Here is a 114,728-nt window from a genome sequence, read left to right as displayed (position 1 = left end):
AAATCAGGTTGGCATCGCGGTTCCAGCAGGAATTCCAACGGATTTAAATGCTAAACTTCCAGATGCGCTAGCACCATTGCCATCGCGATAATCGGTGACATCAAAGCGTTAAACTTATTTTGAAAATGCCCGGTCCGTAAACGGATCGGGCAATTTTCATTTATACTGAAGTCAACGGTAAATGAAGTGTTTGAAAAAAACACCTTAATATTTTGTAACATTCTGATTTTCAGATCGTATAACTAATTATTCGGCCAGTATTCGAATTTAAGGCATTGATAAAAAGAATATCATAAAGGCTTAAATAGGAGATAAAGTGAAGGTGTAAGAGAATTCGGATGGCAATTGAAGATTCGTGGTGATTGGTGAAATTTTTAACAAAAAAACCGCGTTTCAAAGTTAGAAACGCGGTTTTTTGTTTTTTGTGATCCCGCTGGGATTCGAACCCAGGACCCATACATTAAAAGTGTATTGCTCTACCAGCTGAGCTACGGAATCGGTTGTTGATATTGTTTTAAAACTGTTCAACTTCAGTTTTGTGATCCCGCTGGGATTCGAACCCAGGACCCATACATTAAAAGTGTATTGCTCTACCAGCTGAGCTACGGAATCGGTTTGAAATGGTAATGTAAAAAAGAAGACTCCATTTCATTGTCTTCTTTTGAAAAACAAGGTTGTTTGTTTTTGGTGGTGCAAAGGTACAAGTTTGAAAGAATAAAACAATAGCAATAAGTTTTTGAGACTGTTAAATTGTATAATTTATTGTTCATCAGTGCGATAAAATTCTATAAAAAATAGTCGTCAGTAGTAAAATAAGATAGATTTGAAATAAGGTGCTGATTTGTGATCGTTTCGCAGCAGCACTGTTTGTAGATAAAAACAGTTGAAGGGAAAATAGTAAACACGAGGAAATTGGTCTAGTTACAATCGTTTGGTAGCAAGTGCTTTTTTCGGGAGATAAAACAGTATAAAATTCTGCTTTATAGTTATAATTCAGAATTTTTGTCTTTTGCTGCTTTTTTTTAAAAGCATAGTCCAGCAAATAGGCATATTGTCCATTTTATTTCCATCCTCTTAAATCTACTTTCGTAATCAAGAATAGTTTTATTTAACAGGGATTTAACCATTTATTAATAAATCAAGGATTCAATGAAACAAAAAGTGTACTATTTACTCGCCTTGGCAGGATTAATTTGCTTGAATAGCCAAATGAGCTACGCATTGCAGCCAAGTGTAAAAAAGACTTTTTCGCAAGCTGACACTATACGTCAACTTCAAAAGGTAACTGTTTCGGTTAGGGATTTGGGTACTTCTAAATTACTTGACAGTGTTCGAGTGACCTTAGGAAAAGAATCTAAATTTACAGAGAAGGGCGTTGTTGTTTTTGGAGACAATAAAGATTCAATATTGATTTTTTCCAAGCCGGGTTATGTGAGACTAGCCAAAAAATTAACATCTGCAACTTTAACAGTTAGTATGCTAAAAACAGATGAGTCAGAAGGATTTGCTATTAATCCTGGTTTATCTAAAAGAGTGAATTCTTTGTTTACGGGTTCAGCTGTTACAGTTGAAGGAGATAAGCTTCGTGAGATTAATGGCACCAACTTCATTGATGCTTTGAAGTTTTATGTTCCATCCCTGACGGTTACCAAAAGCAATAATAATGGAAGTAATCCAAATGCGCTTCCGGAGATCAGATTGCGTGGAGCAAATAATTTCCCTTATGCAGCTACAATAACAAATAATAACAATTCAGCTTCTGGTGTTCAAACAGCTCCTTCATCTGCAGATTTCATTGCTTCAAATGTAACTACTACCAGTAGCCCAATAATTTTATTGGATGGTATCCAGGTATCACTTCAAACTGCACTTGATATCGATATGAATCGTATTCAAAGTGTAACTGTATTGAAAGACGCAGCTGCAACTGCTTCCTATGGTATGCGAGGCGGTAATGGAGTTATAGCAATTCAAACAGTAAAACCTGGAAGAGGAATGAATATTTCTTTTAGCGAACAGGTACAAATTGCAACCCCTGATATTTCTTCGTATAAAACATTGAGTGCCAAAGAAAAATTAGACCTTGAAAATAAGGCTGGTTTATATCCCGGCAGTTTAGCTGCTCTTTATCAAAAAAGATATAATCAGGCTTATAATAATGGTGTTAACACCAACTGGTTGGAATTGCCTTTACAAAATGGGCTAAGCTCGAAACATACTCTAGCTTTTAGTAGCGGAACTGACGAAGTGGTTTATGGTTTCACTGCATCTTACAATGATATACAAGGAAGCATGAAAGGTTCTAGCAGAAAAAATCTTGATTTAGGTGCTAATTTCGGTGGCCATTTCGGTTCTTTTTCGTTCAATAATCAGTTTTACTATCTGGGTTCAAACGCTTCAAATTCTCCATTCGGATCATTTGACAAGTATGCTAAAATGAATCCTTATTGGAATCCTTATGATAAATTCACCGGGAAATTCCAAAAGCTTCTTGAAGTAGATACCATTGGCGAAAATGTAATTCCCTATTTAAACCCTGCATACAATTCAACTCTTGCCACCACTGATGCGGCAAAGTATGCTCGCTACAGCAATGTAACTAACTTAAATTGGGTAATTGGCTCTGGTTTTCAATTAGATGGTATTGCTAGCATTAGCAAGCAAGCAGATGAATTGAATCAGTTCTTGCCTCCCAATCATACCAAATTTGGTATGTTGACTGCTGATAGTATTTTAAAAAGAGGATTGTACAATTATACTTCTAATTCTTTCTTGGATATCCAAGGTGGCGTTCGCTTGCAATATCAAAAGAACTTGGGTAAGCACACAATCTTCACTAACGTAGGTGAAAACCTTGCGCAAACCAATAGCGAATCGGAAGGTGTTGCTGTAAGTGGATTTGCTGTTGACCGTTTGGCTGATATTAGTTTTGGAAGTGCTTATGCAATGAACAAACCAGTGAGTGGTAAAATTGCAACACGCTATGCTTCTACATTCGGTAATGTGACTTACAGTTATGATAATCGTTACCAGGTTGACCTATCGGGTGCTTTAGATAATTATTCAGGATTATCAAAAATGTCAAAGTTTGGTGCTGTGGGAATGGCCTGGAATGTTCATAATGAAAAATTCTTAAAGAATGTAAGCTGGATTGATCTGTTAAAGGTTAAGGGAAGCTTTGGTATAACCGGTAACCAGTACTTCTTATCGTATCTAAACAGAACAACTTATGATTATTACACTAATCAACAATACATACCTGCGGGAAGCGGCACCGGTACAATTGGAATTGGCCTGGGCGCTTATTTGACCGGCTATGGAAATAAAAACTTAGAAGCTCCTGAAACTTACAAGCAAGATATTGGCTTGGATGCTGTCTTATTTAAAAATCGACTAGCCTTAAACTTAAATGCTTTTAAGCAAAGAACTTATAAAATGGTTCTTCCATTATTCTCGCCTGCTTCAACAGGTTTCCAAAACTTCGCATCTTTTGATAATTATGGAGAGTTAGAAAATGGAGGATTTGAAATCGGTGCAGCTGCGACAGTTTATAAATCGCCTAAAAATAATTTGAACTGGAATATCATGGCAAATACCCTTCATGCCATGGATAAGATTACGACTGCTAGTGGTCCAATTTTCGACTACACAAACATCAATAACAATACAATTGCACCTCAAAATACGCTTCAGCCTCAATATGTAATTGGAAAATCACCATACGCTATATGGGCTGTTCCTTCAGCGGGTATTGATCCTCTAACAGGTAAAGAAGCTTTTTTAAAGAAAGACGGTACTATTACAACTGTTTGGGATGCAAGCGATAAAGTGTATGCAGGTAAGTTAACTCCAACCTGGGTAGGTTCATTTGGTACTGATGTTACCTATAAGCAATTCGCTTTAGGTGCATACTTCAATTATCAGTATGGTGCCAAGGTTTATAATCAAGGCTTAGCTAATATTGAAAATAAAGTTTATAACGACCCATCTTATAATATACTTAGATCATTAGGATATGCTGCTTCACCAACTAATGCTGTAACCAGATTAGTTGAAAATGATGATAAGATCCAATGCTCATCAATCATGTTTGGCTATACTGTTCCTAAAATGTTCGCAGAAAGAATTAAGGCCAAAAATCTTGCTTTGAAATTCTTGGTGAACAATGCTTTTGAGATTGGTGGTGCCGATATGCAACGCGGCATTTACTATCCATTCCAACGAAATTACACGTTCACCTTAAATGCAAACTTTTAATTTCTTAAATCAGAGTTCTATGCAAATTGTGAGAAAAAAAATATTATTAGCTATAACAGGATTATCGATCCTGTTTAGCACCGTATCCTGCCAAAAATGGGTTGATGATACTCCAAATCCATCGGGGGTGGATGAGTCTAAAGTGTTTTCTAAAGAACAAGGTTTCCGTGATGCATTAAATGGCGTGTATTTGCAAATGGGTTCTCCAGCGCTTTATGGCAAAGATTTAACCATGGGAGTGTTATCCCTAATGGGCAGAAGTTATGATAGTGTGAATGTGAAAAAAATCAGCAATTTACAGTATCAGGCTGCAAAATTTAATTTACAGGATCAGGATGTTAAAGTGTACTCTGCCAGTGTGTGGAATCAAATGTATCAATCTATTGCTAACGTAAATAATGTGTTGGCGAATGTTGAAACTAAAAAGGACATTTTTACCGGCAATAATTATAACACTTATAAAGGTGAGGCGTTAGCCTTGAGAGCTTATTTACATTTTGATATACTTCGTTTATTTGCTCCGGCTCCTTCTACGGGATCTTTGGCAAGCCCTGCTATTCCTTATGTAACTTCAATTAACTTCAGTGCTACACCGGTTAGCTCGGTTGAGCAAGTGTTAAATCAGTGTATAGCTGATTTAAATACTGCAAATGATTTATTAGATGCGAATGATTTAACACAGTCACAAATTAATAAATGGGCTGTACAAGGTTTATTGGCTCGTATTTATATGTACAAAGGTGATAATGTCAAAGCAAGTGAATATGCTTTAGCTGTTATCAATAGCAATAAATTTTCATTGTCTAATAACAAGAATGATTTAATGTTTAATAAGGAAAGCTTATTCCAACTTTACGTTTATTTGAATGACTTTAGTCAATATTATAAATCTTTGTTTTCAGATCCTTCATTATTAGGATTGTCCACTTCAGGGCAAACTGCTTTATATGTTACAGGTAACGGTAGTGCTACTGATTATCGTAAAAACTTTATTGCCGGTGGCGCAACTACTAGCTTAACAATTGCGCTGCAAAAGCTTTCTAATCCTGCAGGTGGGGTTACAAAATCTAATGTATTTCCTATGATTCGTTTAACGGAGATGTATTATATCGCTGCAGAATGTGCAACTGATGGAACTACGGGTTTATCTTATATCAATCCTGTAAGAATAGCTCGCAACCTTCCGGCTTTAACTTCAACTCAGGTTCCGAATTTGGCAGTTCTTTCAACTGAAATTTTGAATGAATATAAGAAAGAGTTTATAGGCGAAGGACAAATGTTTTTCTATTACAAAAGAAAAAATACACCTTTTACAGCATTGCCATTTTATCCGGCTATTGCTGCAAGTCCAAAGGCGGGTGAAGTGCCGGTGGCATCAAATGCAACCTACACCTTTGTTAAGCCTGAATAAGGTTTTATTATTAAGTAACTGAAACTCAATACATTGTGTTTCGTATAAGGAAATTAAGGGATCAAGAAAAATTGCATAATCATTATGAGCAATATTTATAAAATATTAAAGAGAAGTTGGAATAAGGGAGTTCTATTGCTTCTTCTCCTGACTTTTTGTACAACCATCCTTTTTGCACAAACTGCTGTGATACGTGGTACGGTAAAAGATGAATCAGGAGAGCCTATGGTCGGTGCTGTGGTAATGCAGGTTGGGACCAAAAATGCTGCGCCTGTTACTAAGGATGGAACTTTTGAATTAAAAAATGTTACACCCGGTGCTACCTTGCAGGTTAACTTTCTTGGTTATAAAACTGCGGTAACTGCTTTAAAATCAGGGCAAACTACTGTGTCTTTCGTGTTGAAAAGTAACACTATAGGGCTAAAAGAAGTAACAGTGAATACAGGTTTATATAAAAGACCTATAGGTAATTTCACTGGGTCGGCAAAAACGTATACCGGTGCAGAGTTAAAAAGTGTAAACCCGCGTAACGTGATTCAGGCCTTATCTGTAATAGATCCATCAGTTAGAATAGCTGCCGATAATATATCAGGTAGTGATCCTAATAAATTGCCTAATCTTCAGATTCGTGGTGCAAACAACCTTACTTTAACAACCAATACTAGTGCGGCTAATCCGGTTTCAAATGGTGATATCATGGCGAGTTATTTAGCGAACCCCAATCAGCCTTTGATTATTATGGATGGCTTTGAAACTACCTTACAAACACTTTATGATATGGATGTTAATTTAATCGAAAACATCACTGTTTTAAAGGATGCTGCCGCAACTGTAGCGTATGGTTCAAAAGCGGCCAATGGTGTTATTGTTGTTGATACTAAACAGCCTGTTCAGGGTAAATTAAGAGCTAGCTATGGTATTAATGCAAATATTGAATTGCCTGATCTTACTTCTTATAATCTGATGGATGCTGCAAGTTTATTGGAGGCACAACGGTTATCAGGTGTTTATAACGATCCTTCAAATTATTTTAATGATGTTGCCAAGCAGCAATGGTATAACTACCGTTTAGCTCAAGTTAAAAGTGGGGTTAACACTTATTGGCTTTCTCAACCCCTGCAAATGGGATATGGATTAACCCACAGCTTGCAATTGTCGGGCGGTGGAAGTAATTTGAGATATTCATTCTCCCTGGGCTATGGCAATAATGAAGGTGTGATGAAAGGGTCCGGCAGAGATCGTTATTCTATGGGTTACAATGTGAGTTACTCTGGAAAGAAAATTAGGGTAAGTAACGCTACTTCTCTTGCTTATGTTAAGGGTAATAATACTCCTTGGGGTAGTTTTGCTAGTTACTCAAAGCAATTGCCATTTTTCAGAAATAACGATGAGGCGGGTAACCCAATTAAAATTTTGGAACCTAATGGAAGTGAATTAGGATTCGGAAGTCAAGCACCGGGAGGAATTTTTGTAAATCCTGAATATAATTCAACCTTAAATGTAAAAGATTATTCAACTATGTTAAGCTTAACGAATAACTCCAGTATTGAATGGTCGCTTTTAGATGAATTAAAATTAACAGGTAGCTTAGGCTGGTCAGCAAATACTCCTCAATCAGAGGCATTTTTACCTGCTGATCATACTTCATTTGCTGATAATATTGGACTTATGGGTGACCTTGGTTCTTATCAACAAACCAAAGGAAATAATAATGTAATTAACGGTAAAGTAAGCTTAAATTATAGATTAACTTTTGGCAAAAGTACTTTATTGACTGCTGTGGGCGGTCAATTGCAAAAAACCTCTAGTAATGGAACCACTATAAAAGTATTGGGTATTCCAAATGATTATTTAGGTGAAATAGGTTTAGCAAACGGTTTTAGTTATTCAACTCTTAAGCCTAATACTCTAAGTAACCTATCAAAATCTGTTTCAAATTTTGCGAGCATAAGTTACAATTTCGACAATCGTTATACTGCTGAAGTTACTGCTAACCTAAGTGGCTCTTCGCAATTTGGTGCTCACGCTGGGATGACTCCTTTTTATGCAGGAGGTTTGAGTTGGAATATTTCGAATGAGAAATTTTTCAAACCAAATGATATTATTCAATCAGCTAAATTACGCGCTAGCATTGGTACTGCTGGTAATCAGAATATTTCTTCTGATATACAGATCTATCAGTACAGTCTTACTAATAACTACCGTTTGATGCTCGGTAGCACCACTGGTAGTTATGCTAATCCTGATTTGCAATTCCAAAAAACCTTAAAAACTAACCTTGGTTTAAGTTTAGGTCTGTTAAAAGGAAAAATTAATGCATCATTGGAAGTATACCAGGAAACAACTGATAACTTGATTTTACCGTTAGACATCGCTCCATCAACCGGTTTCCTTTCATATAGAGATAACTTGGGTGGAACTCAAAATACCGGCTATGAAATAGGTATTAATGCCAATGTCATTAAAGACGCGAAACGAAATATATTTTGGACCCTTGGTTTTAACACCGGTCATTACAGAAATATACTAACCAGATTGTCTCCGGCAATTGATGCCATTAATGCGAAAAATAACGCTACAACAGATCCAAATAACCCATTAAATGGAAGGTATCAAACTAATCCTCTTCCACGTTTTGTGGTTGGGCAGTCGATGAGTAAAATTTGGGCAGTGCCATCATTAGGTATTGATCCTGCAACCGGTCAAGAGGTTTTTGTTAAACTGGATGGTAGCCGCACTTTTGTTTGGGATGCCAATGATAAACGCCCAATCGCAGACGCAACGGCTAAGTTCAAAGGAAGCGCGTCGTCCAACTTTAATTACAAAAACTTTGTACTCAACTTTAACTTAATGTACCAATATGGTGGGTATATGTATAACCAAACCTTGGTTGATAAAGTAGAAAATGTTGATCTACTGCATGGAAATGCTGATATGAGGGTGTTGACAGAACGTTGGAAACAACCTGGAGATCACAGTTCATTTAAATCACTGGTTGCTAATGGTTTAAACGGTTTGCAACAAACAAATGCAACTTCTCGCTTTGTACAAAAGGATAATTTTATTGATCTGTCAAGCTTAACGGTTGGCTATAATTTCCCTTCAACTTTGAAGTGGGTGAAAGCTTCTCATTTATCTGCTCCTAAAATAATGATTACCCAAAACAACCTGGTTCGTTTGGGTACTATTAAAAACGAACGTGGTACTGGTTATCCGTTCGCTAGAAGTTTCAGCTTTGGTTTATCAACAAATTTCTAAGCGTATGTTTAATATGAATCAATCAAACAAACAAAATAAAGCATCCGCACTGTTCACATCAGGATGGATCGTATTATCTTTCATAATGCTAATTACTTTTAGCGGATGTGAGAAATTTTTGGAGCTACCGGTAAAGGATAAAGTTCCTCAAGATCAATTGTTCAATGATGAGCAAGGATTTATGGACGCTTTAAACGGGGTGTATTTTGGGATGGATAATCCTAATAATGGAGTTAAGAACTTATATACCAATGATTTGTCGATGGGAATGCTTTCCATTATGACAAATAACTATTACAATGCAGCCACTTCTGCTTTAGGTAGTGGAATGTATGCCGCTACTGCAAAATATGATTATGCCGGGGCGGCCTTAAGGCCGGAAATAGACGGAATTTGGAGTGGTATGTATAATAACATTGCTAATGTCAATAACATATTAGTGCATATTGATACAAAAAGAGATGTTTTTTCAAGCGATAAATATCAAAGAGTTAAAGGTGAAGCTCTGGCTTTGCGCGCTCTTTTTCACTTTGACTTAGCACGTTTATTTGGTAAATCTCCTGTTACCGGATTAAATGAAAAGGCAATCCCATACGTTACAAAGTTTTCCGGGGTGTCTACGCCTAGGGTATCATTAAATGCCGCATTAGATTCTTGTATCTCTGATTTGAGTAAAGCAGAATCTATATTGGCCCAAACAGATACTACTTCTGTTTCTGACGTTTCTTTAGATTTATTTAACGGATTTACCCAAAATCACATGAATTATTGGGCTGCCAAAGCCTTATTAGCTCGTGTTTATTTGTATAAAGGCGATTTTCCGAAGGCAATGGAATATGCGAAATCAGTAATTGCAAGTGCTAAGTTTCCGTTGGTTACAAGTAATGTTGCATTGGCTGCCAATCCAACAAGAGACCGTTTATTTTCACAAGAACATTTGTTTTCAATATACAGCACAAATGTAACAACCATTAATAATGGTCTGTTTCTAGGACCCGCACCGTTTGCAGTTGCTAAAGCTACTAAGGATGCAATATTCACCGGGAACACAGGAAGCGCTTTAGATTATCGTTATTTATCGTGGTTCGAACCCACAGGCAATGCTAATATTTTTGCACCCTCTAAATTCTATCAGGATAAAGGCTTACCGTATAAATTACAAAATATTGTGCCCTTGTTAAAGGTTTCAGAAATGTATTACATAGTGGCTGAATGTGCAAATAATGCCGGCGATTTGGCAACAGGTCTGTCGTTTCTAAACAAAGTAAGAACCAGTCGCGGTTTAAGCCCTTTAACTTCGGCTACCATCACGGATGCAACAATGCTTTCAGGCGAAATTACGAAAGAGTATAAGAAGGAATTTTTCCAGGAAGGACAAACTTTCTTCTATTACAAACGACTTAATAAGGATCTTGCTGTTGAAACTGGAATTACGACCGTTCCTTCAAATGCATATGTTTTCCCGATTCCAGATAAGGAGAACGAATACAATAATTAACAGTCGCTTTTAGAAATTATAGACAGAGACATGAAAAAATTATTTCACATACTTTCTTTTTTTGCAATTCTTTCAATTGTTGGATGCGAAGAAAAACCAACCTTATTTACGGAAACAGATGGCCTTTATTTTGGCACAGCCGATACGGTTCTAAATTATTCATTTGCCAAGTATCCTTATAAAACATTTGATACCCTTCAAATTCCAGTAAACGTTTTAGGTAATTCTTTCAGCGCCGACAGGCCGATTTCTGTTGAAGTTCAAACTGCTTCGTGGTTAAATGCTGTTGATGGGGTGCATTACAAAGTTCTTAGTAGCGATGCTGTTGTTAGGGCGAATGCCTATAAAGCAACTATTCCGGTGGTTGTTTATCGTACTCCTGATTTAGAAGCGAACATGGTTAAAATCAAGTTGAAATTAAAGACGAATGAAGCTTTTCAGGGGGAAGGAATTACTACTAAACAGGCGGTAACTATTAATCTTGCTTACATGATGAAACCAACAACCTGGGGGATAGATATGAGTGTAAGCTCCGTTGGCTTTGCGGCTAGGCCGACTAATTTCGGAACCTGGACTAAAGCCAAGTATAAATTGATGTTGGAAGCTTTGTACGATCCGGCAACCGGTGCTACTGTTACTGAGTTCCCAATCACAGCTCCCTATCCGGTTATCTATAATCAGTACGTTGCTGTAGTACGAAATTACATTAAGACAAAGTATCCCGGAAATTATGGTTTAGGCGGACCAAATGCTGCAACCCTAACAGATCCTGATGCCCCTGATCAAATTACACCGGGGAAGAATTTGATACAAGTAGGTCCTGCAAATTATTAATACAGGCTACTTAAAATATTAACTAAAATGTTCCATCTGATAACTAAAAAGGATAAAATGAAACAGGTGAATAAGATATTAACGATTTTCTTGAATACAATTTTTGCGACGGCCATTCTTACAGGCTGTAGCAAGGATTTGGGAAATTATGACTATCAGGATATAAATACACTAAAAATTTCGACGGACATGACAAGTGTCGATCCGAATATATTTGTAACCGCAGACTCTATAAATCTTACCCAAAATGATAGTTTAAAGGTTAAACTAAAAATTGAGCAATCGCTCGGTTCTGCAGAAAATTTTAAATATCAGTGGATACTTACGCAGGCTGACGCAACCGGTGCAAATCCCGTTAAACATATTATTGATAGTACAGCTGCGTTAGCAACTAAAATAAGCCTAACCCCAAACTTATACAGATTAGTTGCAATGGTTACTGATAAAAATACAGGTGTTTCTTATTACAAAAAATTTGCATTAAACGTAAATGCTGCCCCTTGGGGTAATGAAGGTTGGCTAATCTTACAGGCTCAGCCTGACGGCAGTGATATCTCCGTAATCACCAGCAGAGATGGTGCTTCACATGGCAAAGTTTATCCTGACGTTTATTCTATTATGAATGATCATAAACTGCCAAAAGGAACCAATAAGGTTAACATAGTTAATTATACAGCTTCTTTAAGGGCACAAAAGATATCGTTTTTCTACCCAAATGGAGGTATGCAAGTAAGGAGTATTGATTATGCTGACTCTCTTAATGCTGAAAATTGGTTTGCTACTCCGGTACCGATTAATTTTCAATCAAACAGTTCTGCTTTAGGCCAATGGGAGTACCTCATTAATAACGGGCAACTTTCATTCCGTTCGGTAAATGTGTCGTCCCTTAAAACCCCGCCTATTAATTTTCAGCCGCCTTTCTTGGGTACTTATACCTTAAGCCCGTTTGTGCTTAGCGCTCCTGCTGATGCTTATGTTTTATGTTATGATAATGCTAACCGATGCTTTGTACAATTTAATGTCTCTACCGGAGCACTATATCCTGTTACCAGTGATATAGTGAAAGGTCATTTTCCGCTCACCACCGCTACAACAGCTGATTTAGACCCAACAACCGGTAAAGGATTTGATTTAAATAACAAAACTGGCCTGCTGCAAAATTTGGTGTATGCAGAAAATGCGCAGCCATTAACAACAGCTAATCCTTTTTGGTATTGCTTTTTTAGAAATGATGCCGGTGATGTTACTTACCTGGTTCAGGTTCAGCACAAAACAACAGCTGCAGACAATAAGTTTACGACAGGCCGATATTTATTAAATCAAGCAACATGCCCGGGGATTAACTCGGCAACCATGTTTGCATGTCCAACTCATCTGGCCATGACTTCGGGAGCATTTTATTATGTAAACGGAAGTAATATTTATACTTGTAAACCAAGATACGCCCCAGGCACTACAACTGCGGCAGTAGGGCTGTCATTCCCAGCTGGTACCATTATTAAAGCAATGAAAACCTTTAATTCCGGCTATTTAGCTGCAAATATTCCAAGTGCAACAGAGGGTAAAGTTTTGGTGGTGGCCACTGATGAAACGGCAAGTGGTGGAGGAAATAAAGTTTACTTCTTTAACCTGAATGCAACAACCGGAGATATTATGGGAACACCAACATCTCCTGCCGATGTGTATACCGGTTTTGATAAGATTACCGATATCGCATTTAAAAAAGCATTAGGGAAATAAACCTAATTGTAGTAGAATGATTAGGGTATAAAACGCTCTGTGTAGTGATAATGTAGTGGTGGATCAACGCCTGATTTTCATTATAAAGTACGTATTTGCAGATATATTAAAGATTTACTTGCTAACAAGAGACAACAACCAAGTGTTTCTGATTAGGTAAACAGATTAACGATAATACAACAATTCAGTACAATAATAAAACTAGAAGAATGAAACTAAAATTTATCCCTGTTTTCTTTTTTGCATTATTTGCATTTAAAACAGGTTTGGCACAGGATTCCGCTGCGGTTAAGAAGCCTGCAATAGTAGCTGGTAAGTTAAAGCCTTACAATCAGGTTATTACTGCAAAAGCTGTTACTAAAACAGGTATGTTTAAAGTTCACCAAGTAGATGATAAATACTATTTCGAAATTCCAGATAATTTATTGTCACGTGAGTTTTTATTTACCACACGTTTGTCAAAAGTTGCTACGGGTAGCCCATTGTATGGTGGAGAGCTTATGAACGGAATGATTGTTTCAATTGAAAAAGCTCCAAATGACAAATTGTTTGTACGTGCAGTAACCAGTGTAGCAGTATGTGATTCATCAAATGCAATTTCTCGTGCAGTAAGAAATTCAACAATTGATCCTATTATTATGGTGCTTGATGTAAAAGCACGTGGAACTGATAATAAGTCTTCTATTGTTGATTTTACTGACTTCTACCTTAAAGAAAATCTGATTTCGGGCTTCAGTGCTGAAGCTAAAAAAATAATGAAAACAGGATCACCTGCTGCTGACAGATCATTTATCTTGTCAATGGATGCTTATCCTCAAAACATTGAGATTAAAACAATGAAAACCTATAGCATGGGTGGTGGAACTCCAAAAGAGGGTGAATCTCCAGTCGGGGCTAATGTTGGGGTTACGTTTGAAATCAGTAATGCAGTATCGGTGTTGCCTAATACTCCAATGCAGATTCAGGCGTATGATCCTCGAGTAGGTTTCTTCTCAGATAGTTATAATGTATTCGCAGATGCGCAACAGAAGGTAGAAGAGAAAAAGTTTATTGTACGCAACCGACTGGAAGTTAAACCTGAAGATCTGGCGCGTTACAAAGCCGGTGAACTAGTGGAACCTAAAGAGCCTTTGGTGTATTATGTTGACCCGGCAACCCCTAAACAATGGCGCAAATACATTATTGCAGGTATTAATGATTGGAATGAAGCATTTAAAGCAGCCGGTTTTAAAAATGCCATCGTTGGTAAAGAATGGCCTGAAAATGATCCTACGATGAGTTTGGAAGATGCGCGTTACAGAGTAGTGCGTTACTTCCCTTCAACAACTCCTTTTTCTTACGGTCCTAAATTGAATGATCCACGTACCGGTGAAATTTTACAATCATATATTGGTTGGTCACATAGCCAGGTTAAAAGCTTGCACGATTGGTATATGATACAAGCAGGCGCAGTAGATCCTGAAGGAAGAACCATGAAATTCAATGATGAATTAATGGGTGCATTAATACGTGCTGATATTAGCCGCACTGTAGGTTTTACGCTTGGCTTAAAGGAAAATTTGGGTAGCAGTTCAACAATTCCAATTGAAAAATTAAGAGATAAGAATTGGCTGGCAACTCATCCGTTTAACCACTCTATTATGGATTACAACCATTACAACTATGTAGCTCAACCAAGTGATTTAGTTACTCGTAAGGGATTGATTCCTCAAATAGGTGAGTACGATAAATGGGCGATCAAATGGGCTTATACCTATACAGGTGTTAATGATTTTGAAGCCGATAAAAAGATTCGTTTGAAATGGATTACTGACAATGTAAAACCAGGTTCAAAATTAATCTTTATTGGCGATCAGGGTGGCCATCCAAGTGATCCGATCAATCCAACTGCACAATGGGAGGATTTGAGTAATGACAATGTTAAAGCAAGTGAATATGGCGTTAAAAATTTAAAAATAGCAATGGCCAACCTGCTTAAATGGACTAAAGGAGCCGAATTTGATTCCTATTTTAATACATCAGATTTGTATTATACTTTATGTGATCAGTTCTCATTCCTTGTTCGCCATGTGTATTCAAATGTAGGTGGAGTTCGTGAAAACATTGCTAATGTAGGACAAGGTGATATTTATACACCTGTTCCTAAGGCGACTCAAAGAGCGGCAGTAGCATTTTTAAATAAAGAAGTGTTTAATACACCTACATGGTTATATGATCCGAATGTATTGAATAAATGGAGTAAACCTGCCAAAAAAGAAAATTATCAAAAAATGCAGGATCAGGCACTTTTCGAATTACTTCTTGAAAATCGTTTGTTAAGGATGCATACCGCAACGATGCGTTTTGGTAAAGATAAAACGTATACAGTTGATGAATTATTGACCGATTTGAACAAGGGTCTTTTTGCTGAATTGCAAACCCGCCAATCGGTTGATAGTTATAAGCGCTATATGCAAAAACAGGCTGTAGGCTATATGCTTAAAACGGCACAATTGGGTGATAAACTACCTGATGGTAAAACTGACGACTTAACTACCACTGATGTTCCTGTAGTGTTCCGTTCTCACTTAAGAAATCTTTTGGTACAAATTAAGGCGGCTACTCCTTCTTACACAGATCCGGTAATGGTTGCACACCTTAAATATATGTCGCAAAAAATCGACAGTTATTTAAATCCAAAGAACTAACTAATTAGACTTTTATTAGTACGATGATAAAGCTGGTAATGAAATTAAAAGTAACGTTTATAGTATTGTTGGGTCTATGCGGTAGTACGGCAATGGCTCAACGCAAAAAGGTTCAGCAACCTGTAGTTAAAACTGATACTACAAAGGCTTCGCCATTAAGTAACATTATAACAAAGAACACCGAGAGCAAAAGGGGGTTAATTACTATTCATAAAACAGGGGATAAGTATTATTTCGAAATTCCTGATTCGATTTTAAAAAGAGATTTATTGGTAACAAACTGGTTAGTAAAAGTACCAGGGGGCAGTCCAAAGTTTGGTGGTGAAATGATGGACACCAGAATGATCTGTTTTGAAAAAGGATTGAATAATAAGTTGATGTTGCGAGTGGTAGATATCGCTACCAAGGCCGACTCAAGCAATGCCATTTCAAAAGCTGTTGATAATTCAAATATTAACCCTATCGCTACGCTTTATGATATTAAGGCAAGAGGCGAAGGCAATAAAAGCTCAATCATTGATGCGACAGATTTTCTGCAAAAGGAAAACTCTTTCACAATGATAGGTACTGAGGTTAAACAGAAGTTAGGATTAAGTTCATTTGCCGCAGATAGAAGCTGGGTGAAAAGTGTTTCTGCGTATCCAATTAACGTGGAATTAAGATTTGTGCGTACTTATGGAGCTTCCGGTGCACCGGTTAAGGACCGCGGTGTTGAAAAGCTTGCCACAGAAGCAGCCAGAATTGGTGGTGCAGTAACGCTTGAAGTTTCTACTTCTATTTTACTCATGCCTGAAAAGCCAATGATGGGACGCCAATTCGATATGCGTGTGGGCTATTTTGCTGATGCCGGTTATACTCAAATTACAGATGAAAAAGTTAACCCTAAAAGCTTTATTGCTCGTTATCGTTTAGAGCCTAAGGCTGAGGATATGGAAAAATACAAAAGAGGTGAATTGGTAGAACCAAAACAGCAAATTGTATATTACCTTGATCCGGCTACACCTAAACAATGGCGCCCGTACCTGATTGCAGGTATCAATGACTGGAATGAAGCATTTAAAGCTGCCGGTTTCAAAAATGCCATCATTGGTAAAGAGTGGCCTGAAAATGATACCACAATGAGCTTGGAGGATAAACGTTATAAAGTGTTGCGTTACTTGCCTTCAGACGTTGCAAATGCATACGGTCCGCATATCTCTGATCCAAGAAGCGGTGAGATTTTACAAAATTACGTTGGCTGGTACCATAACGTTATGACCTTGGTGCATGATTGGTACATGGTACAGGCCGGTCCAAACGATCCAAGAGCTCGTACAATGAAATTTAGCGATGAGTTAATGGGTGAGTTGATCCGTTTTGTATCATCTCACGAGGTGGGCCATACTTTAGGTTTGCGCCACAATATGGGTAGCAGCAGTTTAACTCCTGTTGAGAAATTAAGAGACAAAGAATGGGTTGAAAAACACGGTCATACTGCTTCTATTATGGACTATGCTCGTTTTAACTATGTTGCTCAGCCTGAAGATAAGATCAGCGCTGCCGGTATTATGCCTCGTATCAATGACTATGACAAATGGGCCATCAAATGGGGCTATACCTATACAGGAGCCAAAGATGACGATGAAGATAGAAAAATTGTATCAAAATGGATTGTTGACAGCTTAGCCGCCAATCCGAGATTATGGTTTGGTGGTGAAGGAATGAATCACGATGGGCGCTGTCAGACAGAAGATGTGGGTGATAACAATATGAAGGCCAATGAATACGGAATTAAAAATTTGAAATACGTAATGGCTCACCTTCCTGAATGGACTAAGGATGATAATGATTTGAATTCAAATAAAAATCTTACCCAAATGTATCTTCAGACTGTAACTCAATACCAGCGTTACGTTAATCATGTTGTTAGAAACGTAGCCAGCACTGAAGAAACCATTATAACTCCTGATCAGCCCGGCGATATTTATGCTCCGGCGCCAGCCGAGAAACAAAAAGAAGCGATTGCGTTTTTAAACAAACAGGTTTTTGAAACCCAACCTTGGTTACTGGATGAAAAGTTACTTAATCAAATAGGCAACCCTGCTCGTGGTACCAGTGCTTTTAGTAAGATTCAGGAGGGTACGATAATGCAGTTAACAAGTGATAGGGTATTGAATACTTTAAACATGGCGGAACAGCGTTTCGGTAAAGGAAAGACCTATTCAATGATTGAGCTTTTATCTGATTTGAAAGCCGGTATTTTCAGCGAATTAAAAACCAATAAACCAATCGATATTTTTCGACGCGACGTGCAGAAGTACTATATCCAAGGTCTTTTTAGAGCATTGGAAGAATCTGAAAAAGGAAATAACGTCATTGCCCTGTTAGTTTCTCCGAATGCAGCGGAAGAGGCGCCGGTAACTGTGGGTTCTGACGTTGGTCCTATATTGCGCATGCACCTGGAGAATTTACGTAAAGAGATTTTAGCTGCAGTTCCAACTATAAAAGATAAAGAATCAAAAGAGCATTTAATGTTTATAGCTGAGCGAATTAAAAAAAGCTTAATTTTAAAATAAGCAGTTTTCTTAAAAAGCCCGGCCTAACGGCGGGCTTTTTAAGGTAAAGGAGAAAAAGTTATGATGAAAAAATTGTTGGTATTACTGCTGTTGTTTACCATAAGCATTGCCGGAGCAAGTGCGGAGGTAATTAAAACAACCTTAAATTTTACCGTTAAAGGAAATCTGGGTAGCGGCTTGTTCTTATATGAGTTAAAAAAGGGTGAAGGGGTAAGTTTAGGTTTTAAACGTCCCGATGCAAACGGAAAGGTTACGTTCAAGGTTGATTTAAAAAAGGAAGGCGTTTTCTTCTTTAAAAGAGCCGGTGGTCATGGAGGTTCATTTGATAACGTTATTTACCTGAAAGCCGGTGATCAAAAGAAAGTGGAAGTTGCCGATACAGGAGGTATTGCTTATACAAACGTAATAATTGAAAAACCAAATGTGGAAACCACCACTTTGCAGGCATGGTTAAATGCCATGAATGAGTATAGTCATTCCGTTAAAGGTAAACCAAGCGTTGGTCGTACTAAATATGCACAATTCGAAAAGTTCGCAGCTTCGTTTTTAAAGTCGAACAAAACCAGCAATCCTTATTTTAATACCTGGCTGAATGATAAAGTGGCTATTGATCTTAAATATCTAAGAGCCGGCAATTACTTCTCTCTGGGTAGATTAAACTTAGCTTGCGACAGTTCACTAAGTGCTCAGGAATTTTATAAACCTTTATTGGATAAAAATATTATCAACGATGTTCGCTTGCTTCGCTCGGAACATGGAATGGAGCTACTCGACTATGTTTTCGGGTATTGGAAGTTCAACGAAGTTAAGAATCAACAAAAAGTTGTCGATAACTTCTTTTCTGCAGAAAATGGTGCAAAAATCAATGATGATGCAGTTAAAGTTGCGTTTTTATTATATAAAATGCCCGGCATTAAGGAGTATGAGAACTTTGTAAAATATGTTGAACCCTATAAAAGTGCGTTTGTTACCCCTGAACAGAAAGAGGCTTATAATAAATTCTATAATAATTTAGGGCCCTTCGCTATGGGATCACCGGGATATAATTTTGAGCTGAAAGATGTAAATGATAAAACCTATAGCTTGGCCGGATTTAAGGGTAAGGTTGTGGTAATTGATGTTTGGGCTATGTGGTGTGCTCCTTGTTTGCAAGAAAAACCGATCATGGAGAAAATTGCAGAAGGGTATAAAGACAGAAATGATATTATCTTTATTGGAATGTCGGTGGATGGTCATGCTAAAAAAGATGCTTGGAAAAATTTTGTCAAAAGCAAGGGTTTTACAAGCATTGAGTTATTGACACAATTCGATGAATCGCTCTTTAAATTTTACAATATATCGGGGATTCCACGCTTCCTGATTTTTGATCGTGACGGAAAAGTTGTGACGGTGGATGCGCCTCGTCCTTCAAATCCTCAGTTTAAAAAGTTGATCGACGAAACATTGGCCGCAAAATAATTTAGCATCACTTAAAAGCTAAGAACCTGCTGATTGGAAACAATGATCCGATTAGCAGGTTTTACTGATTAAAAGAAATAGATATGAAAAATTTCATTAAAAGTTTAGCGCTTGTCCTATTGTGCATTGCAATGGTGGTAAGTGCCACAGCACAATCGCGGCTGGTAACAATCACCGGTTCTGTTACAGAGAAAAAGTATTATGAGATAATGATCGGTGGGAAATCAGGTGATAAAACTTTCAGAGTCGTTCAACACAATATTGATCCCGGCAATACTAATTTTTCATTAGTGTTTCCAGCTAAAATGGACGCCAGTTATAAACTGGAGGTTAGAGTAATGAAAATGGGTAATCGCAGGCTGGAACCTGAGACCTATGCAACTTTACCTTTAGACCTGACAGGTAAACAAAGTATAAATTTAACGATTAACCCTGCTCAATTTAATCAAAATACTGGTTTTAAAATTGAAAAACTGCCGGCTAAATTTGCAACCGCAACTATTTCCGGTTCCTTCAATACTGCAAGATTTTCGATGGATCTTACTTTGGAAAAGGTAGTAGAAGGACATTTACAACAAGTTCAAACGTGTTTTGGTGTTAAGGGAGATTCAGTTTTTAACTTTTTGACGCCAATTGATAAAGAAGGAATTTATTACTTTACCACTTTGGCAGGGAAAAAGTCGGTTTATCTAAAGCCTAATGATAAGCTGCAGTTGGTATTGGATAGAACTGGAAAGTTAATCAGTGCTGCTAAATCAACTGAAGAGAATAATGTGCTTCAGAAATGGGATGAATTGATAAGTCCTCTTACCGAAATGCTGAAAAAACCAAACAAGCAGTTTAATCAGGAGGACTTTACAGCAGTTTATCAGTCTTTGCAGCCGCAGATCAAAGCCTTCGTTCAACAAGTGAAGACAAAGAATCCAAAGTTTAACGAACTCTTTAAAACTGCTGCACAGCTTGACAACAATATGGCTGCTTTGAACATGCTATTAAAGACAAATAGCGTGAACAGAGGATCATTTTCAGCTTCTTATAAAGAGTTTGTAAACGTTCCGGATTATTACAAACAGACATTAAAAGCTAATGCCATCAATTCTGCTAATCTGTTGAAATTAGGAGAGGGTTATGATTACATTAACCTGAATGCAAAATTAAGTTTGGACGATACCAAGACACTAACAGATGCTGAAAAAGTGAAGATTTTAATGAATTCGACAGCAAATGATACCTTAAAATCATATTTGTTAAAATCACAGTTGAATGAACTGGAGCTGAACGTTAGTAACTATACGGAGTTTCGTGATGTTTTCCTTCCCTATAAAAAATATGCAAAAGTGCCTTCTGTTAAAGTGAAATACGATGGTGTTAGCGGTATGTATGCTGCCGATACGGCATTTTTAGGTAAATCAGCTTATGATTTTACTTTGCCGGATGTGAACGGGAAAATGGTATCCATGAAGGAGTTTAAAGGCAAAGTGGTGTTGGTTGATGTTTGGGCTACCTGGTGCGGTCCGTGCAAGGCGCAAATGCCTTTCCTGAAAGAAGTAGAAGAACTCTATAAAGGCAATGACAACATTGCTTTTGTAGGAATTTCTCTGGATGCGGCAAAAGATAAGCAAAAATGGATGAACATGATTCTTGAAAAGCAGCTTGAAGGTGTACAGCTTTTGGATGATTTCGGCAGAACATTTGGGCGTAAGTACAAAATTGCCGCGATTCCCCGCTTTTTATTAATAGATAAAAACGGTAATTGGGCTGAAGTACGCTGCCCGCTTCCTGAAAATAAGGAAAAGCTTAAAAAGTACATCGATCGTGAATTGCAAAAAGGCAGTTAAGATTTTTCTTAAATAAACAAAGAAAGGCCGTGTAAGGCCTTTCTTTGTTTATATGGCTTCAGGAGCCAATGCTGTCATTCGGATCAAACTGAGCGAAGGTAAAGGCTTTAATAGGGATATTTGTTAACCGTTTACTGTCATCCCGAGGAAGGAGGGATCCCTTGCCGAAACATTCCCAAATAAATGAAACTCATGAGTGTAAGATCCTAATGACCCTTCTAAAGCGGAGATCCTTCGTGCCTCAGGATGACAAGGGATTATAAATGTAATTGCGCCAGGTGTAAGATCCTAATGCTCCTTCTAAAGCGGAGATCCTTCGTACTTCAGGATGACAAGAGGATGATAAACGAGAAGAGGCTGTCTCAAAAGTCAAGACAGCCTCTTTTGTTTTATTAAAATTTCAAAATGCTTGGCATTTTAAGTTAAATAAAATAATAAAAAATTATTTATTTAATCTTTAGTTATAAATTTCATAACAAAAAATATATAAATTTTTGCTTTTGAGACAGCCCCTTCTTGTTTATAAATGACTAAACAGCCATACGCTGTTCATTTGATCTTATTTCAAAGGAAGCCTTATTTCCTAGCCTATTCACCTCTTTGTACTCCCGCGGTGTTTTTCCGGTAACTTTTTTAAAGATCCTTGTAAAATAGTAAGGGTCTTCATATCCAACTTTTACTGCAATCTCTTTTACTATAAGATTACTGCCGGTTAGTAATTCACAGGCATGCTGAATTTTTATTTTGATAAAATAATCTATAGGAGAAAGACCGGTTTTCTGTTTAAAAAGAACAGAATAATGAGATGGAGAATACTGAAATGTTTCGGCAATTTCATCGACACTAAAGCGTTTATGAACATTTGCCTTCATAAATGAAATAGATTGATCTAATAGGTCTTCTTGCTCTGGTTCTTGAATTGTTTTTTGTGACCGATTAGGGAAAAGGAAAAAGGATACAAAACGATACAAGCAGAGATTGGCATAGCCTATATTTTCATCGGTATAACCATCTAATAAGCTTGTATAAATTTCTTTCCACGTTTCAAGAATTTGATTATTGAAAGGCAGGTTGGTAGGGACCGCAAATTGTTCTAAATCAAAACTTTCATTTAACTCATTTATCATGCTGCCATTAAAGTGCATACAATAAATCGTCCATGGCTGTTCAATATCTGCCTGATAGCAATAATACTCATTAGGCGGAAGTAATATGAATTGATTAGGCCTTAAAACAAAAGTACCATTCTGCGTTTCACACTGTCCTTTTCCGGTCAGGCAATAGATCAGAACGTAATCATTAGAACCCTTTTCTCGTTTGTTGGGAAAATAACCAACATGGGTGATATAAAGCATGTTTTTGAATGGCATTTTTTTGATGCTGTTCAAAACTTCTTCCGGAATATTAATTGGTTCCTCTAAAAGAGAATCTTCGTATTTAAAATCCTTCATAACCCTTTAGATAAATTGAGAGAATGATTAATGTTTCAAATATGAGGACTCAAGTAATTATTAAGAAAAAAAGCACCACTACAAAACCAATACAAATAGTGATTTTAGCTATAATTTCACTACTACAATGCTAAAAGTGAGTGTTATTCTGTATATCTAAGAGGGTGAACAGAAGAACTTTGTTATAGTGGATTCTTTTTATTTAATGTAAAAAAAGTTGATTGATTTAGGCTCTTTCGAGTTGAGACAGGAATGTTACCAAGTTATGTTCCGAGCCGGTTAAATTTAATTTTTTACGTAGTCGGGTTCTGGCAATCTCGATGGTTTTAATGCTTTGGTGAGTGATGGCCGAAATTTCTTTGGTCGTCATATTCAACTTTAAAAAAGCACATAGTTTTCGTTCACTGGGGCTAAGGTTAGGGAATTTTTCATTTAAAATAACATAAAAATCTTCATGCACTTGTTGAAATCTGAATTCAAATTCCTGCAAGAGTTCAGGGCGCAAATTAGATTGAAGGTCCATGACCACCTTTTGCACAGCAGGCTGAGAGTCTGCCCCTACATTTTGTTTAATCTTAAGTAGTTTTTCAGAAATATCATCAATAAGCTCGTTTTTCTGCATGAGGTGCAAAATGTTAGTGGTTAGCTCTTTATCTTTCAGTTCAATGTCTTTTTCGAGATTTTTTTTCTCCAACTTCAAATGTGCTTGTTCCAGCATTGAACGTTTAACCTTATTTCTTTGCAAATAGTAAAGCAAACTCACGATAATTAATGACAGACCAAGTCCTAATGCTCCTAACAAGTAATTCAGCTCTTTTTCTCGTTGTTTGGCTTGAGCTTCACGTTGCTTCTTATCAAACTCAAATTGCATTTCCAATTGAGCAATTTTATTAGAACGCTCAGCATTGAATAAGGTATCACTCACCTGCTTATTTAATGCAAGGGTATTAAAGGCCTTTTTATATTTTCCTTGTTGCTGATATAACTTATACAGATTTGATGAAGAGCGGCGTACCGTTAACAAGTCCCCGATTCCCTGTCCTAAAATAATGGCCTCTTTTAAGTATAATTCTGCGGTGCTGTAATCTTTTAATTCAAAATAAAACTCTCCCAAGCTATCATAAGAAAGAGCGAGCCCTAGCTTGTCATTGACTTTTTTTCGAATTTCCAATGCTTCTAAATAATACTTAAGCGCTAATTCATCTTTACCTTGCCGGTGATATAGTCGTGCATGGTTGGTGAGCACATGTGCCATGAAATTTAGATTGTTTATCTGCTTGGTAATGTTTAACGCCTCCGTATAAAAGGTGTTTGCCTTATCAAACTCTTTCATTTCCTCATAGAGAATTCCAAGACTGTTTAATAGTTTTTCTTTTCTAAGAAGTTTTTCCAGATCTGTTTCCTGGTTTGTCTTAGAGAAAAAACTAAGAGCTTTACTATAGTTCGTTAAAGCATTTTTATAATCTCGCTGATAATAATAGATAATGCCAATACTGGTATAGGCAGCTAAAAGTGCATTGGAATTGGAATCCTTATTTTTGATTATTTCTTGATAAAGTTGAAAGGCTTGTGGGTAATTTCCAATTTGCAGATAAGCATTCGCAAGATTAAGGGTGGCTTTATTCACTAGGGTATCCGTCTGGATTTTATTAGCCAACTGCATGGATTCCTGTGCATATTTTAATGAGGTACGAGCATCCGAATTACCGGTTAATACCGACAGTTGAAAGGTTATTTTAAATTTTTCTAGGCTATTGTCAGTAATCCTCAATAACTCTTTTAAACTGTCTAGCTGAGTAGATTGCCCATAAGTATTAAAACAAGTAAATAATATACAGGTAAGTAAGATGAATTTTTGTTTTATATTTAATGCTGTTGTCGTTTTTCTTCTAGCACAAAAAGCTTTCATGATAATTGTCCAAATCACACCTAAGATTTAGGCCTAATATACATATGAATCTTTATCCTTGATTAAAGTAAAACAGGATTTGTTCTCGATAAATGCTATTTGTTTGATAGTCTTTAAGTTTAAACGTGATTTTTTGAATCCAATTGGATCAGGAAGGTTACCAGGTTTTGATCAGAACCGGTTAAGTTTAATTTTTTACGCAGTCGGGTTCGGGCAATCTCGATTGATTTAATGCTCTGGTGGGTGATGGCTGAAATTTCTTTGGTTGTCATGTTTAACCTTAAGAACGCACATAGTTTTCGTTCGGTAGGGCTAAGGTTGGAGAATCTTTCATTTAAAATATTATAAAACTCTTCATGCACTTGTTGAAATCTGAATTCAAATTCCTGTAAGAGTTCTGGTTGCAGATTGGATTGAAGGTCCGTGACCACCTTTTGTACAGCCGGCTGTGATTCTGCTCCCACACTTTGTTTGATTTTAAGTAATTTTTCAGAAATAGCATCAATAAGTTTATTTTTTTGCATGAGGTGTAAGACATTAGTCGTTAGTTCTTTATCTTTCAGCTCAATGTCTTTTTCCAGATTCTTTTTTTCCAACTTCAAATGTGCTTGCTCCAGTTGCGAATTTCTTGCTTTATTTTTTTGCAAAAAGTAAAGTAGACTCACTATAATTAACGACAAACCCAGGCCAAGTGCGCCCAACAAGTAATACAAATCTTTTTCTCTTTGTTTAGCTTGTGCTTCAATTTGCTTTCTGTCAAAGTCAAATTGCATTTCCAATTGTCCTATTTTACGAGCTTTATCCTCGCTGTAGAGCGAATCATTTACCTTCTTATTTAAATCAAGCGCATTCAATGCATTTTTATAATCCTTTTTTTGTTTATATAACTGGAAAAGAATAGCTGAAGAAGCATTTACATTTTCCCAGGATTTAATTTCTGTACCTAATACAATCGCTTCTTTTAAATAGGTTTCTGCTGTTTTATAATCCTTAATGTTAAAATAGAACTGACCCATGCTTAGGCAGGAACGCATAATGCCCCATTTGTTGTCGTTTTTTCGCCGTAGTGCCAAGGCCTCTTTGTAGCGAATGAGTGCTGAATCATTTTTTTCCTGATCATGTAATAGCCTGCCTTGATTGCTGAGCACTGCAGCCATAAGTTCATGATCGTTCAATTGTTTGCCAAGTGTTAGTGCTTCACTGAGGTATTGGGCCGATTCAGCGTATTTTTTTGTTTCATCGTAGATCATGCCAATATTGTTTAACACATAGGCTTTACGTTCGATTTGTTTTTTATTTTCCGGCTTTTTAAGGGAGAATTGTTTAAGCGCTTCAAAAAAGTGGTTCAGGGCATTGATTGTGTCTTTCTGATAATAATATAGAATTCCTAATTTTTCGTAAGCATAAAAAAGTGTATAACTGTCATCTAACTTTTGAGCCCCATGAATAGCTTTGAAGAAAAGTTGGAGCGCACGAGGATAATTGCCTAAGTGTAAATAAGCGGTGGCTTGGTTTAGGTAAACTTTATTCATTAAGGAGTCTGAATAGATTTTAGTTGCAAGTTGCTCTGATTCATTACTGTATTTAAGTGCCAGTGTGGGGTCTGACTTATAAAACTCCTCAGAAAGTTGTAATGTTAGTTTGATTTTTTCTTCTGGATTTTGGGTAAGGTTCAAAAGCGCTTTTAAACTGTCTGCAGGTGTATGTGACTGTCCAGATGCAACCTGATGTGTTAAAAAAAAGGCAATTAAAATAAAATATGTTTTTACCATAAAGCTTTCTGTTAAGGTTTTCACTTCAACATATATCCGTTATACAATTTAGTTAAATGCTCGGTGTTAATCTCAAGCTTTAATGGAAAAATTAAGGAAGATTAAATTCAAGTATGTTCTTGCAGTTAGGATAAATTAGGGCATAAAAAAACCGATAAAGTTTCATTTATCGGTTTAGTGATTTGCTGAGTAATCAATTTCTTTGATAAGAAAATTAAGGGAAGATATTAATTATCGATCTTCCCCTAATTTTTATACCTATTTATGTACTGTGTTTGAAGTAGTAACTTGATCTTTATACTGAGCCATAAGATCCTGTAGCTTCTCTTTCATCATTTTCTGTACTTTCTTATACGAAGGTTTATCATACACGTTGTTCATTTCATGTTGATCTTTCTTTAAATCATATAGTTCCCATTCATTATTTTCATAAAACCAGATGATTTTGTAACGATCAGTTCTAGCGCCTACATGTTTGGCTACCTTGTGCTCCTGATTTTCATAAAAATGATAGTATAAGGCATCGTGAATGTTCCCTTTTTGACCCTTAAGTACAGAAGTAAAACTTTTACCTTGCATATCTGACGGGATAGGAAGGCCGGCCATATCTAAAATGGTTTCTGCAAAGTCAAGATTTTGTACCATAGTATTGGTAGTTGATTTATGTGTCACACCAGGCCATTTAACGATCAATGGAGTGCGGAAGGATTCTTCGTACATGAATCTCTTATCAAACCAACCATGTTCTCCCAAGTAAAAACCTTGATCAGAGGTGTAGATGATAATGGTGTTTTTATCCAAACCATTTGCTTTCAAATAATCCATTACTCGACCTACATTATCATCAACACTTTGAACGCATTTTAAATACTCTTTCATATAGCGCTGATATTTCCATTCATCAAGTGCCTTACCGGTAAGGTTTGCCTTGTAAAATGCATCATTAGCAGGAGCATAAGCTGCTTCATAGTTTTTCTTTTCCTCGGGGGTCATACGGTTATAAATGCCTTGCCACATTCCTGCCAAACCAACTTGCTTATCTTTAGGTAAATCAAAGGCTAGTTTCAAGTCATAAGCATAATTCATAACTTTTGTAATTCCCATTTCCTGTTCATGAGCTGCGCGAGTACGAGTTTTATAATCGTCGTAGAAATTCGCCGGCATTGGAATTTTTACACTGTCGAAAAGATGATAATACTTTGGTTCCGGCATCCAGTTACGGTGAGGGGCTTTTTGTTGGTAAATCAAGAAAAATGGTTTGTTTTTATCGCGTTTCTCCAACCAGTTGATTGCAAAGTCGGTAGTTAGGTTAGTTACATAACCTGCTACTTTTTTATGTACCCCATTTTCAATAAACTCAGGATTGTAATATTCTCCCTGGCCGGGCATGGTAATCCAATAATCAAAACCCTGCGGATCGGAGATTAAGTGCCATTTACCAACCATGGCAGTTTGATATCCGGCATCATGCATTAGCTTAGCAACGGTCTGTTGATTTCCATTAAATGTACTGTGATTGTCCATGAACCCATTTACATGGCTATGCTTACCTGTTAGCATCACGGCACGGCTCGGCCCACAAATTGAATTGGTTACAAAAGCCCTATTGAAAAGCATTCCTTCATTAGCTATGGCATCAATATTAGGTGTATGGTTTAATTTATAGCCATAGGCGCTAATAGCCTGATAACCGTGGTCATCGCTCATCATGTAAATAATGTTTGGACGACTCTTATTCTGATTCTTTTCCTTGTCCTGAGCATTCATTTTAATTGGTAAGCTCAGAACTAAAGCAGAAAGTAAAAATAAATACTTCTTCATTTTAGATTTTTTATTTACGTTATTCTTATTCTTCGATTAAATCTTCTGCAATTTTAAATCTGCTAATTTCACAGAGTTAATTACTATCAATGGAAGGCAATAGTAAAAAGAATGCCATGATACCGGCTCAAATGGAGATTTTCAGTACTACGAATTCTCAGTATGTTCCATGCGGTAAATGTAAAAATACTATTTGAAATATAATAAACAATCTGGGAATGGATTGTGATGCTATTGTCAATCTTCTTTGTTTTTTTCATTTTGCATAATTGAAATTAAGTTTGATTGACATATTGAAAAAAAGTTATTAGGAAAGGTGTAGGCAAAATAAGCATTGTGATCACTATTGTTTTTTTGTTGCTGAAAGCTGTCAGTTAAAGAATTTATTTTTCATTAAATGACCAAAATTAAACTTATATACCAATATGTAAATCATTGGGTCGTAAAAAGAAAATTCAATACGAATATCGCTTGCGCTGGAACGAGGTAGTGTACGAACCCGGTGAATTAAAAGCCATTTCCTATAAGGATGGAAAAGTATGGGCTACTTCGATAGTGAAAACCACGGATGTTGCAGCAAAGCTTCAATTAACTGCCTATAAAACAGCTTTGAAAGCAGATGGCAGCGACCTTGTTTTTGTTACCGTTGCGGTTACAGATAAAGATGGAAACACAATACCTACTGCTAAGGATACTATTCAATGCAGCTTGGAAGGTGCAGTATTTAATGGATTATTACTGGTAATTTTGAAGGCCCGTCCGAATGCAAAAGACCCTATGAAGTTAGTAGTTAAAGCAAATGATTTGGAAAAAGCAGAATTGAAGATTGATGTGAAGTAAGCACCTTACTTATATGCTTAATTAAGCCAGTTGCACAAGCAACTTTTTTTTGTTAAAATGTACTTTTTAAATCTGCGCATTGAGTATATGGTTCGGAGGAACTTCTATCCAACTAAATAGATGGTGAAAAAAGCATAGTTATTAGTCAATTTAGTTGTGTACTGAAGCAGTCAATTACTATACTTTTAGGAAAGTTACATGATAATGAAGAACACTGTTAAAAGGACTTTGATTTATAGTTCGATGATGCTATTGGGAGTTTGGGAGTCGGCCCATGCTCAGGTTAATTTTAAAACAAAACAATGGAGTCTCCAACTCGACGCTACAGGAAAGCTAACCAGTATGAAGAGCATTGCACTTCAGCAAGAATTTTTGGTTAAAGAAAAAGCTTCGGCTTTATTGAGTGTAAAAAAAGACGGAAAAGTCCTTGCTCCCCAACATTGTGAATGGAAAGCAAAAAGTGGAGAGCTGTTGTTGTCATATCCGCAGCCAGGTTTAGAAGCTATTGTTAAAGTGCAGCAAGAGGATAATTACATCAGTTTTGAATTGAAGAAGTTAACACATACCGAAGCTGTTGACTTGGTGTTGTGGGGGCCATATCCTACCAGAATTGCTGATACAATAGGCGAAGTAGTAGGCGTTGTACGTAATCCCAGGTTTGCTATTGGTTTGCAGGCTCTGAATGTGAAAACCCTTGGAGGTTATCCAAATAACGAAAGTGATATCGAGCCTTCCTACGATGTTTTTGAGGGAGGAAATAAGGTGGATGTGAAGGGAGACGACTTACATAAGCAATTATTCAGAGGCGATGTTGCTCGTCCGACCGAGTATGGTAGTTCTCTTCAGGCATATTGTCGTAATAGAAATAAAGATCGAATTATCGAAAATTGGAGTCATTCATCGTACCTCGCACCTGCATTCAATGATGGTGGGGTAGCTGGAAGTAAAATTGCACTTTTTGGTGTATCAACTCCTGAGGTGCTTTCAACTATTTCACAAATTGAGGTTAAAGAAGGTCTTCCGCATCCGATGTTTGATGGCATTTGGGGTAAGCAGAATGTTCATGCTACTGATTCTTATCTGATTATGGATTTTGGTATGGATAATCTGAAGGAAGCAATGGATCTGGCCCAACAGGGTGGCTTCCGTTATCTGTATCATGGCGATCCTTTTGAAAATTGGGGGCACTTTAAGTTAAAAAGTAAAGCGTTTCCACAAAACTGGGCCAGTATGAAGCAATGCGTGGAGTTGGCCAAGGCACGGGGAATTGCACTCGGCATACACACCTTATCGAATTTTATAACGACCAATGATGCCTATGTAACACCGAAGCCGGATCCTCGCCTTGCCAAGGTTGGTTACTCTCGGTTAAGTTCAGCGATTGAAGCCAATGCAAAAGAGATCGGGATTCAAAATCCTACATTTTTTAACCAAATGGAAAACAATACACTTAAAGCAGTAGTGGTAGGTGATGAAATCATTCGCTATGGATCGGTTTCAGCATCGACCCCATGGAAACTGCTCAATTGTGAACGCGGAGTCTTTGGCACTACGGCAGCTGCCCATGAACAAAACGACAGTATCGGAAAGTTAATGGATCACCCTTATAAAGTATTTCTTACCAATTATGCTTTGCAGGAAGAAATGTCGAAAACCATTGCCCGTTTATTTAATGAAACTGGCTTGCGGCAAATTTCATTCGACGGACTGGAAGGCTGCTGGTCATCCGGGATGGGGCAATATGCACGACAGCAGTTTACCAAAACCTGGTACGATAACTTGAAGCCGGAACTACAAGGCAAGGTAATAAATGATGCAAGTAATCCCGGCCATTACTTCTGGCATATTTACACCCGTATGAATTGGGGCGAGCCATGGTATGCAGGCTTCCGCGAAAGTCAGCTGCAATTACGATTAAAAAATCAGCAATTTTATATCCGCAACCTGATGCCTGCTATGTTGGGATGGTTTAGTCTGCGCCCCGAAACCACACCTGAAGATATTGAATGGATGCTGGCGCTAGGTGCTGGTTACAATGCAGGCTTTGGCTTATCTACCAGTTTGGAAACGCTTCATAAACATGGAAAAAAAGATGAAATACTGGCTCTGCTCAAATTATGGGAAGGAGCTCGGATGCAGGGTGTGTTTAGCGAAACGCAAAAAGAACGAATGCGGAGCCTGAAGACTGAATTTCATTTGGAGGCATCCGATAAAAAAACATATAAGTTAATTCCTGTTTACAATGCCTATTTTAAACATGTTCAGCAGTTGAAGCAACCTGGAGAGCCCGTGTTTTCAACCTTTACTTTCAATAATCCAGCTTCTGAGCAAGCGGTTGAATTTATTATTACGATGGCACCGGGTAAAGAAACTGATTCTGAGGTTATGTTCGATCAACCATCTATTGCAATTAATCACCAGGATGCATTGGTGTTGCCGCTAAGTTTGAAGAAAGGACAAATATTGAAGTGTGATGGCAAAATGGTAAAACTTTATAATAAGCAGTGGCAGTTATTACAAACCATCGAATTAAATAAGCCTTTACCAATATTGGCAGTTGGTTCTAACGAAATCATTTTTGATGGTAAATATACAGGTGAAAGTGGTGCTGATATAAAGATTGAAATACGTGCCAATGGAACCCCCGAAATACTTAAAACCAAAGGAGTATAATCCAAAATTAGTTTAAATGATTAATTGATAGTTATACTTTCCAAAATTTCTAGTTTCATATAGTTGATTAAAATAAATGAGGAGCTTTTTAGCTCCTTATTTATTTTAAGTGGGTGCAATAAATCATCAATTTTAGTCAAAATAGTAGGCTTTTAGATAGCACACAATTACTTAGTTTAGTGGCTAGCATCTCGCATGAGTTTGGGAAATTAAACCGGGCAGGTGTTCCATTTGAAAAGTTGAAGTTACAGTCACCTAGGATAGTTAAACAATATAATCATGGAATTAAAATTTAATAAAATAGCACCCCTGTTCTTAGGAGCGATGTTTTCTGTGGCAGGTGCTTTTGCTCAGTGCGATTTTAGTACTGATTATTTTAAAATTCACATCAACAACAAAGGCTGGATCACCAGTATGAAGAATATAACAGTTCAGCCTAATCGTGAATTCAGCCCTTCGGATAAACCTTCGCCCTTGATGAGCCTTTACGACAGCAAAAAAAAGGTTTACTATCAACCAACTAAAGCTATTTATACCAAAAACAACAAAACACTGGTACTTAACTACCCAAATGGATCAGTGGCTAAAGTCGCTGTCATACCTCAAAGGAAATATTTTAAATTTACCCTACAGACTCTTTCTCCGCGCAACGGAATTGATGTAATTCAATGGGGTGACTATCACACGAATATCACCAATTTGTTTGGCGAAATAATAGGGGTTGCCCGAGATACGAGTGAAGCAGTTAATTACGCCATTGGTATGTTCGCATTAAATGATAATACCCTGGGGGGCACAGCTGAAACAATTGGAGATGCAGCCCCGTTTCAGTATATTATTCATACCCCCGACGCTAAGCGTTATCCCTTGCCCAATAACTTGCACGAAGGACAGGTTTTTACACTGGGCGGCAATGGTATCAGCGATGTAGCTTTTTACGCTCACAAAGAACCTTGGTACAGGACCATGTACGGCAGCGCAGCAATGGTTGACAGGAAAGGTAGAGTATCCATTGTCTATCAATCCAGAGACCGGTCTATTGAAAGAGAGATTTATTTCTCGCTTATTCCAAATATGGCTGCCAACAAACCCAATCATCTGCAAGTGCAGCCCTTACCAGGAGTAGATTATATAGGCTCCTCTATAGCTTTATGGGGCAGTCCGGATAGTACAGCTTTAATGGATGTTGTTCAGAAAATAGTATTATCAGAAAAACTACCTTATCCAACCATCAATGGGAAATGGGTGAAAGACCCTTCAGCTTACGTTCCAGATGCTCTTACCAGCGGTAATTTGAACGATAGTATCATCTCTTATACTTCAAGACTAGGCTTTAAAACGATAAGTTTATATGATCAAGGCTTCTTAAGGGCTAATCGTGGTAACAATGGTTATATTGACGGAAAGAATTTTGAAAAGAAGCCAATAAAGTTAACAAGCGGAAATGTTTCGCATAAAGAGTTTGCCGATATGGCCGCTAAGTATGGCATTACGATAGGAAGAACTCCAATTACCAATTCTCTGGCGCCGGGAACCATGGACGCCAGTCCAATTCCAAGTGATAGTTTGTGTTATCAGCAAAAACGCCTGTTGGTAAAAAGTATCAGTCCAACCGATACGATCATTATTGTAGATGACCCTACACATCTTGAAGAGATTGCCAGTTGGGAAGGACATTGTGCAAACTTAAATATGATAAAAATTGGCAAAGAACTTATTTATTATGCAGGTGTTTCTGACCAGAAACCTTTCAGACTTTTAAATGTTAAACGCGGATACTGGAAAACCAACCCATCCAACCATGTCAGTGGTGATGCAATTTATAAGCTTCAGGTTACTGTTAATTATGGTTACGATGGACTTATACCGAATATGCAGTTGCAGGATAAAATAGCTGAGCATTTTGCCGATATATGTGCGATCAATGGTTTGCGTTATTACGATTTCGACGGGCAGGAATTTTTGTTCAACAACGGACATGGTTATTACTCAACCAAGCGTTTCTTCCGTAAAATGTTTGAACGAGCTGCGGAACAGAGCGTTCCGTACATCCGTTTTACCGGGGCCACTTTGTCAGAGGGTTCTTGGCACTACCAAAGCATCTGGAATGTTGGAGGTGGAAAAAACTTGTATGATGTTGATACCCGGGAATGGGGGAGTTCGACCAGTCAGGGAAAAGACCTGAGAGATGTGACCTATTCCAACTATTTTCCGGTAGGCCTGGGCGGTAATTTTCCCATTAACGCCAAATCGAAAGTGGAGGACTACGAGCACATTCAGGCAATTTCTGTGGGGGTAGGAACGACTTACAGTCTGAAGCTTAATCAGAAGGATGTTGAAAGTTGTCCTCAGAAAGATGCAATTTTTAAAGCAATAAGAACATGGGAAGATGCAAGGATAGCCAATGCCTTTCCGAGGTGGGTGAAAAAGGAGTTGGCCGATGCTGCGCTGTCTTTTCATCTTGAAGCCGTAGATGCCAACAACTGGAACTTATATAAAACCAACAGGGATGGTTCGGATAAGAAATTGTTTGTTAGATTGAAAAGAGATGCTGGGAATAATGTTTACGAAGCTGTAAAATGAGACAGTTTGCGCGAATGATAATTCATTAAAAAAGATAAATCGATTTAAAAAGGGCTATAAGCCCTTTTTTGTTACTTTTTAGGCTAGAGCAGTTGTGTGCTAATTTCAATAGGAGCAAATAATCTATCAGTTTTGGTCAATATAATGGGGTTTTAAATGGAGTCAAATTACTTGTTTAGAGCTAAGTATTTTAGTCAAAATGATCCTGAAGAGGAGAATTAAAGCCTTAATTATAAGTTATATGAAATATTTAAAATTCTATTTATTAAGAAGTTTTTGCGCGGCAATCATCCTGCTGTTGTCAATGCATGAACTAAAAGCGCAAGCATTTCAATTGCAAACGCAATATGTCCGATTAAGCATAAATGCACAGGGCTATATTACTTCAATTAAAGAAAAGAAAACAGGGAAGGAATATGCTCCAAAAGGATTGTCGTCAGCCTTGGTGAGTTTGTATAAAGACAAGAAATATATCCTGCCTTCCAAAGCCCTGTTCAATTCAGCTAAAAAAGAAATCGTTCTTACTTATCCTAATGGGTCGGTCGCTAAAGTAAAAGTTGATCAGCGTCAGCAATACCTACGTTTGCAACTGCAATCGTTAACTCCGCGAAATGGGGTGGATAATATAGTATGGGGGCCATACAAGACCAATATCTCCAAAACCATTGGTGATATTATTTCTGTGGTACGTAGTGATGATTTTGCCATTGGCATGTTGGGTTTGAACGACAATACGACCAGTGGACCTCCAACAGATGGGGATATGACAGGTATGTATTATTACATTCATTCACCCGATCCTAAAAAATACCCCTTACCACCTCATTTAAAAGAAGGACAAACTTTTACCATTGGTGGCGATGGAAATAATGATGTGGCATTTTATTCCAATCCTGAAGAATATTTCAGGATGTGCTATGGAAATGGGGCCTCGCTGGAGCCTGCTTTTGGAACCAGCATTTGCATGCATTCGCGTGATCGTAAGATGGAGCAAATGATCCGATTCCCGGTTCTGCCCGATAACCTGGACGGTAAAGCCAACTCGGCCCGTTATCAATTAGTATTGCCTACCGATGCTGACTTTATGGGCTCGGCCATAGCTTTTTATGGCTGTCCTGATTCGCAGGGCTTAAAAGCCATTGAAACAATTACCTTAAATGAAGGTTTGCCTCACATTAAATCAGAGGGGAAGTGGATAAAGGATCCGTCATCTTATCGCCCTGATGTCGCTTGGTGGGGAGTTCACGATAGTTTGGCAAGCTATTGTAAGCAGCTTGGCCTGAAAGCTGTTCAGGATGAAGGTTGGGGTGAGTATTATCCAAATCCTTCAAATCGTTGGGGAATGAAGAAAATTAGTTTTAGCGGAGGACAGGCGATGAGCATACCGGAATTTGGCAACCTGATGCAAAAAAATGGCATCCGTTATGGATTGCATACGCTTTGTGAATTTTTGCAGCCTAATAAAAACAGTGATGTATCACCTGTGCCCAGCGACAGTTTAGCCATCATGATGCGTACTTCAATTACCAAAAATCTTTCGTCTACCGATACAATTATCACAGTGGCCGATACCTCTTATTTTAATGAATTTGGAGGCTGGGAAGGCAATCATACCAATGTGTTGAAAATCGGTAAGGAGCTGATCGAATACAACGGAATCACTAAAACTAAACCTTATACTTTTCTTCATGTTAAAAGGGGATTTCATGGCACTAAACAGGGGGCGTATGCGACTGGTACTACCATTGTAAAGCTGCAGCCTAATTGTTATCATGGTTTTGCTCCCGACATGAACCTGCAGGAAGTTTACGCTGATTATTATGGCAAATGGCTGACAGAGGGAGGTATGGATTATATTGATTTTGACGGTCTGGAAAGTTGCATGTACCAGGGGCATGGCCAGTATTCATTTAAACGCTTTTTTCGAAAATTGTTTGACAGGTATAAACAAAACGGCGGAGAATATCTGAAGGTGATGGGGAGTTCTCTGTACGAGGGTAACTGGCATTATATGAGTGTAGTTAATGTTGGTGGTGGAGATCATATGTTCAGTCCGGTACTTAACAAGTGGGGTATTGAAGGCAAGGATATGCGATACGTGTTTGAAAGTAATTACATGCCGGCAACTTTTGGAATTCAGAGTTACAGCGGGGATTGGAGCATGTATGATGCTGAAAATTTACAGGCCAAATCATTGGGATGGAACGCTACCTATATGCTCGGACTCAGCCAGCAAACGGTAGAAAATAGTGCTGAAAAATCAGCTATTTTTAAAGCTTTTCGTACCTGGGAAAATGCAAGGGCCCTACAGGTGTTTTCTCCTTCACAAAAGGAAAAGTTGAAGGATCTGAATTATAAATTTCACCTGGAACAAAATGGTGAAAGCTCATTTACACTGTTTCCGGTGAAAGAAAATCGTTCTCGAAACATTGAATATTCAACCCTGGCTCAGGTAGTTGAGCTTCAGAATGAATTTGAAACGCAACCCTTAGAGTTTTCAATCAGAATTCAAGCTGCAAAAGATGCCTTGGCTGATGGTATCCGTATTAAATGGGGAGCGGAAGAGTTGACAATCAACAAAAAAATGTCAACAGGACAATTCATTATGTATAAAAACAGCGCACTCTTCATAGCAGATAAAAACAGAAATAAGCTGGAAGAAATTTCAAGTCCTAATAAGCTATGGATTAAAAAAGGAAAATCAACGATAGAGGTGCAAGCATTAAATGCTGCAAATGATAAGGTAAAGTTAGAACTTGTAGTGCCGGTAATTGGATCCGGGGAAAAGCTTAAACCTTCAATTTAACTACTAGTAGGTTGATTCTTTATGAATTTTACATTGGAGTGATTTGCAAAAGCCACTTATTAGTGGCTTTTGTGTTTTGTCTCCATCCAGAGTGCAGTACAGGTATAAAATCTAATCTATAGTATAATCAATTTCACGAGATTGCTGAACTTCCTTCGCCAGAAAACTCCTTGTCGACGAGTTTGATGGCCCTTTCAAAATGTACCATACGTATTGACCCAAGGCTAATCACAGTGTGAAAATAGCATAAATATTAGTCAATTTTGTTGTGTGTTGTACTTTCCAATTCCTATACTTTTAAGCAGACTCCTATTTATGCACTTGTATAGTCCTCAATAGTGATGGTTGAAAAATAATTGAGTAAAACCTGAAAAAAAATAAATGAAATTTTCTACAATTTTATTGTCATTTTGTTTAATGTCAAGTTATGCTTCGGCACAAACGGAAGCCTTACCACAACAATTACTGAAGGAGCTTAAAGGTTCTTTACATTGCAAGATTACCTCATATAACGGTACCGAGGCTGTTCATCAAAATGTATTTACGGGTAATGAAATCAGCACGACCTCAGGGGAATGGAAGTTGCAGCTGCAATGCGCGCCAGTTGCCGGCAACAGCAAAGCAGTTGATGTCAATGCAATATTTCAGCTTACCGAAGGATCCGCGCTAGCCTCAGCCGTGTCGGTTTCTTTCGATTTTAGCAAGTGGAGTACGGAAAACTATGTACTGGTGCCTGCCAGCGTGTACAATGGCAATCGCTACCGCGCCATTGGGAATGGTTATAATCCTGCTTATCCCAAAGATATGTATTACAATCCTAAGGTGCCGCTTACCATTTCAAATGATCCTCGCTTAGTCTTAGAGCCAGGCATGTCATCGTTGGTTGATTTACAAACCGGCAATACGGCTACTCCGGCCATGTGTTTTTATTCGCCTAAAGCCAAAAAGGGATTTATCGTGCTTACGCTACAGCAAACAAAATTTGGTAATAATGGATTAACGATTAAAGAAAATGCAGCAAAAGACAGTTGCTCTTTTGTTATTTCGGCCCCGTCTATGCGCAAATTAGCAACAGGATTTGGTGATTTTCATAAAAGCGGAGATGTTGCTCCCGATTGGAAAGCAGGAGATGAAGTTGCATTGCCGTTCAGGATTTATGTATTTGATGCAAAATCTATCCCTGATTTGCTTGCAAAATTTATGCAGGAGCGAAAAGCGATTACCGGGCCTAACCACCCTCGTAATCAATTGCCAATGAGCAAATACTTAGACGTAGCCACTACTATTTGCAAGAACAATTTCGTAACCGTTCCGGCAGGAAGTTACTACTTACCGGAAAATGGTAAAGATTTTCAGTTAGGCTGGGTAAGCGGAATGATGAACACTTATCCGATGTTGGCGATGAACACTGAAACAGAGCGTGATCGGGTGGCAGCAGAACTGGATTTTGTTGTAAACAAACTACAAGGTAAAAGCGGATATTTTTATGGTGGCATAACGGCCAATGGCAAATTGCGCCCTGAAAAAATGCATCCGGATTTTCCTGAATTACAGGCAATGGTGCGTAAAAATTCGGATGTTTTGTTTTGGATGGTAAAACACCTAATGCTCTTAAAGGCACAAGGACATGGCAGCATGATAAAGCCTGAATGGGAAAGCGCGGCGAAAAAATTAGCTGCAGCCTTTACCAACAGCTGGAAAAAACATGGCGAATTTGGCCAATACATAGTACCCGAAACAGGTGAGATTGCCGTGTTTAATTCTACCGCAGGTGCAATTGCTCCGGCAGGTTTGGCCCTGGCTTCCGCTTACTTTCAGCACCCCGAATGGTTAGCGGCTGCAAAAGCGGCCGCAGAATTTTATTATACTCGTGATGTGGTGAAGCAAGGCTTAACAGGCGGTCATTGCGGCGATATATCAATGGATGCCGACTCTGAATCATCATTTGGATTTTTAGAATCGTTGATGGCTATATACACCTATACTGGTGATAAAATATGGTTGCAGAGAGCGCAGGTGCAGGCCGCTTTATGTTCTACCTGGGTGCTATCTTACGATCCTGTTTTTCCGGCCAATAGTGACATCGGAAAATTACAATGCAACATGGCAGGAGCTGTTTGGGCCAGTATTCAAAATAAACATGCGGCACCGGGAGTTTGCACATCATCCGCCGACTACTTGTTTAAGCTATACCGGGCAACAGGCAATTCTATGTATGCCGATTTGATCAATGATATTCAACATGCTCATGCTGAAGCTGTGAATATGCCTAACCATACAACTACCAACAATTTGATTGGATCCAGTATGGAACGTATTCAGCCTAGTGATGCAGAAGGGAAAGGTAGTATTGGTAATTTCATTAATACCCGTAACTCATGGACAGAAACAGACGGTATGCTGATGGCGCTTGAACTGCCTGGCATTTATCTGCAAACAGATACTAAACAACTTCAAGTCTTTGATCATGTAGAAGCACAAGTTATAAGTGCCAATAAAAATGGAATTACACTAACATTGACTAATCCTACTCAATATGATGCATCGGTTTCATTGTTTGCAGAAACCAGTTATAATGCCACCAAACCATTAAGCTATACCGAGTTTTTAAATTGGCCAAAGCTTCAGGTTAAAGCGGGCGAAAGCATAAAAGTACTGGTAAATAGAAATGGTCAGCCAACTTCGATTTTATAAGGCTTAAAACTTGAAAAGCAATTCTATGAAATATAGCCTTACAAAGAAACTGGCACTGTGCATTATCGGTGTATTGCCTGCACTAATGCTGCATGCTCAGGATCGAAATGCTACCTGGTGCAATCCACTCAATCTTAATTATCGTTTCAGTTACGATTCGCCCTCTTACCGCGAAGCGGCTGATCCGGTTATACATTTATATAAAGGAAACTATTTTCTGTATGCATCTAAATCAGGCGGTTATTGGTATTCTGATAACCTTTTGCAGTGGACTTACAGACCCTCGAGCACCTTGCCGGTTGAGGATTATGCCCCTGCGGTAGAAACTATTCGCGATACGGTTTTTTTTATTGCTTCGCAGGGTGCATCACGCATCTATTACAGCACCAATCCATTGGAAGATAACTGGAAGGTATACAATCCTCATTTTCCTATTCGCATGACAGACCCGGCCTTATTCAAAGATGATGACGGTCGAGTGTATTTCTATTACGGTTGTTCCAGTACAAAGCCCATCATGGGAGTGGAACTCAATGCTTCACGTCAATTCGATACCATTGGGTCGCCGCAGGTATTGATTGAACATCGTTTCAAAGAGTTTGGATGGGAAGAACACGGCGAAACAAACAGCAACGGAAAAGATGGCTGGAATGAAGGGAGTTGGATGAACAAGCACAATGGAAAGTACTATTTGCAATACGCAGCGCCCGGTACTGAGTTTAAAGTGTATGGCGACGGCGTTTATGTATCGGATAAGCCGCTGGGCCCATTTACGTATATGCCCAATAGCCCTTTTTCTTATAAGCCGGGAGGTTTTATTAATGGGGCAGGGCATGGAAGCACATTTTGTGATAAATATGGAAACTACTGGCACGTTGCCACTATGGCCATTTCGGTACGACATATGTTTGAGCGTCGTATTGGATTGTTTCCCGCCTTTTTCGATAAGGATGGACAACTGCATTGTATAACCGCATTTGGCGATTACCCTTCTGTGATGCCAAAGCGTAAAATGGATTTCGAAAAAGAAAGCCTGTTCTCCGGCTGGATGCTGTTATCATACAACAAACCATTGACAGCATCATCCGAAATGACGGGTCATCCGGCTACGATGGCTAATGATGAAGAAGTGCGCAGTTGGTGGAGTGCAGCATCAGAAAATAAAGGTGAATGGTTGCAAATGGATCTTCAACAACAATACAATGTGAATGCCTTTCAGGTGAATTTTGCCGATGAAGGATCGCAATTAAAAGCAGGCGTTTCATTGAAACCATATCAATACAGCATTGAATCTTCAACAGATGGCAAGCACTGGGAAATGTTGGTTGATAAATCAAATAATGAAACCGATATTACACACGATTATATCGTGTTGCCTAGAACCGTGAATACGCGTTATTTAAAGATAACAAACTTGCAGGTTCCTGATGGTAATTTCTCAATATCCGGGTTGCGTGTATTTGGAAAGGGAAAAGGTGTTATTCCTGAAGCAGTGAATGTGGTGAATGTGCGACGAGATGCAGCTGATACAAGAAGAGCATCGTTGCAATGGCAGGCTTCAAAAGGAGCTACTGGCTATGTGGTTTATTTCGGGAATGAAAAGCAAAAGCTTTATCACTCTGTAATGGTGTATGGTAAGAACAGTCTTGAACTTCCTGGTCTGAATAAGGATACTCCCTACTATTTCCGCGTGGATGCCTTCAATGAAAACGGAATTACAAGGGGGAAATAACCATTAGGGTCTTGTGGATATATAAATATTATTAAAGAGTGATCTTATTTCTAACAGTTTTATGAAAAAAATGCTTGTGATGCAAATTCAGCTATTTCTGACTTTTGCGGATTGAATGTGGGATCTTCTTCCCGTGATATTCGCGGCAGCAAAAAAATTGTACTGGAAGAGAATTTTATAGCACGAAAATAAGATTGAAAAAGCTGTAAATCGAATTTTCTTTTTCTAGGGAGTCTGTCTTAAAGCGGACTCCCTTTTGAATTGGTTCTACATTATCTTTACCAAAGAATTTATCTATGAATAAAAAAATAATTGTAATGGCCTGTCTTGGATGGACAGGTCTTCATACTGAAGTTTTTGTACAAGCCCGATGCACCGTCAAAAACTACATTACCGCTCAAAAGCTGATTGCTTTAGAGATAGATAAACAATAAACAGAGGGCTACAGTATATGGCGGCTCCTTACAAATAAACAGTTCAATCTTTTCGATGAAAAAGTTATTAATTCTTTTGTCTTTAGTGCTTTCTATCAGTTGTTACGCGCAAAAAAAACAAATTATTCATGTGGTATCGCACAATCGGACGACAGTAATCTGCGACACCAAAATGTCAGGGAATAACCCATATCCTTCCTGGGGTATCTTTCCTTCCGAATCAACGCCTGTACGAAAAATCACCATGAAGGTAACGCTCGGCAGTCCCGATAGCCTCCGTACGGCTCATTGGGATTATTTGGATCACATCTATCTTCGCCGAAAAGGTGGGCTGAATGGAAAAATGATTAATTACGAAATTGGGCGGATGCTTACCCCTTACGGAAGCATTTACAACAAAGGATGGAACTGGACCTGGAAAGTTGACGTGACCGATTTTGCACCCCTTCTGCGTGACAGCGTAGAGGTTGTGTACGTCCATTCCGGTTATGAGGATAAAACTGTGGGTTGGGCCTTGACTATTGACTTTGAGATACTTTCTGGTCCGTCTGTGGTACGATCACTTGGGATAACTCCGCTCTGGAATGGTGCATTCAAATATGGAGATCCAAACTATAATATTGTGGATTCTCTGCGTCCTATCAGCTATGTGGCTCCAACCGGTACGGCAATTAGCAGAATCAGAATACAGCATACCGGCCATGGGATGGACAGACCAAAGGGTTGCAGCGAATTTTGTTCCCGCTGGCGTGAGTTGAGTATGGATGGCAAGCTGGTTGATCGCCGTGACATGTGGAAAAAATGCGGGGGAAACCCACTTTACCCTCAGGGTGGAACATGGGTATATAGCCGCGCTTACTGGTGCCCCGGCGATTTGCAGGTTCCCGACATCATCGATGTGCCAGCTTCTGCAGGCAAACACGCTGCTTCCATAATGATGGAGCCATACACCGCTACGGGTAATATTCAGGCTGAGGAGAATATCTCTGCCTACATGTTCTGCTACTCTTCACCGCTTCAAAAAACGGATGTGGCTTTGGAACAGATTCTTGTACCAACAGATGAACAACAATTTAAGCGTCTGAATCCTGCCTGTTTCAATCCCCGTTTTTTGATCAGGAACCTGGGTTCACACAATTTGCGCTCGCTCACCATAACTTGTGGTACAGATGGATTTTCAAAAAGAGTTTACCATTGGAAGGGCAACCTGGAGTTCAATAAGACAACCGAGATCGTACTGAATGAACCAGTGCAATTCAAACAAGGCAAAAATAGGTATACCGTTACTTTGTCTAAACCAAATGGAGTGGCAGACGCCTGGATGGGCGACAATGAATTAACAACTACCTTTATCGCTCCTGAGCTTTATCCTACCAATTTTGTGCTGCAATTTAGGACAAACAACCGACCGAAGGATAATACTGTCTTTTTGATAGATGCATTAGGAAATACACTATTCCATAAAGGGCCTCAAGATCTGGACGCTGCTACGCTTTACCAAGACACAATAAGGCTGAAAGAGGGCAAATACGAGTTGTGTCTGATCGACACAGCGGGTAATGGGCTTGAATTTTGGGCAGAGCCGAAGAATGGCGATGGCTATTTGCGGATGTTTGATATGAAAGGAAACCTTATTCACACGTTCGAGAGCGATTGTGGCGATGGGGAGAAACTCAGTTTTGTGGCTACTCCTAATTTCGTTGCCGATACAACACAAGCTAAATATGCATTCTCCTTATATCCACGGGTCGTTACTTCCAATACTGAATTTAGCGTCGTTTCTAATAAAACGAGCGAAATGAAGGTCGTATTCACCGTTGATGGAAAGGTGTACCAGCAGCATGAGTACTCTGCAATTAAAAATGGCACATTCAACTATAATCTTGACGATCTTCCGGACGGAAGAATCTTGATGGAGGTCTTTATCAATGGCAAGAGCCATTTTAAAGGGCGAATCAATAAGAGGAAACCCAAAATGAGTTGATGTGAGCTTTTTAAATGGCATTACCAAAGTAAAACAAACTCTTATGAATAATACTTTCAAACATCTAAATGCACTATTTATTGCCGTTTTTTTAGGCATGTCATCTATGCAGGCAATTGCACAGCAGGCCGTGAATCCTGCTCCTTTTGTTATTCCTGCTTTCCATGAATGGCATGGCACTACGGGTACATTTATGATGCACGATAAAGTAGCTCTGGTCATTGATCCGGCATATGCCGACGCATTGATGCCTGTAGCAACTACTTTTTTGGATGATCTTAAGAAAAGCATACCAAAGCATCATTCTTCCATTCGTTTAGGTATTCCTGCAAAGGGGGATATTTTCTTTACCCTGAAACCGACTGATTCGGTAAAAAGTAAGGAAGGGTATGTACTCACTATTAAAGATTTTATTACCATCGAAGCAGCTCAGCCTATTGGTGTACTATGGGCCACCCGCAGCTTGTTGCAAATACTGGAACAGGATAAAGATTACAGGAGAATTCCTGAAGGAATTGCCATTGATTATCCACAGTTTGCTGTACGGGGCTTTGTATTGGATTGCGGTCGGAAATTCTTTTCCATAGACTTCTTACGTAACTATGTAAAATTTATGTCTTATTATAAGATGAACGATTTTCATGTGCATCTAAGTGATAATGGTTTCCAAGGTTTTTTCGGCGATAATTGGGACAGTACCTATGCCGCTTTTCGTTTGCAAAATGATACTTATCCTAAATTGACGGCCATAGACGGTAGTTACTCAAAAAAGGATTTTATAGAGTTACAAAAACTGGCCGAACAATACGGGGTTAACATTGTGCCTGAAATTGACGTGCCGGCTCATTCATTAGCATTTTCAAAGGCTGTTCCTGGAATTGGAAGCAGCATATATGGCCAGGACCATCTGGATTTGGATAATCCTTTGACCTATGAGGTTATTGACAATGTATTTAAAGAATACCTGGAAGGTCCAAATCCAGTCTTTAGAGGAAAGGAAGTCCACATTGGTACAGATGAGTATGCAAAAAAAGAGGCAGAAAAATTCAGGGCCTTTACTGATCATTACATACGCCTGGTTGAAAGCTATGGTAAGAAAGCCCGCTTATGGGGAGCATTAACTCACGCACCAGGAACGACTCCTGTTAAGTCAGAAAATGTAACGATGAATTTATGGTACAATGGATATGCTGATCCTAAAGAAATGATGAAACAGGGTTTTGATGCCATTAGTACGCCTGATGGCTGGCTGTACATCGTGCCGGCTGCCGGCTATTACTATGATTACCTGAATGCAAAACGCCTTTACAATGAATGGACACCTAATATGATTGGAAAGGAAACTTTTCCTGAAAATGATGCAAAGATCAAAGGGGGCTCATTTGCAGTTTGGAATGATCATGTAGGTAACGGTATTACAGAAAAAGATGTGCACCATAGGGTATTTCCTGCCATGCAGGTACTTTCCCAAAAAATGTGGGGCGGGTCTACAACTCCAATGGGTTATGAAACATTTCTTGCAAAAAGCAAAGGCCTAGGTGAAGGCCCTGGGTTGAATATGATGGGGAGGATCAATTCAAAAGATTCTTTGGTCTTTCATTATAGTTTTGATCAAAATAGAAGAAATCGAAGAGATGCAAGGTTTCTTGAAATGAAAAATGCAAAAATCGATCGTAAAAAGCAGGCATTGAAGTTGAACGGAGGCAATAGTTATATACAAACTCCCTTTGAGGGAATTGGTTACGGATACACCATCAGTTTCTCAATAAATCCCGACAAAAACAATACTGATAATGCTGTGCTTTTTTCTTCACCCGATGCCGTTGTGAAATTGAAACAGCAATCAACCGGTAAGTTAGGTTTTTCAAGAGAAGGATATCACTGCAATTTTAATTATTCGATAATACCTGAACAATGGACTCATATTACCATTACCGGTAATAACAAAGGAACAAGTTTATACGTAAACGGTGTTCTGGTTGAAAAGTTGGAAGGAGCAAAGCGGACGTTTTTCAATGGTAAGCAGACGGCGAAGGTGCAAACCTTGTTTTTTCCATTGAAATACATTGGCGACAAAACCAATGCATTCAATGGCTATTTGGATGATTTAAGAGTATTTAATACTATTTTGTCGGATGATGAAATAAAAGCATTGATAAATAAATTGCCACACAATTTGCAACTGCTTAGTGAAAATCAAAAAAATTGAACAATAAACGTTTTATGATTAGTAGAATAGGGATGAGAAGCCGCCTTATATTTTTCTTTTTAATAGTTTTCAATTATGTGGCTTTTGGTCAAAAAATAATCAAAGCTTCTGATTTTGGTGTAAAATCAAACAGTTATAAAGATGCTGCTCCCGGTATTCGTAAGGCTATTGAAGCTTGTAAGAAAAGCAGAAGTTCAGTTTTAATGCTTCCCGGCGGCCGTATTGACATTTGGCCCGAAAAGGCAGTGAAACGCGAGCTGTACGTATCAAATTGCACTGAAAATGATACTTTATCGAAGGTTAAAAGCATAGCATTTCCGTTTGAAAATTGTCAAAACCTAACCCTTGACGGCAATAATACTTTGGTGGTGCTGCATGGTAAAATGGTGTCGTTTGCACTCCTCAATAGTGTAAATGTTAAGATTAAAGACATCTGCTTTGATTATGAGCGACCAACCATGTCGGAGTTGACCATTAAATCAGTTTGCGATACGGCCATAGAAACAGCGATTCACCCTGATTCAAAATACACGATTGATAATGGGGAAATTAGTTTTTATGGCGAAGGCTGGAATACCCATTCTTTTCATACCATCCTTTTTGAGCCGGGAAAGGAAATTATGCGCTACAGTACCTTTTCACCATTCCTTGCCGCTAAAGCCCTTGAAACCGGTTTTAATCAGGTAAAGTTCGAAGGTAAGTTTGCAAAAACTAATTTTCATGTAGGAGATGTGTTGACTATCCGTGATCCCTACCGCGATAACTGCGGCGGTTTTATTTTGCTTAGTAAAAACATCAGCCTTGAACATGTTAAAATGCATTATATGCACGGACTGGGAATTGTTTCTCAGTTCTCTGAAAACATTTCTTTTAAGAAAGTAGAAGTGGCCCCAAGGAAGGATAGCGGCCGAATCATCGCCTCGTTTGCTGATTGTTTCCATTTTTCGGGTTGCAAGGGTTTGGTGAAAATAGACAGTTGTTTTACCTCTGGCTCGCATGATGATCCCGTAAATGTGCATGGTACCCATTTGCAGATAACAGCAATTGATTCAGCAAAAAAGCTAAAAGTGCGTTTTATGCACCCTCAATCCTATGGCTTCGAAGCATTTTTTAAAGGCGACAGCATTGCATTTATAAATCCTCAAACATTGATGCCATTGGGTAAAGCAAAATTAAAAAACGCCAAGCTCATCAACAAAAAAGAGATGGAAATTGAAGTATTGGGCAGCTTGCCAGCTTTCGTTAAAGAAGGTTTGTGTATGGAGAACCTTACTTGGACTCCGGAAGTACTTGTTCGCAACAGCCGTTTTGAGCGCACTAATACCCGTGGTTTGCTCATTACCACCCGCCGAAAAGTAGTAATCGAAAACAATATCTTTTATCATACGGGAATGTATCCTATTTTGATTGCCGACGATGCTTCCAGCTGGTTTGAGTCTGGCAGTGTTCAGGATGTGACCATTCGTAATAATGTATTTGAAGATTGCGGCCACAATTCTGGAGGCGCCATTCAGATTGCACCCGAAAATCACGAGTTAATCGTAGGCAACATGGTACACAGGAATATACGGATTGTTGACAATACTTTTAAAATGTATAAAGATGCAATTTTAAATGCGCGTAGCGTTGACCATCTTTTATTTGAAGGTAATAAAATAACCTACACTCAGTTCCTGGGAAAAAGCAACAATAAGTCCTTTGTTAATCTAACTGCATGTAAGCATGTGGTAATTGATAAGAACAGTACAGATGCTTCTGGAGTTACATGCATCAATGCCTCAAAAATGACAAATGATGATTTGAAAACAGACTTAACCGTAAATATAAAATAAGGTCTTAACCAAGGATCGGGCTAAAACCTAAAACGTTTTTATAGAATGAATTACATTAAAAAAGCTTTCTTCGTTGCGTTCTTAATGGTTGCAATGAATACTCATGCAGATAATGGAGTGAAAATGTGGTATACACAGCCAGCCCAAAAGTGGGATACTGAGGCATTGCCGATCGGAAACGGAAGGTTGGGTGCCATGCTATTTGGTGATATCAACACAGAGCATATTCAGTTTAATGAACAAAGTCTTTGGTCAGGCGATAATAATTGGGACGGTGCTTATAATACCGGTGATCATGGTTTTGGATCATACCGGAATTTTGGAGAGCTGGTCATTGATTTTGATAATCTTAACCAAACGAGATCTTACAAACGTTCATTAGATCTAATTTCAGGCATTCATACCACTAGCTTTGCATCTAACGGAGTAAAAATTCAGAGAAAGGCTTTTGCCAGCCATCCTGATGAAGTACTGGTTTTTAGGTATATGTCTAATAAAAAAGGTGCTTTTTCAGGGAAGATTTCTTTGTCATCAGCACAGGGCGCAATTAGCGTTGCCCAAAATGCTGAGTTGAATTTTGCAGGTGAAATGCCCAATAAGTTAAAATATGCCGCTAATCTTCATTTGGAACATGATGGAGGTACTGTTCGCGTGGAAGGCGACAAGCTTGTCTTTGAAAAGTGCAACTCGTTGGTGATTTACCTGGATGCCCGCACCAATTATAAACCTGATTATTTTTCAAATTGGCGTGGTGCTGATCCGATGCCCCTCATTCAAAAAGAACAAGCTTCGGCGCAGAAATGGAGTTATGAAGAATTAGTTAAGCGTCACATCAATGATATCACTCATCTTACGGCAGCAGCTGTCATAAACATCGGAAAAACGGCCGATAGTATTTTGGCCTTGCCAACCGATATACGTTTAAAGAAATATGCAGCAGGAGGTGCTGATCCTGATCTTGAGGAAATGATGTTTCAGTACGGTCGTTATTTGCTTGTAGGTTCTTCGCGTCCCGGAGGTTTGCCTGCCAATCTTCAGGGCCTTTGGAATAATAGCAATACCCCGCCTTGGGCCAGTGATTATCATAATAATATCAATGTACAGATGAATTACTGGCCGGCCGAATCAACCAATTTATCCGAATGCCATATTCCGCTGATGGATTTTATTGCTGCTTCAGCGGAGCCTTGCCGCATCGCCACCCGTAAAGCTTTTGGCGAAAATACCCGAGGTTGGACAGCCCGTACCAGTCAAAGTATATTTGGCGGCAACGGCTGGGAATGGAATATTCCTGCCAGCGCATGGTATGCCCAGCATGTTTTTGAGCACTGGGCCTTTACAATGGATAAATCTTACCTTGAAAAAACAGCTTACCCCATTTTAAAAGAAACTTGTCAATATTGGGAAGATCGTTTAAAACAACTCCCTGATGGAACCTTGGTGGTGCCTAAAGGATGGTCGCCTGAACATGGTCCAAGAGAAGATGGTGTAATGCATGATCAGCAATTGGTTTGGGACTTGTTTCAAAATTACCTGGAGGCGGCAAAAGTGCTAGGTATTGATACAGAATACCAGATAAAAGTAGCCAGTATGAAGCAACACTTGGCTCCTAATAAGATTGGAAAATGGGGCCAGTTGCAAGAATGGCAGTCTGATAGAGACGATCCTGATGATCAGCATAGGCATACTTCGCATTTATTCGCGGTATTTCCAGGCCGTCAGATTAGCGTTGCCAATACACCTGAACTTGCCCAAGCAGCCATTATTTCATTGCGTGCCCGGAGCGGCAATTATGGCAAAAATATAAATACACCTTTTACCGTGGCATCAACAGGTAGCGATAGCCGTCATTCATGGACCTGGGCCTGGCGTTGTGCCATGTGGGCTCGCATGGGAGAAGGTGAGAAGGCCGGTATGATGATTAGAGGATTGCTAACCTACAATACAACATCGGCAAACCTCTTTACCTATGCTCCTGTACAGTTAGACGGGAATTTTGGAATTACCGGTGCTATAGCTGAAATGCTTTTACAAAGTCATACAGGAGAAATTCACCTGTTGCCGGCTCTTCCTCAAGCCTGGAAGGCTAATGGTTCAATTTGTGGCCTGAAAGCACGCGGTGGATTTACGGTTGATTGTAGCTGGAAAAATGGAAAGGTGACTTCCTATAAAATTCGTTCTCTAACACCCCAAAAAGTTATCGTACGCGTAAATGATGAACTGAAAGAGGTGACTTCAGAAAAGTTGTAGGGTCAAAGTTCTTAGGTTATTAAATTTGTTGTTGATCAGTCAAAGCTCCGAGTGTTGTCAGACTTTGACTGATGTTTTTTAGGCATTCGCCTTGCTTGTCAGCACTTGAACGATAGGGTAGAGCTCTGACTGCTCCCACCGGAAACTTTGTTTTGCCTACAGATGTTACATTCCCTGTGGCGTTTATTAGTGGCGGTGTAGGTCAAAAACCGTTGATGAGTATGCCTGGAAAGCATGGTAAATGTAAACAAGAACAGCCTATCCCTGCCGGAATCGCTCGGTTCGCGCATTTAAAGAAGAGCTTTCTTTTCTAAGCAAGATATCACAAGCCTTTAATTAGTTGCTTTTGGTGAATGTAATGCATTGTATGTCAGTGCATTGATGTTTTTTTCAGTTGATTTTCGCTATATTTAAATAGCATCTTACAACACATTCAATATGAAATATTCAAAAATCCCTCCCTTGGCTTTAGTCTTCCTGTTGTTAAATGCATTAGTCGCTTTTGGCCAAAAGGCATACATCCTTAAGTCGCACAAAATGTCTGTAACAGGTACCTCCACTATGCACGACTGGACGGAGACGGTGAAGAAAGTAGATTGGTCGGGTAATATCACTACTGAAGGAACCGGTGTGAAAGCAATCAGTGATGTCGTAGTGAAGATCGCTGTGAAGGACCTCAAAAGCGAAAAAGGCGGTACGATGGATAATAAAACTTATGAAGCCTTTAAGTCCGATAAGTTTCCGACGATCACTTTTAAGTTAACAAGCGCTACGGTTAGTGGAGCTGTTGTCAAAGCGAATGGAACACTAACCATGGCCGGCGTAAGCAAACCTATAGCATTGAATGTGACATCGAAGGTTTTAGCAGATGGATCCGTGCAGCTGAGCGGCTCACAGGCAATCAATATGAAGGAATTTAATATGGCTCCCCCCAAAGCTGTAATGGGTACGATTAAAGTGGGTGAAAAAGTCACTTTTCATTATGAACTGATTGTACTACCTAAAACCTAAATGTAAACGTTATGAAAAAAAGATCTACTTTTTTCCTCAGTATTTTTTTTATACTCATCGGGAGTGTTAGCTACGCGCAGCAACCTGATCTGCAATACTTCAGAGCCAACGACAAGACTGGTTTAAATGTTTTTGAGACTAGTAAGCAGGATACCGTAACGTGGGATAATAAACTAAAGGTTCGAATTGGAGGAGCTTTTGGGCTGCAATATCAGGCTCTCGATCATCAGAATGACGCCAATAACCTTGTACACCTTATTAGTAACTTTAACCTCCCAAATGCTAACTTGGATCTCGATGTTCAATTGTACGATGGCGTACGCATGCACTTAAGAACGTATCTGTCATCGCGGCACCATACGGAAACCTATGTAAAGGGTGGTTATATTCAGATCGACAAGCTGGATTTTATCAAGAAAGATTTTGCAGCCAATATCATGAAGTATGTTACGATCAAGATCGGGCAGATGGAAAATAACTATGGCGATGCACATTTTCGTCGGACAGATAACGCACATGGCCTATTTAATCCTTTTGTAGGAAACTACATCATGGATTCATTCACTACTGAGATTGGAGGAGAAGTGTATTATCAATCAAACGGATGGTTGGGGATGCTAGGAATTACCAACGGGCGTTTGAATCAAAGCGTAGCCGATACAGCTACGAAGGGGGCTTTCATTGCCAAGCTTGGTTATGATAAACAAATTAGTGCCGATCTTAGGCTTAGGCTGACTGGTTCTCTTTATACAGTTAATGCAACCAGCAATACTTATTTGTATGGCGGTGATCGTGGAGGGTCGAGATATTATAAAGTGATGGATATTTTAGGCGCGTCGACAAATGATTTTAGTGGACGAATAAATCCGGCTTTAAAAACCGACATGACCTCATTCATGATCAATCCTTTTGTTAAATACAAAGGACTCGAGTTTTTTGGAGTGTTTGAAACTACCTCAGGTCGCGACAAGGTTGCAGATGCAGCCTTTACAGGTGAACGTACCTGGACACAGCTCGCTGGCGAACTGATTTACAGGTTTGGGGCTAAAGAACAATTGTATGCCGGAGGTCGTTATAACACGGTAAAGGGGCAATTGCCGGGTGTGGAAAACGACATGGTTAAGGTTGATAGATTCAATATAGGCGGGGGCTGGTTTATGACCAAAAACATCGTTGCCAAACTTGAGTATGTAAATCAACAGTATAAAGATTATCCTGTAGGGAACTCATTGCAGGGCGGCAAGTTTGACGGTTTTATGTTGGAAGCGATGATTGCCTTCTGATGATACTTTTACTTCTTTTATTTAGTTTATTAGCCGGATGAGAAATTTCCTTTTCATCTTTATCGCATGTTTGTGGTCCTTTTTAGGATTTGGACAAGAGGACAAAACGAGAATTCATCGTTTGGCTATTCATCCTTCAAGCACGGTTACTATCAATGGAAAGACAAACGTTAACAAGTATAAATGCACGATTGATAAGTATAAAGGATCGGATACCCTTTTGCTAATGGCTGAACAAGGGAAGGGCGCTTACTTTAAAAAGGGATTGGTAAAGCTGCAGACTTCGGCGTTTGAATGCAATATGAAGGCCATAACAAAAGATTTTGCTAAAACTATTCAATCGGACAAGTATCCATATATTGAGATCAACTTTATCTCATTTGAACGAGAGCCAAAATATGAAGCTACGGAGGAGAAATTTAAAGGAGATATCACTATAACACTTGCGGGCGTAACTGTTCCGTGCGAATTAAGGTGCAGTATTGTAAAAGATGCAAAGGGTTTGATTCATTTGCAGGGACAGCATGGTTTCAATTTTTCAGACTTTAACCTTAAAGCTCCATCCAGAGTAATGGGTATGGTGAAAGTAGATGAAAAAATTATTGTGAATTTTCATCTTGTGCTGATTAAATTGTAATTGGTATCTTTAATAGGCATAAAAAAGCCGATAAGTTTTGCTTATCGGCTTTTTTTGTGATCCCGCTGGGATTCGAACCCAGGACCCATACATTAAAAGTGTATTGCTCTACCAGCTGAGCTACGGAATCTTTTTCTTTCCCTTACAGCGTTATAGTGTCGTTGTTTTGGGATTGCAAATATACGGGCTTTAAGTTTGTTTCCAAATTTAATTTTATCTTTTTTTAAAGTTAAAATTAAGTTATTGTTAATCAACGAGAATTCTGTTTGTGAAATTTAACAACTAAATGTTCTCCGGAAATATAAAACGATAAGTAGCATGAGTTTTGGCATGTTTGGCTCCGGTAGCCTCATGAATCGCTTCCATTTTTTCGTTAAAATCACCAACCCATGATAACTCAGCTTCTTTGTAATGACCATCCGGCATAACCATAAGTTGTAGCTTTCTAATCATAACCGACTCCAAGCCATGTTTTTGGTAAGCTTTTTTAGTTCCCATTACCATAATACGGATACGGTTCATGCTTTTGCGCCATTTATGGTATACAAATTTAAGTTTACCAATAAGGTTTAATTTACCGTTTGTATGTTTGAAAATTTGGTTAACATCCGGAATACAAACAATGAACGAGGCAGGTTCACCATTTATATAGGCAAACCAAATCAGTTTTTCATCAACAATAGGTTTCATCTGCTCAAACATTTCACGTATGGTAGTTTGAGTAATAGGAGTGAAGTTTTCGAAGTTCTCCCACGCATTATTGTAAATTTCAGCTATGTCGGCTGCGTATTTATCAAACTTACTTATTTCTAAATGCTCAAAAGTATAACCCGGTTTTTTCATCACCCAATCGGCAATTTTTGCAAAGCGATCAGTGAATGGTTGGGTTAAATCCAGAAGGCGGGTTCGTTGGTCGTATTGCTTTACAAAACCATATTTTTCAAAAAATCCCTGATAATACGGTGGATTATAATTCATTCCATAAGAAGGATGTGTAAAACCATGTATAAGAAGCCCCCAGAATTTATCGTTTTCTCCGAAATTAATGGAGCCATCCATTGCTTTCATTCCACGTTCTTGTAGCCATTTTTTGCAGCCGTTGAATAGCGTAAAAGCAGCTTTTTCATCATTTATGCATTCAAAATAGCCAATGCCTCCTGTTGGTTGGGGCCAGTTATAGGCTTTCTTTTTGTTGATGAAAGCAGCCACCCTGCCAATTAGGTTTCCATTGTCATCTTTTAAAATCCAACGTGTAATTTCACCAAAAGAGTGGAAGTTGTTTTTTTTAGGATTGAATATGTCTTCAATTTCACTATCAAGCGGACAAACCCAAACAGGGTCATTCTTGTAAACTACTCTTGGAACTTCTAAAAATTCTTTACGGGTTGTTGGATTGGTTACCTCAATTAGCTGCATGTATGTAATGTTGAACCTCAAAAATATAAAAAATGGATTTATGCATTGCAGCTATCAATAAAAAATGGACATTTGCCTCTAAATACCAATTAATATACTTTATGAACATAGGGGATCGTTTACCGGCGTTTAGCTTGCCGGGAGTTAACGGAGAAATGCACAATCAGTATGAATATGCTGACAGATACGCTTTATTGATCATGTTTACCAATAATAGTTGTCCTGTTTCAGCGGCGTATCGTTCACGAATTAAAGCTTTATTGAAGCGTTATGAAGAAGATAATTTAGGAATTATCCGGGTAAATTCTACAGCTAAGAACTCGCCGTCAGAATCAATGGTGGAGATGAAAAAGCTTTATGATGAATTGAACCTTTCTCATGTTTATGTAATGGATGAGGATCAGGAATTTGCGAAACTTTTCGGAGCTGCCAAAGTGCCTGAGGCTTATCTGTTTAATTCAAAAAGAGAGTTGGTTTACAAAGGAGCCATTGACGACTGTTGGGAAAATGAAAGTATGGTTACCCGCGTTTACTTGGAAGATGCGATTGAAGCGGCTTTGGATGGTATTGATGTGGATTATCCGGAGGTAACAGCAGTAGGCTGCGATATTGATTTTCAATAAATGATTTACTAATAAAATAAAAAACCTCCCAATCGGGAGGTTTTTTATTTTATGTCTTTAAATAATAGGGTAGTTTTGTTCTGGGTTTTTTAGTTTTTCTTTCTTAGAAATCATCTTCCATGTCATCAAAATCTCCATCTAATGCATTAAAGTCATCCATTGGAAGACCTAAATCGTCATCATCATCCTCATCGTCAATGAAACGACTCTTTGCGGGCTTACTGTTTTTTGGTAGCGGCTTTAATGTTCCTTTCTTAGCATCCTCGTTTGCTTTGCCGCTGGTTTTTACAGGTTTCTTTGGCGTTTTCATTACCTCTCAAATTAAGTCAAGTACTAGTTGAATTTCAGATTGAATTTACTAAGCTTATAGCTTGTTATATAATTAATTTTAAAAAAATTCTGTTGTCCAAAAATAAAACATTTAAAGCTCTGTAAAGAGAAAAAGCGGCTTCTTTTAACTTTTTTCGCCAATTTCATTCTCAATAGATTGAATATCTTTTAACTGCGGAAGGTCGGTTAATGAATTTAAACTAAAGTGGTCCATGAACAGCTTGCTGGTTACGTACAGCAGTGGACGGCCAGGTGCATCACTCTTTCCCTGTATCTCAATGAGCTCTCGTTCTAATAACTTTTGTACGCTGTAATCGCAATTCACACCGCGTATTTGTTCAACCTCTGTTTTTGTAATTGGCTGACGGTAGGCAATTATCGCTAAAGTTTCCATCGCAGCCGGCGAAAGTTTCTTTTTATTTCGATGCTGGATAAGAGCGCTTAATGTTCCCGCAAATGCCTTCTTCGTCATAAACTGAAAACCACCGGAATTAGTTATCAATTCAAAGAAATAAGTATCACTAGCATATTTAGCTCTTATTGCCTCAATAATCTGTTCCACCTCATCTAAACTTATTTCCTGTTCAAATACATTTGATACACAGGCCGAAAGCTCTTGTATAGTAATGCTTTGTTCCGATGCAAAAATAAGGGCTTCTATATGTTGTTGAATATTATCCACTCTGGCAAAAATACTAGAATAAGCGAAATCAACTAAAAAATTTAATTTTTTAAAATGCTAAAACATTAGAATCAAAACAAATATAATTGAACGAAAAGAGCAACCATATTAGGCCGCTCTTTCATGTATCTTTTGTCTTGATTTTTATTTAATAGTTAATCACTTGTTCTTCCATTTCTACCGGCAACTCTCTGAACTCATATTGTTGATTACGCAAACGAGGTTCAAAGCCGGCTTCAGCAATTGCCTCCTGAATGCCTTTAGCTGTAAAACGATGTGGAGCTCCGGCAGCAGAAACAACATTCTCTTCAATCATGATTGATCCAAAATCATTGGCTCCGGCATGTAAACATAATTGAGCAACGTGTTTACCAACGGTTAACCAGGAAGCCTGTATGTTTTTAACGTTAGGCAACATAATACGGCTCATGGCAATCATACGGATGTATTCATCTCCCGTAACCTCATTTTTAATCCCACGAATACGTTTTAACAAGGTTCCGTCGTCTTGAAAAGGCCAAGGGATAAAGGCAAGGAATCCTTTTGCGTCCTCAGGTTTTTCGGCTTGTACTTCACGTATCCATACTAAATGTTCAAAACGTTCTTCCAGCGTTTCCACATGTCCAAACATCATGGTGGCTGATGTGGTAAGATGCAGTTGATGAGCAGCACGCATTACATCCAACCACTCGCGACCGCTGCATTTTCCTTTTGAAATCAGTCGGCGAACACGATCGTTCAGGATTTCTGCTCCTGCGCCCGGTAATGAATCCAAGCCGGCCTCTTTCAACGCAGAAAGTACTTCAGTATGTGATAGTTTATCGAGTTTAGCGATGTGGGCAATTTCCGGTGGCCCAAGCGCATGCAATTTAAGCGTTGGATAAAGTCTTTTTAGTTCTTTAAACAGATCAACGTAATAGTTCAGCCCTAAATCAGGGTGATGACCACCTTGAAGTAGCAATTGCTCACCTCCGTAACGGAAAGTTTCTTCAATTTTAACTTTATAGGTTTCAATATCGGTGATGTAACTTTCATCATGGCCCGGTCGGCGGAAAAAGTTACAAAACTTGCAATTGGCAATACAAACGTTGGTAGTGTTTACATTGCGATCAATGATCCATGTAACTACATTGTCAGGTTTCTGGATCTTGCGCAATTCATTACCCACATACATGAGTTCGGCAGTTGTTGCATGCTTAAAAAGGTGAAGGCCCTCCTCGGCAGAAAGAAATTCAAAATTCAGAGCCCTGTTTAAAAGTTGTTGGGTATTCATTTTTTGGGGTTAAATGCAATCAAAAATGAAATGCAAATATAAAACACTAAAGCCGGTTTTTTAGTTTTTTGAGTATATTGAAATATATGCGTTGATAGTCTTATTTTTGTGGCAATTACATCTTTTACTCGATTCTTAAATTTTTCTAATGATACACTTTGATCGGTTTACGCTCACGAATGGATTGCGGGTGTTGGTACATGAAGATCATGCAAGCCCAATGGCAGTGCTTAATGTTTTGTATGATGTAGGTGCCCGTGATGAGGATCCCAATAAAACAGGTTTTGCGCATTTATTTGAACATTTAATGTTCGGGGGATCCATCAATATTCCATCGTATGACGAACCCTTACAACGAGTAGGAGGTGAGAACAACGCTTTCACTACGAACGATATCACCAATTATTACATACAAGTTCCGGCTATAAATGTTGAAACAGCTTTTTGGTTGGAATCTGACCGTATGCTGAGTTTGGCTTTTTCTGAAAAAAGTTTAGATGTGCAGCGCAATGTGGTTTCTGAAGAGTTCAAACAGCGTTATTTAAATCAACCTTACGGCGATGTTTGGTTAAATCTGCGTCCGCTTGCATACACCACACACCCTTACAAATGGGCAACGATTGGTAAAGAACTTTCACATATAGAAGATGCTACTTTAGGCGATGTAAAAGCTTTTTTTAAAAAGCATTACAACCCATCAAATGCAATCCTGGTAATTGCAGGCAATGTTACCCTGGAAGAAGCTAAACGTTTAACTGAAAAATGGTTCGGTCCCATCCCGGCCGGTGAGCACTATGTTCGTAATTTGGCTAAGGAGCCTGTACAACAGGAAGCGAGAACTCAAACTATAAAAGCCAATGTTCCGCTTGATGCCATTTATAAAGCCTATCATATTTGTGGTCGTGCCGATGCGGCGTTTTACCCCATTGATTTATTATCGGATATGCTTTCACGCGGTGATTCATCTCGTTTGTATCGCTCGCTGGTAAAGGAAAAGCAATTGTTCAGTGAGGTTAATGCTTATGTTACCGGTGAAAATGATCCGGGTTTGTTAATCGTTGAAGGTAAGTTGATCAAAGGTGTTTCCGTTGAAAAAGCTTCCGAAGCCATTGATGCCGAATTGGACAGGATAAAAACAGAGTTAATTCCGGATGATGAACTGACCAAGGTGAAAAACAAATTGGAGTCGACGATAGCCTTTTCAGAAATGAATCTGCTGGATAAAGCAATGAATCTTGCATTTTTTGAACTCATGGGCGATGCCGCTCAATATAATTTGGAAAGAGATCGTTACCAGGCCGTAACAGCGGAGCAAATTCGGGAGCAGGCTAACCAAATTTTTAAACCTGAGAATAGTTCGACCTTGTATTATTTGGCTAATGGCGCTAACTAGTTTATCGTCGATGGTACATGGTCAGAATGTACTTTCCATGAACCATGAGCTATTATCAATGAACTACAACTTTAATCCTTTATCCTAAACCTTCAATCATGGATATTTTAAATCGCAAGCAGGAACCTGCTTTCAGAGATATAGAAAAAATAAAACTTATTCAGCCTGAGGTTGACAAGTTATCAAACGGAATTGATCTATACTACATTGATGCTTCGGATGCAGATTTAGTGCGTATCGAATTTATATTCGATAATCCATCCTGGCTGGCCGATCAGCCATTGGCCATCTCTTCTACCAATCATCTGTTAAATGAAGGAACAACGCATTATACCGCAGTACAGCTGGCGGAAAAGATCGATTTTTACGGAGCTTTTTACCAGCATGAAGCGGGGTTTGATCAATCGACAGTTACGCTGTATAGCTTAAATAAGCATTTAAAAAGCACCTTGCCGATCATTAAAGAGATTATTACCGAGGCTGTTTTTCCTGAAGATGAATTAAGTACCTACAAACAAAACAGTAAGCAAAAGTTGCAGGTGAATCAGCAAAAAAATGATTTTCTTGCACGGGTGAAGTTTAATGAAATACTCTTCAGCTCAAAATCGGGTTATGGATATGCAGCACAGCTAGCTGATTATGATAATTTGAAGCGTGAGAGTTTATTGAACTTTCATAAAAAACAATACCACGCCGGGAATTGCACCATTATTATTGCGGGAAAAGTAACGCAGGAAGAACGCCAATTAATTGCCGAGATTTTTGGTAATTCAGATTGGTTGCATGAGGTTGATCAAGAACTTAATGGCGTGGTTAATCAATCCTCTTCACAATCAAAGCATTTTGTTGAGCGTCCGGATGCCATACAATCAGCCATTCGGATTGGCAAGCCACTTTTCAATAAAACGCATCCTGATTTTCATAGCCTGCAGGTATTGAATACGGTGCTGGGCGGTTATTTCGGTTCCCGTTTAATGTCAAACATTCGTGAAGACAAGGGTTATACCTATGGCATCGGTTCAAGGGTGGCATCCCTGAAAAATAGCGGTTATTTCTTTATCACTACAGAGGTGGGTGCCGATGTTTGTGGGAATGCTGTCGCTGAAATCTATAAAGAGATTGATCGCTTAAAAAATGAGCCTGTTCCAACCGAAGAACTCGACTTGGTGCGCAATTATCTATTAGGCACTTTCCAGGGAAGCCTAGAAAACGCTTTTTCTTACGCTGATAAATTCAAAGGTTTATTGCCTTACGGTTTAGGCTATGATTATTACGATAACTATTTTGATACCGTTCGATCAATAAGTCCGCAGCGCTTGCAAGAACTGGCCAACCAGTATTTTACCAATGGTTTGTTTGAAGTGGTGGTAGGGAAGAGGTAGTCTTTTCAGTTTGCAGTAGGCGGTTTTCAATATTGATCCGCAATAGGAATGATGTTTCTATTGCGGATTTTTGTTATGAGAGATTTGGTTTATGCAGTAAATAATGGGTACCATCCCGAGGAACAAGGCTTTGAATCCTTCATTACAATGTGATTGTTATTTAATTTTTAAGTGAAAGATAAAAAGATATCAAAATAGCATATCAGAATTTTTAAAAGCTGACAACGAAACTGTTATTAGGCATCTGGCGATTGGCGTGACAAATCATCAATTGAGTTAATTATTCGAATGCATTAACAAGTCAATAAGTCCCTAATTCTTATATAATTAGCTTGATTTTTATAAAAATTAAAGAGTGTAAAATGGAAAGATAATTGCTTGGGATAAATTTATCTACGTCAACAAACCAATGACAATGACCTTATTTCTAAATAGGGGCAATGGATCACGGATATGAATTTCATGATGGGGAAATTATTTAAAACAATTGAGTCAAGGAATCTGAATTTCCAATCTGTGGGCTCAAAAGAAAAATACAAAAACTTATGTGCTCTTAATTCATCCATTCCGCTGTTTTCAAAAGATTGGTGGTTGGATACTGTATGCGGCGACAATTGGGATGTTTTAATCTGCGAACTAGATGGAAAAATAGTTGCCTCATGGCCTATTTTTCAAAAAAAAATATTGTTTTTTTCAGCCATTACTCAGCCTCCAATGGCCCCGAATTTGGGCATCTGGATTGATTGGCATGAGTGATGTCAGTAAACTATCTTTTGAGATAAATATTTGCAATAAACTCATAGAGTTATTACCCAGATACTCTAAATTTTCGGTAAGTTTTGAACCTGGATTTCATAGTTGGATGCCCTTTTGCTGGCAAGGCTTTAGGCAATCCTCCAGGTATGTGTACGTATTGGAAGGCATCTCTGATTGGCAAAGGGTTTTAGTTAATTTTTCCAATGAAACTCGCGGGCGTATTCGTAAGGCTAAGAAAAACATACAGATTAAATATGATCTTTCAGCGGAGGATTTTTACAGCTACCATACGTATATCCTGAAAAAGATCGGTAAAAAGATCAATTATTCGTTTGATTTATTTAAACGAATACACGATGCTGCATTAGCTCATAATTGCGGTAAAATTTCTTATGCGGTGGATGATAATGGTCTTATTCATTGTGCTTCATTTTTAGTTTGGGATACTAATTGCGCTTATGCTCTTTTAGGAGCTTTTGATCGGGATTGTAATCCAAGCGGAGCCTCATTTTTACTCTATCAGGAAGAAATTAAGTATGCCTCTCAATTTGCCGATAGATACAATTTAGGTTGCACTATGAATAAAACACTCAGTTATGCCAAGCGACGTTTAGGAGCTAATGTAATAGCATATCATCATATATATAAGGTGAAATCTAAATTAATCAAGATCGCAATTTTTTTAACCTACGATTTTTGGTATTAAGTCTAACCAAAAGAACCAACGCTACGTAAGGTTATCAATACTGTTGTATTCGGCACTAAGATTGTCGCCTTTACTCTGCAATATCATGATCTTTGTTGAGGAGATTTGTATCGTAAATATTAAGGATGTACTCCAATGTTTATTTTAATAATCTTATTTGATATTCCCATTGAATAATGCTACCTTTGCCCCGCAAATAATGACTCCTAAATTATTTGCCATGCAGTTAGATTCATCAAAATTTGTTCTTGAAGGTCTCACGTACGATGACGTACTGTTGATTCCAGCTTACTCTGAAGTTTTACCACGCGACGTAAATACCCAATCATTCTTAACTCGTAAAATCAAAATCAACGTTCCGATCATATCGGCTGCTATGGATACGGTTACCGAATCAGAATTGGCTATTGCTATTGCACAAGCCGGTGGTTTGGGAATGATTCACAAAAACATGACCATTGAGCGCCAGGCAAGTGAAGTAAGAAGAGTGAAACGTTCAGAAAGCGGAATGATTCAGGATCCTGTTACCTTGACAGTTGATTCGGTGTTGAGCGACGCACTTCGTTTAATGAAAGAAAATAAAATTGGTGGTATTCCAATTATCAATGGTGATAATAAGCTGCTCGGCATATTAACCAATCGCGATATTCGTTTTCAGAAAGATCTTTCTAAAAAGGTTACCGAGGTGATGACTTGTGAAAATCTGATCACTGCACCAGTGGGTACCGATTTGTTAAAAGCGGAAGAAATTCTTCAAAAATATAAAATCGAGAAACTGCCGGTTGTAAGAAACGACGGTACACTGGCAGGTTTGATCACGTTTAAAGATATTCAGAAGTTTAAAGCGTTCCCTATTGCATGTAAAGACGAGCATGGCCGTTTACGTGTTGGTGCAGCCTTGGGCGTAACTGCTGATACTTTACAACGCGTAGAAGCATTGGTGAAGGCTGGAGTTGATGTGGTAACAATTGATACCGCTCATGGTCACTCAAAAGGTGTGATTGAGATGGTGAAAACTGTTAAAGCAAAGTACCCTGAATTACAAGTTATCGCTGGTAACATAGCAACCGGTGAAGCGGCCTTGGCACTTGCAGCTGCTGGAGTTGATGGCGTAAAAGTTGGTATTGGTCCGGGTTCAATTTGTACCACGCGTATCATTGCCGGTGTAGGTGTTCCTCAACTTACCGCAATTTTCGAAGTTGCTAAAGCGTTAAAAGGTACAGGTATTCCTGTTATTGCCGACGGTGGTATTAAGCAAACGGGTGATATTGTTAAAGCCATTGCAGCGGGAGCGAACTCTATTATGGCAGGTTCATTGTTCGCAGGAGTGGAAGAATCACCAGGTGAAACCATTATTTACGAAGGACGTAAATTCAAGTCATACCGTGGGATGGGTTCTATTGAAGCAATGGAACAAGGTTCAAAAGACCGTTATTTCCAGGATGTGGAAGATGATATTAAGAAATTGGTACCCGAAGGTATTGTAGGCCGTGTGCCATACAAAGGAACGCTTGCTGAGGTGATGTACCAATACATTGGAGGTTTAAAAGCAGGTATGGGTTATTGCGGAGCGCCAACTATTGATGCTTTACAAGATGCTAAATTCGTACGTATTACGGCTGCCGGAATGCGCGAAAGCCATCCTCACGATATTTCAATTACTAAAGAAGCTCCTAATTATTCGAGATAGTTTTGGTAGACAAAAGATCCAAGAAAGAACAAAGACAATTAAGGCCGGAATTTATTTCCGGCCTTAATTGTTTTGGTGGGATTTTACAATGCTTAACTTTGATAGAATTGAGTTTATCAAAACGAAAATAGTATAAAGCAATTCTTCAGAATGCCCAAGTCAGCCAGTTTCCGATTTTATGGAGGACTGAACGATTTTCTTCCTATTGAACGCAGAAACTCATGGTTCAGTTATAGTTTCTGGGGAACGCCCTCCATTAAGAATGCCATTGAGGCAATAGGGCCTCCACATCCGGAAGTAGATCTGGTTTTGGTGAACGATGTACCGGTCAAGTTTTCATACCTTTTACAAAAAGGGGATAGGATAGAAGTCCATCCATTACTTAACGGCGGTTTTTTTTCTAAAAATGATGAGCAGGTATCAAACAAATTTATACTTGATGTGCATTTAGGCAAACTAGCCCGATCACTTCGTTTGCTCGGTTTTGATACTACTTACGATAATTTTTATGAGGATGAAACTATTGTGAAGACAGCTAAAGCAGAAAACCGAATTGTATTGACCCGGGATCTGCTTTTATTGAAGAATGGAGATGTAGCCCGTGGCTACTGGATACGATCACAACATTCAGAAGAACAACTAAAAGAAGTTATCAGGTACTTCAATCTCTCTAAATTCAAGCCTTTTAAACGTTGTTTGGAGTGTAACGGCATCATCAAAAAAAATACCTAAAGCATCAGTAATCGATCAATTACCAGCTGACACCTGCCAGTATTTTAATGAGTTCTTTCAATGCACTTCTTGTCAACGAATTTATTGGAAAGGTTCGCATTATGATCGGATGAAAGAGATGGTAGCAAGAGTTAACGGCATTTTATGAAATTCGATATCACCTTGTTTTGAAGAAAAAAGCATGGATGAATGCTTATTCGAACATTCGAGATTTGAATTATCGGACAACTGTAAATTTGTTGCCATTAATATCTACCCAATAATTTAAAAATTTGCAGTAGTGGACAATTCCTTTAGTTAAAGGGAAAGTCGCAAAGTCTTATAAAGAATCCATTCTTTGTTGCTTATTTTTTAATGGATTTAATCGCATCTTTTCCAACAAGGACACGAGTATGCTCTGATACAAAAAAATGGCTGATGAATCTCATCAGCCATTTTTTGTATAAAATTATCTTTTTTCAAATAGTCCCTTTACACTGAATTTATTCTCTTTAAGCATTTTTGCTTTTTGAATTCTATTGATCTGGTACATTTCATCAGGTATATACTGAAGCGTTTCATCTAAATCATACAGGCCATTTCGAGTAGAGTTAACGATGAGTACTTTTCGTACTTCATGGTTTTTGTTCCAGGTAATGCTCAAGCTACGTGTATGAAGTGCTGAATCAAGCGCTGTGTAAACTTCGGTAGAATCAGATCCTTCTAGTTTGCGTTCTGTTTTATAGCTCTTAATCCAGGCTGGTTTGTTAATATCAGAAGCCATGAATACCGAAAGCTCATTTTTCCAATCGATAGAGTTCAGTTTTTTTGTTTCGGATACGCCATCTTTTGCAGTCGTTTTATCAACCATAACAGCTGATTTTGTTAAACGATTCACTTCTGATTCAAAATAGCCTTTTAAATCGAAATAAACGCGAATCTGCTTCTTGCTTTCAGATGGATTGCAACCTACTAAAAGAAATACGAAAGCCGTAAGTAGTTTATAGTTCATGTTTTTGTCCTTAGGTCTATAGGATATGGACGTTTTCTTAAACTAATACATCTCCGGTCATTTCAGGTGGTCTGTTTAAACCTAAAATAGAAAGAATGGTAGGAGCAATGTCGCCCAGTTTTCCATCTTTTACGGAATGGACATCCTTGTCAATAACAATACACGGTACAAGATTAGTGGTGTGAGCAGTATTAGGCGTACCATCTTCATTAATCATATAGTCTGAATTACCATGATCAGCAATGATGATAAACGAATAGCCGTTCTCCTGACCGGTTTCTACTACTTGTTTTAAGCAGGCATCAACGGTTTCGGCCGCTTTGACGGCAGCGCTGAAAACACCGGTATGGCCTACCATATCCGTATTGGCGTAGTTCAGGCAAATGAAGTCAGCCCATCCCGATTTAAGTTCAGGCAGAATAGCTTCTGTAATTCCATTTGCACTCATTTCAGGTTGAAGATCATAGGTGGCCACTTTAGGAGAGGGAATCATAATTCGTTTTTCATCGGTAAACGGAACTTCTCTTCCGCCTGAAAAGAAAAACGTAACGTGAGGATATTTTTCGGTTTCGGCAATCCGTATTTGGTGTTTGCTATTCATCTCCAACACTTCGCCTAAGGTTAATGAAAGGTCTTCTTTATTGTAGATTACTTTAACATTTTTGAACGTATCATCGTAATTGGTCATGGTTACGTAATACAGATCCATTTTATGCATGTTCTGCTCTGGGAAATCTTCTTGGGTAAGCGCTTTGGTTATTTCGCGACCACGGTCGGTACGGAAATTAAAACAAATCACCACATCGCCCTCTTTGATGTGGGTCAAAGGCTTTCCATCAGCGCCAACATGCACGAGTGGTTGCAAAAATTCATCGGTAACATTTGCTGCGTATGAATCTTGAATTGCCTGTTGGATATCAGTTACGAGTTTTCCTTCGGCTTTAACCATTACATCGTAGGCAAGTTTTACCCGTTCCCAGCGGTTATCCCTGTCCATAGCATAATAACGCCCCACAGCAGTAGCAATCGAGCCAGTTGATTTATCCATATGCTCTTGTACATCTGCAATATAGTTGGCTCCGCCTTTCGGGTCCGTATCTCGTCCGTCAAGGAAGGCGTGGACAAATACGTCTTTTAAGCCTTTATCTGCTGCTGCACTCAATAATCCTTTAAGATGGTTAATGTGGGAGTGTACCCCGCCATCAGATACTAGTCCAATTAAATGGACACTTTTATTGTTTGTTTTTGCATATTCAAATGCATCTACTAAAACCGGGTTGTTATCAATTGTTTTTTCACGTACCGCTTTATTAATTCGAACCAGTTCTTGATAAACTACGCGTCCTGCTCCAAGGTTCATATGCCCAACTTCAGAGTTGCCCATTTGACCTTCAGGTAATCCCACTGCCTCGCCTGATGCTTCTAATTTAGAGTTGGGAAATTGTTCCACAAGTCGATCAAAAAAAGGAGTATTTGCCTCAAAAATGGCATTTGACTTATCATGGCGACCATAGCCCCATCCATCGAGAATAATCAGTGCAAGTTTTTTCATGTGAAAAGTTAAATAATATGAAGAAAAAGAGATATATTAGAAATGAATCAACAGGACGTAATGTAGGTTAGGAATCCCTTGTGCCATCTGCTAAAAGAACAATATTACCCTAGTTCTGATTACAAATATATTTTTTTGCCTTGAATGTTGGGAATGTTGAAATGAAAAAGATATTTTTTTATCTTTTTGGCATTGTTTGTGCATATTACACTGAATTTAACTCTTTGTTTATCATCTAATGAATAGAATACTTCTAGTGGTATTATTCCTTCTATGTACTTCGATGAAAAGTACATATAAGCAGAGTGATGCTGTTGAAGTAGTTACAGCGGCGATTAGTGTCTCTAACACTCGCGAAATCTCTAAATACCTCAATTCCATTGTGATTCTAGCTATTTTAGATGAAGAAAATGTATATAGCAAAACACAGGGCGAAATGGTGTTAAAAGATTTTTTTTCAAAATATCCTCCAGTACAGGTTTTACTCAAACACACCGGCTCCTCTCCCGAGGGACTTAAGTACGCAATATGCTCATATAGAACCACCAACAATGCCATGTATCGCTTGTACATTTATATGAAGTCTACAGGCAAAGTTCATTACATAAATGAGCTTCGTTTTGAAAGAGAGAAATAGTAAGTAGTGGTTTTTGCGAACTATTTTTTATCTTGGCGCATCAAAAAATATGGTTTTGGACAAAGAATTACTTCAAAGATTCATTACTGAATCATTAATTGAAGATGTTGGGGACGGGGATCACACTTCATTATCTTGTATTCCAGCAGGAACCACCGGCGCAGCTCGATTACTTATTAAAGAACACGGCATATTGGCTGGTGTTGATGTAGCTATTGAAATATTTAAACAAGTGGATCCTGATCTGCATGTGGAAGTATTGGTTCATGATGGAACTTTAGTAAAGGTGGGGGATGTGGCCTTAATTGTAAGAGGAAATGTACATTCTATTCTGAAAGCTGAGCGCCTTGTATTAAACACCATGCAACGGATGAGTGGTATAGCGACTGTTACCCGTCAAATTGTGGATTTAATTTCAGGAACAAAAGCTAAAGTGCTTGATACGCGCAAAACTACTCCAGGGATTCGTTTTCTTGAAAAGTATGCTGTTAAGGTTGGTGGAGGTGTAAATCATCGGATTGGTTTATACGATATGATCCTGATTAAGGATAATCATGTAGATTATGCCGGCGGTATTCAGCAAGCCATAAAAAATGCCCACACTTATCTTGAACAGACAGGTAAAAACTTGCAGATTGAGATTGAAACTCGCAGTTTAGATGAAGTGCAACAAGCACTGGCAACAGGAGGAATTGATCGGATTATGCTTGATAACTTTAGTTACGAGAAACTTCGTGAAGCAGTTAATCTTATTAACGGCAAATATCCAACCGAAGCATCAGGCGGAATAACTCTTGATAATGTACTTGAATATGCAAAATGTGGCGTAGATTACATTTCTATGGGTGCATTAACACATTCAGTAAAAAGCTTGGACATGAGTCTTAAAGCAATAGCTTAACATAATTGCTGCTCTGATTGAATTTTCATATTTTTAAAAACAAAGAATAGAAGCGATATTAATGATTTCAACTCAATCGTTAACAGCTCTTCTCCTGGCATATGTAATAGGTTCTATCCCTTCTGCTGTATGGGTGGGTAAAATATTTTATGGGATAGATGTACGTGAATATGGTAGCGGTAATGCTGGAACTACAAATACTTTCAGAATACTAGGAAAAAAAGCCGGAATCCCGGTTATGATCATTGATGTGTTCAAGGGCTGGCTTGCCTGTTACCTGGCACATTGGTTTTCTACTTATAATCCTGATTCAACTCAATTCGTTAACTTTCAACTGTCACTGGGGATTATTGCCATTGTAGGTCATATTTTTCCCGTACTTGCAGGCTTTAGAGGAGGCAAGGGAATTGCTACCCTCTTTGGAATGGTTTTGGCAATTCATTTTCAGGCAGCTTTATGCTGTTGCCTTATTTTTTTAGTAATTTTAACAATAAGTCACTATGTATCGCTCAGCTCAATGTTGGCCAGCTTTGCATATCCCATGTTGATTATATTTGCATTTCAAGTACCTAACAAATCAGTTGTGCTTTTTGGGGTTTGTGTAGCTGTTTTAGTGTTGGTAACTCATCAAAAAAATATAGAAAGACTTTTAAAGGGAAAAGAGAATAAATCTTATTTGTTTAAACGAAAGATAACGTCTGATAATATATAGTTATGAAACTGAAATTCATTGCAGCATTTTTATTCGTTGCTGTTATTAGTTCTTGCTCAAAAGTACCATTAACCGGTAGAAGTCAGTTGAGTTTAGTTGACGAAGGTCAAATGATGACAATGGCCGCCTCCAGTTATAGTGAGTATTTAAAAGAAAATCCTGTAGTGCCTACTACCAACAAAGACGCCCAGCGCGTTAAAAGAGTAGGTGGTCAGCTTATAGATGCAGTAACCCGTTTTATGAATCAAAACGGTTATGCGAATCAAATTGCCAATTATAAATGGGAGGTTAATCTGATTCAAAATAAAGAATTAAATGCTTGGTGTATGCCGGGAGGTAAAATGGCGGTATTTACCGGGATTTTACCTGTTTGTAAAGACGATGCTGGTTTAGCCACTGTAATGGGGCATGAGATCGCTCATGCTATTGCTCGCCATGGAAGTGAACGTATGTCGCAACAATTGGCGGCTGAGGCCGGAGCTGTTGCTGGTGGCATGGTTACTGCCAATAGCCATGAAGCTACTTCTATTTTTAACCAATTATATGGTACAGGAGCTCCTTTGCTGCTATTAAAATACTCACGTAAACAAGAATCAGAAGCTGATCATTTGGGGTTGATTTTTATGGCAATGGCAGGATATAATCCTAATACCGCCGTAGATTTTTGGCAACGTATGTCAGCTTCAGCAACAGGTCAAAAACCTCCTGAAATTTTAAGTACTCACCCTAGTGATCAAACGCGTATTGATGATATAAAACGCCTGATCCCGGAAGCAATGAAATATTACAATAATCCACAGCAGAAATAGGTTCAATAGAACAAAAAAAAGGTCCTTAAACAGTTAGTTGAGGACCTTTTTTTGAAGTTTATGTTTCTATTGCAATGCTTCTGATATGGCTTTTGCCTTCAGTAAGCATTCATCGTATTCATTTTCTGCAATGGAGTTAAAGGTAATGGCGCCACCTACCTGATAGGAAAGATAATGATTAGCCGCATTGTACAATAAACTTCTTATTACTACATTAAAATCGAAATCGCCATTAGCAGTAATGTATCCGATTGCCCCGGAGTATATTCCTCTCATCGTTTCTTCGTACTGTTCAATAAGTTTCATGGCACTTATTTTGGGTGCACCCGTCATTGAACCCATTGGAAAAGTATCTTTTATGGCCTCGGTGAAATGTAAATTGGTTTTAAGATCAGCGGATATAGTGGAAATCATTTGATATACCTGGCTGAATCCATATATCCCAAAGAGCTCTTCAACTTTTACTGAGCCTGGTTCAGCACAACGCGTCAAATCATTGCGAACAAGGTCAACGATCATTACATTTTCTGCGCGCTCTTTAGGGTCGTTATAGAGGTGCTCCTTGATCTTTAAATCTTCAACAGGGTCTTTGCTTCTTCGAGAAGTTCCTTTGATGGGTTGCGAGATTAATCTGCTTCCATTCTTTCTTAAATACCGCTCCGGTGAAGCACAAAGTATGTATTGCTCATTTAATTTGAAAAACGAGGCAAAAGGAGTAGGAGAAATATTTGTTAGTCGTTGCCAGGTTTGCAGGGGATCAATTATACAGTTTTCAGCATAAAACTCCTGGCAAAGATTCATCTCATAAATATCGCCTCTGACAATATGCTCTTTTACTTTTTGAACTTTCTGTAGGTAATTTTCTCTACTAACTCTGGATTTAATATTAATCTTTCCAAAGTCTTTATGCTCCTCTGTTTGAAAATTATTAATCCGTTCAAGTAGTAGATCAAATCTTAATTCATCGTCATTAGAAATGATTTCTAGGTCAGTTCCTTTGAATTTTAAAATGATACGAGGTTTAAAAAAATAAAGCGCAGGGAAATGCAGATGATCTGGGTTTGCTGAATGTAAATCTTCTAGTTCATTTTTCAGATCGTAAGTTAAAAAGCCGAAAATATCGGCCTTTTCAACTGAATGGAAGGACTTAAGATCTTCAAATGCGTTACCAATACTCGTTTGGAGTGAAGCAATAGAGTCGATGGCAATGACGGTATCGTAAGAACCGTAAGGATCATTGTAGTTATTTGAATCGAGATAGCAACATACATTAAAAGAAGAAGCCCAATGAAGGGCTTTTCTTTTAAAATCAATTATGTTTTCGATGATAAACATCTTTTAATCTTTCTTGTAGCTAGTGCTCTTGAAGGTTATGATAAAATCAGGGTTTGAGTACGATCAGGTCCTACAGAAAGGTACTTAACAGGAACTTCCAATTCTTGCTCCAAGTATTTAATGTATTCCATCAGTTTTGCAGGAATTTGCTCAACCTTGGTGATTCCTGTCAAATCTTCGTGCCATCCATCCATCTCTTTTAAAACGGGTACAGCTTCAATGGTATTGATGTCATAAGGCATGTAGTCAATCTTTTCACCCATGTAATCGTAATGAGTACAAACATTGATCTTTTCGAAACCGCTTAACACATCTGCTTTTGTCATTACCAATTCAGTAACTCCGTTAAGCATGATCGCATATTTCAAAGCAGGTAAATCGATCCAGCCGGTACGACGCGCGCGTCCGGTTGTAGCGCCAAACTCATGTCCGATTTTGCGAAGTTCTTCACCTGTTTCATCGTTCAATTCAGTAGGGAATGGCCCTCCGCCTACACGTGTACAGTAAGCCTTGAAAATACCGATTACCGATCCAATTCTGTTAGGAGCGATTCCTAAACCGGTACAAGCACCGGCAGTAGTGGTATTAGATGAGGTTACGTACGGATAAGAACCAAAATCGATATCGAGTAATGTTCCTTGAGCACCTTCCGCCAGTACTTTTTTACCCGATTTAAGGTAACTGTTAACAAAGTGTTCGCTATCAACTTGTTTCAGTTGTTTTAATAGCTCAACAGCTTCAAAGAACTTTGCTTCACGTTCGGCAAGATCTGAATAATCAAATTTATACTGATCCAAGATTGCTAAATGTTGGTTTTTGATACGCTGGTATTTTTCGTTAAAATCAGCCAATTGAGTATCTCCAACACGTAAGCCTTTACGGCCAATTTTATCAGAATAAGTTGGTCCTATACCTTTTAAGGTTGATCCAATCTTTTTATCACCCATTACGCCTTCATAAGCTGCATCGAGCAATTGATGTGTAGGCAAAATAAGGTGAGCCTTTTTTGCAATCACAAGTTTTCCTGATTTAATAGGATCCGTACCGTTTTTGATCAAGTTATCGATCTCACGTTTTATAATAATCGGGTCGATCACTACACCATTACCGATTAGGTTCATGGTATTTTCATTAAAAATACCAGAAGGAATGGTATTCAATACATACTTGTTTCCATTGAACTCAAGTGTATGACCAGCATTAGGACCACCCTGAAAACGGGCAATAAGGTCGTATTCAGGACTTAGTACGTCAACGATTTTGCCTTTGCCTTCGTCGCCCCACTGCAAGCCCAACAACACATCTACCTGCATAATTTTTATTATTATTTAATTTGAAAAATCTATAAGTTCTTTAAAATGGTAGTTCCAATGGATACTACGCTTGTTTGGCAGCGAACGAATCGCATTGGCCATTTTCTTTCAGTCGAGTACAGGCTCCATACAGGTTAAGCGAGTGATGTTTGATCTCAAATTTGAGAAGGTCGCCCATCATACTTTGAATTTGTTGCACACGCGGATCACAGAATTCAACTACTTTGCCACAATCCATGCAAATAATATGATCATGTTGACGGTAGCCATATGATTTTTCAAATTGAGCCATGTTTTTCCCAAACTGATGTTTGGTTACTAAATCACATGATACCAATAGTTCTAACGTGTTATAAACTGTAGCACGGCTTACCCTGTACTTTTTATTTTTCATATGGATGTATAACGACTCCACATCAAAATGATCAGTCCGCGAGTAAATTTCTTCTAAGATTGCAAAACGTTCAGGAGTTTTCCGAAGGCTGTGTTTCTCCAGATATCCTTCAAAAATTTTACGAACGGTTTGCGTTGTTTCAGCAATTGATGCCATAATACTGTTTTGAAAAGAAGTTCAAAAATATTGTATTTATTGAACTTCTTTTAATTTTTATTATTAATAGTCTTTAAATCTTTAAGAATTAAAAAATAAGGTCTAATTTTTTATAATTGAACGGCGTCAAAACGAGTAGCGGTAAGCACTCCTCGAACTTCTTTAAGTCTGCGGATCAGGTTGTGTAAGTGGTCTGTGTCATTAACATATACCATCAACGATCCCTCAAAAATGCCATCATTACTATCAACCGTTATAGAGCGAATGTTTACTTTAAAGTCATTTGAAATTACTTTCGTAATATTATTGATAACCCCTACATCGTCAATTCCGGTAACCCGAACACCGGTTAAGAAGGCAATTTCGTTTTGATTAGTCCATTTGGCTTTAACGATTCGATACCCAAAGTTCGACATCAATTTTACGGCATTCGGACAATTGGTTCGGTGTATTTTAATGCCCTCACTCACGGTAACAAATCCAAAGACATCATCGCCAGGGATTGGATTGCAGCAAGGAGCCAGTTTGTAGTCAAGCTTTTGCATGTCATCACCGATCACAAGCATGTCGTCTGTTTTCTTTTTGATGCTCTTTACAAAGGCGTCAATCGTTTCGGTTTGGATCTTCTCAACGGATTTATTCTCAACACTTTTTTCTACTTCGAGGTATCGTTTAAGGTCGTTTTGGTCGAATTTTCCAATGGCAACGCGGTAATAAAGATCCTGAATACTTTGAATGCGAAATGCATTGGCAATTTTATGGAGTATGTCAGAGTTGAAAGGTATTTTCAACGACTTCATTTTGCGTTCTAAAATCTCTTTACCGTCGTCAGCTATTTTACGTTTTTCTTCTTTAAGAGATGATTTGATTTTTGATTTAGCTTTGGCCGTAACGACAATATTTAGCCAATCATCTTTAGGCGCTTGTTTGCTTGATGTTATAATTTCAATCTGATCTCCATTTTGAAGTTTATAACTTAAAGGCACCAGTTTATGGTTTACTTTGGCTCCTATACAACGACTTCCCACATCGGTATGGATCTCAAAGGCAAAATCAAGGGCTGTAGCACCATTCGGTAGTTTGAGTAATGAACCTTTAGGCGTAAAGGCAAATACTTCATCTGAGAAAAGATTCATCTTGAAGTCATCAAGAAAATCAAGAGCATTTGTTTCCGGGCTGCTTAATGTTTCGCGCACTTTTTTAATCCATTGATCAAGGCCGCTATCCCCGTCTGATTCTTTGTATTTCCAATGCGCCGCAAAACCTTTTTCGGCGATCTCGTTCATACGTTGCGTACGAATTTGAATTTCGACCCAACGACCTTTAGGCCCCATTACAGTTGTGTGTAATGATTCGTATCCATTGCTTTTCGGACTTGAAATCCAATCTTTTAGTCGGTCAGGGTTGGGGCGATAAAGATCTGTAACGATAGAATAGGCCTTCCAGCAATCAGCTTTTTCGTTTTCAGGAGGACTATCCAGAACGATACGTATGGCAAACAAATCATATACTTCTTCAAAAGGAATCCCCTTTGTGCGCATTTTATTCCAAATTGAATGGATAGATTTTGGCCGTCCGAGTACTTCAGCTTCCAGCCCTTGTTCGGCTAAGGCTTTTTGAATTGGGCCAATGAATTCACGAATGAATTTTTCACGCTCTACTTTACGTTCGCTTAATTTTTGGGCGATAAACTTATAAGTGGAGGTTTCAGTAAATTTCATTGCCAAATCCTCTAATTCCGATTTGATAGCGTATAAGCCCAATCGATGGGCTAGAGGGGCATAGAGGTAAACAGTTTCTGAAGATATTTTTAATTGCTTATCGCGTGGCATATGCTCCATGGTGCGCATGTTATGCAATCGATCAGCCAGCTTAATTAAAATAACCCTGACATCATCGGCCAGCGTAAGCAACATCTTTCTGAAATTTTCAGCCTGAATCGAACTTCTATGATCAAAAACGCCTGAAATTTTGGTAAGGCCATCAATTATATTAGCAGCTTTTTTCCCAAATTCACGTTCAATGTCATCCAGGGTGAGGTGAGTATCTTCAACAGTATCGTGCAGTAAAGCACAAACGATAGATGTGGTTCCTAAACCTATTTCTTCGGCACAGATTTGCGCTACAGCGATTGGATGATAAATATAGGGTTCTCCGGATTTTCTGCGCATATCTTTATGCGCCTCCAACGACATGTCAAATGCTTTACGAATAAAACGCTTATCACCTTTTTGGAGAGTAGGTTTACAAGCCCTGAGTAATGCCCTGTATCGTTTAATGATTTCTTTCTTCTCAGCTTCAAGGTCTATTACCAAATCCTTCATATTATCAATACAATTCCTGGTTATGCAACAGTTTAAAATGAAAATCGTTTATTAGTATTGTACGGTTTTCTTAACCGGGAACTAATAAGTAGTAGCGAGGTAAATTTATTGATTTTTTACGGCTTTGTAAATTTGATGTGCTTTTATATCTTATTTGTTTCTAAGTAATTGCCAAAAGTTACGATTGCTTGTACATTTGTATATATTTAAAAGAATGCGAAATTTGATTTTGATATTATTTTTATCGATAACGGCACCTGCGATAATCAAGGCTCAGGATAATGCTGTTATAGATAATGCCCCTAGAGGGAAGAATGATACGATTACGCTTCGAGCTACAATTATCAATGGTGATACTACGGTTTGGCTGCCCCAGGTATATGTTTTCGATAAATTTATTTTTAAGAACAATCATCAGCGTGAAAAATATGACCGATTAAAGCGAGATGTGCTTAAAGTTTTGCCTTATGCCAAATTCGCCGGTCTGCGTTATCGAAAATTGGAAACTGACTTGCTTATAGTGAAAACGGAAGAACAACGCAAGGTATTGGTAAAACAAGCTGAAGATGAGATTAAGAAGAACTTTGAGAAGGATATCAGAAACATGACGATTAGGCAAGGTGGAATTCTTATAAAGTTGCTTGATCGGGAAACCGGCCGAACAGGGTATGTGTTACTCAAAGAACTTCGAAATGGATTTACCGCATTTTGTTGGCAATCAGTAGCCAGAATTTTTGGTAACAATTTAAAAGACCATTATGATCCGGAGGAGGACAAAGCCATAGAAAGCATTATTCAGTCAGTAGGAGATCCAAATTATTCACAAGCTTACTATGAGTATTATAAATATCTACAGTCACAAGGTAGAGCAAATTAATGGTGAAGAAATAAGCCTTGAAAGGTTTAAAGGTAAAGTGTTATTAATAGTGAATACAGCCTCCGAATGTGGTTATACTCCTCAATTGCAAGACCTTGAACAGCTTCGGAATGAATTTATGGGACAGGATTTTGAAGTTTTAGGTTTTCCTTCTAATGACTTTGGGACCCAAGAGCCCAGAAATGGTGAAGAAATTATCGATTTTTGTAAAGATAACTACGGTGTTACTTTTCCTATTTTTGGGAAAATACACGTTAAAGGAGAAAAGGCTCACCCGCTTTACAAATACCTTTCTCGCAAAAGTGAAAACGGTAAACTAAATTCCATTCCATTATGGAACTTTCACAAGTATTTAATAGACAAGGAAGGTAATGTGGTAGATTATTTTTTAACCATAACAAAACCGATGAGTTCAAAAATAAGGAACAAAATCAAACAACTATTGGAAAAATAAACATCTTTCATTATCTCCTGAAAAATTATATCTCAAAATAAATTTTAATGAAATTAGATATACTCGTATTTGCATCACATCCCGACGATGCCGAATTAAGTTGTTCGGGAACCATTGCACAGCATGTTAAACTAGGCAAAAAAGTAGGTGTTGTTGATTTAACCAGAGGTGAACTGGGCACTCGCGGAACTCCTGAAACGCGTGATGCAGAAGCCAAAGTTTCTTCCAAAATTTTAGGATTATCTGCCCGAGAAAATTTAGGCTTTGCGGATGGTTTTTTTGAAAATGACAAAGTACACCGTCTTGAAATTGTAAAGATGATACGCAAATATCAGCCGGAAATTGTATTGGCTAATGCTTTAGAAGATCGTCATCCTGATCACGGTCGTGGTGGAAAATTGGTAAGTGATGCGATCTTTCTATCAGGATTGAGAAAAGTAGAAACTCGGCTTGAAAACCAAACACAAGAGCCTTGGCGACCGAAAACGGTTTTTCATTACATGCAAGATCGATTATTTATTCCTGACTTAGTAGTTGGGTTTGGCCAAGCGGAAATGGATATTAAAATAGCTTCGATTAAAGCATTCAAAACTCAGTTCTATGATCCCAATGATCAATCGGGTGAACCGCAAACTTATATTTCAACCCCGGAGTTTTTTGAATCAATAACAGGTCGGGCTCGGGAATTGGGAAAATCAATTGGTGCTGAATATGGAGAAGCTTATGCTAGTGAAAAAATTATCGGAGTAAGTGATTTAAGCATATTGACTTAAAATCAATGGTGGGCTGGACTAGTATTAGGAATTTGAAAATAGTTTAGACAGGATGGGCCTTCGATCATCCTTTTTAATGACTTTTTACTTAAAGTGTAGGAAGAATTTTCTCCATCACAGCTAAGCCTTCGTCAATGTGTATTTGCTCAATCATCAAAGCCGGGCGGAAACGAATGCTTTTCTCTCCGCAGCCTAAAAACATTACGCCTTCTTCCATGCCTTTTTGTATGAATTTATTGCGTATTTCGGCAGTAGGAAGGTCGAAAGCGTTCATTAATCCTCGACCACGAACGTTACTTACTTTGTCGGTTTTCTCTGAGATAGAGAATAATTTTTCATGAAGGTAATTTCCAACGATGGTGGAATTATCCAATAAATGATCTTCATTAATGATCTGAAGTACTTTTGAAGAACGTATCATGTCCACTAAATTACCACCCCATGTTGAGTTAATACGTGAAGGAACATGAAATACATTTGTTTCGATTTCATCTATCTTGTTGCCGGCTAAAATACCGCAAACCTGCATTTTCTTGCCAAAAGCAATAATGTCAGGACGAGCTTTTTCACCGAAATGCTGATGAGCCCAAAATTTACCCGTTAAACCTACGCCGGTTTGTACTTCATCATAAATCAATAATGCCTCATTTTCATCGCAGAGTTTCCGCAATTGTGCTAAGAATTCAGCCCTAAAATGATTGTCGCCTCCTTCTGATTGAATTGGCTCTGTAATAATAGCACAAATATCATCAGGGCTATTGATAAACGCTTGTTTAATTTGATTGATGGCTAATTCTTCTCTCTGAAGCAAAGCTTGATGTTTATCCTCACTGAATGGAAAACTCATTTTAGGATTTACGATCCTAGGCCAATCAAATTTAGCGAACCACTTAGTTTTGTCGATTGCGGTATTCGTTAAACTCAATGTATAACCCGACCGGCCATGAAAGGATTGCTCAAAGTGAATTACTTTAAAACCTTTTTCCTGGCGATGTCCTTTCGCAAAATTCTTTTGAACTTTCCAGTCCATTGCAGTTTTCAATGCATTTTCAACGGCCAGTGCACCTCCGGCAATAAAAAAAGCATGATGCAAATAATCAGGAATGCCGATTTGCGCAAATGTTTCAACAAATTGAGCGTATTGTTGGGTATAGATATCAGAATTGGATGGATTGGTTAATGCAGCCAATAAAAGATTTTTTTTAAAAGCTTCATCGTTCACCATTTTGGGATGGTTATAACCTAAGGGAACAGATGCAAAGCAGGTGAAAAAATCAAGTAATCGACGGTTGTATTTTGAATCATAAATATAAGTTCCTTGACTTTTTTCCATATCGAAAATAAGGTCGTATCCGTCGGCTAAAATATGCTTACTCAACGACTCCTGAACATTTTGAGGGGCAATGTTAAGATTGTACATATAAGTGGGTTTTCTCAAATCTATGTAAAATGAAAAAGAGACCCAAGTATATTATCAAGTATATTATTTAGCGTTGATTCAAACCTAAGAATCCGATCAAACCTCCGGTATGAATGGTTAAAATTTTAGCTCCCGATTTAAAATAGTCATGCTCTATAAGATCAAAAACAGCCCGCATCATTTTGCCGGTATACACATGATCGAGCAGCAAACCCGATGCATTGAAGTTTTTGAGCCATTCCAGATATTCAGCGTTAACTTTAGCATAACCGCCTTCATGGTAGTTGGTGTGTAATTTAAAGCGCGGATCAGAACCTATTAGTTTTCGGATATCATTTTCCAGAAAATCAGCTCCTTTTAATACTGCAATGCCTTCCACTAAAGTTTTTAATTTTTTAGTATGAACGGATTGAGTAATGCCGGCCATGGTGGCTCCGGTGCCGCAGGCAAGAAAGATATGGTCGAATGTCTCTCCTAATTCTTCAACTAATTCTCCGCAACCGGGCATGGCAAGTGTTGAAGAACCACCTTCAGGAATAAAATAGGCCTGATCATCATTGCCGAAAATCGCTTCAAAAATTTCTTCTTTCCTCCTGTATTCCTCGCGATCAACGTACTGTAAGTCCATGCCGAATTGTTCACAAAGAAACAGCGTGTTGTTCAGCCTGTCGTGTTTTTCTCCTCTCACAATTCCGGTGGTTTTAAAGCCAAATTTGGCTCCGGCGCAGGCCGTGGCAAGCAAATGGTTAGAAAAAGCCCCACCAAAGGTTACAATGTGATTTTTATCGAGACTACGCGCATCAGCTAGGATGTATTTAAGTTTTCTCCATTTGTTACCCGAAATAAAAGGATGAATTAAATCATCGCGTTTAATGAAAACATGCACTTTTTTTTTCTCAAAAAGTTCATGTTTAATTTCTTCAACCGGGCTATGAATTGGAAAATAAAGCATGGATAAAAATAAGAAAGCCTCTTCCAATGGAAAGGCTTTCTGAAAAGAAAATTATTTAATGACTATTTCCAATCAAAGTTAAATCCGATACCTGTATTAACTGTTGGATATTTCGATAAGGTTCCATCTGCATGCAAAGTAAAGAATGCTAGTTTTAATCGGAAACCGGCAGTTGCTTTTACTCCGTCAATATCGTGATTGCTAAATACAACCGGATTATTTACGATTTCGTAATACGCTTGCGTTGGAACAGGGCCCACAAAGGTAGCTGAAGTGGTAACAGGGTATTTGCCATACAAGCCTACGTCTGATTTGGTACTTTCATAACCAAGCCCTCCATAAACCGTTAGTACTGAAATTTTCTTCGAAATAAGGGCATTGGCTGTAAAACCATGCATTTTAACTTGTAAATGTTGGTTAGCAGTAGCAGCATCAAAGGCTTCTGATTTCGGTTGGCTACCTGCATCAGGCGTTAAATTAAATGGAAGACTGTAGTTTAAATTAGTGAATCCGGCCATTACACTCATGTCAAAAGGGAGCATTTTAATACCTGGTATCCACTGTTTAATGTTATGTTTTAGGGCCAAGCCAAACATATCAACGGTTCCTGCATCTGAACCTAAATTTACTTTGGGAATCAATCTTAGGGAAACATCCGTTCCTTTAATCAACCCCACGGTTACCTGAGCCATTGGAGTGGGCACATAATGAAAACCTATTCCTTGCGGAAGATTAAAGCTTTGAAGTTCCTTGCCATTATCATCCGTGATAAACATTTTAGGGCCATCTTCGCTATTTCCGGCAAAAGTAGGGGAGATAGATTTGGTATTATCGGCCAGTTTAATGTTGTTAAACGTTAAGCCTAGTTTATTTACATCGAATGCGCGATCATTGCTTGGTACATAACCAAAGCTTGGGTTAACAGTAATGTCAAAACGAAATAAGCCATGGGTTTTGGCCGTTTGAAACCAACCGTTGTTTAAACCAATACCGAAACCTTTAAAAAAAGGACTAAGGTATGCTTGCGCTAGTTTTGATGCATCATCTTGAGCCTTAACAATATTTACAATTTCTTGTTGAGCTTGCGATACTCCGAAACTGCCGCATACGATTAATAAGGAAAAGAGAATTTTAGTGTAATTTTTTTTCATAAGACTGTTTTTTTGCGAATATAAAGAGGTTGAATAATATGATGGTTAGTAAATTATTAACATTTCAAGGTTAAAGCAAATCATTCTTCTTCATTACCTTGTATACGGTTATCTTTGCGCCGATGTTAGCATACGAAGATAATAACGAAGAAGAATTTAATGAGCCAGAGGGTACAGGCGATTTGTTTGAGCATTTTCGAATAGTGGTTGATAAAGGTCAATCGCCCTTACGAATCGATAGGTTTCTGATGCAGCGCATGCAAAATGCTACGCGTAACCGTATTCAGAATGCTATTGAAGCGGATAATGTGTTGGTGAATGAGAAAACCATCAAGGCCAGTTATAAAGTTAAGCCTTTGGATGTAATTTCCATCGTATTGCCGCACCCTCCTCGTGATACTGAAGTTTATCCTGAAAATATTCCGTTAGATATTGTTTTTGAAGACGATGATGTGTTGATCGTGAATAAAGCTCCGGGAATGGTTGTTCATCCAGGATTCAATAATTATACAGGCACTTTAGTAAATGCATTGGTGTATCATTTCCAGCAGCTGCCAACTATGCCTGGAAACGATGGCCGACCGGGTTTGGTGCACCGAATTGACAAGGATACTTCGGGGCTATTGGTTATTTCAAAGAATGAACGCTCAATGAGTTGGTTGGCTCGTCAGTTTTTTGATCATACAATAGCTCGTAAATATGTTGCTCTAGTTTGGGGTGATCTTACAGAAGATGGAACTGTAACCGGTTACATCGGACGCAGCTTAAAAGATCGTCGTGTACAGGATGTTTTTGATTCTGAAGAACGTGGAAAATGGTCGGTTACCCATTATAAAGTATTGGAACGCTTAGGTTATGTAACCTTAATTGAGTGTGAGCTAGAAACGGGCAGAACGCATCAAATTCGGGCGCATATGCAACATATTGGCCATCCGCTGTTTAACGATGCAACGTATGGGGGAGATAAAATTTTGAAGGGAACTGTATTTAATAAATACAAACAGTTCGTTGATAATTGCTTTGAACTGCTGCCTCGTCAAGCCCTGCACGCTAAAAGCTTAGGATTTATACATCCTACAAATCGTGAATTTATTCATTTCGAAAAAGATCTTCCTGATGATTTTCAACGTGCTTTGGATAAATGGAGACATTATTTAAAACATGAAATTGAATAGGGAGTTCAGTGTCAGGCTGAGCTTTGTCGAAGTGTTAATGGTTTCGACTCCGGTCAAACTGACCAAAAAAATAAAAAAAGTACTAATTAGTTCTCGATTCTTCACCATTTAACGAATAATGCACAATCATTTTATAAATTTTAACGGACAAATTATACCTGAACAGGAACCCGTATTAACTTCTTCAAACCGCGCCTTTCGTTATGGTGATGGTTTATTCGAATCGGTTCGTATGTCTTCCGGAGAGCTCAAGTTTCTTGATTTGCATGCAGAACGATTACAGACAGGGATGAAAACTTTGCGAATGAGTAATTATCACCAGTTTACGGCTGAGTTTGTAATTGAGCAAGTGCATCAACTCGCTAAAAGCAATAAAATATTCGATCATGCTCGTATCCGTGTATCTGTTTTTCGTGAAGGAGCAGGTTTGTATACGCCTGTAACGAACGAGGCCGGCTTTTTAATTGAGATGCATAAACTGGAAGAGGGGCCTTATGAATTAAACAGAAAGGGTTTGATTATCGATGTTTTCAAGGATGTCAAGAAAAATTGCAGTACCCTTTCTTGGATAAAAAGCAGTAATAGCCTTCTTTACGTATTAGCTGCGATCTATAAAAATGAAATCAAAGCGGACGAGTGCCTTTTAATGAACGATGAAGGCTATTTGGTGGAAGGAACCTCCTCTAATTTGTTTTTAGTTAAGAACGGTGAACTCTATACTCCGGCTCTAACGGAAGGCTGCGTCGCTGGTGTAATGCGTAATGTGATTTTTAAGATGGCTCAGCATACCAGTTTAAAGATACATGAAGTGAAAATTAAACCGGAAGCACTGTTCGATGCTGATGAAATTTTTATGACCAATGCCACTCGCGGTATTCAATGGGTGGTAGGTTACCATGAAAAACGTTATTTCAATGATTTTTCAAAAATGCTGGTAGCCATGTTGAATAGGTTTGTGTTGTAATTTTTGATGGAGCAAAATAATTAAAACCTTTTTTAGCTAGGCTTGATAATGACTTTTAATGTGGTTTACTGATGATGTAATCATTTCTTTTAGTACCTCAATATTAATGTCTTCAAGGTTTTTTAGGTAGATACAGCCTTTGCCTGTTTTATGCTTTCCCAATTGCTGCAATAATTCTACTTTCTTTTCAAATATGGGAGAAAGGTATAAAGTTAACGCATCTTTTCGGGGTGAAAATCCGATCAGCGGAGCGTCTCCTTCGTGTCCGCTGTTGTATTTATAATGATAATTTCCAAAGCCAACAATGCTGGAACCCCACATTTTTGGTTCAAGCTGAGTTTGATTTTTTATAATTTCAATAGTCGAAAGCAATCATTGCGTTTTATTTCATTCGAAACCGTATTAATAAAGTCGGGAACACTGTTCAATGTTTGGATGGTTTTATTTTTTGCCATAATCTTATCTGCGAAATATATAAATAAAATCATTAATAACGTTTTATCTGTCCGTTCTGGAATTCCAGGTTAATATCTCCACTTATTTTGAAGTTCGATGTATTGGCAAAATCATTTGTAGGGAACCAGCCTTTTTTGTTTTGATCAATAATAATAAATAACCCCTGTTCATCACCAACTGCACAGAATTTGTCAAAATTCCCGTCATAAATGCTCAATTCTTTAATTGCTTTGATCGCCAAATAGGTTTCTTCTATATTTTGAACTGATAGCCCTATTTCGCTAATTCCTAAAAAATGAGTTTGATTGAAGGGCTCATTCATTTCGGTTTTTAAATTTTTTCTGGCTATTAACTCTACAATATTCTTATCCGAATCATAAAAATACATGGCTTTAGCATTCCAACTTTTAAAATCGATAAGATCATGACCGTTATCCGCCAAAATTTTTACACGTTGTTTTAACCATTTTAAAGCCTCTTCATCTTTGTTTGCCGGTATATTGATTGCAAAATGATAAGGAGTAGCCGAACTGTTTTCGAGTAACATTAGGATAGTGTGACCAATTTTAAATTCAGCCGAAGTTTCAGTTTTAGCCATTAAAGACAGACCAAGAAGATGTTGATAGAATTCTATCTGTTCTTTAAGCCGACCTGTATAAATGGTGAGCTGTTGTATGATCATTTTTTTAAAAAAACTAGGTGCTCATTTAATACTGTTTGGGCTGCGCACTGTTCTTCTTCTCGTGATTATCCGTTTAAGCGAATTGGTGAACCGCTTGTTTGTTGGGTATTTTCTGTGAGAAGTCATGTTGTTGAAAATCAAAGCAACCGTCAGAAGAATTAAGCAGCCTGTTAAAACGGGTGATAAAACATATATATAACCCAAAGCTTTAATTTTTTCTGAACCGGTAACAGCAATCAATGCAGTAGCGCCACCCGGAGGGTGCATGGTTTTGGTAATTTGCATGGCTACAATCGAAACGGCCACAGCAGTAGATGCCGTTAACCATATAATATCGGGCAGAATATGACACACCGTAACCCCAACCAATGCAGAAACGAAATGTCCGCCAATTAAATTACGGGGTTGAGCCAGCGGACTTTGAATTGCACCATACACTAACACGCTCGATGCGCCAAATGAACCGATTAGAAAAACATTTTCGAGTTTAGCTAATGAAAGACTTTGGATAAATGCAATTATGCCGATGCCGATAAAAGCGCCAATAAATGACCAAATATGTTCTCTGTAATCAACTAAGGTTTCTTTGTAAATGATGTATCTTGAAACTCTTAATCCACGTTTAATTCTTTTTCTAACCATTAGCTATTTATCTATTCCAAATATACCCTATTGCCCAAATCTGAATACTATTTTTAATCACATTATGAGCACAAACCTAATCAAATAAGCTGCAAAAGTGTCGGGAACTTGAAGCACTGTTTTGTGAAAGGTTTTACTCAAATTGTTTAGAAAAAAAATGAGGAAGGTTTAATTTATTTCCTAGAAAATAAGGTATCTGAAAGTAAATCAGGAGGATGCTTTTTTTGCTTTTATTGGCTTGATTTTCGATCTTAAGTAATAATTAGTCTCACACTCTTAAAGATGACCATCGATATGAAAAAAATTAAATCTTTTCTTTTGTTGCTAAGTTTTGCAATGCTCTTTTTCTCATGCAACAATAACAATGATATTCCAGGATACACACAAGGCGTAATTCGATTTACCAGCCCGACGGGTTCGGATCCCAATAACGGCTGTGGTTATGTTATTGATATCAATGGAGCCACTTATTCTCCCGTTAGTCTTGATTCAAAATATCAGGTTAATAACATGGTTGTGTATGTTCAATATCAAACAACCGGGCAACGTGTTACATGCAAAGACGCTCCAAACGGTTTGGAGCAAATTTCAATTCAGAATATAAGGAGCAAATAATTAGGTTAAAGGTTTTAGGATCTAGGTTGAAGTTTCAAACCTAAAACCTAAAACCTTATTATTACTACAGTCGATATCCTCTAAGAAACTCTTCTACACTCATTCGTTTCTTGCCCTGTAACTGGAGGTCCAATACATTAATAAATCCGTTTTGGGTGGCAAATTTCAGGTATTTTTTTCCATCCGATAGAAAAGAACCGGGGCTTTGTGTATGAGAATTAATTTCTTTTTCTGTTTTGAATAATTTCAGAGTCAATCCATTTAGTTCAGTAAAAGCGGTAGGGTAGGGACTCAGTCCTCGAATATGATTAAAGATTGTTTCAGTAGGTTGGTTCCAGTTGATTTTACAGTCATCTTTGAAAATCTTTGGAGCATGGCGAAGATCAGTGCCATTAAGTCCCAAATTGGCGATAACTTGCTCTTGAGGAACTGCATGAACTTCATTGTTTTGGATCGCTTGCACTGTTTTAAGTACTAAATCAGCTCCAATTAGCATCAAACGATCGTGTATGCTTCCTGCTGAATCCTCATCGTTTATTTCTGTTTTGGCATTGAAAATAATGTTTCCGGTGTCAATGTCATGTTGAAGGAAAAAAGTAGAAACTCCGGTTTCTTTTTCGCCATTGATCACCGCCCAGTTAATTGGAGCGGCGCCACGATACTGCGGTAATAATGAGCCGTGCAGGTTAAAAGTTCCCAATGCAGGCATGTTCCAAACTACTTCCGGTAACATCCGAAAAGCAACAACGATGAATAAATCAGCATCTAAGCTTTTTAGCTCGGAGAGAAATTCCGGATTCTTTAACTTTTCAGGTTGAAGCACCTTTAAGTTATGTTCAACGGCATATTTCTTCACTGCCGATTGTGATAGTTGCTGCCCCCGGCCAGCCGGTTTATCGGGTGCTGTTATTACGCCTGCTATTTCATAGCCATTTTCTACAAGTATATTAAGAGAAGCCACCGCAAAATCAGGCGTGCCCATGAAGATTATTTTCATACTAAGGTTTGCATGTTAAAAATGTGCGACAAATTTAGAAGAAAGTAAGTAGACTAACTTCACAAGAAGATAAATTTAAATGCTACCACAGCGCATTTGATCAAATAGTCTTTTTTAGTTTAAAAGCTGATCTTAGTAATCACGATATAGCAAATAGCGCGTTCTCATCTTCTTGAAATTACTCAAACCCGGTTCCCAACTAGCTCGTATTTCCGACTCGGATTTTCCTGCAATAAGCTGTTTGCGCAACTGATCGCTGCCGGCCAGTTTATCAAAGAATAAGGTAGGAAGAAAGAACTTTTCTTTATCAGGATATATTTTGTACATGTTTAAGAGCCATTTTAAATTCAATTTGCGTTGTTTTTTGAAAAAGTAAGTATCAAAGTTACGAAGATCAACACCGTGACATTCCTGATTTTCATGAGGCGGGTTTTTACTCATTCCCTGAATGCTTACAGGAGTAAAACTGAACGGTTGGTCTTTCAGTGCCGGAGCACCTATCGCTTGAAATGGAAAGCTGGTGCCGCGTGCTAAACTTATTTCTGTTCCTTCAAAAAGGCAAATGGAAGGATATAATAAAACAGCCTGGTTGTTAGGTAAATTAGGCGAGGGTTTAATGGGTAAAATATAGGTTTTAGAATGATCCCAGTTTTTCATACTAATTACACTCAGCTTGCATTGAATGCCATCCTTTAACCATTTTTCACCATTGATCATTTGAGCATATTCGCCAATGGTCAGGCCATGAACAATCGGAACCGGGTGCATTCCAACAAATGATTTGAATTTAGGATCGAGAATGGGTCCGTCAACATAAAATCCATTCGGATTAGGCCGGTCAAATACCATAACATCTACGTTGTTTTCAGCACAAGCCTCCATTAAATAATGTAAAGTGCTGATGTATGTATAAAACCGGACTCCTACATCCTGTATGTCAAAGATAACTATATCCACACCTTTTAAATCTTCAGGGTAAGGTTTATAATGTTTGCCATATAAAGAAACTATAGGAAGATGGGTTTTAGCATCCACTGAATTATCCACTTTTTCTCCGGCATCAGCATCGCCGCGAAATCCATGTTCAGGAGCGAACACTGTTTTGATGTTTATTCCTAAATGCAGCAGGCTGTCCACCAAATGTATGTTGCCAATCATAGAAGTTTGATTTACCACAATGGCTATAGTTTTGCCTTTGAGCTTTGGCAGGTATTCATTAGTTTGTGCAGCACCTACAACTACAGGAGGCATTCCTTTAGATAAAGGGATCGTTAATTGCGCACGACTTATATGAATGCCAATAGTGAAAAAGGTAATTATGCTAATAAGGAGCTTGTTCATTGTTAGTCAATAGTTAATTCGTAGTGTCAGTTAAACTACCTTCAGCCAATAATATACATACAAACTAAACTATTTTTTTTCTGAAAATAATTTGTTTTTTTTAACCGTCAAGAAACCCGTCAGGTACTTTTAATGCATGTTGCTGAATTTCATTTTATGAGGGTTTTACATTATCTTTTAAATCTTTAGCAACTATATCATCTTGCTTCCTATTTTTACAGGATAAAACATACCTAATATTGAACATCGAATTATTCATCGCCAAACGAATTTCTTCAGGAGCTCAGCGCAGCTTTTCAAAAATGATTGTCGCCATTGCCATTACTGGTATTGCTCTCGGATTGGCGGTGATGATCACCTCTTTCGCCATTGTTACTGGTTTTAAAGCGGAGATACGTGACAAAATCATTGGTTTTTCCGGGGCTATACAAGTGGTGAAATATGATTTGAATACATCGCTGGAAAATACCGCTGTAACGCTCAAACCGCAGGCCTATCGTTTATTAAAGAACAATCCTGATATTAAGCATATTCAGGCGTTTGCAACTAAAACAGGGATAATATCTGCTAATGGTGATATAGAAGGGGTTGTATTAAAAGGAGTAGGGACTGATTTTGATTGGCGTTTTTTTAGGAATAAAATGGTTGCCGGCAATGTTTTAAAGCTTAATTCTGATAGTTCGCTTAATGAGGTATTGATATCAAAATATACGGCCGGTAAGCTTAAGTTGAAATTGAATGATCAGGTGCTGATGTATTTCATCCAAGAGCCCTTACGTATGCGTAAGTTTCGAATTGCCGGAATTTTTGATTTAGGAATTGAAGAACTTGATAAAATGTTTGTAATTGGCGATATAAAAACCATACAACGCTTGAACAATTGGAATGCGAATGAAGTAGGAGGCTATGAGTTATCGTTGAAAAGTTATGATAAGCTCGATACGATATCAAATTTTGTATTTAATAACATCGGAGATAATCTTACGGCTTACTCCGCTCCTGAACGATATCCGGCTATTTTTGATTGGTTATCGTTACTTGATATGAACGCTGAAGTAATTTTGGTGCTGATGCTGATAGTAGCTGGTATCAATATGATTTCGGCCTTACTCATATTGATTCTTGAAAGAACAAATATGATTGGCATATTAAAAGCTCTGGGAGCAACAAGTCTTAGTGTTCGAAGAATATTTTTATACAACGGGACCTATTTAATTCTTAGGGGTATGGTGATTGGAAATATCTTAGGTTTAGGTTTTTGCTTTCTTCAAGATAAATTCAAAATCATTACACTTGATCAGCAATCCTATTACATGAAATTTGTCCCGATCGAGATTTCTTTTTTTACCATCTTATTGCTTAACATCGGGACTTTAATTGTGTGTTTGCTAATGTTGATAGTGCCATCAATGTTGGTGGCCCGCATTACTCCTATAAAAGCAATTCGCTTTAAGTAGTTTTAGTTCTTTTCAAAAGGAGAAGTGTATTGTCGAACTTTATCCCAAACAATTTACACAGATTTAAAAATACTAAGTATGGCAGAGCAAGCGAATAATCCATTGCATGGAAAAACCCTTGAAATGATTGTGACTCATTTGGTTGAATACTATGGCTGGGAGGAATTAGGCCACAAAATAAATATCGATTGCTTTAATAATAATCCCAGTATCAAATCGAGCTTAACGTTTTTGAGACGAACACCTTGGGCGCGTAAAAAAGTGGAAGATTTATATATCTATATCAATAAACGGTAGTTGACCTACAGAGTCAGGAACCCTTGCTTCTGCTCAGTAGGTCAACACTTTAATTATTCAGATTTAGGAATTAATCTAATTTCTTCATCGTCAATTTCAATCAGACGCTCTTTATACAAACCGCCGATTGATTTTTTAAAGGCCTTCTTGCTGATTTTAAGTTGTTTGTATATTTCATCAGGCGAACTTTTATCCCCCAGATTAAGTTTACCCTGATTCTTTTCGAGTTTTTCTAAAAGAATGGTCTTCAAATCTAAGATATGACTAAATCCAATACGCTGAAGGCTTAAATCAATTTTATTATCCTCTCTGATTTGTTTGATAAATCCTTTTTTTACGTCACCAGGTTGCAAAGGTTCAAACAGTTCATTGTGATATAATAAGCCTATGTACTTGTTATTGATAATGGCATTGTAACCAAGATCAGTTTCTTCGGTTATTAATAATTGTACTTCATCGCCTTGATTAACGTCAAAATCAGAAACTTGAAGAAAACCTCCAATTTTGGAAGATGCTACAATTCTACCGCTAAGCTCATCTAAATATAGATAAACAATATATTGTTCATCAATTTCCATTGGCACTCTTTGCTCCATGTAGGGTACAAAAATATCTTTGGCAATTCCCAGATCCAAGAATGCCCCATGCTCATTTGCATCAATAACCGTTAAATATGCGAACTGACCAACATAAGCTAAAGGTTTTTGAGTTGTAGCAATTGGCTTGTTTTCATTATCCAGGTATACAAAAACACTTAAGCTATCGCCTACTTGCAAACCATCAGGAACATGAATATAAGGTAATAGCACTTCGTCTATTCCATCGCTTAGATAAAGTCCTGCATTGGTCTTATTTATAAATGTGAGTTCGTTTTCTTTTCCGATTTCTATCATGCTGGTAAGTATAAGTATATGAGGCGTAGGAGGGAAAGTTTTAATACGCTGTTGCAAAGATAGCACTTTACCTTCCAAAGCTTCCTAAAGGAAACTGAAAGATTGTGCGAAGAAGAATTTTAAACTGCCAATATTTTTAGATCAGTTACAGATTCTCGCTGCATAATTCGACTGCTTCAATAGGATTTATTCTTCCTCCTGAAGCCGTTCTGTAATTGTCACAAGAACTTTAACATCTATTTTATTAAAATAGTTTAGGCATGAACTTGTGAATCATGCTTAATTGACAACATACTAGCTTCTGGAAGTGTAAAATAAAAGCGGCTACCTTGTAACCTGCTGCTATCCGCCCAAATTTTGCCATTATTCTTTTCCACAAAATCTTTGCAGAATAATAATCCAAGTCCGGTTCCTTGTTCATTGTGCGTTCCTGGAGTGGAAAAGGTTTTGGCACTAAAAAGGTTGCTTAAGGTTTCAGGGCGCATTCCGGTTCCCGAGTCTTCAATGCAGATTTCTACAAAATTGTCTTTAGGAGTCGCATAAATGGTAATAGTATCGCCTTGGTTACTAAACTTTATTGCATTGTTGATCAGGTTGCGAAAAATGAGTTTGATCATTTCTTTGTCGGCGAAAACATATATACTCGGCTCGATTTTACACTTAAATGCAATGTTTTTTTCTTTGGCTCCTGGTAAAAGGAGTTCCATCTCTGTTTTAGCAAGAACAAGAAGGTTTAGTGTCCTAGCCTCGGTTAACTCTCCGTTCATTTGGGTTTTAGACCAAGATAATAGATTGTCTAAAATACCGGAAGTTTGTTTTACGCATTCAGCTAGCTCGGGCAAAAGTACGCTCAATTCCTGTTTGCTTAGCATCCCTTTTAACGTCATATTTAAAGCAGTGTGGAGCTGATTAAATGGCGTTCGTAAATCGTGAGAAATAATGGTGAAAATACGGTCTTTCAATTGATTTAGGTCGGAAAGCTGTTCTGATTGGTTCTTTAATTGAATAGCATCATTTTTTAGCTCGGTAATGTCTCTGAAAATTAAAACTACTCCACTATAAATGGTATTTTTTTTAAATAATGAGGTAACCGCAATATCAAAATAAGAAGTTCGGCTATTGGTTCTTATCTGAATTTCCACATTACCGTTGATACGTTTCTGAACAGTTTCCAGTAATTGGTTTTGTGTTTTAAAAAGCTCAGCTAGTGTAATACCGATGATGGTAGATGATGCAGAATGCGATAAAAAGTGAAGGATGTTTTTGTTATAATCTATCACACGGTCTTGGTGGTCAAGTATTAGGAACCCATCATGCATGGAATTGATAACTTTTTCTCTGCCAATCGGAATTAAATCGAATAATCGATATTGCATCAGACCTAGGCTGATCAATAGTCCCGTAATAATAAAAGCAAAAGGAGTTAAGTCAATATGTTCTAACGGACGAATGCCTAACATATAAAATAAATTAAACATCCAGGGAATAAGCGCTCCTAATAAAATACTGCTGTTTTGCTTCTTATAAATTGTATCCGCCTGTTTAAACGTACGAATCAATAAATAACCGCCCAAAGCAAGCAAGATATAAAAGTAAACTGTAAAAATTCGATACCAAATGCCAAACTCAATGCTCAGGAGCGGAAAATCATGCATAGTATCAATGCCAACTAAGGTATAATGTAGGTGATGCAAAGAGTTGGTCCAAACCATGCCTATTGTTATAATCGGAATTAAATAAATAAGCGCTATGATGGTCTTATTTAACCAATTCTCTTTTCCTATAAAATGAATGATAAAAATAATCCAGGTTGCAGGTAGCAAGGCAATTCCAATGTACTCAAAGTTTATCCAAAAGAGCATATCAGGCAGAGTGCGGCAACTTAGTTCAAAGCTATATGTAATTGCCCATATTGCAATAAGAAGCATGAGTAGCGAAAACCATCTTACCACACTGCCTAATTTTTTAAAAATTAAGCGAGCGATAAATAAAGTGAATAAGCCTGATATTAATAAAACTATAGAATATCCATTAAATATCAATTCCATTTGGGATAACTGTCAATTTGTAAGTAGATGGGCGAAAGTAGGGGCTTTTAATGGTTAAATAAAAAATGTTATAAGGATTTTGCTTCATTCCAGAAAATATCCATTTCAGCCAATGTCATATCTTTCAAGTTCTTGCCTATTTCTTTAGACTTTTGCTCCAGGTATTGAAAACGTTTGATGAATTTTTTATTGGTTTTTTCCAGCGCATCTTCAGCATTGATATCCAAAAAACGGCCGTAATTAATTAATGAAAACAGTAAATCCCCGAATTCACCTTCTGCTTTTTCTTTATCAATCGGTTTGTCTTCATTGAATTCCTGGCGAAATTCAGCCATTTCTTCTTCTACCTTTTCCCAAACCTGTTGTTTTTCTTCCCAATCAAATCCAACCCCACGTGCTTTTTCTTGTATGCGGGATGCCTTGACTAAGGCAGGCAATGAAACAGGAACTCCTTCCAAAACGGATTTATTTCCCTCTTTTAATTTGAGTTGTTCCCAATTGCGCTTCACCTCTTCTTCATTATGAACAATAACATCACCATAAATGTGAGGGTGACGGTTGATCAACTTATCACAAATGCCGTTTAATACATCGGTAATATCAAAATCATTCGTTTCTGAAGCGATTTTTGAATAGAAAACAAGATGAAGCATGATATCGCCGATTTCTTTTTTGATTTCTTGCATATCCTTCTCCAGAATGGAATCAGAAAGTTCGTAAGTTTCTTCTATGGTCAAATGGCGTAAGGTTTCCATTGTTTGTTTCATGTCCCACGGGCAATTTGCACGCAGATCATCCATAATGGTTAATAAACGTTGGAAAGCTTCTTGGGGCAGATTTGCAGATTCTTTACGATTGTCGAGCATAAAAAATGAATGAGAGATGAATGAATATTAATTACAAAACTAAACTATTCTGCCATTCATTTCATAAAAGTATTCAATGATAGTGCCCGGCAATATTGAACGATAGCTAAATGTTGAAGACTACTCTTCAGGATTTGCAATGCGAATGCGACCACCTGAATTTTGATTTTCAATGCCTTTTCCGCGAGGGTAGTACTTGCCGTTCATAAATACTAAATCAAGTTCGATAATTAAGTTTGGGGCTAAGGTGTGGTGATTTTCTTCGAATTGTATGTTTTCCATAATTAATAGTTCTTTAAATGCCGTGACATAATATCACTAATTTACATTTATTGAAATTAATTCAAAAAAAATATTAAAAGTATGTGATTTTAGCAAAATTAAATATTGATCTGTTTGTATTTTGCAATCAATGAAGGGGTGATGAAACTAGATAGGTTTAAATCTCATTAGCCTTCAAAATTGCTCTTAACATTTCTCGTTTCCCTGCAGCGCCTTTGGGTTTTTCGATAGTGAATCCGAGTGTAACTAAAATTCTTTTTAAATTTCCTGTAATGCTATAGGTTACAAACATGCCTCCGGGTTTTAAGAATTTTACTACGTGTGAAATGGTTTCTGTATTCCACATTTCAGGTTGAGTGGTGGGAGCAAAGGCGTCGTAATAAATAATGTCAAATAGTGGAGAAGATGGTGTCTCTAATACTGGTTTTCTCTCCATGGAAAGGGAAATCAAAGGATTTATTTGAATGCTGGTATCGCCTTTAATCAATTGATCATAATTATCGATATAGCTTTTCCAGAGATTTTTGTTTTTTAAGCACTCCTCATAGCCACTTTCTGCAATTATTTTTGAAGGAACAGGAAAAGCTTCTATACCCTTATAATTGAGCTTAATTTCTTCCTGTATACAAAACTCAGCGGTAACCAAGAAGTTCAAGCCTGTGCCAAACCCAATTTCAATGATTGAAACCTCTGTTTTGGAATCAATTGATAGTAAATGTTTTAATCCGGTATCTAGGAAAACGTGTTTTGCTTCCTGATGAGCACCATTTACGGAGTGATAGGTTTGTTTATACACTTGGTGGTAAAGGGTGTTGCTACCGTCGGCGGTAGGTAATAATTGTACAGGACTAAATTTGCTCATCTTCTCTAATAGTTTGTAAAACTACATTATTTCAGCCGGAAGATTCGAGCTTAAGGTCAATTTTCCCTATTTTTGCGACCAATTATTGGCTTTTTAAAAAATCGGTGTTGTCGTTTTAGAAGCATCGGTAAAATCATATTATGATATCAAAAACGTACAATCCTCGCGAAACAGAAGACAAATGGTACAGCTACTGGCTGGAGCAGAAATTTTTCAGATCAGTACCTGATGAACGTGAACCTTATACAGTGGTAATTCCACCGCCAAATGTTACCGGAGTTTTACACATGGGTCACATGTTGAACAATACTATTCAGGATGTACTGGTCCGTCGTGCGCGTATGCAAGGCAAAAATGCCTGTTGGGTACCAGGAACCGACCATGCTTCAATTGCTACCGAAGCAAAAGTAGTTGCCATGCTTAAAGAAAAAGGCATTGCAAAACGGGATTTAAGTCGTGAGGAATTTTTGAAATATGCTTGGGAATGGAAAGAAAAGTACGGCGGGATTATTCTGGAACAATTAAAGAAATTAGGTGCTTCATGCGACTGGGATCGTACTCGATTTACTATGGATCCGGCACTTTCAGAAGCCGTAATTGACACCTTTGTTCATCTGTATAAAAAAGGATGGGTTTACCGCGGCGTTCGTATGGTAAACTGGGATCCACAAGGAAAAACGGCTGTTTCTGACGAAGAAGTAATTCGTAAAGAAGTTAATCAGAAATTATATTATATCAAGTATAAGGTTTCGGGAGAAGATGATTATGTAATGATTGCTACTACGCGCCCTGAAACCATTATGGCCGATACTGCAGTATGTATTCACCCGGATGATGAACGCTTCTTGCATCTTCATGGAAAAAAGGTAATTGTACCATTGATCAATCGTGAGATTCCGATTATTATGGACGAATACGTAACCATGGAATTTGGAACAGGTTGCTTAAAAGTAACACCGGCTCATGATTTGAACGATTATGAACTTGGGGTAAAACATAAGCTTCCGGTTATTGATATTCTGAATGACGACGGAACTTTAAACGAAAAGGCAGAAGTCTTAATTGGAGAAGATCGTTTCATTGCCCGTAAAAAAATAGCCAAGCTTTTAGAAGAAGCTGGTCAGTTAGATAAGGTTGAAGATTATAAAAGTCAGGTTGGTTTCTCGGAGCGGACTGATGCGGTAATTGAGCCTAAGCTTTCATTACAGTGGTTCTGCAAAATGAGTGAATTGAGTAAACCTGCGCTTGACGTAGTGTTAAACGGGGAAGTTCGATTGGTTCCTGATAAGTTCATGAATACGTATCGCCACTGGATGGAGAATGTTAAAGATTGGTGTATTTCTCGTCAGTTATGGTGGGGCCAACGTATTCCGGCTTGGTACACTCCTAGCGGTGATTTTGTTGTAGCTAAAACTGCTGAAGAAGCACTTGTGCAGGCAAAAGCACAAAGCGGCAATCAGCAACTTACCATTAATGATTTAAATCAGGATGAGGACGTGGTTGATACCTGGTTCTCCTCATGGTTATGGCCAATTTCAGTATTTGATCCTACAGTTTTTGGTAATACCCAAAGTGAGGTAAACGCTGATTTGAACTACTATTACCCGACCAATGATTTAGTAACGGCACCTGAGATTCTTTTCTTCTGGGTTGCACGTATGATCATGGCCGGTAAAGAATTCCGCGGAGAAATTCCGTTTAAAAATGTTTACTTAACAGGTATTGTGCGTGATAAAATCGGCCGTAAAATGTCGAAATCATTGGGTAACTCACCTGATCCTTTGGATTTGATTGAGCAATACGGTGCAGATGGTGTACGTGTGGGTATGCTTTTCAGTTCGCCTGCGGGTAACGACCTTATGTTTGATGAAGGATATTGTGAACAAGGAAGAAACTTTGCTAATAAAATCTGGAATGCATTCCGCCTGATTCAAGGCTGGGAGGTGAAAGCGGGAGGCAATGATACGAATGAAATAGCCATTGCTTGGTTCGAAAATAAATTCAACGCTGCTTTAACTGAGATCGAAGAACATTATAACGGTTTACGTTTGAGTGATGCTTTGATGAGTACGTATAAATTGGTTTGGGATGACTTCTGTGCCTGGTATTTGGAAATGATCAAGCCAACATTCGGGGAGCCAATCGACAGGCAGACTTACGAAGCGACTATTACTATTTTTGAACGTTTGTTGAAGTTATTGCATCCATTTATGCCATTCTTAACCGAAGAGTTATGGCATGAACTCACCGAAAGAACCGAGAAAGATTGTATAATCGTTGCTCCTTTTCCAAAATCGGTTCCTTTTGATGCAAAATGCTTAAAGGAAATGGATGCTGTGTTGAGTATAATTTCTAATGTACGCAACATTCGTAATTCGAAACAAATTAGCCCGAAAGAAGCACTGCCTTTAGCTATAAAATCAAATGCTGATATTCATTATCAAGCTTACACTAATTTGATTTCAAAGTTGGCTAATACACCTGAAATCGCTTTTGTAAATGATAAAACGACCGGTGTAGGTTTTATGGTTGGAACGGATGAGTTCTTTGTCGATTTGGGTTCAAATATTGATGTTGATGCTGAACGTGAACGTATTACCAAAGAACTGGATTATTTGAAAGGGTTTTTAAAATCTGTTGATGCAAAATTGAGTAATGAACGTTTTGTTTCGAATGCAAAACCTGAAATTATTCAGAATGAACGTAATAAAAAGGCTGATGCTGAGTCAAAAATAAAAGCATTAGAAGATAGCCTTGCAACTTTAGTTTAATCTTTTTAGAAATAGTTTTAAGCCCTTAAAGATCATTATGCTTTAAGGGCTTTTTTATGGAATCTATTTAAAGGTCCTTCTTAATGCTTGTTAGCGAATTTTTCTTACGCGGTTTTTTTATGTAAATTCATGGATATTCATTCTCTTATGAAATTATTAATTCTGATCTCTGCTTTTGCTTTGTTAGTTAGTTGTCAATTAAATCAAAAGAAAGAAATAGCTGCTGAAAAATCTGAGGGTAGTGAAATCATTGATGTAGTACCGAAAGTTGATTCCCTTGAAAGGAAAATTCAGACAGAAGTTTATGAGGGAATACTGCCATGCGCTGATTGCGAAGGAATCAAAACTAAGATTACATTTTATGTTGATACAACCAATGCTTATGAAATGGAAGTTGTCTATATAGGCCGAAATGATAATAAACCCATTATTTCAACCGGAAAGTATACGATTGAGTTTGGTTATGGAAAAGATATTGATGCTGCACTGTATGTACTTAATTATAACCAACCGGGGCATGAGCGGTATTTTGTAAAATTAAGCAGAGATCCTAGGCGCTTGATTATGTTGGATAGGAATCGTCAAATAATTTATTCTAAATCCAAAATAAGTTATAAGCTGACAAGGAAGTTCTAAAGAAAGTTCCGTTGGCAAGAACTCTTTTTCGTTAATAGGGGGTGTAAAATGATAACAAAGGCCACTATCTTTCGATAGCGACCTTTCGACTTCAACCTAACCAAAATAAAAGTCTTGTTTAATTGTTCTTTTTACCAGCGTCTTTATTGTTTGCTTTGTAACGCATATCAGGAGTTCCATCTTTTTTAGTAGGTCCGGCAGCTTTTGTCTGATTTGCTTTGTAGCGCATATCAGGAGTACCATCTTTTTTCACCGGAGCTGCACTAGCTTTTTCTTGAGTATGGGTAGCTGCTTTCGCCGTTGACTCTGTTTTCTTTTTTTCCGTTGTAGCTTTTGGTGCGTCTGCTTTTGCTGAAGTTACAGTATTACTTGTTTGAGCAGTTTGCTGCTTAGCTGTGGTTGCTTTTTCTGTAGCTGCTTTTTTTGATTTAGCATCAGTAGTAGTGGCTGTATTTGCTGGTTTTTTAGCAGGCGTTGCAGGAGGTACAGTTTGAGCAAAGCTTAATGTGGTACCTAGTCCAATAACTGCAGCAATCATTAATAACTTTTTCATATCGTTTTGTTTTTGATAGTACTAATTTCTAAAACGAAAATGAAGAATAGATGAAGAAGGAAAAGTTTTAAGCGTTTGATTTTAACACCTTTTTATTCTGGAATATTCGGGTACTTCATTTAAAAACGTATACGATTTCAATTCATGATCAATTTCGCAACAGAAATGTTGTAAACCATTGGTAAGCACTATAATGGAAGCTTTATAGGTGCTATTATATCGAGCAAGTTGATCGAATGCTTTTTGGGAGAGTTTTACAGAGTTGGCTTTACATTCTACCAATAAAGTTTTGATTCCTTCATTATTGTAAACCAAAATATCTGAACGCTTTTGGAGCTCATTTACTTTTAATCCTCCTTCAATATTAATCAATCCTTTTGGGTAGTTTTTTTCATTGATTAAATACTGTACAAAATGCTGACGAACCCATTCTTCAGGAGTTAATACTAAGTGCTTTTTTCTCAGTTCATCAAAAATAAACAGTTTGCCTGCTACTTCTTTAAGCTGGAAAGGATAGGGTGGAAGGTTCAGTGCCGGTAATTGACTCATTGCACAAAGGTAATTTTTTGAATAAGCTTCAACAATCTTTGAAACTTTCTATTTTTACGGCATGACCGCAGCTGAGTTATTAAAAGAACTAAAATCCAAGAAATATCGTCCTATTTATTTTTTACACGGAGAGGAAGATTATTATATCGATTTGATAGGCAACTATATTGAGAACAATATACTCAGTGATGCTGAAAAAGGTTTTAACCAAACCGTTCTATATGGTAAAGATACTGACATGATCACCATTATGAACAATGCCAAACGTTATCCAATGATGTCGGATGTTCAAGTGGTAATGGTAAAGGAAGCACAGAATATTAAGTTTGGTAAGGCCGATAAAGATGGTGACCCCTTTGCGGCGTATGTTGATAATCCTTTGCGCTCAACTATTTTGGTGTTTTGCTATAAACACGGAAAAATAGACGGTCGGTTGAAGCTGTTCAAAAACATTGATAAGGTTGGAGTTCTATTTGAATCAAAAAAATTATACGATAATCAGGTTCCAGCGTGGATTAATGAATATATTGCAGAAAAAGGGGCCAAAATTGATCCCAAAGCTGTTGCTTTGTTAACGGAGTACTTAGGCACCGATCTTTCCAAAATTGCAAATGAACTCGATAAGCTTCTGATTAATATCCCTAAGGGAGGATCAATCGGCGCAAAGGAAATTGAAGCCAATATTGGTATTAGTAAAGAATACAATGTTTTTGAATTACAAAATGCCTTAGGTAAACGGGATGTGTTAAAGGCCAACCGGATTATCAATTATTTTGCAGCCAATAAAAAAGAAAACCCTGCGGTTGTTGTACTTGCTACCTTAGCCGGATATTTTATTAAAATTTTTACCTATCATTTTCTGAAAGATCGCTCTAAGCCTGCTGTAGCGTCAGCATTGGGTGTGAATCCGTTTTTTGTAGGAGATTATGAAGAAGCTGCAAGGAATTATCCTCTCAATAAAGTTGTTCACATTATCAGTTTATTACGTCAAGCCGATTTGAAATCAAAAGGGGTAGGAAGTACCGGCAATACAGATGACAGCGAACTGATGAAGGAACTGGTTTGGCAGATTTTGCATTAAAAGCTTTCGGTTAAATTTTTGGAATGATTGTTTTATGGTGAACAGAATTGAACTGTCGGCTATTAGCGCTGTAAAAACGAACATCGAAATGTCTTTTATAAAACCACAAAAAGCCTCAAATTATTGGGGCTTTTTGTGGTTTTTGAACCAACTAATCCATTTCTCCTACTTAAATGCTTATAGTTTATTGGACTGTTTTGGAAAAAACTCCGGTGAAAATTGTTTAATTCGTTCGTTTTTCATTTCTGCTTTCTTCTTCCAATCATTAGAACCATAAACTCCAGCCAAAGAATAGTTAAATGGTTTGAATCCTATTTTATTGCAGAGATTAAGATTTTTGAATCCAAAATTGTATGATTCCGCCGCAATAAACATAGGGTTTTCTATAACTGAGTGTTGATCTTTTCCAAGATTTTGCCAATCCTTAAAACTATATTTATCGAAAGCAATATTTCCGGAGCTGGTTTCCCAATAGCAATTATTATCAGATACAATATTAACTTTAGACCAATTATTCGAGGTCAAATTTCCATTCGAGTAATAAATAATATTATTGGTGAAGTTAAACGATAGGTGTTTTTCCACTCGTGTAGCAGCCAGTTGGGCCTTTTCATTAAAGGCAAAGATATTGTTGCGAATAATGTTGTTTCTGCCAAAATGCTGATGAAAACCTTGACTTTTGCAATTATATACCAAATTGTTTTCCATCAATATCCCGGTTGATCCTTCATCTGTATATAATCCCCAACCGCCATAACTATGTGCTGAAATGTCATGAAGCGTATTGTTGCTTACGATTGTTCCTTCTGAAGGACCGAGCGTATAAATACCTCCCATATCACTTAATACACCCCATCCAAGATGATGAATATGGTTGAATGCAATGGTATTGCGTTTAGAAGCACTGTATGAATATCCCCAAACCCAACCAACAGAAATACCTGAATAATAAAGGTCTGAGATTTCGTTATGGGTTAAAGTGTTATCTGCCCCATTAAAAATGCATATTCCTACTGCAGCCGGGAATATTTTACCACCACCAGTAATGATGTTGTTGTCTACTTTTATATGATGAGTAAGGTAACGATTAAAGTTAATTGAATCGATAGGATCATATTTTAGGCTGTCGCTATAAATATCTTGCTTCTTTTTCTGTGCAAGTACTTCTCCGATTTTAATCCCTCCGGCACCCAAATCCTGCATAAGGCAATGTTGAATAGTACAGTTAGAACATGCTTTTCTGAACCAGATTGCATAATTGGCAGTCTGCACTATTTGACAATTAATAAACGAGATATTGTTTGCAAAATCAACCATTACTGCTCCCTCAACATCGGCAGCAGCTTGTACGGGATCCTTGCCGTTTACGCCCGTTTGATAGCGGGTAAGCTTGAAGCTAAGATTTTCAAAACGAATGTTTTCAATTTTCTTACCCTCATCGCCATTTATAACAATAAACTGATCGTTTGTCGGAGCGGTAAAGCGGGTATTCTCAATAGTTTCTCCTGGTAATGGAATATACAGTAACTCTCCCTTTCGTGATAAAAACCATTCTCCAGGCATAGTTAAAGCCTTACGATAGTTTTCGACTGAATAAAGACTGTTTTTTTCAATTTTGTTCCACGGTTTCATCGCCTTTCCTTCGGTATACAGTTTTAGACTATCAGAATTAAAGTAATGAAGAGGTTTTCTCGTATAATCCCATTTGTGATAAAAATTTAAGACTACATCGCTGCATTCGGTTTGGTCGATCGATTTTATCGCCATTGCATCAGTACTGTCGATGCTAATCTCCTGAATGGCAAAACCAGTGTTTTTCTCATCTTTCTTCTCCAGTATTTTTTCACTTGTGTTTTTAATATAATAAAAACCATTATCTGGACTTTTGGCTCTTTGAGCTCTTTTATCATTTACAAAAAGCTGCTCGAAATACCATCCGAATAGTACTGTCTGCGGAATATCTGCTTTCCAAAGTTGATCATTGAGCATTTTAAAACCCTTCAATTCAATGCCACCATAGAAAACCGGAGCGGCTCCCTTAGCAGCTATAAATATTACCGGTGATTGTGGAGTGCCGCTATCTTCACTACTCAGCTCAAGCGGTTTTGACATATAGTAAATCCCGTTTTCAACAATAACATACACGGGTTCATTGATCGTTCTTTGCTTTCGCAACTGCCTTATTTTATCCCTTGCGCCAGTGAGTGTAAGTAAAGGGCTCTCTTTATTACCCTTATTACTGTCTTTGCCGGTTGGTGAAACATATACTTCAATGCTGAAAGCATTTTCAGCAAAGCTTAAAAAAATGAAAAGGAAACAAAAAATAAGTTTCTTAATACTTCTTATCATGGATAAATGTTAAAATTGGTTACTTGTTTGGCTTTAAATAAAAACTGCAAAGTTAAAGAGTGATAATAGTCGTAGTATTCTATATGTTAAATGAATAACTCAGTGTATTTTGTTTGTTTATTAAAAGGCATAAAAAAGAACTTCGTGTAATAATTTAATTTGCCAAAACGGTTTTCATCGGGAACATAGCCTATTGGTTAAAAAAATCAAATTTGTCGGGCAATTTTAAGGATTTTTTAAATAATCCAATAGATGTTGTTTGTTTTAATGATTTGTTCTCTTCTAAGTTACAATAAAGCAGAAAGCCATCTTTTTTTCATAGTTTCCGTCATCAAATTTAGATGTAAAAACAAAAGCGTTGTAAATTTTGCATTTACAACGCTTTGTTAATGAATACCGATTTTCAATCTTGTTCTTTAAATCAGTCCCATCCGCCGCCTAAAGCTTGGTAAATATTTACCACAGCATTCAGTTGCTGTTTTTTGGTTTCTGTCAGCTCCAATTTGGCTTGCAAAGCATCTCGTTGGGTCATTAATACTTCCAAATAATCAGCTCTTGCAGACCGGAAAAGGTCATTCGAAATAGTTATTGAGTTATTAAGCTCAGTAACTTGCTTTGATTTCAAGTCGTAACTTTTTTGCAAGTTGTTAATGTTTGACATTTGATTGGCCACTTCAACATAAGCGTTTAAAACGGTGCGCTCATAGTTATAAACAGCTTGTGTTTGCTTAGCATTGGCTGTGGCATATTCAGCCTTTATCGTATTTCTATTGATCAGCGGTTGAATCAGGTCTCCTGCTAATGAATAGAGCACCGATTCCGGAAATTTAAAAAAGTAATTCGGGCTGAATGCTTGTAAGCCAATTGAAGCAGAGATGCCCAAGGAAGGGTAAAACTCTGCTCTTGCTGCTTTAACATCCAGTTTTGCCGCCGCTAATTCTAATTCAGCCGCTTTAATATCCGGACGATTGGCTAAAAGTTGAGATGGAATGCCTGTATGCACCTCCGAAGGTAACATATCCGCAATATTAGCCGAACTTCTTACAATAGGCTGTGGATATCTACCTAACAGAAAATTGATTTTGTTTTCTGTTTCGCTGATCTTTTGCTGAAGATCATATTGTAAACTTTTTGAGTTTAACACTTCGGCTTCAAATTTCCGCACTGCCAATTCTGTAACCCTGGAAGCTTCTTTTTGGATTTTTACAACCTCTAAAGCATTGTTTTGTAATTCTATGTTCTTTTTGACTATGGCCAACTGACTATCAAGCGTCAATAATTCGTAATACGAGTTGGCAATTTCGGCTATAAGGTTGGTCAAAACAAAATTTTTGCCCTCAACAGTGGATAGATATCGGTTTACAGCTGCTTTCTTTGCATTGTGCAATTTGTTCCAAATGTCAGCCTCCCAAGTACCATAAACGCCAATTAAATAATCAGGAAGGGCATCAGGAACCGGTTTCCCGGGCGTAATTTCCGTTGAAGCATCCCCAGCACCTTGGCTGGTGTATCGGCCTACTTTTTCTACGCCTGCCCCTGCCCGTGCTACAACTGTTGGCAATAAATTGCTTTGTTTCAGCCGAATTTCGTTCCTTGCAATTTCAAGTTCCTGTAAAGTAATTTGCAGCTCTTGATTACGATTTAATGCCGTGTCGATTAAATTCTTCAAATTTGGATCAGTGAAAAAATCTTTCCACTGGATTTTGCCTGTATTCAGAGTATCAGTTGAGCTGCCATAACTCGCGGGTACTTGTTTGTTTTCTGTTTTCTGAATGACCGCTGGCACTTTACAGCTTGCCATTGCCAGACAAATACCCGCCAAGCTTGCACTCCAATATATTTTTTGCTTAAACATTGTTTTCAATTTATTCACTTAACAGGTGTCCTTCTTCAATTCCAACCATGTGACCGTCGGTTAATTTGTTTTCAATTTCTTCGGTCAGTGGCTGTTCATCTTCATTTCTAATCAGCTTATATCTTTCGGCTATTTTACCAAAGATGTAATACAGTCCAGGTATAATAACAATCCCGAACACGGTTCCAAACAGCATGCCTCCGGCTGCCGCCGATCCAATGGTTCTGTTTCCAATTGCTCCAGGCCCTGTTGCAACAACCAATGGGATTAATCCGGCGATGAATGCAAATGAAGTCATCAAAATTGGGCGGAACCTTACCTTGGCGCCTTCCAGTGCGGCCTTCTTTACAGAAAAACCTTCACTGTGCTTCTGTACCGCAAATTCAACTATCAGTACAGCATTTTTACCCAATAAACCAATGAGCATAACCATTGCCACCTGTGCATAAATGTTGTTTTCGAGTCCAAATAATTTTAAGAATAAGAAGGAACCGAAAATTCCAGCAGGTAGCGAAAGAATAACCGATAGCGGCAGAATAAAGCTCTCATATTGTGCCGCCAGGATAAGATATACGAAACCCAAGCAGATAAGGAAAATATAAACGGCCTCGTTTCCTCTTGATACCTCATCCTTTGAAATACCTGCCCAATCGATTCCGAAACCTCTTGGTAATGTTTTTTCTGCAACTTCAATAATAGCTTTAATGGCTTCACCACTGCTATAGCCCGGAGCCGCCTGACCACTGATTTCAGAAGAGTTATACATATTATGACGAGTAATTTCTGACAAGCCATAAACTTTTTCCATTTTCATAAAAGCAGAGAATGGAACCATCTCTCCTTTATCATTTTTAACATAAAGTTTAAGTACGTCTTCAGGTAAAGCCCTATACTGCGGTAGAGCCTGCACCATCACTTTATATTGGCGATCGAACTTGATGAAGCTGGTTTCATAGTTACTACCTATTAAAGTCGAAAGCGTGTTCATCGCATTGTCAATAGTTACACCTTTTTGTTGTGCAATATCATTGTCGATGCGTAACATGTATTGAGGGAAACTGGCACTATAAAATGTAAATACAGATGATAATTCAGGTCTTTTGCTCAATTCTTTTACGAAATCACGACTTACCGTTTCCATTTTTTTGTAATCGCCACTTCCAGCTTTGTCCAATAAGCGTAATTCGAAACCTCCCGCTGCTCCGTATCCGGGTACCGCCGGCGGTTGGAAGAATTCTATACTCGCACCTGTAATACCTTTCGATTTTTCTTCCAGTTCATTGATGATATCCTGAGCTGATTCTTTTCGGTCTTTCCAGTCTTTTAGGTTGATCAAACAAGTACCGGAGTTTGCGCCGGTTCCTTCAGTTAGAATTTCATACCCTGCTAGTGATGAAACCGATTGGATGCCATCAATGCCTTCGGCAATTTTTTGAAGGTTCTCAGCAATTTGATTGGTTCTTTCCAAGGAAGATCCAGGAGGCGTTTGAATGATCGCATAAACCATTCCCTGGTCTTCGTTTGGTATAAAGCCGGTAGGAACATTGCTGTTCAGAACACCAACGCCAGCACAAAAAGCGATGAGTATACCAAAGGTTAGGATGCGTCTTGTGACTACTTTGTTGAGTGCAATTTGGTAGCGAATAGATAGCTTGTCGAATAAACGGTTGAACTCGCCTAAAAAGCTGTCAATAATCGTTTTCTTTTTGACTTTACCATGGTTGTTTTTTAACATCATGGCACAAAGAGCGGGAGTGAGGGTAAGGGCCACCAAGCCAGACAGAATGATTGCTGTGGCCATGGTGATGGAAAACTGACGGTAAAAAATACCCACCGGCCCTGACATGAATGCTACCGGAATAAATACAGCGGCCATTAAAAAGGTAATAGCGATAATGGCCCCGCTTATTTCTTTCATGGAACGCTGTGTTGCCTTCAATGCCGAAAGATGATATTTCTCCATGTTCGCATGCACCGCTTCTATCACAACAATGGCATCATCTACAACTACACCAATGGCTAATACCAGCGCAAAGAGTGTGATTAGATTTAGCGTAATACCAAAGAATTGCATGAACACGAACGTTCCCACAAGAGATACCGGTACAGCAATGGCGGGGATGATCGTTGATCGCCAATCGCCCAGAAAAATGAATACTACTAAACCAACCAATATAAAGGCTTCCACAAGTGTGTGGATTACTTTTTCAATAGATGCATCTAAGAACTTTGATACGTCATAACTGATTTCGTAATCTAAACCTTTGGGAAAATCTTTAGACTTGATTTCCTTCAGCTTGGCTTTCACATCCGCAATAACCTGGCTAGCATTGCTACCATAAGCCTGTTTTAATACAATTGCAGCCGACGATCTTCCATTAAGGTTAGAATACAAATCGTACATTGAGCTGCCGAATTCGATGTCTGCAACATCTTTTAATCGCAGCAATTCTCCGTTTGGACTAGAGCGCAATACAATGTTTGCATACCCATCCTTAGTGCTAAACCTGCCCGGGTATTTTAATACATATTCAAAAGCTTGTGATCTTTTACCTGAACTTTCTCCCGTTTTACCTGGTGAGGCTTCGATACTCTGTTCGTCCAGGGCTTTCATAACCTCATCGGCAGAAATTTTATAGGCCAGCATGCGATCTGGTTTTAGCCAAATTCTCATCGCATATTCACGATTCCCCAAGATATCGGCAAAACCCACTCCGTCAACCCTTTTCAGTTCAGATAGAATATTAATATCGGCAAAGTTGTAAATGAAATTTTCGTTCAGTTTTGGGTCCTTGCTGTAGAGGTTAATGTACATCAACATGTTAGACTCTTCACGGCTGATTTTAACACCCTCACGAATTACCAGTGGCGGAAGTTTATTGGTTACAGCGGCCACACGGTTTTGAACATTAAGAGAAGCTTGGTTAGGATCAGTTCCTAAGTTGAAAACCACTTGAATGCTCGCTTCGCCATCATTACCGGCATCAGAAGCAATGTACTTCATTCCCGGTATACCGTTAAGCGCTCTTTCCAATGGAATTACCACTGATTTAATCAAGAGTTCGTTATTGGCACCCGGATACTCTGCAGTAATATTCACCTTTGGAGGTGAAATTGATGGGAACTGTGTTACCGGCAAATGTGTAATAGCCAGTACACCCAAAAACACTATAATAAGTGATATTACGATAGAAAGGACAGGCCTTTGTATGAACTTGTTAAACATAAAATTAATTTTGAAGAGGTGTTGACACTATTCGGCTTTTAGCTTTAGCTGCCCTAAGACAGCTTTGGGGTCTTGAAATTGACAGGAAATCTTATCGTCTTCTTTCACTTTTTGCACACCTTCGAGTAAAATTTTATCTCCGGCAGTTAAGCCATTACTCACAATGTAAATGTCGGGAAGCTCTGATGATATAGTAATTTCTCTTGGTTTTACCACATTGTTTTTGTCTACTATGAATACAAAGAGTTTATCTTGTAACTCATAAGTTGCTTTTTGAGGAATTACAAGAGCATTTTTAATGGGTACTACCATTTGTACTTTCCCGGTTTCGCCGTTTTTTAACAGTTGTCCCGGATTAGGGAATCTTGCTCTAAAAGCGATGTTGCCGGTTTCGTTATTAAACTCGCTTTCAACTGTTTCTACTTCGCCTTTTGCTTTCAACATTTCATTGTTGGCCAAGACCAAACTAACTGTTTGTCTCTTGCCTTTATTAGCGCTACTCTGATAGTTTAAATATTCAGGCTCAGAAACATTGAAGTAAGTGAATACCTGACTGTTGTCTGACAAGCTCGTTAGTAATTCCCCTTCATCGACTAGGCTTCCCAACTTTAGCGGAATTCGGTCAATCGTTCCATCAAAAGGAGCTTTGATCTCTGTAAATGAAAGATGAAGTTTCGCCAAGGATGCTTCGGCTTTTGCCTGATCTAATTTTGCTTTAGCCATAGCCAATTCATTCTTTGAAACAATATTTTTATCGGCCAAGGTTTTTGTGTTTTCAAACTCAATTTCTGAAGCTTTTGCTTCTGCCTCTGCTTTCAATAGTTCCGCCTCATAAACCTTTGGCATGATCCTGAATAATAGCTGACCGGCTTTTACTGACTGACCCTCATCAACATAGATGTTTTGTAAATAACCTTTTTCCTGCGCTCTAATTTCAATGTTTCTTACCGAGCGGATTTGCGAAACGTATTCTTTAGTAAACGAGGTGTCAATGGTTAACGGATTAGTAACAGCATAAATGCTTGTCTCTTCTTTTACTTCTTCTTTCTTTTGTTTGCAACTAGCTTGTAGCAAGGCACAAGCGCTTGCAAGCAATACAACTCTCTTCATTATATTATAATTAGTCTAAAATCTGGTTAAAATTAAATGCGCTGTTTGAATGGTTTAGAAAGTCGAACAGGTCGACCGATTATCGTTTTGATAATCATGAATTGGGGATGCGATTGATTGTTGCCCATAAAAAAGAAAAATTGAAAAATTAACATTGGTCATGTGGCAAAGAAAATCCAGTTTTATGAAGTTTTTATGAAGAGAACAAAAGGAAGGGGAGTAAAAGAGAAAGTTTTCTCATTTTCCTAATGGTTCTATTTATAGGAGCGACCTGAAATTATAAAAAACAAAGAGGAGGGTGTGTTGAATTAAGCTAAAGTTCAATATGGTTGACTAGGATAGTAATTGCTTTTTCATTTTATGCTCATGTTTAGTTTATCTTTGTCCCTAATTGCTGTCACCAATTGGCAGAAAAAGCCCTTTTTAAACACTCTAAAAGCAAAAAACAATGAACTACTGGTTGGTAAAAAGCGAACCTTTTAAATATTCCTGGGAAAAATTTAACGAAGATGGCCGTACCTTTTGGGATGGGGTAAGGAATTATCAGGCTCGTAATAATTTGAAAGCGATGAAAGAAGGCGATTTGGTCTTGTTTTATCACAGTAATGAGGGGAAAGAGGTAGTTGGTATTGCAAAAGTGGTGAAGGAATTTTATCAAGATCCTACCACTGAAGATCCTAATTGGGTTGTTGTCGATTTAGCACCGGTGGAAAGTTTGAAAAAAACAGTTACTCTTGAAACGATAAAATCAGATGAACGATTAAAAGATATTTCTTTAGTTCGTCAAGGTCGTTTGTCTGTAATGCCTCTGAAAAATGAAGAGTTTGATAGAATAGTGGAGCTTTCAGCTCAATAGAAAGCTAAAGGTTTTAGGTGAGGGTTAGTATATTATCATTAACCATAATCCTAAAACCTTTAAACTTAAAATTATTCTTCCGGAAAAAACAAGGCTTTTAACTCAGTTGCTTCATCAGGTAACATTTTTCCTCCTAAAATTAAGCGCAATTGTCTGCGTCGTAATGCGCCATCATAATATTTTTTTTCGTCTTCTGATTCAGCAATCACTTCCGGAACTGGTACAGGTTTTCCTGTATGATCAAGCGCAACAAAGGTGTAATAGGCCTCATTACTTTTAAAACGTGTTCCATTGGGAATATTTTCTCCCCATACGTCCAATCGCACTTCCATGGATGTATTAAACGCTCGGGTAACTTTTGCATGAATGGTTACCACATCACCTAAACCAATAGGATTTTTGAACGAAACATTGTCAACAGAAGCTGTAACCACTACACTGTTTGAATGTTTTTGCGCGGCAATACCTGAAGCAATATCCATCATGTGTAATAATCGTCCCCCCATTAAATTATTTAAGGTATTGGTGTCATTGGGTAACACCAACTCATTCATTATCGTTAGCGACTCCTGTGCTAGTTTTGCTTTCATTCCTGAACTAAATTTTAATTTATTTAGGGCAAAGATAATTATTGATTGCAATGTTTTAACTATCAATAATTCAGCATGTTTTGCTTTTAAGTTCTAGTTTCAATTTTTGGGTTAAATAAATAAAGTTTGAGCCAAAATTTTGAAGAAAAGTCCATGCCAATTGCTTCTTTGTAGGGAAAAAAATACAGAATAACACTTTTTCAAATAATCCAAAACCTTGTAGGCATATCTAAAACAAAAAATATAACTGGCATGTACTTTGACCTTATGGCATTCACTTAACTTATATCGCATTAAAAATGAATTGGATAGGTTAAGTGAAATTTATGAAGGCTATGTAAACACATTACTACCTCTACCTAAATCTATTTTTTATGTACACTAGATCTCAGCGTTCTCCCATTCCTGAATACTACACCTATACAAGGTGGTTATTAGTACTCATCTTCGTTGTTTTAATTGTTATTTGTTTTGGATCATTTGCCAATGCCAAAGCCGTTGAAAATGTTCGATCTAATGCAACTTTTTTAATGAGTAGTTTATTTGCTCATCGTTCTTCTATCTTATTTGCGAAATCTTCAAAGCCGGATAGTGCTGATATTTACGTGAGTAAAAGCGTATCTATCAGTACAACGGTGTTAGGCCAAAAGTTTGATTATACAATTAAAGTTGGAAATAAGGGGCCTTCAGTTTCGAAACAAGTATTAATGATTGATACTTTACCTGATAATATTGATTATCAGTCATCTGTTGTTAGCGTAGGAGCTATTACTGTTAATGGTAAAATAGTTACTTGGGAATTAGGAGATATGAATGTAGCAGCACTTGAAACCTTAACACTTACAGTAGTAACAGTTAAAAAAGGAACTTTTCGTAATAAAGCAAACCTGAAATCTCAAACACCCGATTGTAATAAATGTAACCAGGCAATAAGTCCACAGGTACAGTGTTACGATTTTGCGGACATCGGCATCCAAAAAACCGTAAACAAAGATTCTGTGTTACTTGGAGATACTTTTGAGTACAAATTAAAGGTGAGTAATAAAGGCCCATTAACTGCTCAATCCACGTATGTTATTGACACATTACCAAAGCAACTTGAATTTGTTTCAGCCAGCTTAAGTGTTGGAACCTTTGGAATAAACGATAACAACTTTAAATGGACAGTTGGTGATGTTCCAAACGGGCAATCAGCAGAGGCAATTTTAAAAGTAAAAGCTGTGCACCCCGGTGTCTTTACCAATTCAGCCATTGTTTATGAGCAAAGTTCAGATCCGGTGCTTGAAGATACCATTTCTACTTCGCCGACAGTTATAATCTATGAAAATGCAGATGTTTCCGTATTTAAAGTTGCTAACCAGTCAGTTATTGCCTTAAATGATGAATTTTATTATACCGTTACGGTGAAAAATTCGGGGCCAACCTCTGCCAAAATGATAAAAGTTGCCGATACACTTTCTGAAAGCTTAGAGTACATAGGCGCTGAGGCTGGATCTGGAATAATTAACTGGGAACCAAATCAAAGATTAATAAGTTGGGATTCTTTTGACCTTAGTAATGGGGAAGAGGTAGTGTTAAAATTAAAGGTGAAAGCGATAAAAATAGGTGAACTTAAAAATATTGCTTCTGTAAAATCTTCGGTTACTGATAATAACCTATCAAATAATACAAGTGAATGCATTAAGAATGTAATTGGCTTAAGAATTCCTAATGTTTTTTCTCCAAATGGCGATGATATTAACGATACGTTTGTAATCGATGGAATTGAAGCATGGCATCATAATGAACTTACCGTTATGAATCGTTGGGGGAATAACGTGTTTTACAAGGAAAATTATAAAAATGATTGGAATGGTTCGAGTCTATTACCTGGAACTTATTTCTATGTAATCACTGTAAGTAATGAAACTACACAACAGCAGGTGTTTACTGGTTGGGTTTTAATAAAATAAGTAATGAAGAAAATGAAATTATAAGTGGCATCGGAATTGCGTACTTTATAGTGCATAGCGACTAATTAATGCTATAAAACATTTTTTAAACTATAAATAACAATAATTGTCTGTTTTTTAAACAAATAGAGTGGAAAAAAAGACAATTAAATTAAAGGACTAAAAAAATAAAATATGTAAAAAATAGCGACTCTCTCTCTTCTAAATTTCTCTCTCTCAATTAAATAATCAACCCAATTTTGCTGGATTAAGAAGCAATTTTTATGCTTTAAACTCTAAGGTTATGCTATATAGTCTATGGGTTTTATACGCTTAATCCAAATCAAATGTTGCCATGAACTTATAAGTTAATTAAATAACTATGAAAGCAAAATGCCTCTCTTTCAGTTCACTCCACTTAAACAGCATCTGTTTTAGAAAGGATAAAATCGACAGGTTATTATTGGGAATGTTCTTCGTTTTGCTATTGATGAATGTAACTAGTGTAAAAGCACAAGTAATTGATGTTCATCTTGAGAATAGTCCGGACGCTACCTGGACTTATGTTACCACCAGCAGGAGTAGTGATTTTTGTAGCCAAGGGAAGACCGAGTGTATTAAATTTAAGCTTTACTTAAACCCTGATGTCGGAGGGGTGAGTTTTAAAGTAGCAAAGGGGGCAGCATCAGTAGGATCAGCCGATTACAAAGTTGATTGCGGGGCATCTAAAGCCTTAGGTGAATTATCCTGTGTTACGCCCCATACAGATGGAACACCAACAGAAATTGTATTTTGTAAACCTGGCAACGATGAGTATACCTATACCATTACCTCTGTTAAGAAACCTGCTGTTCCAAAAGATATTGATGTTCGTGTAGATTGTTCTGGACAGATTGATTTTGGTGCCGTTCAAACAGGTACAATCCTTACAATTAACTCAACAGATCCTGGTACACCCGGTCTATATAATAATAGACTAAGTTCCACAAACGTTACCTCACGATATATTTATTATACAACGACTTCAAATATACCTGAAACGATTACCTATCAGGTTACTGGAACTATAAAGGATGGCTGTGGAAATGTTTTGCCGGTAAGTGGGTCCTTTAAAGTGAATAGTTTCCCTGCATTAACATCGGTTGTCACAGCTAATTCTGCTTCATTATGTGGAGGGAGCTCTGTTACTCTGCAAGCAAACGCAACAGGAGGAAAACCTCCTTATATCTATCAATGGCAAAAAGATGGAGTTGATATTTCCGGAGCTACAGGAAGCTCCTATAGTACAACAATAGCTGGATTATATACTGTTGTAGTAAAAGATCAGATTACAGCTTGCGGTTCAATTATTTCGAGTCCTCCTTTTACAGTATCTCAAAATCCTAAACCCACCGCAACCATTAGTGGAGGAACAATAATTTGTCCTGGATCATCTACTCCATTAAATATTGCTTTAACAGGAACAGGGCCTTGGTCAGTAACCTATACAGATGGAATCACACCGGTTACTGTAAACGGAATTAATTCGAGCCCGTATCAATTTTCAGTTTCACCTGCTTCATCTAAAACATATACCATTAGCAATGTATCTGATTCAAAATGCAATGATGTTGGAACGGGTAGTGCTACTGTGACAGTTGATGATGTTACGCCGCCAACTGCCAATTGTAAAAACATTGCCATACAGTTAGATGCCAGCGGCGCAGCCAGCATTACGGCAGCAATGATAGACAATGGTTCGAATGATAATTGTAGTTCAGTGACCTTGTCGGCCAGTAAAACCAGTTTTGATTGCACGAACATCGGGGCTAATAATGTGACCTTAACCGTTACCGATGCTAAAGGCAATAAATCAACTTGTACAGCGGTGGTAACGGTAGAAGATACGCAGAAACCAACCATCATGGCGACAGCCCCAGTGACGGTTCCTGCCGATGCGGGCGCCTGTTCAGCGGTAATCGCCTTAATGGCACCAACGACTGGGGATAACTGCGGTGTAGCTTCGGTAACCAACAATGCCCCAGCATCAGGTCGCTTCCTAGTAGGTATCACTACTGTAACTTGGACGGTGACGGATAATAGCGGAAACAGGGAGACAGCTACCCAGGCAGTGACGGTGAATGATACAGAGAAACCGGTATTGGCAGCTCCGGCAGCCGTAACGCAGTCCGCCGATGCGGGCGCCTGTACAGCGGTGATCGCCTTAACGGCCCCAAGCGCGACCGATAACTGCGGTATTGCAGCAAGGGGCGTCACCTCCAGCGGCATCCCGGCAGGCAATGCATTCCCGGTGGGCAGCACCACGGTCACCTGGAGCGTAACCGATATCCATGGCAACACGAGCACCCAAACCCAGGAAGTGACGGTGAATGATACGGAGAAACCGGTATTGGCAGCTCCGGCAGCCGTAACGCAGTCCGCCGATGCGGGCGCCTGTACAGCGGTGATCGCCT

Annotated in this window: 85 protein-coding genes and 3 tRNA genes; 51 read left to right on the top strand and 37 right to left on the bottom strand. The window is 38.1% G+C overall.

What is annotated here, in order from left to right; translation table 11 throughout:
* Window positions 1–425: 425 nt before the first annotated feature.
* Window positions 426–498: transfer RNA gene (locus tag FN756_RS12700), tRNA-Lys, on the bottom strand.
* A 41-nt stretch (window positions 499–539) separates the two neighbouring features.
* Window positions 540–612: transfer RNA gene (locus FN756_RS12695), tRNA-Lys, on the bottom strand.
* 537 nt (window positions 613–1,149) lie between these two features.
* Here FN756_RS12695 and FN756_RS12690 point away from each other — a divergent pair.
* The 10 genes from FN756_RS12690 (at window position 1,150) to FN756_RS12645 (ending at window position 21,536) form a co-directional block, all read left to right on the top strand.
* The gene (locus FN756_RS12690; RefSeq protein ID WP_142604484.1) at window positions 1,150–4,257 is read left to right on the top strand and encodes a TonB-dependent receptor plug domain-containing protein; all 3,108 of its coding nucleotides are present in this window, start codon (window positions 1,150–1,152) and stop codon (window positions 4,255–4,257) included.
* A gap of 19 nt (window positions 4,258–4,276) precedes the next feature.
* Window positions 4,277–5,668 carry a RagB/SusD family nutrient uptake outer membrane protein gene (locus FN756_RS12685; RefSeq protein ID WP_185955279.1) on the top strand — a complete coding sequence of 464 codons (1,392 nt, stop codon included), beginning with the start codon at window positions 4,277–4,279 and terminating at the stop codon, window positions 5,666–5,668.
* A gap of 84 nt (window positions 5,669–5,752) precedes the next feature.
* Window positions 5,753–8,926, top strand: coding sequence for a SusC/RagA family TonB-linked outer membrane protein (locus tag FN756_RS12680; protein WP_142604482.1), 3,174 nt, complete (start codon window positions 5,753–5,755; stop codon window positions 8,924–8,926).
* 13 nt (window positions 8,927–8,939) lie between these two features.
* Entirely contained in the window at window positions 8,940–10,424 is a 1,485-nt protein-coding gene (locus FN756_RS12675; protein ID WP_185955278.1) for a RagB/SusD family nutrient uptake outer membrane protein, read from the top strand.
* A 30-nt stretch (window positions 10,425–10,454) separates the two neighbouring features.
* The gene (locus FN756_RS12670) at window positions 10,455–11,258 is read left to right on the top strand and encodes a DUF4843 domain-containing protein (RefSeq protein ID WP_142604480.1); all 804 of its coding nucleotides are present in this window, start codon (window positions 10,455–10,457) and stop codon (window positions 11,256–11,258) included.
* Window positions 11,259–11,285: 27 nt separating this feature from the next.
* Window positions 11,286–12,998: a PKD-like family lipoprotein gene (locus FN756_RS12665; RefSeq protein ID WP_142604479.1), complete on the top strand. Its 1,713-nt coding sequence runs from the start codon at window positions 11,286–11,288 to the stop codon at window positions 12,996–12,998.
* 209 nt (window positions 12,999–13,207) lie between these two features.
* Window positions 13,208–15,685 carry a zinc-dependent metalloprotease gene (locus FN756_RS12660; protein ID WP_142604478.1) on the top strand — a complete coding sequence of 826 codons (2,478 nt, stop codon included), beginning with the start codon at window positions 13,208–13,210 and terminating at the stop codon, window positions 15,683–15,685.
* A gap of 23 nt (window positions 15,686–15,708) precedes the next feature.
* A complete protein-coding gene (locus FN756_RS12655; protein WP_142604477.1) occupies window positions 15,709–18,240 on the top strand; it encodes a zinc-dependent metalloprotease in 2,532 nt (843 codons plus the stop codon).
* A gap of 60 nt (window positions 18,241–18,300) precedes the next feature.
* A complete protein-coding gene (locus FN756_RS12650) occupies window positions 18,301–19,698 on the top strand; it encodes a TlpA family protein disulfide reductase (RefSeq protein WP_142604476.1) in 1,398 nt (465 codons plus the stop codon).
* Window positions 19,699–19,781: 83 nt separating this feature from the next.
* A complete protein-coding gene (locus FN756_RS12645) occupies window positions 19,782–21,536 on the top strand; it encodes a TlpA family protein disulfide reductase (protein WP_142604475.1) in 1,755 nt (584 codons plus the stop codon).
* Window positions 21,537–22,066: 530 nt separating this feature from the next.
* Here the strand turns inward: FN756_RS12645 and FN756_RS12640 are convergent.
* The 4 genes from FN756_RS12640 to FN756_RS12625 all read right to left on the bottom strand — a co-directional run bounded on the left by FN756_RS12640 (window position 22,067) and on the right by FN756_RS12625 (window position 28,489).
* Entirely contained in the window at window positions 22,067–22,987 is a 921-nt protein-coding gene (locus FN756_RS12640) for an AraC family transcriptional regulator (RefSeq protein ID WP_142604474.1), read from the bottom strand.
* A gap of 226 nt (window positions 22,988–23,213) precedes the next feature.
* Complete coding sequence (locus tag FN756_RS12635) at window positions 23,214–24,896, bottom strand: tetratricopeptide repeat protein (protein ID WP_142604473.1); 1,683 nt, start codon at window positions 24,894–24,896, stop codon at window positions 23,214–23,216.
* Window positions 24,897–25,015: 119 nt separating this feature from the next.
* Complete coding sequence (locus tag FN756_RS12630) at window positions 25,016–26,668, bottom strand: tetratricopeptide repeat protein (protein ID WP_142604472.1); 1,653 nt, start codon at window positions 26,666–26,668, stop codon at window positions 25,016–25,018.
* Window positions 26,669–26,926: 258 nt separating this feature from the next.
* Entirely contained in the window at window positions 26,927–28,489 is a 1,563-nt protein-coding gene (locus tag FN756_RS12625) for a sulfatase family protein (protein ID WP_142604471.1), read from the bottom strand.
* Between the two features lie 435 nt (window positions 28,490–28,924).
* Between FN756_RS12625 and FN756_RS12620 the strand changes: the two genes are divergently transcribed.
* The 14 genes from FN756_RS12620 (at window position 28,925) to FN756_RS12560 (ending at window position 53,457) form a co-directional block, all read left to right on the top strand.
* The gene (locus FN756_RS12620) at window positions 28,925–29,329 is read left to right on the top strand and encodes a DUF4982 domain-containing protein (protein ID WP_221929062.1); all 405 of its coding nucleotides are present in this window, start codon (window positions 28,925–28,927) and stop codon (window positions 29,327–29,329) included.
* Between the two features lie 204 nt (window positions 29,330–29,533).
* The gene (locus FN756_RS12615) at window positions 29,534–32,002 is read left to right on the top strand and encodes a hypothetical protein (protein ID WP_142604469.1); all 2,469 of its coding nucleotides are present in this window, start codon (window positions 29,534–29,536) and stop codon (window positions 32,000–32,002) included.
* 279 nt (window positions 32,003–32,281) lie between these two features.
* Window positions 32,282–34,585: a hypothetical protein gene (locus tag FN756_RS12610; RefSeq protein ID WP_221929060.1), complete on the top strand. Its 2,304-nt coding sequence runs from the start codon at window positions 32,282–32,284 to the stop codon at window positions 34,583–34,585.
* A 241-nt stretch (window positions 34,586–34,826) separates the two neighbouring features.
* Window positions 34,827–37,391, top strand: a complete 2,565-nt coding sequence (locus FN756_RS12605) for a hypothetical protein (RefSeq protein WP_142604468.1) — start codon at window positions 34,827–34,829, stop codon at window positions 37,389–37,391.
* Window positions 37,392–37,772: 381 nt separating this feature from the next.
* Complete coding sequence (locus FN756_RS12600; protein WP_142604467.1) at window positions 37,773–40,085, top strand: hypothetical protein; 2,313 nt, start codon at window positions 37,773–37,775, stop codon at window positions 40,083–40,085.
* Window positions 40,086–40,110: 25 nt separating this feature from the next.
* The gene (locus FN756_RS12595) at window positions 40,111–41,817 is read left to right on the top strand and encodes a family 43 glycosylhydrolase (RefSeq protein ID WP_142604466.1); all 1,707 of its coding nucleotides are present in this window, start codon (window positions 40,111–40,113) and stop codon (window positions 41,815–41,817) included.
* 296 nt (window positions 41,818–42,113) lie between these two features.
* Entirely contained in the window at window positions 42,114–42,251 is a 138-nt protein-coding gene (locus FN756_RS14515) for a hypothetical protein (protein ID WP_185955277.1), read from the top strand.
* A 55-nt stretch (window positions 42,252–42,306) separates the two neighbouring features.
* Window positions 42,307–44,235: a peptide-N-glycosidase F-related protein gene (locus tag FN756_RS12590; protein WP_142604465.1), complete on the top strand. Its 1,929-nt coding sequence runs from the start codon at window positions 42,307–42,309 to the stop codon at window positions 44,233–44,235.
* 43 nt (window positions 44,236–44,278) lie between these two features.
* The gene (locus FN756_RS12585) at window positions 44,279–46,444 is read left to right on the top strand and encodes a family 20 glycosylhydrolase (RefSeq protein ID WP_142604464.1); all 2,166 of its coding nucleotides are present in this window, start codon (window positions 44,279–44,281) and stop codon (window positions 46,442–46,444) included.
* 32 nt (window positions 46,445–46,476) lie between these two features.
* Window positions 46,477–48,276, top strand: coding sequence for a right-handed parallel beta-helix repeat-containing protein (locus FN756_RS12580; RefSeq protein WP_185955276.1), 1,800 nt, complete (start codon window positions 46,477–46,479; stop codon window positions 48,274–48,276).
* A gap of 45 nt (window positions 48,277–48,321) precedes the next feature.
* Window positions 48,322–50,526, top strand: coding sequence for a glycoside hydrolase family 95 protein (locus tag FN756_RS12575; protein ID WP_142604462.1), 2,205 nt, complete (start codon window positions 48,322–48,324; stop codon window positions 50,524–50,526).
* A gap of 438 nt (window positions 50,527–50,964) precedes the next feature.
* Window positions 50,965–51,537, top strand: a complete 573-nt coding sequence (locus FN756_RS12570; protein WP_142604461.1) for a YceI family protein — start codon at window positions 50,965–50,967, stop codon at window positions 51,535–51,537.
* Between the two features lie 11 nt (window positions 51,538–51,548).
* Complete coding sequence (locus FN756_RS12565) at window positions 51,549–52,820, top strand: hypothetical protein (protein WP_142604460.1); 1,272 nt, start codon at window positions 51,549–51,551, stop codon at window positions 52,818–52,820.
* Between the two features lie 37 nt (window positions 52,821–52,857).
* On the top strand, window positions 52,858–53,457 hold the full coding sequence (locus FN756_RS12560) for a YceI family protein (RefSeq protein ID WP_142604459.1): 600 nt from the start codon (window positions 52,858–52,860) through the stop codon (window positions 53,455–53,457).
* A gap of 57 nt (window positions 53,458–53,514) precedes the next feature.
* On the opposite strand, the gene FN756_RS12555 is transcribed toward FN756_RS12560, so the two are convergent.
* Window positions 53,515–53,587, bottom strand: a tRNA-Lys gene (locus FN756_RS12555).
* Window positions 53,588–53,739: 152 nt separating this feature from the next.
* On the bottom strand, window positions 53,740–54,873 hold the full coding sequence (locus tag FN756_RS12550) for a GNAT family N-acetyltransferase (protein ID WP_142604458.1): 1,134 nt from the start codon (window positions 54,871–54,873) through the stop codon (window positions 53,740–53,742).
* Between the two features lie 32 nt (window positions 54,874–54,905).
* Between FN756_RS12550 and FN756_RS12545 the strand changes: the two genes are divergently transcribed.
* Window positions 54,906–55,496 carry a thioredoxin family protein gene (locus FN756_RS12545; protein WP_142604457.1) on the top strand — a complete coding sequence of 197 codons (591 nt, stop codon included), beginning with the start codon at window positions 54,906–54,908 and terminating at the stop codon, window positions 55,494–55,496.
* Window positions 55,497–55,599: 103 nt separating this feature from the next.
* Here the strand turns inward: FN756_RS12545 and FN756_RS12540 are convergent, their stop codons facing one another.
* From FN756_RS12540 to mqnC, 3 genes are all read right to left on the bottom strand, one after another.
* Window positions 55,600–55,806 carry a hypothetical protein gene (locus tag FN756_RS12540; protein WP_142604456.1) on the bottom strand — a complete coding sequence of 69 codons (207 nt, stop codon included), beginning with the start codon at window positions 55,804–55,806 and terminating at the stop codon, window positions 55,600–55,602.
* 144 nt (window positions 55,807–55,950) lie between these two features.
* Window positions 55,951–56,508: an SMC-Scp complex subunit ScpB gene (gene scpB, locus FN756_RS12535; protein ID WP_142604455.1), complete on the bottom strand. Its 558-nt coding sequence runs from the start codon at window positions 56,506–56,508 to the stop codon at window positions 55,951–55,953.
* Between the two features lie 148 nt (window positions 56,509–56,656).
* On the bottom strand, window positions 56,657–57,781 hold the full coding sequence (mqnC, locus tag FN756_RS12530; protein ID WP_142604454.1) for a cyclic dehypoxanthinyl futalosine synthase: 1,125 nt from the start codon (window positions 57,779–57,781) through the stop codon (window positions 56,657–56,659).
* A 148-nt stretch (window positions 57,782–57,929) separates the two neighbouring features.
* On the opposite strand from mqnC, the gene FN756_RS12525 reads away from it, so the two are divergent.
* The 7 genes from FN756_RS12525 to FN756_RS14795 all read left to right on the top strand — a co-directional run bounded on the left by FN756_RS12525 (window position 57,930) and on the right by FN756_RS14795 (window position 64,588).
* Window positions 57,930–59,174, top strand: coding sequence for a M16 family metallopeptidase (locus FN756_RS12525; protein ID WP_142604453.1), 1,245 nt, complete (start codon window positions 57,930–57,932; stop codon window positions 59,172–59,174).
* Between the two features lie 98 nt (window positions 59,175–59,272).
* Window positions 59,273–60,556 carry a M16 family metallopeptidase gene (locus tag FN756_RS12520; protein WP_142604452.1) on the top strand — a complete coding sequence of 428 codons (1,284 nt, stop codon included), beginning with the start codon at window positions 59,273–59,275 and terminating at the stop codon, window positions 60,554–60,556.
* Between the two features lie 462 nt (window positions 60,557–61,018).
* Window positions 61,019–61,312, top strand: a complete 294-nt coding sequence (locus FN756_RS12515) for a hypothetical protein (RefSeq protein WP_142604451.1) — start codon at window positions 61,019–61,021, stop codon at window positions 61,310–61,312.
* A gap of 106 nt (window positions 61,313–61,418) precedes the next feature.
* Window positions 61,419–62,018 carry a hypothetical protein gene (locus FN756_RS12510; protein WP_142604450.1) on the top strand — a complete coding sequence of 200 codons (600 nt, stop codon included), beginning with the start codon at window positions 61,419–61,421 and terminating at the stop codon, window positions 62,016–62,018.
* A gap of 220 nt (window positions 62,019–62,238) precedes the next feature.
* Complete coding sequence (guaB, locus tag FN756_RS12505; protein ID WP_142604486.1) at window positions 62,239–63,708, top strand: IMP dehydrogenase; 1,470 nt, start codon at window positions 62,239–62,241, stop codon at window positions 63,706–63,708.
* A gap of 150 nt (window positions 63,709–63,858) precedes the next feature.
* Entirely contained in the window at window positions 63,859–64,440 is a 582-nt protein-coding gene (locus tag FN756_RS12500) for a Mut7-C ubiquitin/RNAse domain-containing protein (protein ID WP_221929059.1), read from the top strand.
* The gene (locus FN756_RS14795; RefSeq protein WP_221929061.1) at window positions 64,373–64,588 is read left to right on the top strand and encodes a Mut7-C RNAse domain-containing protein; all 216 of its coding nucleotides are present in this window, start codon (window positions 64,373–64,375) and stop codon (window positions 64,586–64,588) included. The genes FN756_RS12500 and FN756_RS14795 overlap by 68 nt, the downstream gene beginning before the upstream one ends.
* Window positions 64,589–64,888: 300 nt before the next feature.
* Here the strand turns inward: FN756_RS14795 and FN756_RS12495 are convergent, their stop codons facing one another.
* Together FN756_RS12495 and gpmI are read right to left on the bottom strand one after the other, a co-directional pair.
* Entirely contained in the window at window positions 64,889–65,431 is a 543-nt protein-coding gene (locus FN756_RS12495) for a hypothetical protein (RefSeq protein WP_142604449.1), read from the bottom strand.
* A 37-nt stretch (window positions 65,432–65,468) separates the two neighbouring features.
* Window positions 65,469–66,983 (bottom strand): 2,3-bisphosphoglycerate-independent phosphoglycerate mutase, encoded by a 1,515-nt coding sequence (gpmI, locus tag FN756_RS12490; protein ID WP_142604448.1) that lies wholly within the window; start codon window positions 66,981–66,983, stop codon window positions 65,469–65,471.
* A 238-nt stretch (window positions 66,984–67,221) separates the two neighbouring features.
* Here gpmI and FN756_RS12485 point away from each other — a divergent pair, with 238 nt between their 5' ends.
* The 4 genes from FN756_RS12485 (at window position 67,222) to FN756_RS12470 (ending at window position 70,042) form a co-directional block, all read left to right on the top strand.
* Window positions 67,222–67,620, top strand: a complete 399-nt coding sequence (locus FN756_RS12485; RefSeq protein WP_142604447.1) for a DUF4783 domain-containing protein — start codon at window positions 67,222–67,224, stop codon at window positions 67,618–67,620.
* A gap of 49 nt (window positions 67,621–67,669) precedes the next feature.
* Entirely contained in the window at window positions 67,670–68,521 is an 852-nt protein-coding gene (nadC, locus tag FN756_RS12480) for a carboxylating nicotinate-nucleotide diphosphorylase (protein WP_142604485.1), read from the top strand.
* 61 nt (window positions 68,522–68,582) lie between these two features.
* Window positions 68,583–69,233 carry a glycerol-3-phosphate 1-O-acyltransferase PlsY gene (plsY, locus tag FN756_RS12475; RefSeq protein ID WP_142604446.1) on the top strand — a complete coding sequence of 217 codons (651 nt, stop codon included), beginning with the start codon at window positions 68,583–68,585 and terminating at the stop codon, window positions 69,231–69,233.
* A 2-nt stretch (window positions 69,234–69,235) separates the two neighbouring features.
* Complete coding sequence (locus tag FN756_RS12470; RefSeq protein ID WP_142604445.1) at window positions 69,236–70,042, top strand: M48 family metallopeptidase; 807 nt, start codon at window positions 69,236–69,238, stop codon at window positions 70,040–70,042.
* Between the two features lie 66 nt (window positions 70,043–70,108).
* Here FN756_RS12470 and FN756_RS12465 read toward each other — a convergent pair whose 3' ends face one another.
* The 4 genes from FN756_RS12465 to FN756_RS12450 form a co-directional block, all read right to left on the bottom strand.
* On the bottom strand, window positions 70,109–71,377 hold the full coding sequence (locus tag FN756_RS12465) for an anthranilate synthase component I family protein (RefSeq protein ID WP_142604444.1): 1,269 nt from the start codon (window positions 71,375–71,377) through the stop codon (window positions 70,109–70,111).
* A gap of 35 nt (window positions 71,378–71,412) precedes the next feature.
* Window positions 71,413–72,690 (bottom strand): adenylosuccinate synthase, encoded by a 1,278-nt coding sequence (locus FN756_RS12460; RefSeq protein ID WP_142604443.1) that lies wholly within the window; start codon window positions 72,688–72,690, stop codon window positions 71,413–71,415.
* 64 nt (window positions 72,691–72,754) lie between these two features.
* Complete coding sequence (locus FN756_RS12455; RefSeq protein ID WP_142604442.1) at window positions 72,755–73,240, bottom strand: Fur family transcriptional regulator; 486 nt, start codon at window positions 73,238–73,240, stop codon at window positions 72,755–72,757.
* Window positions 73,241–73,350: 110 nt separating this feature from the next.
* On the bottom strand, window positions 73,351–75,564 hold the full coding sequence (locus FN756_RS12450) for a RelA/SpoT family protein (protein ID WP_142604441.1): 2,214 nt from the start codon (window positions 75,562–75,564) through the stop codon (window positions 73,351–73,353).
* Between the two features lie 214 nt (window positions 75,565–75,778).
* Here FN756_RS12450 and FN756_RS12445 point away from each other — a divergent pair, with 214 nt between their 5' ends.
* Genes FN756_RS12445 through bshB1 form a run of 3 tightly spaced genes read left to right on the top strand, consistent with a single transcriptional unit; the run spans window position 75,779 to window position 77,668 of the window.
* The gene (locus FN756_RS12445; protein WP_142604440.1) at window positions 75,779–76,441 is read left to right on the top strand and encodes a DUF4294 domain-containing protein; all 663 of its coding nucleotides are present in this window, start codon (window positions 75,779–75,781) and stop codon (window positions 76,439–76,441) included.
* Window positions 76,398–76,895 carry a glutathione peroxidase gene (locus tag FN756_RS12440; RefSeq protein WP_142604439.1) on the top strand — a complete coding sequence of 166 codons (498 nt, stop codon included), beginning with the start codon at window positions 76,398–76,400 and terminating at the stop codon, window positions 76,893–76,895. Before FN756_RS12445 ends, FN756_RS12440 begins: the two co-directional genes overlap by 44 nt.
* A gap of 47 nt (window positions 76,896–76,942) precedes the next feature.
* Entirely contained in the window at window positions 76,943–77,668 is a 726-nt protein-coding gene (gene bshB1, locus FN756_RS12435; protein ID WP_142604438.1) for a bacillithiol biosynthesis deacetylase BshB1, read from the top strand.
* Window positions 77,669–77,756: 88 nt separating this feature from the next.
* Here the strand turns inward: bshB1 and lat are convergent, their stop codons facing one another.
* The 3 genes from lat to FN756_RS12420 all read right to left on the bottom strand — a co-directional run bounded on the left by lat (window position 77,757) and on the right by FN756_RS12420 (window position 81,191).
* Window positions 77,757–79,088, bottom strand: a complete 1,332-nt coding sequence (gene lat, locus FN756_RS12430; protein ID WP_142604437.1) for an L-lysine 6-transaminase — start codon at window positions 79,086–79,088, stop codon at window positions 77,757–77,759.
* A gap of 67 nt (window positions 79,089–79,155) precedes the next feature.
* The gene (locus FN756_RS12425; protein WP_142604436.1) at window positions 79,156–80,040 is read right to left on the bottom strand and encodes a 1-aminocyclopropane-1-carboxylate deaminase/D-cysteine desulfhydrase; all 885 of its coding nucleotides are present in this window, start codon (window positions 80,038–80,040) and stop codon (window positions 79,156–79,158) included.
* Between the two features lie 62 nt (window positions 80,041–80,102).
* Window positions 80,103–81,191, bottom strand: a complete 1,089-nt coding sequence (locus FN756_RS12420) for a DUF6588 family protein (protein WP_142604435.1) — start codon at window positions 81,189–81,191, stop codon at window positions 80,103–80,105.
* A 122-nt stretch (window positions 81,192–81,313) separates the two neighbouring features.
* Between FN756_RS12420 and FN756_RS12415 the strand changes: the two genes are divergently transcribed.
* Together FN756_RS12415 and FN756_RS12410 are read left to right on the top strand one after the other, a co-directional pair.
* Window positions 81,314–82,366 carry an RluA family pseudouridine synthase gene (locus tag FN756_RS12415; protein ID WP_142604434.1) on the top strand — a complete coding sequence of 351 codons (1,053 nt, stop codon included), beginning with the start codon at window positions 81,314–81,316 and terminating at the stop codon, window positions 82,364–82,366.
* A gap of 118 nt (window positions 82,367–82,484) precedes the next feature.
* Window positions 82,485–83,330, top strand: a complete 846-nt coding sequence (locus FN756_RS12410) for an aminotransferase class IV (protein ID WP_142604433.1) — start codon at window positions 82,485–82,487, stop codon at window positions 83,328–83,330.
* A gap of 36 nt (window positions 83,331–83,366) precedes the next feature.
* Here the strand turns inward: FN756_RS12410 and FN756_RS12405 are convergent, their stop codons facing one another.
* The 3 genes from FN756_RS12405 to FN756_RS12395 all read right to left on the bottom strand — a co-directional run bounded on the left by FN756_RS12405 (window position 83,367) and on the right by FN756_RS12395 (window position 85,110).
* Complete coding sequence (locus tag FN756_RS12405; RefSeq protein ID WP_221929058.1) at window positions 83,367–83,702, bottom strand: DUF1801 domain-containing protein; 336 nt, start codon at window positions 83,700–83,702, stop codon at window positions 83,367–83,369.
* Window positions 83,703–83,817: 115 nt separating this feature from the next.
* Window positions 83,818–84,468 carry a VOC family protein gene (locus FN756_RS12400; protein ID WP_142604432.1) on the bottom strand — a complete coding sequence of 217 codons (651 nt, stop codon included), beginning with the start codon at window positions 84,466–84,468 and terminating at the stop codon, window positions 83,818–83,820.
* A gap of 21 nt (window positions 84,469–84,489) precedes the next feature.
* On the bottom strand, window positions 84,490–85,110 hold the full coding sequence (locus FN756_RS12395; protein ID WP_142604431.1) for an HPP family protein: 621 nt from the start codon (window positions 85,108–85,110) through the stop codon (window positions 84,490–84,492).
* A gap of 294 nt (window positions 85,111–85,404) precedes the next feature.
* On the opposite strand from FN756_RS12395, the gene FN756_RS12390 reads away from it, so the two are divergent.
* Window positions 85,405–85,725 carry a hypothetical protein gene (locus FN756_RS12390; RefSeq protein ID WP_142604430.1) on the top strand — a complete coding sequence of 107 codons (321 nt, stop codon included), beginning with the start codon at window positions 85,405–85,407 and terminating at the stop codon, window positions 85,723–85,725.
* Window positions 85,726–85,789: 64 nt separating this feature from the next.
* On the opposite strand, the gene fmt is transcribed toward FN756_RS12390, so the two are convergent.
* Window positions 85,790–86,722, bottom strand: a complete 933-nt coding sequence (gene fmt, locus FN756_RS12385; protein ID WP_142604429.1) for a methionyl-tRNA formyltransferase — start codon at window positions 86,720–86,722, stop codon at window positions 85,790–85,792.
* 132 nt (window positions 86,723–86,854) lie between these two features.
* Window positions 86,855–88,063, bottom strand: a complete 1,209-nt coding sequence (locus FN756_RS12380) for an exo-beta-N-acetylmuramidase NamZ family protein (protein WP_142604428.1) — start codon at window positions 88,061–88,063, stop codon at window positions 86,855–86,857.
* 239 nt (window positions 88,064–88,302) lie between these two features.
* Here FN756_RS12380 and FN756_RS12375 point away from each other — a divergent pair, with 239 nt between their 5' ends.
* Both FN756_RS12375 and FN756_RS12370 read left to right on the top strand, forming a co-directional pair.
* On the top strand, window positions 88,303–89,520 hold the full coding sequence (locus FN756_RS12375; protein WP_142604427.1) for an ABC transporter permease: 1,218 nt from the start codon (window positions 88,303–88,305) through the stop codon (window positions 89,518–89,520).
* Between the two features lie 78 nt (window positions 89,521–89,598).
* Complete coding sequence (locus FN756_RS12370; protein WP_142604426.1) at window positions 89,599–89,817, top strand: VF530 family protein; 219 nt, start codon at window positions 89,599–89,601, stop codon at window positions 89,815–89,817.
* A 53-nt stretch (window positions 89,818–89,870) separates the two neighbouring features.
* On the opposite strand, the gene FN756_RS12365 is transcribed toward FN756_RS12370, so the two are convergent.
* Both FN756_RS12365 and FN756_RS12360 read right to left on the bottom strand, forming a co-directional pair.
* Window positions 89,871–90,710: a CvfB family protein gene (locus tag FN756_RS12365; protein ID WP_142604425.1), complete on the bottom strand. Its 840-nt coding sequence runs from the start codon at window positions 90,708–90,710 to the stop codon at window positions 89,871–89,873.
* Between the two features lie 254 nt (window positions 90,711–90,964).
* Window positions 90,965–92,683, bottom strand: a complete 1,719-nt coding sequence (locus tag FN756_RS12360) for a sensor histidine kinase (protein WP_246085472.1) — start codon at window positions 92,681–92,683, stop codon at window positions 90,965–90,967.
* Between FN756_RS12360 and FN756_RS14655 the strand changes: the two genes are divergently transcribed.
* Window positions 92,637–92,816, top strand: coding sequence for a hypothetical protein (locus tag FN756_RS14655; RefSeq protein WP_246085473.1), 180 nt, complete (start codon window positions 92,637–92,639; stop codon window positions 92,814–92,816). The genes FN756_RS12360 and FN756_RS14655 overlap by 47 nt on opposite strands.
* 10 nt (window positions 92,817–92,826) lie before the next feature.
* Here FN756_RS14655 and mazG read toward each other — a convergent pair whose 3' ends face one another.
* The 3 genes from mazG to mnmD all read right to left on the bottom strand — a co-directional run bounded on the left by mazG (window position 92,827) and on the right by mnmD (window position 94,768).
* Complete coding sequence (mazG, locus tag FN756_RS12355; RefSeq protein WP_142604423.1) at window positions 92,827–93,624, bottom strand: nucleoside triphosphate pyrophosphohydrolase; 798 nt, start codon at window positions 93,622–93,624, stop codon at window positions 92,827–92,829.
* 120 nt (window positions 93,625–93,744) lie between these two features.
* Window positions 93,745–93,906, bottom strand: coding sequence for a hypothetical protein (locus FN756_RS14510; protein WP_185955275.1), 162 nt, complete (start codon window positions 93,904–93,906; stop codon window positions 93,745–93,747).
* Between the two features lie 157 nt (window positions 93,907–94,063).
* The gene (gene mnmD, locus FN756_RS12350) at window positions 94,064–94,768 is read right to left on the bottom strand and encodes a tRNA (5-methylaminomethyl-2-thiouridine)(34)-methyltransferase MnmD (protein WP_142604422.1); all 705 of its coding nucleotides are present in this window, start codon (window positions 94,766–94,768) and stop codon (window positions 94,064–94,066) included.
* Window positions 94,769–94,905: 137 nt separating this feature from the next.
* On the opposite strand from mnmD, the gene FN756_RS12345 reads away from it, so the two are divergent.
* Complete coding sequence (locus tag FN756_RS12345; RefSeq protein ID WP_142604421.1) at window positions 94,906–97,539, top strand: valine--tRNA ligase; 2,634 nt, start codon at window positions 94,906–94,908, stop codon at window positions 97,537–97,539.
* A gap of 147 nt (window positions 97,540–97,686) precedes the next feature.
* Entirely contained in the window at window positions 97,687–98,175 is a 489-nt protein-coding gene (locus FN756_RS12340) for a copper resistance protein NlpE (protein ID WP_185955274.1), read from the top strand.
* 118 nt (window positions 98,176–98,293) lie between these two features.
* On the opposite strand, the gene FN756_RS12335 is transcribed toward FN756_RS12340, so the two are convergent.
* Both FN756_RS12335 and FN756_RS12330 read right to left on the bottom strand, forming a co-directional pair.
* A complete protein-coding gene (locus FN756_RS12335; protein WP_142604419.1) occupies window positions 98,294–98,728 on the bottom strand; it encodes a hypothetical protein in 435 nt (144 codons plus the stop codon).
* A gap of 81 nt (window positions 98,729–98,809) precedes the next feature.
* Window positions 98,810–99,277: a type I restriction enzyme HsdR N-terminal domain-containing protein gene (locus FN756_RS12330; RefSeq protein ID WP_142604418.1), complete on the bottom strand. Its 468-nt coding sequence runs from the start codon at window positions 99,275–99,277 to the stop codon at window positions 98,810–98,812.
* A 61-nt stretch (window positions 99,278–99,338) separates the two neighbouring features.
* Here FN756_RS12330 and holA point away from each other — a divergent pair, with 61 nt between their 5' ends.
* Window positions 99,339–100,358, top strand: coding sequence for a DNA polymerase III subunit delta (gene holA, locus FN756_RS12325; protein WP_142604417.1), 1,020 nt, complete (start codon window positions 99,339–99,341; stop codon window positions 100,356–100,358).
* Between the two features lie 177 nt (window positions 100,359–100,535).
* Here the strand turns inward: holA and FN756_RS12320 are convergent, their stop codons facing one another.
* From FN756_RS12320 to FN756_RS12305, 4 genes are all read right to left on the bottom strand, one after another.
* A complete protein-coding gene (locus FN756_RS12320; RefSeq protein WP_142604416.1) occupies window positions 100,536–102,707 on the bottom strand; it encodes a right-handed parallel beta-helix repeat-containing protein in 2,172 nt (723 codons plus the stop codon).
* 421 nt (window positions 102,708–103,128) lie between these two features.
* Window positions 103,129–104,562 carry a TolC family protein gene (locus tag FN756_RS12315; RefSeq protein ID WP_142604415.1) on the bottom strand — a complete coding sequence of 478 codons (1,434 nt, stop codon included), beginning with the start codon at window positions 104,560–104,562 and terminating at the stop codon, window positions 103,129–103,131.
* A 10-nt stretch (window positions 104,563–104,572) separates the two neighbouring features.
* Window positions 104,573–107,788 (bottom strand): efflux RND transporter permease subunit, encoded by a 3,216-nt coding sequence (locus FN756_RS12310; RefSeq protein ID WP_142604414.1) that lies wholly within the window; start codon window positions 107,786–107,788, stop codon window positions 104,573–104,575.
* 27 nt (window positions 107,789–107,815) lie between these two features.
* Window positions 107,816–108,898, bottom strand: coding sequence for an efflux RND transporter periplasmic adaptor subunit (locus tag FN756_RS12305; RefSeq protein WP_142604413.1), 1,083 nt, complete (start codon window positions 108,896–108,898; stop codon window positions 107,816–107,818).
* A gap of 448 nt (window positions 108,899–109,346) precedes the next feature.
* Between FN756_RS12305 and FN756_RS12300 the strand changes: the two genes are divergently transcribed.
* A complete protein-coding gene (locus FN756_RS12300) occupies window positions 109,347–109,754 on the top strand; it encodes an EVE domain-containing protein (protein WP_142604412.1) in 408 nt (135 codons plus the stop codon).
* Between the two features lie 71 nt (window positions 109,755–109,825).
* Here the strand turns inward: FN756_RS12300 and FN756_RS12295 are convergent, their stop codons facing one another.
* Window positions 109,826–110,344 (bottom strand): acyl-CoA thioesterase, encoded by a 519-nt coding sequence (locus tag FN756_RS12295; RefSeq protein ID WP_142604411.1) that lies wholly within the window; start codon window positions 110,342–110,344, stop codon window positions 109,826–109,828.
* 374 nt (window positions 110,345–110,718) lie between these two features.
* Here FN756_RS12295 and FN756_RS12290 point away from each other — a divergent pair, with 374 nt between their 5' ends.
* Window positions 110,719–112,296, top strand: coding sequence for a T9SS type B sorting domain-containing protein (locus FN756_RS12290; RefSeq protein ID WP_142604410.1), 1,578 nt, complete (start codon window positions 110,719–110,721; stop codon window positions 112,294–112,296).
* A 361-nt stretch (window positions 112,297–112,657) separates the two neighbouring features.
* The coding region (locus FN756_RS12285; RefSeq protein WP_142604409.1) for an HYR domain-containing protein at window positions 112,658–114,728 on the top strand (2,071 nt) is incomplete at its 3' end.

This window comes from Solitalea koreensis, from assembly GCF_900182575.1.
Lineage (GTDB): Bacteria > Bacteroidota > Bacteroidia > Sphingobacteriales > Sphingobacteriaceae > Solitalea > Solitalea koreensis.
This window is presented reverse-complemented; position numbering and strand designations above follow the sequence as displayed.

Excerpts from the sequence above, each read along its gene's own strand:
- FN756_RS12690 (WP_142604484.1), top strand. The coding sequence starts at position 1,150 with ATGAAACAAAAAGTGTACTATTTACTCGCCTTGGCAGGATTAATTTGC.
- FN756_RS12685 (WP_185955279.1), top strand. The coding sequence starts at position 4,277 with ATGCAAATTGTGAGAAAAAAAATATTATTAGCTATAACAGGATTATCG.
- FN756_RS12680 (WP_142604482.1), top strand. The coding sequence starts at position 5,753 with ATGAGCAATATTTATAAAATATTAAAGAGAAGTTGGAATAAGGGAGTT.
- FN756_RS12675 (WP_185955278.1), top strand. The coding sequence starts at position 8,940 with ATGAATCAATCAAACAAACAAAATAAAGCATCCGCACTGTTCACATCA.
- FN756_RS12670 (WP_142604480.1), top strand. The coding sequence starts at position 10,455 with ATGAAAAAATTATTTCACATACTTTCTTTTTTTGCAATTCTTTCAATT.
- FN756_RS12665 (WP_142604479.1), top strand. The coding sequence starts at position 11,286 with ATGTTCCATCTGATAACTAAAAAGGATAAAATGAAACAGGTGAATAAG.
- FN756_RS12660 (WP_142604478.1), top strand. The coding sequence starts at position 13,208 with ATGAAACTAAAATTTATCCCTGTTTTCTTTTTTGCATTATTTGCATTT.
- FN756_RS12655 (WP_142604477.1), top strand. The coding sequence starts at position 15,709 with ATGATAAAGCTGGTAATGAAATTAAAAGTAACGTTTATAGTATTGTTG.
- FN756_RS12650 (WP_142604476.1), top strand. The coding sequence starts at position 18,301 with ATGATGAAAAAATTGTTGGTATTACTGCTGTTGTTTACCATAAGCATT.
- FN756_RS12645 (WP_142604475.1), top strand. The coding sequence starts at position 19,782 with ATGAAAAATTTCATTAAAAGTTTAGCGCTTGTCCTATTGTGCATTGCA.
- FN756_RS12640 (WP_142604474.1), bottom strand. The coding sequence starts at position 22,987 with ATGAAGGATTTTAAATACGAAGATTCTCTTTTAGAGGAACCAATTAAT.
- FN756_RS12635 (WP_142604473.1), bottom strand. The coding sequence starts at position 24,896 with ATGAAAGCTTTTTGTGCTAGAAGAAAAACGACAACAGCATTAAATATA.
- FN756_RS12630 (WP_142604472.1), bottom strand. The coding sequence starts at position 26,668 with ATGGTAAAAACATATTTTATTTTAATTGCCTTTTTTTTAACACATCAG.
- FN756_RS12625 (WP_142604471.1), bottom strand. The coding sequence starts at position 28,489 with ATGAAGAAGTATTTATTTTTACTTTCTGCTTTAGTTCTGAGCTTACCA.
- FN756_RS12615 (WP_142604469.1), top strand. The coding sequence starts at position 29,534 with ATGAAGAACACTGTTAAAAGGACTTTGATTTATAGTTCGATGATGCTA.
- FN756_RS12610 (WP_221929060.1), top strand. The coding sequence starts at position 32,282 with ATGGAATTAAAATTTAATAAAATAGCACCCCTGTTCTTAGGAGCGATG.
- FN756_RS12605 (WP_142604468.1), top strand. The coding sequence starts at position 34,827 with ATGAAATATTTAAAATTCTATTTATTAAGAAGTTTTTGCGCGGCAATC.
- FN756_RS12600 (WP_142604467.1), top strand. The coding sequence starts at position 37,773 with ATGAAATTTTCTACAATTTTATTGTCATTTTGTTTAATGTCAAGTTAT.
- FN756_RS12595 (WP_142604466.1), top strand. The coding sequence starts at position 40,111 with ATGAAATATAGCCTTACAAAGAAACTGGCACTGTGCATTATCGGTGTA.
- FN756_RS14515 (WP_185955277.1), top strand. The coding sequence starts at position 42,114 with ATGAATAAAAAAATAATTGTAATGGCCTGTCTTGGATGGACAGGTCTT.
- FN756_RS12590 (WP_142604465.1), top strand. The coding sequence starts at position 42,307 with ATGAAAAAGTTATTAATTCTTTTGTCTTTAGTGCTTTCTATCAGTTGT.
- FN756_RS12585 (WP_142604464.1), top strand. The coding sequence starts at position 44,279 with ATGAATAATACTTTCAAACATCTAAATGCACTATTTATTGCCGTTTTT.
- FN756_RS12580 (WP_185955276.1), top strand. The coding sequence starts at position 46,477 with ATGAGAAGCCGCCTTATATTTTTCTTTTTAATAGTTTTCAATTATGTG.
- FN756_RS12575 (WP_142604462.1), top strand. The coding sequence starts at position 48,322 with ATGAATTACATTAAAAAAGCTTTCTTCGTTGCGTTCTTAATGGTTGCA.
- FN756_RS12570 (WP_142604461.1), top strand. The coding sequence starts at position 50,965 with ATGAAATATTCAAAAATCCCTCCCTTGGCTTTAGTCTTCCTGTTGTTA.
- FN756_RS12565 (WP_142604460.1), top strand. The coding sequence starts at position 51,549 with ATGAAAAAAAGATCTACTTTTTTCCTCAGTATTTTTTTTATACTCATC.
- FN756_RS12560 (WP_142604459.1), top strand. The coding sequence starts at position 52,858 with ATGAGAAATTTCCTTTTCATCTTTATCGCATGTTTGTGGTCCTTTTTA.
- FN756_RS12550 (WP_142604458.1), bottom strand. The coding sequence starts at position 54,873 with ATGCAGCTAATTGAGGTAACCAATCCAACAACCCGTAAAGAATTTTTA.
- FN756_RS12545 (WP_142604457.1), top strand. The coding sequence starts at position 54,906 with ATGGATTTATGCATTGCAGCTATCAATAAAAAATGGACATTTGCCTCT.
- FN756_RS12540 (WP_142604456.1), bottom strand. The coding sequence starts at position 55,806 with ATGAAAACGCCAAAGAAACCTGTAAAAACCAGCGGCAAAGCAAACGAG.
- mqnC (WP_142604454.1), bottom strand. The coding sequence starts at position 57,781 with ATGAATACCCAACAACTTTTAAACAGGGCTCTGAATTTTGAATTTCTT.
- FN756_RS12525 (WP_142604453.1), top strand. The coding sequence starts at position 57,930 with ATGATACACTTTGATCGGTTTACGCTCACGAATGGATTGCGGGTGTTG.
- FN756_RS12520 (WP_142604452.1), top strand. The coding sequence starts at position 59,273 with ATGGATATTTTAAATCGCAAGCAGGAACCTGCTTTCAGAGATATAGAA.
- FN756_RS12515 (WP_142604451.1), top strand. The coding sequence starts at position 61,019 with ATGATGGGGAAATTATTTAAAACAATTGAGTCAAGGAATCTGAATTTC.
- FN756_RS12510 (WP_142604450.1), top strand. The coding sequence starts at position 61,419 with ATGCCCTTTTGCTGGCAAGGCTTTAGGCAATCCTCCAGGTATGTGTAC.
- guaB (WP_142604486.1), top strand. The coding sequence starts at position 62,239 with ATGCAGTTAGATTCATCAAAATTTGTTCTTGAAGGTCTCACGTACGAT.
- FN756_RS12500 (WP_221929059.1), top strand. The coding sequence starts at position 63,859 with ATGCCCAAGTCAGCCAGTTTCCGATTTTATGGAGGACTGAACGATTTT.
- FN756_RS12495 (WP_142604449.1), bottom strand. The coding sequence starts at position 65,431 with ATGAACTATAAACTACTTACGGCTTTCGTATTTCTTTTAGTAGGTTGC.
- gpmI (WP_142604448.1), bottom strand. The coding sequence starts at position 66,983 with ATGAAAAAACTTGCACTGATTATTCTCGATGGATGGGGCTATGGTCGC.
- FN756_RS12485 (WP_142604447.1), top strand. The coding sequence starts at position 67,222 with ATGAATAGAATACTTCTAGTGGTATTATTCCTTCTATGTACTTCGATG.
- nadC (WP_142604485.1), top strand. The coding sequence starts at position 67,670 with ATGGTTTTGGACAAAGAATTACTTCAAAGATTCATTACTGAATCATTA.
- plsY (WP_142604446.1), top strand. The coding sequence starts at position 68,583 with ATGATTTCAACTCAATCGTTAACAGCTCTTCTCCTGGCATATGTAATA.
- FN756_RS12470 (WP_142604445.1), top strand. The coding sequence starts at position 69,236 with ATGAAACTGAAATTCATTGCAGCATTTTTATTCGTTGCTGTTATTAGT.
- FN756_RS12465 (WP_142604444.1), bottom strand. The coding sequence starts at position 71,377 with ATGTTTATCATCGAAAACATAATTGATTTTAAAAGAAAAGCCCTTCAT.
- FN756_RS12460 (WP_142604443.1), bottom strand. The coding sequence starts at position 72,690 with ATGCAGGTAGATGTGTTGTTGGGCTTGCAGTGGGGCGACGAAGGCAAA.
- FN756_RS12455 (WP_142604442.1), bottom strand. The coding sequence starts at position 73,240 with ATGGCATCAATTGCTGAAACAACGCAAACCGTTCGTAAAATTTTTGAA.
- FN756_RS12450 (WP_142604441.1), bottom strand. The coding sequence starts at position 75,564 with ATGAAGGATTTGGTAATAGACCTTGAAGCTGAGAAGAAAGAAATCATT.
- FN756_RS12445 (WP_142604440.1), top strand. The coding sequence starts at position 75,779 with ATGCGAAATTTGATTTTGATATTATTTTTATCGATAACGGCACCTGCG.
- FN756_RS12440 (WP_142604439.1), top strand. The coding sequence starts at position 76,398 with ATGAGTATTATAAATATCTACAGTCACAAGGTAGAGCAAATTAATGGT.
- bshB1 (WP_142604438.1), top strand. The coding sequence starts at position 76,943 with ATGAAATTAGATATACTCGTATTTGCATCACATCCCGACGATGCCGAA.
- lat (WP_142604437.1), bottom strand. The coding sequence starts at position 79,088 with ATGTACAATCTTAACATTGCCCCTCAAAATGTTCAGGAGTCGTTGAGT.
- FN756_RS12425 (WP_142604436.1), bottom strand. The coding sequence starts at position 80,040 with ATGCTTTATTTTCCAATTCATAGCCCGGTTGAAGAAATTAAACATGAA.
- FN756_RS12420 (WP_142604435.1), bottom strand. The coding sequence starts at position 81,191 with ATGAAAAAAAATTACACTAAAATTCTCTTTTCCTTATTAATCGTATGC.
- FN756_RS12415 (WP_142604434.1), top strand. The coding sequence starts at position 81,314 with ATGTTAGCATACGAAGATAATAACGAAGAAGAATTTAATGAGCCAGAG.
- FN756_RS12410 (WP_142604433.1), top strand. The coding sequence starts at position 82,485 with ATGCACAATCATTTTATAAATTTTAACGGACAAATTATACCTGAACAG.
- FN756_RS12400 (WP_142604432.1), bottom strand. The coding sequence starts at position 84,468 with ATGATCATACAACAGCTCACCATTTATACAGGTCGGCTTAAAGAACAG.
- FN756_RS12395 (WP_142604431.1), bottom strand. The coding sequence starts at position 85,110 with ATGGTTAGAAAAAGAATTAAACGTGGATTAAGAGTTTCAAGATACATC.
- FN756_RS12390 (WP_142604430.1), top strand. The coding sequence starts at position 85,405 with ATGAAAAAAATTAAATCTTTTCTTTTGTTGCTAAGTTTTGCAATGCTC.
- fmt (WP_142604429.1), bottom strand. The coding sequence starts at position 86,722 with ATGAAAATAATCTTCATGGGCACGCCTGATTTTGCGGTGGCTTCTCTT.
- FN756_RS12380 (WP_142604428.1), bottom strand. The coding sequence starts at position 88,063 with ATGAACAAGCTCCTTATTAGCATAATTACCTTTTTCACTATTGGCATT.
- FN756_RS12370 (WP_142604426.1), top strand. The coding sequence starts at position 89,599 with ATGGCAGAGCAAGCGAATAATCCATTGCATGGAAAAACCCTTGAAATG.
- FN756_RS12365 (WP_142604425.1), bottom strand. The coding sequence starts at position 90,710 with ATGATAGAAATCGGAAAAGAAAACGAACTCACATTTATAAATAAGACC.
- FN756_RS14655 (WP_246085473.1), top strand. The coding sequence starts at position 92,637 with ATGAGTAGCGAAAACCATCTTACCACACTGCCTAATTTTTTAAAAATT.
- mazG (WP_142604423.1), bottom strand. The coding sequence starts at position 93,624 with ATGCTCGACAATCGTAAAGAATCTGCAAATCTGCCCCAAGAAGCTTTC.
- FN756_RS14510 (WP_185955275.1), bottom strand. The coding sequence starts at position 93,906 with ATGGAAAACATACAATTCGAAGAAAATCACCACACCTTAGCCCCAAAC.
- mnmD (WP_142604422.1), bottom strand. The coding sequence starts at position 94,768 with ATGAGCAAATTTAGTCCTGTACAATTATTACCTACCGCCGACGGTAGC.
- FN756_RS12340 (WP_185955274.1), top strand. The coding sequence starts at position 97,687 with ATGAAATTATTAATTCTGATCTCTGCTTTTGCTTTGTTAGTTAGTTGT.
- FN756_RS12335 (WP_142604419.1), bottom strand. The coding sequence starts at position 98,728 with ATGAAAAAGTTATTAATGATTGCTGCAGTTATTGGACTAGGTACCACA.
- FN756_RS12330 (WP_142604418.1), bottom strand. The coding sequence starts at position 99,277 with ATGAGTCAATTACCGGCACTGAACCTTCCACCCTATCCTTTCCAGCTT.
- holA (WP_142604417.1), top strand. The coding sequence starts at position 99,339 with ATGACCGCAGCTGAGTTATTAAAAGAACTAAAATCCAAGAAATATCGT.
- FN756_RS12320 (WP_142604416.1), bottom strand. The coding sequence starts at position 102,707 with ATGATAAGAAGTATTAAGAAACTTATTTTTTGTTTCCTTTTCATTTTT.
- FN756_RS12315 (WP_142604415.1), bottom strand. The coding sequence starts at position 104,562 with ATGTTTAAGCAAAAAATATATTGGAGTGCAAGCTTGGCGGGTATTTGT.
- FN756_RS12310 (WP_142604414.1), bottom strand. The coding sequence starts at position 107,788 with ATGTTTAACAAGTTCATACAAAGGCCTGTCCTTTCTATCGTAATATCA.
- FN756_RS12305 (WP_142604413.1), bottom strand. The coding sequence starts at position 108,898 with ATGAAGAGAGTTGTATTGCTTGCAAGCGCTTGTGCCTTGCTACAAGCT.
- FN756_RS12300 (WP_142604412.1), top strand. The coding sequence starts at position 109,347 with ATGAACTACTGGTTGGTAAAAAGCGAACCTTTTAAATATTCCTGGGAA.
- FN756_RS12295 (WP_142604411.1), bottom strand. The coding sequence starts at position 110,344 with ATGAAAGCAAAACTAGCACAGGAGTCGCTAACGATAATGAATGAGTTG.
- FN756_RS12290 (WP_142604410.1), top strand. The coding sequence starts at position 110,719 with ATGTACACTAGATCTCAGCGTTCTCCCATTCCTGAATACTACACCTAT.